Source organism: Rhodococcus sp. OK302 (assembly GCF_002245895.1).
Classification (GTDB): Bacteria; Actinomycetota; Actinomycetes; order Mycobacteriales; family Mycobacteriaceae; genus Rhodococcus_F.
This window is the reverse complement of record NZ_NPJZ01000001.1, coordinates 4,572,844-4,688,186: the sequence shown is the minus strand read 5'-3', so window position 1 is coordinate 4,688,186 and position 115,343 is coordinate 4,572,844. Positions and strand designations below refer to the sequence as shown.

Annotated in this window: 99 protein-coding genes and 3 pseudogenes (1 of these 102 running past the window's edge); 63 read left to right on the top strand and 39 right to left on the bottom strand. The window is 60.5% G+C overall.

All coding sequences use genetic code 11. The annotated features are described in order from the left end of the window. Window positions 1-467: 467 nt before the first annotated feature. From BDB13_RS21455 to BDB13_RS33080, 7 genes and pseudogenes are all read right to left on the bottom strand, one after another. On the bottom strand, window positions 468-662 hold the full coding sequence (locus BDB13_RS21455) for a hypothetical protein (RefSeq protein ID WP_094273606.1): 195 nt from the start codon (window positions 660-662) through the stop codon (window positions 468-470). Window positions 663-972: 310 nt separating this feature from the next. Then, window positions 973-1,578: a hypothetical protein gene (locus tag BDB13_RS21445; protein WP_141210674.1), complete on the bottom strand. Its 606-nt coding sequence runs from the start codon at window positions 1,576-1,578 to the stop codon at window positions 973-975. Window positions 1,579-1,584: 6 nt separating this feature from the next. Beyond that, window positions 1,585-1,731 carry a hypothetical protein gene (locus tag BDB13_RS33085; protein WP_254923072.1) on the bottom strand — a complete coding sequence of 49 codons (147 nt, stop codon included), beginning with the start codon at window positions 1,729-1,731 and terminating at the stop codon, window positions 1,585-1,587. Window positions 1,732-1,776: 45 nt separating this feature from the next. After that, window positions 1,777-2,560, bottom strand: a pseudogene (locus tag BDB13_RS21440) (hydroxymethylglutaryl-CoA reductase, degradative); the annotation flags it as partial. Between the two features lie 35 nt (window positions 2,561-2,595). Then, window positions 2,596-3,675: a GAF domain-containing protein gene (locus tag BDB13_RS21435; protein ID WP_254922906.1), complete on the bottom strand. Its 1,080-nt coding sequence runs from the start codon at window positions 3,673-3,675 to the stop codon at window positions 2,596-2,598. Window positions 3,676-3,685: 10 nt separating this feature from the next. Continuing rightward, window positions 3,686-4,051 (bottom strand): tail fiber domain-containing protein, encoded by a 366-nt coding sequence (locus BDB13_RS21430; RefSeq protein WP_254922905.1) that lies wholly within the window; start codon window positions 4,049-4,051, stop codon window positions 3,686-3,688. A 103-nt stretch (window positions 4,052-4,154) separates the two neighbouring features. After that, window positions 4,155-4,283, bottom strand: a complete 129-nt coding sequence (locus tag BDB13_RS33080) for a hypothetical protein (protein ID WP_254922904.1) — start codon at window positions 4,281-4,283, stop codon at window positions 4,155-4,157. 270 nt (window positions 4,284-4,553) lie between these two features. On the opposite strand from BDB13_RS33080, the gene BDB13_RS32245 reads away from it, so the two are divergent. Then, window positions 4,554-4,712 (top strand): hypothetical protein, encoded by a 159-nt coding sequence (locus tag BDB13_RS32245; RefSeq protein ID WP_169632206.1) that lies wholly within the window; start codon window positions 4,554-4,556, stop codon window positions 4,710-4,712. 6 nt (window positions 4,713-4,718) lie between these two features. On the opposite strand, the gene BDB13_RS32240 is transcribed toward BDB13_RS32245, so the two are convergent. The 3 genes from BDB13_RS32240 to BDB13_RS21420 all read right to left on the bottom strand — a co-directional run bounded on the left by BDB13_RS32240 (window position 4,719) and on the right by BDB13_RS21420 (window position 6,333). Then, the gene (locus BDB13_RS32240) at window positions 4,719-5,093 is read right to left on the bottom strand and encodes a VOC family protein (protein WP_169632276.1); all 375 of its coding nucleotides are present in this window, start codon (window positions 5,091-5,093) and stop codon (window positions 4,719-4,721) included. Next, entirely contained in the window at window positions 5,093-5,503 is a 411-nt protein-coding gene (locus BDB13_RS32235; protein WP_176459643.1) for a VOC family protein, read from the bottom strand. Before BDB13_RS32235 ends, BDB13_RS32240 begins: the two co-directional genes overlap by 1 nt. 191 nt (window positions 5,504-5,694) lie before the next feature. Further along, window positions 5,695-6,333, bottom strand: a complete 639-nt coding sequence (locus BDB13_RS21420; protein ID WP_094273605.1) for a TetR/AcrR family transcriptional regulator C-terminal domain-containing protein — start codon at window positions 6,331-6,333, stop codon at window positions 5,695-5,697. Between the two features lie 126 nt (window positions 6,334-6,459). Between BDB13_RS21420 and bioB the strand changes: the two genes are divergently transcribed. Further along, complete coding sequence (gene bioB, locus BDB13_RS21415; RefSeq protein WP_094273604.1) at window positions 6,460-7,473, top strand: biotin synthase BioB; 1,014 nt, start codon at window positions 6,460-6,462, stop codon at window positions 7,471-7,473. Continuing rightward, entirely contained in the window at window positions 7,470-7,694 is a 225-nt protein-coding gene (gene bsaP / locus BDB13_RS21410; RefSeq protein WP_094273603.1) for a biotin synthase auxiliary protein BsaP, read from the top strand. The genes bioB and bsaP overlap by 4 nt, the downstream gene beginning before the upstream one ends. On the opposite strand, the gene BDB13_RS21405 is transcribed toward bsaP, so the two are convergent. Beyond that, window positions 7,691-8,797, bottom strand: coding sequence for a TDT family transporter (locus tag BDB13_RS21405; protein ID WP_254923049.1), 1,107 nt, complete (start codon window positions 8,795-8,797; stop codon window positions 7,691-7,693). The two genes, bsaP and BDB13_RS21405, sit on opposite strands and share 4 nt — an antisense overlap. A gap of 173 nt (window positions 8,798-8,970) precedes the next feature. On the opposite strand from BDB13_RS21405, the gene BDB13_RS21400 reads away from it, so the two are divergent. Then, window positions 8,971-9,546: a DUF2567 domain-containing protein gene (locus tag BDB13_RS21400; protein WP_094273601.1), complete on the top strand. Its 576-nt coding sequence runs from the start codon at window positions 8,971-8,973 to the stop codon at window positions 9,544-9,546. Between the two features lie 8 nt (window positions 9,547-9,554). Here the strand turns inward: BDB13_RS21400 and BDB13_RS21395 are convergent. From BDB13_RS21395 to BDB13_RS21385, 3 genes and pseudogenes are all read right to left on the bottom strand, one after another. Further along, window positions 9,555-10,280: pseudogene (locus BDB13_RS21395) on the bottom strand (SDR family NAD(P)-dependent oxidoreductase); the annotation flags it as partial. Between the two features lie 480 nt (window positions 10,281-10,760). Next, window positions 10,761-11,657 carry a hypothetical protein gene (locus tag BDB13_RS21390; RefSeq protein WP_094273599.1) on the bottom strand — a complete coding sequence of 299 codons (897 nt, stop codon included), beginning with the start codon at window positions 11,655-11,657 and terminating at the stop codon, window positions 10,761-10,763. A 209-nt stretch (window positions 11,658-11,866) separates the two neighbouring features. Then, the gene (locus tag BDB13_RS21385) at window positions 11,867-12,472 is read right to left on the bottom strand and encodes a recombinase family protein (protein ID WP_094273598.1); all 606 of its coding nucleotides are present in this window, start codon (window positions 12,470-12,472) and stop codon (window positions 11,867-11,869) included. Window positions 12,473-12,647: 175 nt separating this feature from the next. Between BDB13_RS21385 and BDB13_RS21380 the strand changes: the two genes are divergently transcribed. Further along, a complete protein-coding gene (locus tag BDB13_RS21380; RefSeq protein ID WP_072782819.1) occupies window positions 12,648-12,980 on the top strand; it encodes a hypothetical protein in 333 nt (110 codons plus the stop codon). A gap of 348 nt (window positions 12,981-13,328) precedes the next feature. Beyond that, entirely contained in the window at window positions 13,329-13,511 is a 183-nt protein-coding gene (locus tag BDB13_RS31735) for a hypothetical protein (protein WP_141210673.1), read from the top strand. A 527-nt stretch (window positions 13,512-14,038) separates the two neighbouring features. On the opposite strand, the gene BDB13_RS21370 is transcribed toward BDB13_RS31735, so the two are convergent. Next, on the bottom strand, window positions 14,039-14,773 hold the full coding sequence (locus BDB13_RS21370) for an NADPH-dependent F420 reductase (protein WP_094273596.1): 735 nt from the start codon (window positions 14,771-14,773) through the stop codon (window positions 14,039-14,041). A 189-nt stretch (window positions 14,774-14,962) separates the two neighbouring features. On the opposite strand from BDB13_RS21370, the gene BDB13_RS21365 reads away from it, so the two are divergent. The 6 genes and pseudogenes from BDB13_RS21365 to BDB13_RS21345 all read left to right on the top strand — a co-directional run bounded on the left by BDB13_RS21365 (window position 14,963) and on the right by BDB13_RS21345 (window position 19,622). Next, on the top strand, window positions 14,963-15,298 hold the full coding sequence (locus BDB13_RS21365) for an ArsR/SmtB family transcription factor (RefSeq protein ID WP_094275084.1): 336 nt from the start codon (window positions 14,963-14,965) through the stop codon (window positions 15,296-15,298). 390 nt (window positions 15,299-15,688) lie between these two features. Then, window positions 15,689-16,060 (top strand): recombinase family protein, encoded by a 372-nt coding sequence (locus BDB13_RS33625; RefSeq protein WP_369597457.1) that lies wholly within the window; start codon window positions 15,689-15,691, stop codon window positions 16,058-16,060. Continuing rightward, window positions 16,029-16,265, top strand: a complete 237-nt coding sequence (locus tag BDB13_RS33620; RefSeq protein WP_369597475.1) for a recombinase family protein — start codon at window positions 16,029-16,031, stop codon at window positions 16,263-16,265. Before BDB13_RS33625 ends, BDB13_RS33620 begins: the two co-directional genes overlap by 32 nt. Before the next feature lie 81 nt (window positions 16,266-16,346). After that, window positions 16,347-18,734: a DNA topoisomerase III gene (locus BDB13_RS21355; RefSeq protein WP_094273595.1), complete on the top strand. Its 2,388-nt coding sequence runs from the start codon at window positions 16,347-16,349 to the stop codon at window positions 18,732-18,734. 34 nt (window positions 18,735-18,768) lie between these two features. Beyond that, window positions 18,769-19,182, top strand: a pseudogene (locus BDB13_RS21350) (DUF2252 family protein); the annotation flags it as partial. Between the two features lie 107 nt (window positions 19,183-19,289). Continuing rightward, window positions 19,290-19,622, top strand: coding sequence for an SDR family NAD(P)-dependent oxidoreductase (locus BDB13_RS21345; RefSeq protein WP_094273594.1), 333 nt, complete (start codon window positions 19,290-19,292; stop codon window positions 19,620-19,622). A 9-nt stretch (window positions 19,623-19,631) separates the two neighbouring features. Here the strand turns inward: BDB13_RS21345 and BDB13_RS21340 are convergent, their stop codons facing one another. Then, a complete protein-coding gene (locus BDB13_RS21340; protein ID WP_094273593.1) occupies window positions 19,632-20,360 on the bottom strand; it encodes an NUDIX hydrolase in 729 nt (242 codons plus the stop codon). A gap of 102 nt (window positions 20,361-20,462) precedes the next feature. On the opposite strand from BDB13_RS21340, the gene nadA reads away from it, so the two are divergent. From nadA to nadC, 3 genes are read left to right on the top strand one after another with little or no spacing between them, the layout of a single operon-like run. Then, window positions 20,463-21,500: a quinolinate synthase NadA gene (nadA, locus tag BDB13_RS21335; RefSeq protein WP_094275083.1), complete on the top strand. Its 1,038-nt coding sequence runs from the start codon at window positions 20,463-20,465 to the stop codon at window positions 21,498-21,500. Next, a complete protein-coding gene (locus BDB13_RS21330; protein ID WP_094273592.1) occupies window positions 21,497-23,071 on the top strand; it encodes an L-aspartate oxidase in 1,575 nt (524 codons plus the stop codon). The genes nadA and BDB13_RS21330 overlap by 4 nt, the downstream gene beginning before the upstream one ends. Further along, the gene (nadC, locus tag BDB13_RS21325) at window positions 23,068-23,940 is read left to right on the top strand and encodes a carboxylating nicotinate-nucleotide diphosphorylase (RefSeq protein WP_094273591.1); all 873 of its coding nucleotides are present in this window, start codon (window positions 23,068-23,070) and stop codon (window positions 23,938-23,940) included. Before BDB13_RS21330 ends, nadC begins: the two co-directional genes overlap by 4 nt. Before the next feature lie 97 nt (window positions 23,941-24,037). On the opposite strand, the gene BDB13_RS21320 is transcribed toward nadC, so the two are convergent. Together BDB13_RS21320 and BDB13_RS21315 are read right to left on the bottom strand one after the other, a co-directional pair. Next, window positions 24,038-24,424: a hypothetical protein gene (locus BDB13_RS21320; RefSeq protein ID WP_094273590.1), complete on the bottom strand. Its 387-nt coding sequence runs from the start codon at window positions 24,422-24,424 to the stop codon at window positions 24,038-24,040. A 627-nt stretch (window positions 24,425-25,051) separates the two neighbouring features. Further along, window positions 25,052-25,948: a LysR substrate-binding domain-containing protein gene (locus tag BDB13_RS21315; RefSeq protein ID WP_094275082.1), complete on the bottom strand. Its 897-nt coding sequence runs from the start codon at window positions 25,946-25,948 to the stop codon at window positions 25,052-25,054. A gap of 71 nt (window positions 25,949-26,019) precedes the next feature. Here BDB13_RS21315 and BDB13_RS21310 point away from each other — a divergent pair, with 71 nt between their 5' ends. The 5 genes from BDB13_RS21310 to BDB13_RS21285 all read left to right on the top strand — a co-directional run bounded on the left by BDB13_RS21310 (window position 26,020) and on the right by BDB13_RS21285 (window position 31,572). Further along, window positions 26,020-26,976, top strand: a complete 957-nt coding sequence (locus BDB13_RS21310; protein ID WP_094273589.1) for a dihydrodipicolinate synthase family protein — start codon at window positions 26,020-26,022, stop codon at window positions 26,974-26,976. Between the two features lie 721 nt (window positions 26,977-27,697). Further along, window positions 27,698-29,371, top strand: a complete 1,674-nt coding sequence (locus BDB13_RS21300; RefSeq protein ID WP_094273587.1) for a SulP family inorganic anion transporter — start codon at window positions 27,698-27,700, stop codon at window positions 29,369-29,371. A gap of 53 nt (window positions 29,372-29,424) precedes the next feature. Next, the gene (locus tag BDB13_RS21295; protein ID WP_094273586.1) at window positions 29,425-29,706 is read left to right on the top strand and encodes a hypothetical protein; all 282 of its coding nucleotides are present in this window, start codon (window positions 29,425-29,427) and stop codon (window positions 29,704-29,706) included. 39 nt (window positions 29,707-29,745) lie between these two features. Beyond that, window positions 29,746-30,159, top strand: coding sequence for a DUF7144 family membrane protein (locus BDB13_RS21290; RefSeq protein ID WP_094273585.1), 414 nt, complete (start codon window positions 29,746-29,748; stop codon window positions 30,157-30,159). A 102-nt stretch (window positions 30,160-30,261) separates the two neighbouring features. Next, window positions 30,262-31,572 carry a DUF1254 domain-containing protein gene (locus tag BDB13_RS21285; RefSeq protein ID WP_094273584.1) on the top strand — a complete coding sequence of 437 codons (1,311 nt, stop codon included), beginning with the start codon at window positions 30,262-30,264 and terminating at the stop codon, window positions 31,570-31,572. Between the two features lie 24 nt (window positions 31,573-31,596). Here the strand turns inward: BDB13_RS21285 and BDB13_RS21280 are convergent, their stop codons facing one another. Next, complete coding sequence (locus tag BDB13_RS21280; RefSeq protein ID WP_369597456.1) at window positions 31,597-34,242, bottom strand: helix-turn-helix transcriptional regulator; 2,646 nt, start codon at window positions 34,240-34,242, stop codon at window positions 31,597-31,599. Window positions 34,243-34,806: 564 nt separating this feature from the next. Here BDB13_RS21280 and BDB13_RS21275 point away from each other — a divergent pair. After that, window positions 34,807-35,001 (top strand): hypothetical protein, encoded by a 195-nt coding sequence (locus BDB13_RS21275; RefSeq protein ID WP_094273582.1) that lies wholly within the window; start codon window positions 34,807-34,809, stop codon window positions 34,999-35,001. Between the two features lie 33 nt (window positions 35,002-35,034). Here the strand turns inward: BDB13_RS21275 and BDB13_RS33075 are convergent, their stop codons facing one another. Both BDB13_RS33075 and BDB13_RS21265 read right to left on the bottom strand, forming a co-directional pair. Beyond that, window positions 35,035-35,379, bottom strand: coding sequence for an ANTAR domain-containing protein (locus tag BDB13_RS33075; protein WP_254922902.1), 345 nt, complete (start codon window positions 35,377-35,379; stop codon window positions 35,035-35,037). A gap of 185 nt (window positions 35,380-35,564) precedes the next feature. Then, window positions 35,565-36,233, bottom strand: a complete 669-nt coding sequence (locus tag BDB13_RS21265) for a TetR/AcrR family transcriptional regulator (RefSeq protein WP_176459642.1) — start codon at window positions 36,231-36,233, stop codon at window positions 35,565-35,567. A gap of 90 nt (window positions 36,234-36,323) precedes the next feature. Between BDB13_RS21265 and BDB13_RS21260 the strand changes: the two genes are divergently transcribed. After that, window positions 36,324-37,757 (top strand): MFS transporter, encoded by a 1,434-nt coding sequence (locus BDB13_RS21260; protein ID WP_094273580.1) that lies wholly within the window; start codon window positions 36,324-36,326, stop codon window positions 37,755-37,757. A gap of 85 nt (window positions 37,758-37,842) precedes the next feature. Here the strand turns inward: BDB13_RS21260 and BDB13_RS21255 are convergent, their stop codons facing one another. Continuing rightward, window positions 37,843-38,499 (bottom strand): GNAT family N-acetyltransferase, encoded by a 657-nt coding sequence (locus BDB13_RS21255; RefSeq protein WP_094275081.1) that lies wholly within the window; start codon window positions 38,497-38,499, stop codon window positions 37,843-37,845. A 138-nt stretch (window positions 38,500-38,637) separates the two neighbouring features. Between BDB13_RS21255 and BDB13_RS21250 the strand changes: the two genes are divergently transcribed. The 5 genes from BDB13_RS21250 (at window position 38,638) to BDB13_RS21230 (ending at window position 44,906) form a co-directional block, all read left to right on the top strand. After that, window positions 38,638-40,020, top strand: coding sequence for an MFS transporter (locus BDB13_RS21250; protein WP_094273579.1), 1,383 nt, complete (start codon window positions 38,638-38,640; stop codon window positions 40,018-40,020). After that, the gene (locus BDB13_RS21245) at window positions 40,007-41,503 is read left to right on the top strand and encodes a pyridoxal phosphate-dependent decarboxylase family protein (RefSeq protein WP_094273578.1); all 1,497 of its coding nucleotides are present in this window, start codon (window positions 40,007-40,009) and stop codon (window positions 41,501-41,503) included. The genes BDB13_RS21250 and BDB13_RS21245 overlap by 14 nt, the downstream gene beginning before the upstream one ends. A 96-nt stretch (window positions 41,504-41,599) precedes the next feature. After that, window positions 41,600-42,889: an SAM-dependent methyltransferase gene (locus BDB13_RS21240; RefSeq protein ID WP_094273577.1), complete on the top strand. Its 1,290-nt coding sequence runs from the start codon at window positions 41,600-41,602 to the stop codon at window positions 42,887-42,889. A gap of 64 nt (window positions 42,890-42,953) precedes the next feature. Further along, window positions 42,954-44,183, top strand: coding sequence for a lipase family protein (locus tag BDB13_RS21235; protein WP_441347241.1), 1,230 nt, complete (start codon window positions 42,954-42,956; stop codon window positions 44,181-44,183). A 51-nt stretch (window positions 44,184-44,234) separates the two neighbouring features. Further along, window positions 44,235-44,906 carry a DUF1345 domain-containing protein gene (locus BDB13_RS21230; RefSeq protein WP_094273575.1) on the top strand — a complete coding sequence of 224 codons (672 nt, stop codon included), beginning with the start codon at window positions 44,235-44,237 and terminating at the stop codon, window positions 44,904-44,906. An 8-nt stretch (window positions 44,907-44,914) separates the two neighbouring features. Here the strand turns inward: BDB13_RS21230 and BDB13_RS21225 are convergent, their stop codons facing one another. After that, window positions 44,915-45,544: a LysE family transporter gene (locus BDB13_RS21225; protein WP_094273574.1), complete on the bottom strand. Its 630-nt coding sequence runs from the start codon at window positions 45,542-45,544 to the stop codon at window positions 44,915-44,917. A gap of 105 nt (window positions 45,545-45,649) precedes the next feature. Between BDB13_RS21225 and BDB13_RS21220 the strand changes: the two genes are divergently transcribed. The 4 genes from BDB13_RS21220 (at window position 45,650) to BDB13_RS21205 (ending at window position 48,193) form a co-directional block, all read left to right on the top strand. Continuing rightward, on the top strand, window positions 45,650-46,306 hold the full coding sequence (locus BDB13_RS21220) for a nitroreductase family protein (RefSeq protein WP_094273573.1): 657 nt from the start codon (window positions 45,650-45,652) through the stop codon (window positions 46,304-46,306). Next, window positions 46,300-46,620 carry a dihydrofolate reductase family protein gene (locus BDB13_RS21215; protein ID WP_094273572.1) on the top strand — a complete coding sequence of 107 codons (321 nt, stop codon included), beginning with the start codon at window positions 46,300-46,302 and terminating at the stop codon, window positions 46,618-46,620. Before BDB13_RS21220 ends, BDB13_RS21215 begins: the two co-directional genes overlap by 7 nt. A 74-nt stretch (window positions 46,621-46,694) precedes the next feature. After that, window positions 46,695-47,837 carry an RNA-guided endonuclease InsQ/TnpB family protein gene (locus BDB13_RS21210; RefSeq protein WP_094273571.1) on the top strand — a complete coding sequence of 381 codons (1,143 nt, stop codon included), beginning with the start codon at window positions 46,695-46,697 and terminating at the stop codon, window positions 47,835-47,837. Between the two features lie 74 nt (window positions 47,838-47,911). After that, window positions 47,912-48,193 carry a dihydrofolate reductase family protein gene (locus BDB13_RS21205; protein ID WP_369597474.1) on the top strand — a complete coding sequence of 94 codons (282 nt, stop codon included), beginning with the start codon at window positions 47,912-47,914 and terminating at the stop codon, window positions 48,191-48,193. 17 nt (window positions 48,194-48,210) lie between these two features. Here the strand turns inward: BDB13_RS21205 and BDB13_RS21200 are convergent, their stop codons facing one another. From BDB13_RS21200 to BDB13_RS21185, 4 genes are all read right to left on the bottom strand, one after another. Continuing rightward, on the bottom strand, window positions 48,211-49,611 hold the full coding sequence (locus BDB13_RS21200; RefSeq protein WP_094273569.1) for a WS/DGAT/MGAT family O-acyltransferase: 1,401 nt from the start codon (window positions 49,609-49,611) through the stop codon (window positions 48,211-48,213). Between the two features lie 289 nt (window positions 49,612-49,900). Continuing rightward, window positions 49,901-50,350 carry a hypothetical protein gene (locus BDB13_RS21195; protein ID WP_094273568.1) on the bottom strand — a complete coding sequence of 150 codons (450 nt, stop codon included), beginning with the start codon at window positions 50,348-50,350 and terminating at the stop codon, window positions 49,901-49,903. 8 nt (window positions 50,351-50,358) lie between these two features. After that, window positions 50,359-51,576: a glycoside hydrolase family 1 protein gene (locus BDB13_RS21190; protein ID WP_254923045.1), complete on the bottom strand. Its 1,218-nt coding sequence runs from the start codon at window positions 51,574-51,576 to the stop codon at window positions 50,359-50,361. A 125-nt stretch (window positions 51,577-51,701) separates the two neighbouring features. Next, window positions 51,702-54,986, bottom strand: coding sequence for an arabinosyltransferase domain-containing protein (locus tag BDB13_RS21185; RefSeq protein ID WP_176459641.1), 3,285 nt, complete (start codon window positions 54,984-54,986; stop codon window positions 51,702-51,704). Between the two features lie 175 nt (window positions 54,987-55,161). Here BDB13_RS21185 and hisD point away from each other — a divergent pair, with 175 nt between their 5' ends. The 6 genes from hisD (at window position 55,162) to BDB13_RS21155 (ending at window position 60,784) form a co-directional block, all read left to right on the top strand. After that, window positions 55,162-56,484 (top strand): histidinol dehydrogenase, encoded by a 1,323-nt coding sequence (gene hisD, locus BDB13_RS21180; RefSeq protein WP_094273566.1) that lies wholly within the window; start codon window positions 55,162-55,164, stop codon window positions 56,482-56,484. After that, the gene (locus BDB13_RS21175; RefSeq protein ID WP_094273565.1) at window positions 56,481-57,617 is read left to right on the top strand and encodes a histidinol-phosphate transaminase; all 1,137 of its coding nucleotides are present in this window, start codon (window positions 56,481-56,483) and stop codon (window positions 57,615-57,617) included. The genes hisD and BDB13_RS21175 overlap by 4 nt, the downstream gene beginning before the upstream one ends. Further along, window positions 57,614-58,228 carry an imidazoleglycerol-phosphate dehydratase HisB gene (hisB, locus tag BDB13_RS21170; RefSeq protein ID WP_094273564.1) on the top strand — a complete coding sequence of 205 codons (615 nt, stop codon included), beginning with the start codon at window positions 57,614-57,616 and terminating at the stop codon, window positions 58,226-58,228. The genes BDB13_RS21175 and hisB overlap by 4 nt, the downstream gene beginning before the upstream one ends. Continuing rightward, window positions 58,225-58,374, top strand: a complete 150-nt coding sequence (locus tag BDB13_RS32230) for a hypothetical protein (protein WP_169632255.1) — start codon at window positions 58,225-58,227, stop codon at window positions 58,372-58,374. Before hisB ends, BDB13_RS32230 begins: the two co-directional genes overlap by 4 nt. A 529-nt stretch (window positions 58,375-58,903) precedes the next feature. Next, on the top strand, window positions 58,904-59,701 hold the full coding sequence (locus BDB13_RS21160) for a class I SAM-dependent methyltransferase (RefSeq protein ID WP_176459640.1): 798 nt from the start codon (window positions 58,904-58,906) through the stop codon (window positions 59,699-59,701). Between the two features lie 459 nt (window positions 59,702-60,160). Further along, window positions 60,161-60,784 carry a maleylpyruvate isomerase N-terminal domain-containing protein gene (locus BDB13_RS21155; RefSeq protein ID WP_254922900.1) on the top strand — a complete coding sequence of 208 codons (624 nt, stop codon included), beginning with the start codon at window positions 60,161-60,163 and terminating at the stop codon, window positions 60,782-60,784. 596 nt (window positions 60,785-61,380) lie between these two features. Here the strand turns inward: BDB13_RS21155 and BDB13_RS21150 are convergent. After that, window positions 61,381-62,430, bottom strand: a complete 1,050-nt coding sequence (locus BDB13_RS21150) for a fused (3R)-hydroxyacyl-ACP dehydratase subunits HadA/HadB (protein WP_254922899.1) — start codon at window positions 62,428-62,430, stop codon at window positions 61,381-61,383. Between the two features lie 349 nt (window positions 62,431-62,779). Between BDB13_RS21150 and BDB13_RS33070 the strand changes: the two genes are divergently transcribed. Further along, entirely contained in the window at window positions 62,780-62,905 is a 126-nt protein-coding gene (locus BDB13_RS33070; protein WP_254922898.1) for a hypothetical protein, read from the top strand. A 61-nt stretch (window positions 62,906-62,966) separates the two neighbouring features. Here the strand turns inward: BDB13_RS33070 and BDB13_RS21145 are convergent, their stop codons facing one another. Both BDB13_RS21145 and BDB13_RS21140 read right to left on the bottom strand, forming a co-directional pair. Continuing rightward, window positions 62,967-64,289: a YncE family protein gene (locus BDB13_RS21145; protein WP_254922897.1), complete on the bottom strand. Its 1,323-nt coding sequence runs from the start codon at window positions 64,287-64,289 to the stop codon at window positions 62,967-62,969. A gap of 448 nt (window positions 64,290-64,737) precedes the next feature. Next, the gene (locus tag BDB13_RS21140; protein WP_254922896.1) at window positions 64,738-66,495 is read right to left on the bottom strand and encodes a sigma-54-dependent Fis family transcriptional regulator; all 1,758 of its coding nucleotides are present in this window, start codon (window positions 66,493-66,495) and stop codon (window positions 64,738-64,740) included. 234 nt (window positions 66,496-66,729) lie between these two features. On the opposite strand from BDB13_RS21140, the gene BDB13_RS21135 reads away from it, so the two are divergent. The 10 genes from BDB13_RS21135 to BDB13_RS21090 all read left to right on the top strand — a co-directional run bounded on the left by BDB13_RS21135 (window position 66,730) and on the right by BDB13_RS21090 (window position 78,170). Continuing rightward, window positions 66,730-68,361, top strand: a complete 1,632-nt coding sequence (locus BDB13_RS21135) for a methane monooxygenase (RefSeq protein WP_094273558.1) — start codon at window positions 66,730-66,732, stop codon at window positions 68,359-68,361. Between the two features lie 96 nt (window positions 68,362-68,457). Continuing rightward, window positions 68,458-69,516, top strand: coding sequence for an FAD-binding oxidoreductase (locus BDB13_RS21130; protein WP_094275078.1), 1,059 nt, complete (start codon window positions 68,458-68,460; stop codon window positions 69,514-69,516). Between the two features lie 44 nt (window positions 69,517-69,560). Then, window positions 69,561-70,667: an aromatic/alkene monooxygenase hydroxylase subunit beta gene (locus tag BDB13_RS21125; RefSeq protein ID WP_094273557.1), complete on the top strand. Its 1,107-nt coding sequence runs from the start codon at window positions 69,561-69,563 to the stop codon at window positions 70,665-70,667. 2 nt (window positions 70,668-70,669) lie between these two features. After that, entirely contained in the window at window positions 70,670-71,005 is a 336-nt protein-coding gene (gene mimD, locus BDB13_RS21120; RefSeq protein WP_176459736.1) for a propane 2-monooxygenase effector subunit MimD, read from the top strand. 73 nt (window positions 71,006-71,078) lie between these two features. Further along, window positions 71,079-72,125: an amidohydrolase family protein gene (locus BDB13_RS21115; protein ID WP_094273555.1), complete on the top strand. Its 1,047-nt coding sequence runs from the start codon at window positions 71,079-71,081 to the stop codon at window positions 72,123-72,125. After that, entirely contained in the window at window positions 72,122-72,874 is a 753-nt protein-coding gene (locus tag BDB13_RS21110) for an iron-sulfur cluster assembly protein (protein ID WP_094273554.1), read from the top strand. Before BDB13_RS21115 ends, BDB13_RS21110 begins: the two co-directional genes overlap by 4 nt. Then, complete coding sequence (locus BDB13_RS21105) at window positions 72,871-73,896, top strand: NAD(P)-dependent alcohol dehydrogenase (RefSeq protein WP_094273553.1); 1,026 nt, start codon at window positions 72,871-72,873, stop codon at window positions 73,894-73,896. The genes BDB13_RS21110 and BDB13_RS21105 overlap by 4 nt, the downstream gene beginning before the upstream one ends. Window positions 73,897-73,938: 42 nt before the next feature. After that, window positions 73,939-75,588 (top strand): chaperonin GroEL, encoded by a 1,650-nt coding sequence (groL, locus tag BDB13_RS21100; RefSeq protein ID WP_094273552.1) that lies wholly within the window; start codon window positions 73,939-73,941, stop codon window positions 75,586-75,588. A gap of 186 nt (window positions 75,589-75,774) precedes the next feature. Then, entirely contained in the window at window positions 75,775-76,098 is a 324-nt protein-coding gene (locus tag BDB13_RS21095; protein ID WP_094273551.1) for a putative quinol monooxygenase, read from the top strand. 215 nt (window positions 76,099-76,313) lie between these two features. Beyond that, window positions 76,314-78,170 (top strand): helix-turn-helix domain-containing protein, encoded by a 1,857-nt coding sequence (locus BDB13_RS21090; protein ID WP_094273550.1) that lies wholly within the window; start codon window positions 76,314-76,316, stop codon window positions 78,168-78,170. A 140-nt stretch (window positions 78,171-78,310) separates the two neighbouring features. On the opposite strand, the gene BDB13_RS21085 is transcribed toward BDB13_RS21090, so the two are convergent. Beyond that, window positions 78,311-79,360 (bottom strand): alcohol dehydrogenase catalytic domain-containing protein, encoded by a 1,050-nt coding sequence (locus BDB13_RS21085; RefSeq protein WP_094273549.1) that lies wholly within the window; start codon window positions 79,358-79,360, stop codon window positions 78,311-78,313. 230 nt (window positions 79,361-79,590) lie between these two features. Between BDB13_RS21085 and BDB13_RS21080 the strand changes: the two genes are divergently transcribed. From BDB13_RS21080 to hisF, 6 genes are all read left to right on the top strand, one after another. Continuing rightward, on the top strand, window positions 79,591-79,887 hold the full coding sequence (locus BDB13_RS21080; protein WP_094273548.1) for a DUF2470 domain-containing protein: 297 nt from the start codon (window positions 79,591-79,593) through the stop codon (window positions 79,885-79,887). Between the two features lie 61 nt (window positions 79,888-79,948). Then, complete coding sequence (gene hisH, locus BDB13_RS21075; RefSeq protein ID WP_094273547.1) at window positions 79,949-80,584, top strand: imidazole glycerol phosphate synthase subunit HisH; 636 nt, start codon at window positions 79,949-79,951, stop codon at window positions 80,582-80,584. Further along, window positions 80,581-80,832, top strand: a complete 252-nt coding sequence (locus tag BDB13_RS21070; protein WP_094273546.1) for a hypothetical protein — start codon at window positions 80,581-80,583, stop codon at window positions 80,830-80,832. Before hisH ends, BDB13_RS21070 begins: the two co-directional genes overlap by 4 nt. Window positions 80,833-80,851: 19 nt before the next feature. Then, on the top strand, window positions 80,852-81,586 hold the full coding sequence (gene priA / locus BDB13_RS21065; RefSeq protein WP_094273545.1) for a bifunctional 1-(5-phosphoribosyl)-5-((5-phosphoribosylamino)methylideneamino)imidazole-4-carboxamide isomerase/phosphoribosylanthranilate isomerase PriA: 735 nt from the start codon (window positions 80,852-80,854) through the stop codon (window positions 81,584-81,586). Window positions 81,587-81,595: 9 nt separating this feature from the next. Next, entirely contained in the window at window positions 81,596-82,429 is an 834-nt protein-coding gene (locus BDB13_RS21060) for an inositol monophosphatase family protein (RefSeq protein ID WP_094273544.1), read from the top strand. Beyond that, window positions 82,426-83,199 carry an imidazole glycerol phosphate synthase subunit HisF gene (gene hisF / locus BDB13_RS21055; protein WP_094273543.1) on the top strand — a complete coding sequence of 258 codons (774 nt, stop codon included), beginning with the start codon at window positions 82,426-82,428 and terminating at the stop codon, window positions 83,197-83,199. The genes BDB13_RS21060 and hisF overlap by 4 nt, the downstream gene beginning before the upstream one ends. On the opposite strand, the gene BDB13_RS21050 is transcribed toward hisF, so the two are convergent. Next, on the bottom strand, window positions 83,200-83,874 hold the full coding sequence (locus BDB13_RS21050; protein WP_176459639.1) for a TetR/AcrR family transcriptional regulator: 675 nt from the start codon (window positions 83,872-83,874) through the stop codon (window positions 83,200-83,202). It abuts the gene before it with no gap. Between the two features lie 35 nt (window positions 83,875-83,909). On the opposite strand from BDB13_RS21050, the gene BDB13_RS21045 reads away from it, so the two are divergent. After that, the gene (locus tag BDB13_RS21045; RefSeq protein WP_094273542.1) at window positions 83,910-85,391 is read left to right on the top strand and encodes a flavin-containing monooxygenase; all 1,482 of its coding nucleotides are present in this window, start codon (window positions 83,910-83,912) and stop codon (window positions 85,389-85,391) included. Window positions 85,392-85,415: 24 nt separating this feature from the next. On the opposite strand, the gene BDB13_RS21040 is transcribed toward BDB13_RS21045, so the two are convergent. From BDB13_RS21040 to BDB13_RS21030, 3 genes are read right to left on the bottom strand one after another with little or no spacing between them, the layout of a single operon-like run. Beyond that, window positions 85,416-85,955, bottom strand: a complete 540-nt coding sequence (locus BDB13_RS21040; RefSeq protein ID WP_094273541.1) for a universal stress protein — start codon at window positions 85,953-85,955, stop codon at window positions 85,416-85,418. A gap of 57 nt (window positions 85,956-86,012) precedes the next feature. Further along, window positions 86,013-88,259 (bottom strand): PAS domain S-box protein, encoded by a 2,247-nt coding sequence (locus BDB13_RS21035; RefSeq protein ID WP_369597473.1) that lies wholly within the window; start codon window positions 88,257-88,259, stop codon window positions 86,013-86,015. A 27-nt stretch (window positions 88,260-88,286) separates the two neighbouring features. Continuing rightward, on the bottom strand, window positions 88,287-89,000 hold the full coding sequence (locus tag BDB13_RS21030) for a response regulator (RefSeq protein WP_094273540.1): 714 nt from the start codon (window positions 88,998-89,000) through the stop codon (window positions 88,287-88,289). Window positions 89,001-89,544: 544 nt separating this feature from the next. On the opposite strand from BDB13_RS21030, the gene BDB13_RS21025 reads away from it, so the two are divergent. From BDB13_RS21025 to BDB13_RS21005, 5 genes are all read left to right on the top strand, one after another. Further along, entirely contained in the window at window positions 89,545-90,198 is a 654-nt protein-coding gene (locus BDB13_RS21025) for a DUF6875 domain-containing protein (RefSeq protein WP_141210672.1), read from the top strand. A gap of 77 nt (window positions 90,199-90,275) precedes the next feature. Further along, a complete protein-coding gene (locus tag BDB13_RS21020; RefSeq protein WP_094273538.1) occupies window positions 90,276-107,486 on the top strand; it encodes a non-ribosomal peptide synthetase in 17,211 nt (5,736 codons plus the stop codon). Between the two features lie 95 nt (window positions 107,487-107,581). Then, entirely contained in the window at window positions 107,582-107,926 is a 345-nt protein-coding gene (gene hisI / locus BDB13_RS21015; RefSeq protein ID WP_094273537.1) for a phosphoribosyl-AMP cyclohydrolase, read from the top strand. 72 nt (window positions 107,927-107,998) lie between these two features. After that, the gene (locus tag BDB13_RS21010; protein ID WP_094273536.1) at window positions 107,999-108,625 is read left to right on the top strand and encodes an SRPBCC family protein; all 627 of its coding nucleotides are present in this window, start codon (window positions 107,999-108,001) and stop codon (window positions 108,623-108,625) included. A 74-nt stretch (window positions 108,626-108,699) separates the two neighbouring features. After that, window positions 108,700-109,086, top strand: a complete 387-nt coding sequence (locus BDB13_RS21005; protein WP_094273535.1) for a DUF2784 domain-containing protein — start codon at window positions 108,700-108,702, stop codon at window positions 109,084-109,086. A gap of 77 nt (window positions 109,087-109,163) precedes the next feature. On the opposite strand, the gene BDB13_RS21000 is transcribed toward BDB13_RS21005, so the two are convergent. Continuing rightward, window positions 109,164-109,589 carry a nitroreductase/quinone reductase family protein gene (locus BDB13_RS21000; protein ID WP_094273534.1) on the bottom strand — a complete coding sequence of 142 codons (426 nt, stop codon included), beginning with the start codon at window positions 109,587-109,589 and terminating at the stop codon, window positions 109,164-109,166. A gap of 128 nt (window positions 109,590-109,717) precedes the next feature. Here BDB13_RS21000 and BDB13_RS20995 point away from each other — a divergent pair, with 128 nt between their 5' ends. Together BDB13_RS20995 and BDB13_RS20990 are read left to right on the top strand one after the other, a co-directional pair. After that, window positions 109,718-110,131 carry an ArsR/SmtB family transcription factor gene (locus BDB13_RS20995; RefSeq protein WP_094275075.1) on the top strand — a complete coding sequence of 138 codons (414 nt, stop codon included), beginning with the start codon at window positions 109,718-109,720 and terminating at the stop codon, window positions 110,129-110,131. After that, window positions 110,128-111,147: a cation diffusion facilitator family transporter gene (locus BDB13_RS20990; protein ID WP_094273533.1), complete on the top strand. Its 1,020-nt coding sequence runs from the start codon at window positions 110,128-110,130 to the stop codon at window positions 111,145-111,147. The genes BDB13_RS20995 and BDB13_RS20990 overlap by 4 nt, the downstream gene beginning before the upstream one ends. Here BDB13_RS20990 and BDB13_RS20985 read toward each other — a convergent pair whose 3' ends face one another. Both BDB13_RS20985 and BDB13_RS20980 read right to left on the bottom strand, forming a co-directional pair. Then, on the bottom strand, window positions 111,148-111,555 hold the full coding sequence (locus BDB13_RS20985) for a VOC family protein (RefSeq protein ID WP_094273532.1): 408 nt from the start codon (window positions 111,553-111,555) through the stop codon (window positions 111,148-111,150). Then, a complete protein-coding gene (locus BDB13_RS20980) occupies window positions 111,552-111,833 on the bottom strand; it encodes an ArsR/SmtB family transcription factor (RefSeq protein WP_094273531.1) in 282 nt (93 codons plus the stop codon). Before BDB13_RS20980 ends, BDB13_RS20985 begins: the two co-directional genes overlap by 4 nt. Window positions 111,834-111,986: 153 nt before the next feature. Here BDB13_RS20980 and BDB13_RS20975 point away from each other — a divergent pair, with 153 nt between their 5' ends. Continuing rightward, window positions 111,987-115,130 (top strand): multicopper oxidase family protein, encoded by a 3,144-nt coding sequence (locus tag BDB13_RS20975; RefSeq protein ID WP_094273530.1) that lies wholly within the window; start codon window positions 111,987-111,989, stop codon window positions 115,128-115,130. On the opposite strand, the gene BDB13_RS20970 is transcribed toward BDB13_RS20975, so the two are convergent. Next, window positions 115,127-115,343 carry the end of an alpha/beta fold hydrolase gene (locus BDB13_RS20970; protein ID WP_094273529.1) on the bottom strand. It continues 623 nt past the right edge of the window, so the window shows 217 of its 840 coding nt (coding positions 624-840); its start codon lies off the right edge, out of view; its stop codon occupies window positions 115,127-115,129. The two genes, BDB13_RS20975 and BDB13_RS20970, sit on opposite strands and share 4 nt — an antisense overlap.

Sequence of the window (115,343 nt, the reverse complement as noted above, 5' to 3'; positions counted from 1 at the left end):
CATGACGGTACGGCGCGACTGTCTGTAGCTATTGGTCCCGCTCGATGTCTGACAACGACAGCTGCCCGGAGGTCTCGACAGGTTTCTCGGCGCGGGGGAGTCGGCCCACCAGAACAGTCGAACGTCCTCGCACACAGCGGCGCCCGTCTGGATCTCCCGGATAGCCCGCGATGACAAACGGCTTGCGTCGGTGTCCGCGGTCCCAGTAGCATCGTCCAACTCGTCCAACTCGTCCAGGCCGTGGCCGAATCGAATGTGTTCGCCATCTGGCAATCTGAGCTCTTCAGCGATCCGCCGCTGAAACCTGCTGACGGCAGTTCTCACCTCTTGAACAGGACGCGGCCCCGACTCAACTCGAGAGAGCCGGGACGCGCCCGTATGCGGTGTTGTTGCTCGGGCATCGAGCCCTGACAACCACTGCGCCGGAGTGCAGAAACGGATAGGCGACCCGACGCGTCTACCGTCGATCAGCCGAACAGGCCCCTTGTGTCATCCGGGTCCGGAAACGAGATATCAACTCTCGTTGGCGGCACCGATTCACCGGTCAGCCCTTCGACAACCGCAGCGAGATCCGCATCCGTGATCACCCGGGCGTGCTTGGTTGCCTGATACGCGGCAGCCTCGACCGTGGACCGTCCACGTGGAGTGTTGTTCTCGCTCATCTGTCATGCCCTTCGCTTGGTCAAAAGAGTGTCGGAGTGTCGGTGCGGAGTAACGGGTCCGCATCCCATCCGTTTCGTAACGTGTGACGTTGCGCGCGAGATGCTGCTCGCAGCGCGGTCGGGTCTGTACCAATGCCAGAGTCGAGTCGAACAGACACTCCCACTCCGGAGCTATTGGCCAAGGTTGCGCCCGAATCGCGGCTCACTGTCGCGGACCTGGTTCCGATACCTGCGGATCAGCTTGAGCCCAGTGATCTTCGGGTGCAGGCAGGCTTGACGCAGACAAACGCAGCGGATGGACTCGGAATCCTTACGACCCTTCTCGGCAGAATCGAGAAGGGTCGTAAGGACGTAACGCCGGGCACCGACCACAAAAAATTTGAGAACCCCACCCAACTCGAACCGAAAACCGCGTCCACACCAGATCTTCTGTGGCCAGGTTTCCGGTCGCGCCCTTGGCGTAAGGGCAACGTCCCAGACCACCTGCAGCGCTGTCGAACTCGGTTATCCCGGCTGTCAGTGAGGCGTACACAAATTCCTCGGTGGCGCTGACGAAGACGGCCACCTCGGTGGCACCGGCAGCGAGTGCCCGCTCCAAACCGGTGAGGTTCGGCACCAGTACGACGGTGCGCACCGAATCCGGCAGATTCAACCGGCTCATCAAGTCGGCGGCATCTGCGAGTTGCGGGATCCACCGCGGTGAGACGAAGCTGGTCAGCTCCACCGTGCGCAGTCCGGCTGCGACCAGACGCTCGATGAATTCGACCTTGGTCTCGGTGGGAATCACCTTCGTTTCGGCTTGCAGTCCGTCACGCGGTCCGACTTCGTACACACGCACCGCGGTGGGCAGCCCCGGGGCCGGCACCCGATGAGGTGCCGGCTTCCAGACGGGCGAGCCCGCAACTGTTTCAGTCATGGCAGGTCAGTTTCCAGTGCGAATCTCGGCGAGAACCGTTTCGGCGTGCTTGACGCGAATGTTCTTGTCCGCGATGAGACGGGCGACAACAGCATCGATCTCGTGCTTTTCAGCACCGGCAGAGGCCGCGATGTTGCGGGCGTGCAGGCCCATGTGTCCACGCTGGACGCCTTCGCTGGCGAGAACCCGGACGGCGGCGAGGTTCTGGGCCAGTCCGACGGCGAGGATGATGCCGGCTCTCGACTCCGAGCATCTTGATCGCTGCCTGCGCTGCGGGGTGAACCTTGGTGGCGCCGCCGACGAGGCCGACCGGCATGGGAAGTTCGAGGGTGCCGACGATGTTGCCGTCGGCGTTCTTCTCGAAGTGAGACAGCGAGGAGTAGATGCCGTCGGCGTTGACTGCGTGCGAATGGCAGCCGGCTTCGACTGCGCGCGTGTCATTTCCGGTGGCGAGCACAACAGCGCCGATGCCGTTCATGATGCCCTTGTTGTGTGTGGCGGCGCGGTACGGATCGAGTTCGGCCATGCGTGCGGCGTGGATGAGGTTGTCCACGACCTCCGGGCCACCGATCAGTTCGGCGTCGAAGACTGCGCGTGCGCGGGTCAGGCGAAGATCGGCCTTGTTGGTGAGGATGCGCAGTACGACGTGTCCGCCACCGATTTCGGCGGCACGGTCGGCGATGGCTTCAGTCATCGTGTTGACGGCGTTGGCGCCCATGGTATCTCGTACATCCACATGAAGGTGGAGAACGACGTAAGTGGCTTCGGAGGAGGAAACGACGCGAACGGAGATGTCCTTGACTCCGCCGCCGACACTGACGAGCTTCGGATCCTGCTCGTTGGCCAGAGCCATGATCTCGTCGCGAGCTTCGAGCAACCGGATTCGGGCCGCTGCCGGATCGACGACGTCGACCAGCTGAATCTGTGCCTGCATGATCGGTGCGGTGCTCGAGACGTGGAAGCCGCCGAGGCCGCGGGCGATGCGCGCTGCGTTGCTTGCTGCTGCGACAACCGAGGCTACCCTTCGGAGCGGTCGAGCAGGATGGCGCCCAGAAATGATTCGCCGGCAGTGATGGCACTGACCAGTTCGATGGTGTTGTTGCCGCCCCGGACAAACGAGCAGCGTCCGCTTCGTCGACTCTCGTCCACTGCATCCGACACAGCCTTCGGCAATGCGAGGGGAGTAGTCGTGATCTGTTCGCTCGACGACATGACGAGGGCGCGCAGTTCTGCGTCGACGATGGTGGTGCGGCGCTCGAGTGCATTGCTCAAGGTCCGGGCCACTTGTGAGTATCCGCCGCCGCGCAGCACCGCGTGAATCAGATCTTGGTGGACGATACTGGATTTGTCGCGGGCCGAGACGTGCTCACGCAGTTCGTCCAGCGCGCGACCGGTCTCGGCGGCGGATTCTTCGGCTCGGTCCAAAGCGCGTGCCGTCTGCAGGACCACGGAGGCGTGGTCCGCCAGGGCCGACAGAGGCGCAATCTGATCTGCGGTGAAACGGCGCTCGCGACGATCGGCAGCAAACAGAACGCCGAGAATCTGGCCGTCGGAAAGCATCGGGACACCGAGAATCGAGACCAGCCCCTCGGCCACGATGGCTGCGTCGACGGCGTCGTCGTGCCTCGACGCGGTGTAGTCGCTGTAGTTCTGCACCCACTGCGCCGAACGCGATTCTGCAATGGCACTGACCAGCCCAGCCCCGGCGGGAACTTGGAGCTCACGCAATTCTGGAGACACGGCACCGGCCGTCTTACGCACAGTGAGATCACGCGTGACGATGTCGAACTCGGAAAGATAGGTCACGTCGGTGCCCATCATTTCGTGGGCTCGGTTCACGAGACGTTGGAGGAGAGAGTCGACGTCGCGGACCTGGGCAAGCTCGCGCGCACTGGAATAGAGGACTGCGAGCTCGTTCTCACGCCGGCGTAGCCGCAGGATCTCCGAGCGGCTTCCACGGATTCGCGTCATTACTTCCGCGATATCTGTTGCGTCAATGCCTAATTCGATCAATATTTGTTCGGCACGCTCATCGCCGACGTTGTCGGTGGTGACATCGAACAATGCCGCAATGTCGAGTGGTTCGGCGTCGGTCACATCAAATAAACTACAGCGTCGGACGATCTGGGGTCCGCGTTGTGGTTCCGCGCCTGTCAGATTGATTATCCTTGGTAGTGACGGACTTTCGGTTTTCGGCAAGCTGGTCGTTCAGTCGGGCCACCTCCGCCTCTAGCGCGAGTAGGCGTCGTTGCAGTGCTTGAATGCTTGCCATACAGACACCATTGGCGTCGACGCCGGCAATCTGCTTGTTGTTCGAACCCAATCCGAAAGTATCCGCGAAGTCTTGAGCCATCGGTCCGAGATGGCGGACCGATTCGTGATCGAAACCGTAAGTCCACGTGCTGATATGCAGGGTGCAGAGTCGTTCCAGTACATCCTGGGCGCTCGTCGGCACCGGCGCTTCGGATCGCACACCACGGTGAACCCCGACGTGCGAGTGCAACCACCGCCCGGGGTGCCGGATACCGGCCCGGATACGCGTTCTTCGAGTTCGATTGTCAGCGACTTCGGTGCGCTCAGGCGCTGAGGTCACGTTTGTCGGTTTTGATTGTCGAGTCGCTGATCAGGATTCCGATTCCCGCGCCGAGTAGTGCGATGCCGACTCCGATTGCGGCGCCGCCCAGGCCGATTGCGATTCCCAACATGATTCCTCCATAAAGCTCATGGCTATCTGCTTGACACGGGCAAACGGCGGTCCGGGGGCCAAGTTTCGCGCTCGTCCAACCCGCGCTTCGATCACCTTTTACGCTCCTCCGGTGCACGGTGGATGACAACCCGTGGAGACCGTATTTATCGGCTAACGAGCGGCATGCAAGACTGGTTCATGAACCGCTGAGTCATCCGTGCCGGATCGGCGCTGTTTCGACGGCAAACAGGGTGAAAATCGCGGCGGGTGAAAATCACAAGGGTGGCAGATGTACGAATCGAATTTGTTCTCCGACTCCAGTGCAACGGAGTCGGCCGAGATTGAGAAGACGCCAGAGGAATTGGCGTCCGAGCGCACAGCGTCTGTTGTGGAACGCTCCAACGAAGACACCGCTGAACAGCGCCAGTCGCAACTGTTCAGCGGCTAACTTCGGTCAGGATTCTTTCAGGACAGAGATCACATTGCCGGCGGGATCGGTGAACCAGGCGATATCTGGTCCATTACCTCGCATGACGCCGTTCTCTTCCTGAGGGAATCCGTCGTATTTGAGGAACTTCACTCCGCGCGAGGTCAGTTTGTCGACGGTTCCGTCGATATCGTCCACGAGGAAATTCAGGATCGTGTACGTCGCGGGCTCGTGATTCGGCTTGGGATAGACGAGTATCTCGGTCCCGCCCGCGAGATGCAGACGAATGAGTCCCATTTCCTCATCGGTGACTTTCAGCCCGAGAGTTTCGCTGTAGAACTTCTTCGCGGCAGCAATGTCGTCCACCGAGAATCCGCTGATGGCTTTGGTTGCTCCGAGCATCATGCGCCGCCCTCGGTCATCGCGGATTCCATCTCGGCGCGCGCTGCTTCACTGAACTCGATGATCTGAATGTAATTGCCATCGGGGTCGATTGCGGTGGCAAACCAACTTCCGTCGCGCTCTTCGAGCGGCGCAAACCAGGTTCCACCGAGTTCATCGACGCGCTTCGCCACTGAGCGGGCGTCGTCGGTTTCGACGTTCAGGAACATTCGGCCGGGCTGGGGATTGGTATCGCCGATGTCGTCGCGCTTGTCGATCATCACGTAGAAGCCGTTGAAGTCGAGAACGTCGTAGCCAGGTTCGCCGGGAGTTCGATCGACATTCGGTGCGAAGGCCGCGGCGTACCAGTCGCGTAGTCGGTCAGGGTTGGTGCTGGAAAGCAAGATGCTTCCGATACTGGATCCGGACATGGTTCCTCCTGCGAGCAGTCTTTTCGGCGAAAAGGTGTTTCGCCTCTGATCTATAGACTGCCCAGAACCGTGAAAGTAATCGCTATGGGTGTGTGCGTGTTCGTTGTTGCACGCAACTGGCCTTCAGGTGGCGGGATGCGGCGCCGGACGCACGGTTGTGTGCATTGAGGCGCGCTGCATCCTGACTTATCTCAGGAAGTGTGTAGCGCGGCGTGCGGATGTGCGAGGCGGGCGCGAATTCCATCGATGAACAGGTCCAGTCCGAACTGGAAGCGCACCGTGGGGTCGCCGGCGAGAAGATCCTCGTCGGATTCGCCGCCGATAACCTCGGGTGAGTCGGGGGAGATGGGCGCCCTTGTCAGAGCCCCGAATTCCTCCATCTGGGCGCGAGACTGCTCGTCGACGGTATGGCCGAGGACGTAGTAAAGGAGTGCGTATGCAGCCAGTTCCGCGTGCTCGCGGGACAGTCCGGAATCGATGCCCGCTGCGACGAAGTGTTCACGAACCTTGCTGCTGGTCATTCGTGATGCGAAGGTCGCGCTGACCAACTCGGCGCCGTCGCGGTGTGCCAGCAGTGCGGCCCGAAGTCTGTGTGCCAGTTCGGAATACGTCTCTTCCCAGCTGTCGGTATCACTGGGAGTGTCGAGGCCTTCGAGGATCTTGTCGACGACTGCGCCGAGCAGGGTCTGCTTGTTGGGGAAGTGCCAGTACAGCGCGCCGGGTTGCACTCCGAGTGACGTTGCGAGTCTGCGCATCGTGAGGTCGGCCAATCCGAACTCGTCGAGTATCGCCATGGCGCCGTCCAGAACGTCGCCGCGTCGCAACTGCACTTGTTTTTCCCTCGTTTCGTTCGGGTGTCGATCGATCCTGCCTTTGACAGTATTCCACCACGTCTCTAACGTGAACACCGTTCAACTTGTACGGTGTTCAATTTTGTTCAATCGAAGGAGTCTCCTGTGACCTCGGCATCCGTGACCGTCGATATTCTCGACCAAGCCCGCGAGCAAGTTCTCGAACGCGGCGAAGGACTGAGCGAAAGCCAGGTGCTCGACGTACTCCGACTGGGCGACGAAAGGCTCGAAGATCTCCTCGCTCTCGCCCACGATGTGCGTATGAAATGGTGTGGACCGGAAGTCGAGGTCGAAGGCATCATCAGCCTCAAGACCGGCGGTTGCCCCGAAGACTGCCACTTCTGCTCTCAGTCGGGGTTGTTCCAGTCGCCCGTTCGCGCAGCCTGGCTCGACATCCCCAGCCTCGTGGAAGCCGCCAAGCAGACGGCAAAGTCGGGAGCTACCGAGTTCTGCATCGTCGCCGCGGTTCGTGGGCCCGACGAGAAGCTACTCGCACAGGTATCGGCCGGTATCGAGGCCATCCGCAACGAGGTCGACATCCAGATCGCCTGCTCACTGGGCATGCTGACGCAGGAACAGGTCGACCAGCTCGCGGCGATGGGTGTGCACCGCTACAACCACAATCTCGAAACCTCGAAGTCCCATTTTCCCAACGTCGTGACTACTCACACGTGGGAGGAGCGGTGGGACACCCTGCGGATGGTCCGCGAAGCAGGCATGGAAGTGTGCTGCGGTGGAATCCTCGGAATGGGCGAAACGCTGGAGCAGCGAGCAGAATTCGCAGCCAATTTGGCTGAACTCGAGCCCGACGAGGTGCCGCTCAACTTCCTCAATCCGCGTCCGGGCACGCCGTTCGGTGATCTGGAAGTGCTGCCGGCCAGTGAGGCGCTCAAGTCTATTGCGGCATTCCGACTTGCCTTGCCGCGCACCATCTTGCGCTTCGCCGGCGGCCGCGAGATCACCCTCGGTGATCTGGGGGCGAAGCAGGGAATTCTCGGCGGCATCAACGCCGTGATCGTCGGCAACTACCTCACCACGCTCGGCCGTCCGGCAGAGAGCGACCTCGATCTGTTGATCGATCTGCAGATGCCGATCAAAGCACTCAACGACACACTGTGAGTGAGTCATTGACCGAGGAGCGGTACAACCCGTTCACGGGGCGCCGGATCGTTGATGGTGTTGACGATCCGACGCCGGCAGCTGCATCGATGGGGCTCGAGCCGCCACGGTTCTGTGAACACTGCGGCCGACGCATGATCGTTCAGATCAGTCCCGATGGTTGGTGGGCTAAATGTTCACGGCACGGAGTGACCGACTCGATCGACGCGAAACTCCGTTAGCGTGGTTTGTCGCTGGGGAATTTGTGGGCTTTGATCGGACCCGTCGAAGGCGGTGGCAGGAACAAATTTCCGCGAAGGCTGCCGCGGACGGTGTGGACTGCGACCAGACACCATGTTCCCAGCAATCCGATATAGGCGAGCACGGCAGCATAGCGAAACGCCGGGAGTTCTGTGTGCAAGGCCAATTGTGTTGTGCCGGTGACGAAGGTGCCAACGGGAAAGGTCAAACTCCACCAGGTCAGAGCGAACGGCATTCCGCTGCGTGCAGTGCGCACGGTAAGTGCTGTGGCCAATCCGATCCACAACACCGCGAAACCCCAGACCGGAACTCCGTACAGGATTGCGAAAATCCCCATCCCCGAGGCTAATTGCGGTGACACTGCGAGATGGGCGTTGGCGCCGAGCAGGCCGACGGCGGTGATCGATTGACCGAGTGGCCCCAACACGATCCACAGCGTCGGGACTCGAGCAGTGCCGGAGGTGCCGAAATGCGCCAGGCGACTCCACACCATGGTGATGATGATGAACGACGCGAACAGTGAGAGCCCGAACATGGCGTAACAGCCGTAGAGCATGGTCGTCCGGCCGGTTCCCGGCGCCATGTGAGGGATGAGTAGTGCACCGGTCGCGGCGGAGACCATAGGCGGTACAACGGGCATCAACCACCCGCCGAAGGCGGCGTCCGATTCCACTTTGTGTTGGGTGAACATCAGGTAGGGAATCGTCATGGCGGTGAAGAGTCCGCCGACGGTTCCGAGTGTCCACAGTGTCCAATCGAGGTTGACTGCGGCGCGTTCCCCGATGAGAGACTTTCCGGCCAGAAGCGCTCCGGCGCCGACTGTCAGGAATGCCATGGGCGCGGCGCCGTAGAAGTGCGCCATCTGCGGGTTGTAGGCATGGCTGCGGGCCACGGTCGGATTACGCACCCAGTGCGCAGCCACTGCAACCACCACGACCGCCAGCAACACAGCAGCCATAACCCACACCACCTGCGCAAACACCTGCTGGCCCGGAATCTGAACCGGAAGTGTCGCCGCTGCTGTGGCCACAATCCCGGTGCCCATCACGGATGCAAACCAGTTAGGGCCGATGTTTCCGAAGATTTGCCCTCATGATTGCAGGGAGGACAGTAGCCAAGGCTGACGGGCTGCAACCACGTTCGCTCCTTGCTTGGTGCGCCGATTGGTGCCGGTATCGGACACTCAGTCAGCGTAGCCGCGTCGGTACCCAATTGAGGGGCAATTCTCGGTGCCGTCAAGAAGGTACCGTCACACGTGTGATCTCTCTTCGGCAGACCCGACTGCGCACCGCACTCCTGATCGCGGCGACGACCGTTGGCGTCAGTGGACTGTTCGGTGTGTTGTGGGCATTCCTGGCTCCGGCCGAACATCTGTTGGTGGTTTCCGAAGGCCGCGGAGTTGCATTGACTGGAGAAAGCGTTCATCAGTTCGACTCTGTCGCCATGTTCTTCTGGCTTGCACTGATCGTCGGAGTGCTCTCGGCGGTAGCGGCCTGGCTCGCGCGGTTGAGTCGCGGGCCGTACGCACTCGGCGGGTTGATTCTCGGTTCGGCACTCGGCACTGCCTTGATGGCGGGGGTGGGAGTTGGCGTCGCAAAGTTGCGGTTCCCGGCCGTCGACAATCCGCCGGTGGGGGACATCGTCGCTCTTGCCCCCGGAATCGGAACATTGCTGGTGTTGATAGTTCAACCGTTTGCGGCGTGCATCGTGACGTTGGTTCTTGCGGCCCTCAGTCCGTACGACGATCTCGGTGTGGGCGACCATTCTGATGAACTCGAGTCTCAGACCGAGGACGCCGGGCAGTCCGAACCGACGGCGCCTGCCTTGCCGTGAGCATCGCTCTATCCGGTGCTGACGGACGGCTTCATTCGTACGTCCCCGAGTAGGCGGCCGACAACGAGTGCTCGTAGTCGACGGGTGGCAAAGCGTGTGCTGATCGATGTCACCCAGTTGGGAAGGCCGGATACGACGCTCGGCGGAGCACTACGACGATCCAATGCCCGGAAAGTTGTATCTACTACTTGAGTTGGTGTCTGCATGACACCGACGGCCACATCGTAAGTTCCGACTACTTCGAAGAATTCGGTTCGCGTCGGACCGGGACAAACTGCGAGCACTGTCAGGCCGGTTCCGCGTGCCTCTGCCCACAGCGACTCGGTGAAGGTGAGAACAAATGCTTTGGATCCACCATAGACAGCCATTCCCGGAGTTGGCAGAAATGATGCGGTGCTTGCGATATTGACGAGCGCGCCGCGCCCGGCGAGCAGATCGGGTAGGAACGTGTGGGTGAGTGTGACCAATGCGGTGATGTTCAGTTGAATTTCCGACACAATGCGGTCGAGGTCTTCCTCGGGAAATGCTCCGCGTGTTGCAAAACCTGCATTGTTGATCAGCGAGTTGACTGTGATTCCTCGACGGTCCAAGTCGCTTCGCACAGTTCTGGCAATATCTGGTTGGGTGAGATCTGCGGGGACGACTGTGCGTTGGTCGTCGGCCAGTTGTCGGTACCCGACATCCCGACCGACGACGGTAGCGACCTCCTTGCCCGGGTGCGCAATGATGCGTGCCGCAACATCTTCCGCAGTTGCCAGCGGATCAACTCAGTCGGCGGTAGCCGGCCTTTTCAATCCGAGGAGAGAGCGGTGTGCGTCGAGCATCGGGTGCGTTGCGGCGCAAGCAGAATCAGCATTGATGCACGTCTAGCGTCGACACCCGAAATATATATCTGAATCGGAAAGCAGTGCCCGATGGATGATTTCGAGGAAGGACGCGGGCCTCGAACGGATATGACGACGCCCATCGACCGTTTCGGTGAGCTTGCGCGAAGCACCTCGACTCGTTCGACGCTGCGCCTTGGGACCGCGGCAACCCGACAGCTTTTGCGCCGTTGCTCGCGATCGAACGCACCGCCACGTTGCGCGGCGACGTCGACGATGTCCGCGCCGGTCTCGATGCCCAGGTCGCATACCTGGATTCCCTGATCGGACCGCGTCACAGTTCGTGACGCGGCGATCAGGGGCGCAAGAGGTAGTGCGTTCCAGACGGGATCAGTTCTTTGCCTGCAATTTCAACACTCGATGGTTGTTCCGGTCCGCGACAAACACGTCTCCGGAGTCGGAGATTGCGACGTCGGAGGGCTTGTTGAGTTCTCCAAACGAAAGCACCACCGGATCTGTGGAACCGTTCGCGACTTTGAGGATCCGATACCCGTGTTTGTGGTCGAGGATGACCATGTCGCCGGCACTGTTGATGTCGATAGCTGTTGGAAACCTGTCTTGATCCTTCAGGACAAGAAGCTCCGCCAACGCCCTATCTGTCTTGGCGACATAGATTTGGGGACCCGGCATACCCGTGACGACATGGGGCGTGCCATCGCTTCCGATCGCTACATCGTTGAAGTACTCATCCGCGTCAGGAAGATTGTTTTGGCCGAGAATGGCATACTCCCGCCCCTTCGCCCCGGGGACGATCTTGCGGAGAGCTGGCGTACCGAAGTCGTAGACGTAGACGACGCCGGCATCGGCTACAGCGAGTGACGTCGGATTGTCGACGGTCGCGAGGACTTTCTGTGACGTGCCATCAGCCGACATTTGCAATACTCGTCCATCTTTGGAATCGCCATCGCTGACATAGACGTTTCCGTCGTTTCCGACGGCGATGCCATTGACGCTGGTCAGGCCGTCGAACGGAACTACTGACTGCGTACTGTCTCCGTTTGCGAGTTTCAGGACGCGGTCGTTACCCCAGTCCGTGATGTACACGTTTCCGTCAGAATCGACATCTATTTCGCTCGGGTAGTCGAGGCCCTCGAACGATAGGGTTTCGGCATCCCCGGTGCTGGGTCCCGAACTGCATCCAGCCAAAGTCGAGATCGCGACCGCTGCGGCAGTCAGGAACGCTGCTCGGTGAAGAGACGCGTTCGAGAGCGTTCGGGCGCGAATCATGAAGTCACTCCTGTGAGGTAGGTTGGCGACCTCAGATGACCGCCAGGAGGACCTTACTTGCCCGAACACGTGAAACCGACCAAACCGTCCGAGGTGGAATCGGATAGTCGGTGTCGGCCAGTTCCAGGCGAACAACTGGGGTAACAGGATCCTGCCGCGACACCGCTGACGCGATGCCTTGCCCTGTCACAAGGTGCTGGTGACGTCAGTTAAGTGGTAGAGCTGGAGCCGGGTGCCGAACGTAGGTTCTTCTCACGTGCAACGTACTTGTAGACACCCGGTTTACTGAGATTGAACATTTTCGCCAGCTCCGCAATGGAATGCTCGCGCCGAGAGTGCAGGTCGAAGAGTTTCGCTTGCTGCTTTGCGTCGAGGAGCGGTGTGCGGCCGGTGAAGCCGCCGGCGGCTTTGCGGCGGGCGTTGCCTTCCATCGTGCGCAGGTGGATCAGGCCGGTCTCGAACTCGGTGAACGTCGTGGAGAGCATGTCGAACACGGTTCGTCCGATCGGGTCCCGAGGGTCGTGGACCTTCTTGTCGAACATCAACACCACGTCCCGTTCCGCAAGGTCTGTGGCAATCTGACCCAGGTCTGCGACCGAGCGAGCCAATCGGTCGAGTGTCGTGACCACGAGGGTGTCGCGGGCCGAGAGTGCCGTCAGTGCCGCTGTCAGTGCAGGTCTGGGTCGGTCTGTCCCGGTCAGACCGTGGTCGATGTAGATGGAGTCGGCATCAACACCAAGCGCGGCGAGAGCCTTGCGTTGGCCCTGCTCGTCGTCGTCTATAGACGAGGCGCACCGTGCGTATCCGATCAACATTCCACTATCGTATTCTACGAATAGACCTCTGTATGTATTACATGGTGAGTAGGGCCGATCGGGCAGAAGCTGACCGAAGGCATTCCGATGACCGTGACCGAGGCCGTGAAACAGATACACTGATCGAACAACTGCCTGGTCAACACTGGTACATCGAAGATGAAGGGAGTCGCAGATGTCCGCAGTCCTGTCGAAAGTCGTCCGGAAGAAACTCGTACACGAAGCGGTCCTGGACAAGATCGACCGCGAACACCTCTCGATCAACACCGACAAGGTACGCGCCAGATTGCAGACCAACCGTGAGCACGTTCACGGGAACATGCTCCGCAAGTGCCTGGACCAGTGGGAACGCATCATCGCGGACAACGACATCGACACCGTTCGAAAGATCAGCGTCTCCGATACCGAGACCGACCGTGAGATGCGAAACATGTCGCCCCTCTCGGTGTTGTTGAGCGAGAGCGAACGCCTGCGCGTACTCGACCTTCTCAAGAGAACTCGCGAGTGAAACGAAGCGACCTCGAAAAAGCGGTCATCGCTGCGTGCGGGTGGGTAGAGGAATCGCAGGTGGTGATCTTCGGATCTCAATCGGTACTCGGAAGCTACGACGAAGACTCGCTAGCAACTACTTCGCGGCGGTGAGCTGATCCGGCATATTCATGCTGCTCGGAACAGCGCCTTGATCGACCTGATTTCTCTACGTGGTGTGGTTTGCCACACCACGGTCACGTCGAGATCTTTGGCATCGACAGGGTTCGCCAATGCCGGCCATCTCGCCGTCTGCGCAGGGTGGCACCACGAACACGTCTATTGGGAACTGGGGATCGACTCTACCGACTCGCAGGAAGGCATCACCATGACCGAAACAGACACTTCCACAGGCATTGTCGTGGTACCCCGCATCGAAGAACACGGCGGATACGAGAACAAGTGCTGCACGCACTACGTCCAAGACAACGGCGGCCGCTACCTGCGAGGACCGGTGGTCCAGACGGACGCGGAATGGTTTGCGAACAAGATGAACACACAGTTGGGCTGACCAAACAGTAAAGCCCGCAACGGATTCGGTGCGGGCCTTACTGCTCTACTCCTAAGCCGGGGTAGGACGCTGCGGCATCTTCATAAAAACCGGCTCCGCACCCTCGGTGTACCGGTACGGCACAGCAGACTTCTTGATCTGTAACTCTCGGAATAATTGGGTACGGGCGGCTGAACAAGTCGAGGCCTCGTTCTCGGAGGCATGACCATGCCTTCCTACCCGCCCCGTCGCCGTCCTTCTCCCGGCCCGTGACATTTGGGACGTCGTCGATGCCGTCCATCAATCGATCCCTTCTCGGACACTGCCGGACTCGCATTGGTAGGGGCGGGCGATGCGCCGCGCGCAACGTGCCAAATAACTCCGAGAAAAACGTGCCAAATAATTCCGAGCGCCACACTTTTCGAGGCCGCAGTCGGGGCACTCGTTTCAGTTACGGGCTGGAATCTCCATTGCCGAGGTGCATCCCGAGGATATTTGTTTCCCGGCCGGCATATGGTTCTCTTCGTTCGCTGCGTGAGCGGAGTGAGTCAGTGGTGGGCGGCGCGGTTAGTCGCGACGATTTCTTTGTGCGAGGGCATCTCGGTCAGTGCGCCGAAGTGCGTCATCAGGCGGTCGCGCGTCACCGGGGCCTTGTCCTTCTCCGCTGCAGCGAGAGCCCGACCGAGCTCCTCGCTGCTCAACTCGGTGCAGTACGCCGGCGTTCCGGGCTGCTGCCGCCACGACTCCGCGAGCAGGCCGGCGTCATACGCGTCGAAACCGCTGTCGTCGACGAGTTGCATCACCGTCGAACGGGCCTGCGCGGAGTCGCCTGCGACCGGGATCGCGATCCGGTCGGGGCTACCGGCAGGCTTTCCCTTGCTTCGCTGGGTCTCGGCCAAGGCTGCGTTCCAGGCCTTCACGATCGGGCGCCCGAGCTGTTCCTGGCTCCACAGGCTCTCGACCTGTCCGTCGACGACGGCCTGGATGTTCCCGTTCATGGCGGGGTAGTAGTTCGAGGTGTCCACGACCACCGTGCTCGCTGGCACAGTCGCGATAAGTTCTCTGAGCTGGGGCTGCACGCCAAACGGAATCGCCATGATGACAACGTCCCGGTCCTTCGTCGCGGCGGTGAGTTCGACCGGCTGCGCACCCGCCGCGGTCACTTCGGCATCCACGCTTTCCGGACCTCGCGCATCCGCGATCAGCACGTCGTGCCCGGCTTCGCTGAGTCGCTGTGCGATGTTGCCGCCGATTGCTCCAGCGCCGATAACAGAAACCTTCATGGATTTTCCTTTTTCGTTCGTGTGGAGCGCAACCCCGAGGATTGCGCTCTGGACAAGTGATCACGGGTGGGCTTGCTGTTGCGTGAACTAACTAGCAGAATTGATGTACACGCTGCCATGTACATCTACTGTAGATGATGTACGCGCAAAGCGGTACATCATCCGTGTGTGCAGATTAGGATGGAAACCATGGCTAGTCGCTTGGCAAACCCGTTGACCATCCCTGACGAGGACGAGCTGGATCTCTTCGAAGTGATGTCGGCCCTTACGGACCCGGTACGCAGGGCGATCGTCCTGCAGCTCGCGGAGGAGCCGGGCCGGGGGTGCAGCGACGCGGACTATGGTGTCTCCAAATCTGCGCTCACGCGGCATTGGCGCGTTCTCCGTGAGTCGGGTCTAATCAGGCAGGAGGCGCAAGGTAACAGGCACCGCAACTGGCTCAGGCGCGAAGAACTCGATCGACGCTTCCCTGGGTTACTCACGCTCGTTCTCGACGAGTCCTCGAACAGCGCAACAGCGTCCTAGCTGCTGAGCCTGGCTCGCCAGGCACCAAGCCCCACAGACGTGCTCCGTAGCCACCTACCCGGTGTCGGAAGTGTTCGACAGTCCATCGCCTAACGGGCGGTGGGGTGCCATTTAGCGCAGCGAAAACACCGCCACATATAGCTGCGATTCACACTCCTCCGATGACTCGATCGTATGCGCAGAGCAAAATCCTGACCCCGACCGCCGCGCAACCCCCTTTGTATAGTTATGCGCTACTTCGGGTCGTCTCTCATTCGATCGTTTCTCGGACACGAACAGAACCAGGGCGGCGAGGCGATCCGACCAGCCTGGAGAGTGTCGCAAAAACCGGTCTCAATGCTTTTGTCCTGAAACCTCGCCTGTCGGTGAGTTCTGCAACACTGTGCCCTTGTGAGCGACTTTTCAGGCCCGACCAGGGTTTCAACCCTCCTCGGCTACGCCCGTGTGTCCACAACCGACCAGAACCCCGAACTTCAGTTGGACGCATTGAACGTGGCCGGGTGCTTCCGAGTGTGGACCGACAAGGCATCCGGAGTTAAGACAGACCGACCCGAGTTGGCAGCGGTCACGGATGCCCTTCGTCCAGGGGACACGCTCGCTGTCTGGAGGCTCGACAGATTAGGTAGATCTCTAGTGCATCTCATCGACACTGTCGACGTACTCGAAAAGCGTGGAGTAGCTTTCAAGTCACTCAACGACCCCATCGACACAACGACGTCAAGCGGGGAAGCTGGGTTTCCAAATCTTCCGCGCCCTAAGTGAATTCGAGCGAAATCTAGTCCGTGAACGGACTATGACGGGTCTGGCAGAAGCGCGGGGTCGAGGCCCTATCGGAGGCCGGCCGTCAGCACTTACAGTGGCGAAGAAGCGGCAGGCCGACAAGATGCGAGGAGACGGCGTCCCCATGAGTGAAATCGCAGAAGTCTTGGACGTAGCGACGAGCACTCTGTATCGGAACTTGCATTGAGAAAACAGCTTTAACGTGATTTAGGCAGCCACGGATGCATTCGGTATGACGATGGTCAATCCTCAATGAAGGAGAAACAGTATGGGGAAAGTCGGAATTCTTACCGAGAAGCCTTCGGCGGCAAGGAACTTCGCTGCCGCGCTGGGCGGTATGAGCGGCACATTCGACGGCACGGAATACGTCATCGTGAATGCTCGCGGTCACCTCTTGGAATTGAAGGACCCCGCGGCGATGGTGCCCGCATCCCTCTCCGAGCAGTACAAGAGCTGGGATCTGCAACATCTACCGTGGAATGCCGACGACTTCCGCTGGGAGCGCGAGGTCAGACGCAAGGTCTCCGGTGGGAAGCTGGTCACCGACCTGGACGCGAAGAGTCTGCTCGACGCACTCAAGGAGACCTTGTCGACGTGCGAGACCGTCTGCAATGCCGCCGATCTCGATCCCACCGGCGAAGGTTCGCTGCTGGGGTGGGAAATCGTGGAGTACCTGGGGCTGGAAGGTAAGAAGCTCGAGCGGATGGAGTTTCTCGACGAAACCCCGGCGTCGCTGCGGAAGGCGTTCACGAATCGCCGCTCGGTTACCTCGATCGAGTCCGAAGGTGACTATCGCAAGGCAGACTTCCGATCGAAATGGGACATGCTGTCGATGCAGTTCACCCGGGCGGCGACGAAAGTGTCCGGCTCAAACACCGTGGTGCGTAACGGTCGACTCAAGTCGGCGATGGTCGTGATCGTCGGTGACGGCCTCGACGCGCACAAGGGTTACGTGAAGAAAGCGTTCTACGAGAACCGTTTTCGTGACGAGAACAAGGTCACCTACACCGATCCTGACATCGACCGGTTCGAGAGCAAGAGCGCCGTGCCCGGCGGCCTCGAGTCCTCCCCGGTGGTCCATGACGGGACCACTCGCAAGAAGACCGGGCCACCGAAATTGATGGACCTCGCCGGCCTCTCGTCGCTGCTGTCGAAGAAGGGTTTCGAAGCCAAGAAGGTCCTGGACACGTATCAGAGGATGTACGAGGCACAGGTGGTGTCCTATCCGCGGACCGAAGACAAGTTCATCTCGATCGAACAGTTCAACGAACTGCTACCGCTGGTCGACAAGATCGCCGGCGTCGTCGGAGTGAACCCGGCCGCGCTCACCCGCCGCGGCCCACGAAAGAGTCACATCAAGTCCGGCGGCGCCCACGGCGCCAACCGTCCTGGGCCGAACGTCCCCCCGAATTTGGCTGCCGTGGAGAACAAATTCGGCGAACTGGGTAAGGAAATCTACGAGCTCCTGGCGAAGAACTACCTGACGATGCTCGCCCCGGACTACGAGTACGACCAGCATCGCGGGCATGTCGAGAAGTACCCGAGCTTCGTCGGTTCGCTGAACGTCCCGGCGGTGCTCGGATGGAAAGGCGTGTTCGTCGTCGAGGACGACGAGGAAGAGCCGGATGAAGCAGCATCGGGTGCGACTGCGCTCGGGACCGTCGCGACACCGTTCGTCCACGAAGGCTTTCCGACGCGGCCACCGCACCCGACGATGGGGTGGCTGATGAAGCAGCTGGAAAAACGCAGCGTGGGTACCGGTGCCACCCGGACGAGCACGTACGCCGAGGTCACCAACAACGCCACCGGCAAAGCGTTGATGCGTGAGCAGCGCGGCAAGATCACGCTCAGTGCGGTCGGCGAACTCAACCACCGGATTCTGCCGGGTACGCACATCGGTGATCTGACGATCACCGAGAAGGTTTTCGAGCAGATGGCGCAGGTCGAGGCGGGTACGAGCGCGGCTCCTGACTTCCTGGCGCTGGTGGCGGGCCTGGTGCGCCACGACCTCGAGAAGATGAAGGCGAACGCGAGCAGGTTGCCGGCCGAGCTCAAAGAGCGCATGGCCAAGGCCGGAGTGATCCGTGAGCTGGTCGAGATCATCACCTTGCCGCCGGCACTGCATTTCACCCACGACGGCATCGTGGTCAGCACGGCGAAGAGGGGGTTCGGCGGGCACCGGTTCACCGACGCCGAGGTAGCCGCGTTGGTGGCTGGTGAGGTCATCGAGATCACGGCGACGAGCACCAAGACAGGCAAGCCGTACACCTGCAAGGGCAAGCTCGAAGCCGGGGTGATGGAGAAGACCGGGAAGAAGTACCCGTTTGTGGGCTTCAAGCCTCAGTTCGAGGAGCGAGCCCCGAGAACGGACCTGGTCAGCGGAGTGTGGAAGGGCAAGAAGGTCTCGTTCAAGGGCCGCGGCTGGGGCGCGAACGAGCACTGGTCAGGCAAGGACTTCACCGAGCAGGAACTGGTGAAGCTGCTGGCTGGGGAGAGCATCGAATTCGAGGCCAAGGGCAAGACCGGCAATCCGTACAGGGCCAAGGGTGCGCTGGCCGCTAGGACCTATCAGGGCCAGAAGACGTTTGGTTTCACGTTGAAGTTCGAGGACCGGAAAGCTCCCACCGGAGCGAGGAAGCGCAAGGTAGGTAAATAGCGGCAACAGCCACCGACTCCGAAAGCAGGCCGGCTCCTCGGTGTATGAGAGTTGTGTCGAGCCGAGTCTGTATTCCAATCACGGAGAGCGAGTTGTGAAGGGGCAGTGCATGATTAAAAGTGCAACCGACATGTTCGTAGGGTGGGCGAAGGTGGGCGACATGGATTTCTACGTTCGACGGTTCCGCGACATGAAGGTCATTCCCGACTGAGCCACAATCGGGCCGTATCTGGCGGAGTTCGCCGGCGCCCGCTGCGAAGTACTGGCTCGCACGCACACACGCAGCGGCGACGCAAACGCCATCTCGGAGTATTTGGGAAGATCTGACAAAGCTGTGCTGGCTTTGTCGACGTTTGCGCGGCGGCATGCGGACCAGAACGAGCGTGACCATGCTCAATTGGTCGCAGCGATAGCGAAAGGATCTGTGCCCAGCGCCCCGGGATGGTGACGCCGTCACGCAATCCCCCAGAGTTCTCACAGAACCACCACAACGGCAGCACAAGATTGTGGACTTACATAGGAGTCAAGTAATTCGATTCCTTCAGGAGGTCCGCAATGAATACTCGCGAATTCGACCGCAATCGCGGCGTAGTGCTGGTAACTGACATCAGCCGTGATCACGGCGCACGCGTTGCGTTCGAATTCCTGGAGGCGGGATGGAATGTCGCAGTCACCGCCCGGACGGTGGCCGAGTTGGTTCGGTTCATGACAGGCAAGCCGGCGCACCACTTTTTTGCCATAGTGGCGGACCCTACTGATTGCTTGCAGGCAGATCGAATTCTCGACCGGGTGACGACGCGATTTGGGGGGATCAACAGGGTCGTCGATCCGGTGGGCATGGTCAGCGCGGCGTGGATGCAGGGCGAAGTATTCGAAGCTGTTGCGTAACAGTGTGGTTCAGCTTGGTGGGCGCAGTGCCGCAAACTCGTCCGTTACTCGCAACGTGGAGTCGGTGAAGCGATACAGTGCGGGCGGGCGGCCACCGGCCTTCCCGGACGGTGCGGTGTTTCCGGTCGCTGTCAGAACGCCGCGACGGCCGAGAACGCGCTGAAGGTTGGTGGCATCAACCTGGTAACCGAGTGCCGCGCAATAGATTTCGCGCAAGGTCGACATTGCGAATTCTTCCGGGGCCAGCCCGAAGGCGATATTGGTGTACGAGAGTTTGGCAGCCAGTCGATTGCGGGCGTGACGCACAACGGTGCCGTGGTCGAACGACATCTCCGGAAGGTTCGATACCGGATGCCACGCAGTATCCGGCGGAAGTTGAGGGTCCGCACTCAGAGGAACGAGGCCCAGGAACGTTGACGCGATACGGCGAGTACCCGGTACTCGTGCCGGGTCGCTGAAGACGGAGAGTTGTTCGAGGTGTGCCACCTTGCGGAGGTCTACCTTCTCGGCGAGGAGCCTGCGGGCTGAGGTAGTGAGGTCCTCGTCGTCGCGCAAGGTGCCGCCGGGGAGTGACCAGGTGCCCTTCTCGGGATCGAGGGCACGCTGCCACAGCAGCACGGCCAGTTCTTCGCGCCCGCCGGGGCAGTGACTGCCGTCACCTGCAGTGATGTCGGTGGGAAAGGCGCGAACCTGGAACACCGCTGCAAGCACTTCGTGGGTGGTGTTACTATGAGGCACGTTTTCGATCCTAAGTCGAAAACCTCGAATACGGAAATCCGGACCAGCCCGTTCGGATTTGAACTGGGCGCTACGCCCGGGTTCACGGTGAAGGAGAACGCCATGACGACCACGACGTTATGGGAGGGATCGACCTCGCAGATTCATGACGGCCCCGGTGGATACACGGGAGTCGAGGCGACCCCGGAATGGGCCGCCGAGGTCAAACGTCTGGCTCGCGAACGCGGCGCCACCATTTTGGCGCACAACTACCAGTTGCCTGCCATTCAAGACGTCGCCGATCATGTCGGTGACTCACTTGCTCTCTCGCGTATTGCAGCCGAGGCTCCCGAGGACACGATCGTGTTCTGCGGCGTCCACTTCATGGCCGAGACGGCCAAGATTCTGTCGCCGTCCAAGACGGTGCTGATCCCGGACGAGCGCGCGGGTTGCTCGTTGGCTGATTCCATCAACGCGGAGCAGCTTCGTGAGTGGAAAGCCGACAACCCGAATGCCCTGGTGGTTTCCTACGTGAACACCACGGCAGAGGTCAAAGGACTGACCGACATCTGCTGCACGTCGTCCAACGCGGTCGACGTGGTCAATTCCATCGACGCTGACCGCGAGGTGCTGTTCCTGCCTGACCAGTTCCTCGGTGCCCACGTCAAGCGCGTGACCGGCCGCACCAACATGCAGATCTGGGCCGGTGAATGCCACGTCCACGCCGGCATCAACGGTGACGAGCTGACGGCCAAGTCCAAGGCTCACCCCGACGCAGAACTTTATGTGCACCCCGAATGTGGTTGCGCCACTTCGGCTCTGTACCTGGCCGGCGAAGGTGCAGTTCCGGCCGACAAGGTCAAGATCCTCTCCACCGGTGGCATGCTCGATGCCGCACGCACCACCAAGAGCAAGCAGGTGCTGGTTGCAACCGAAATCGGCATGCTGCATCAGCTCCGTAAGGCGGCACCGGGCGTCGACTTCCAGGCCGTGAACGACCGCGCGTCGTGCCCGTACATGAAGATGATCACGCCCGCTGCGTTGCTGCGGTGCCTGCTCGAAGGCAAGGACGAAGTCCATGTCGACCTCGAAATGGCCAAGCGTGCACAGAAATCGGTACAGCGGATGATCGAGATCGGCAATCCGGGCGGCGGCGAGTGACGAGCCCTGCCGGGCGTTTCGCCTGGGAGGCTCACGCCGATCTGGTCGTCGTGGGTGGCGGTGTCGCGGGGCTTACCGCCGCGCGGACAGCGTCCCTGCGGGGACTGAAAGTTTTGACCGTCAGCAAGGGCGGTCCGACGGATACGTCCACGCAGTACGCGCAGGGCGGCATTGCCGTCGTCGGCGATCTGAGCACCGATTCGGTGGACTCCCATGTTGCCGATACGTGTGAAGCGGGTGTCGGACTCTGTGACGAAGCGGCGGTGTATTCCGTCGTCGAATCAGGGCACGAAGCCGTTGCTGCTCTGGCTGCACTCGGGGCAGTGTTCGACCGTGGCCGAGACGGCGAGGTGTCACGCACCCGTGAGGGTGGGCACAGCACTCGACGCATCATTCATGCCGGCGGTGACGCCACCGGAGCGGAAGTTCAGCGGGCACTCAATGCTGCTGGCCTGCCGGTTCTGTTCGGCGCCGCTGCCGTTCAGGTGGTGACGAACCGCCGTGGTGTGTGCGGATTGATCGTCTCGTCGCCCGACGGACTCGGCGTTATTCACGCGCCGGCAGTTCTGCTCGCGACGGGTGGCCTTGGCCAGCTGTATGCGTGCAGCACCAACCCGCCCGGAGCTACTGCCGACGGTATCGCCTTGGCGCTCGAGGCTGGTGCGGCAATATCCGACCTTGAATTCGTACAGTTCCATCCGACGGTTCTGTTCACACCCGGCGGCCTCGGTCGACGGCCGTTGATCAGTGAGGCCGTGCGGGGCGAGGGTGCGATTCTTGTTGACACCAATGGTGATTCGGTAACTGCTGGTGTTCACCCGCTCGGTGATCTGGCGCCCCGTGATGTGGTCTCTCGCGCCATCGCGGCGCGATTGCGTGACCTGGGCACCGATCACGTGTACCTCGATGCACGAAAGCTCGACGGGTTCGCGGCTCGGTTCCCGACCATTACGGCATCGTGCCTCGAAGCCGGTATCGACCCCCGGACGCAACTGATCCCGGTGGCGCCGGCAGCGCATTATTCTTGTGGTGGCGTAGCAACCGACGTGCATGGGCGCACCGGCGTGCCGGGCCTGTATGCGGCGGGTGAAGTTGCGCGCACCGGATTGCACGGAGCCAATCGCCTTGCATCCAACAGCCTTCTCGAAGGACTGGTTGTGGGGGAGCGCGCCGGAATAGCGGCCGCGGAGCGTCGTGAGGTTCACGCTGAAGTAGTCAACGTGGTGCGTCGGCCCCTGCCGATTCTGCCTCGCGAGAAGGTGCAGTCGATCATGACCGCGAACACCTCTGTCGTCCGCGACGGTGTCGGGCTCGAAGTAGCGCGCACATCGCTCGCAGCTGCCGATAAGACTGTTGCAGTTACTGTTCCAGAACTCGAAGACGTAGCCCTGACCTTGACTGCTACAGCTTTGGTGGACGTTGCCATCGCCCGCACCGAGAGTCGTGGCTGCCACACGCGCACCGACCATCCCGAGACCGACCCTAATCAGCGTCGTAGTACCCGAATCAAACTGGGTAGAGACGGCGCACTCGACATGCTCGACACATTTTTGACAGGAGTTCATCGATGACCGCGCAGAAGCCGTTGCCCGCCGCCCTCGACCGCGACGAGGTACTCACTCTGATCCGGCTCGCGCTGGACGAGGACCTGCGGTACGGACCGGATGTCACTTCCGTAGCGACGGTTCCCGCAGACGCCGTAGCCAAGGCCTCGGTTGGTGCTCGGTCCGCCGGCACAATCGCCGGTATCGACGTCGGATTGCTGGTGCTCGACGAGGTGATCGGTGCCGGTAATTACGAGGTGCTCGATCGTGTCGCGGACGGAACCCGCGTTGAAGCAGGACAGTCGGTGCTCTCCGTGATGGCACCGACTCTGGGTCTGCTGACCGCGGAGCGCACGATGCTCAACCTGGTGTGCCACCTCTCCGGTATCGCGACCGCGACGTCGCAGTGGGTTGACGCAGTCGCCGGCACTCATGCCAAGATCCGCGATACTCGGAAGACCCTTCCCGGTTTGCGTTCGCTGCAGAAGTACGCAGTTCAGGTCGGTGGCGGATTCAACCACCGCATGGGACTCGGCGACGCGGCGCTGATCAAGGACAACCACGTTGCTGCCGCCGGTTCCGTAGTTGCGGCGCTGCGGGCCGTACGTGAACTTGCGCCGAACATCGAGTGCGAGGTCGAGGTGGACAACCTCACTCAGCTCGACGAGGTGCTCGCCGAGAACGTCGAACTCATTCTGCTGGACAACTTTCCGCTGTGGCAGACCCAGATTGCAGTGCAGCGACGCAACACAGTGTCGCCGAGCACGAAGCTCGAAGCGTCCGGTGGCCTGAGCCTCGATGTCGCAGCGGAGTACGCCGGTACCGGTGTCGATTACCTCGCTGTCGGAGGTCTGACGCATTCCGTGACAGTTCTCGATCTCGGCCTCGACATGTAGGTTCTGTCGCTCGTTCATTCGGGCAAAGATTGTCGTATTCGACGGGAGCGAGCACCCCAGCAGCATTGTGCTGGGGTGCCCGCGTCTTGCTGTGAAATCAGGGGTTGCCGCCGCCGCTTCCTCCGCCAGTGCTCACGGGGTCCACGCTGCCCAAGTTCGTACTGCCCAAATTCACGCTACCGAGGTTCACGCTTCCAAGATTGAAGTCTCCGCTGCCGAATAGGCTGCCGAGATTCCACTCGCTGAGGTCAAATAGGCTGCCGAGATTCCAACCGCCGCTGCCGAAATCCCACTCGCTGCTGCCGGTGTTCAGGCTTCCGAAATCGGCGAAGTTCAGGCTGCCGAGATCCCAACCGTTGCTGCCGAAGGCAAGGTTGAGGCTTCCGCCGCAGGCGCTGCTGCAGTCAGGGTCCGCCGAGGCTGTTGTGGCCATCGCACCTGCGCCGCCTACCAGGGCTGCCGATGCTGCGAATACGACGGCCATGCGTCGGATGCTGCTTCGGTGGTTTCTTGTCGATTCCGAATTCACGCTCATGCACATCTCCAGGGATTAGTAGCTTGAGTATTCAGGACATGTGGAACTGTAAATTAGTGCATTAGTTGATAAAGCGAAATTCGCACAAACTGTCCCAGTATGTGGGATTTGTTTGATGGAGGGTTTGATTATCATCCCGACGGGATAAGTAATTCTGTTCCTGTTGTGGGTGATTGTTGATCCGCCTCTTCGGGATAGATATCGCAATCGAATCCTATTGGTCGTACGGCCTGTTCAGGCTCGGCCGTCCTTTCGATCTGAGTCATTTGGCAAAAAAGATCCAGGTCAGCGGGTCGGACGTTGGCCCGAGTGACCCCGGTAGTCGAATCAAACTATTTTGCTGAACTTACTAACTTTCTTTAATTGTTCGCGTGGAGGGTCGTTGCCGGAGGGATTTCGAACTTATTTTTTAAACATTGTTTCATTCTGGAGAAACTGGGTATTTCTTACCGCTGTTCGAATATGTAAGTGGGTTGTACATGATTCATGCGAGGCGGGTCGATCTTGTCAGGTCGATATGCGCGATACATTCTTGCGAGAGTTCAGCAATGGCCGCACATGTGCAGCTTCCGGTCGTTAGCGCTCGGCGTCCAGCAGTTCGGGTACCGCCGAGCGGAGAGCACCTGTCACGGTCGCAACCGCTGGGTGCGCGGCGGACCCTGCCCGGTGCGCGATCATCGTTCGTCGCCGAATCGGCATGGGCGTCAGGCGTACTCCCGGAGGCGGATGAATTGCGCCTAGTTCCGGAACAAGCGAAACGCCTTGTCCCGCAGAGACGAGAGCAAGAACCGTGGCGAACTCATCGATGTGGTGTCTCACTCTCGGCGTGAATCCTGCGGCCTGACATGCCCGAATCGTCATTGCGTGACAAGCGGTTCCGGGGATTGCGGTGATCCACGGAAGTTCGACGCAATCAGTGAGTGTGGTGACGGTTGTCAGCGGATCAGCCGAAGCCAGGTATACCGATTCGCTGCACAGCGGAAGCGTCGTCAAGCCGGGTTCGGTTGGCCGCGGAACGAAGTCGTAGTCGTGGATCAATGCCAAGTCCAGGTCGCCGGCACGTAGGGCATCGGCGACGTCAGCCGGATCGATCTCCGAGACCATCGGTTCCAGTCCCGGGTGTTCCTGTGCCAGCGCTATCAACGCCGGGGGCAGGATCGCGCGTGCCGCTGTCGGAAATGTTCCGATTCGGAGTGGACCCGCTAGCCCGCGACGGGCGTCGACCAGTTCTCCCGACGCCTGTTCCAAGCGCGCCAGGATGGCTTCGGCATGACGTGCGAGATTCGAGCCGGCAGGAGTCAGCCTGACCCGACGGCCCGTCCGCTCGAGCAACGGCACTCCGGCTTCGCGTTCCAGAACGGCTAGCTGTTGGGATACCGCCGACGGACTGAATGAGAGGGCCTGGGCGACAGCAACGATGGTCCCGCGCAAGGCCAGTTCACGGAGAAGGCGTAGTCGCCTGACATCGAGCATCATCTGAGCTTACGCTCGGCGTCGGAAATGCGAACTAGACCTACAAGGTTGGCTCGGTAAAGGTGGATCCTATGACTTCCCACCTCGCCTTGGCTGGAATCCACGTACCGCTGATCACGCCCTTCGGCGCGAGCGGACAGGTGGCAACCGACGCCCTCGAACAACTCGCACACCAGGTGCTCGAAGATGGAGCGATCGGGCTGGTTGCGCTCGGGACCACCGCTGAGACTGCGACCCTGACTCAGCAGGAACGACGCGACATCGTCGATATCTGCGCCGGTGTCTGCCGCGCTCGCGGTGCGTCGTTGATTGTCGGGGCCGGCAATAACGACACGACGGGGAGTGCCGGTGCACTGGAGGAACTGGGTCGATGGCCGGAGGTCAGCGCGGCCCTGGTGCCGGTTCCCTACTTCACCAGGCCATCGAATGCCGGTGTAGTGGCACACTTTACGCACTTGCAGGCATCGAGCCCGGTGCCGTTGATCGTCTACCATGTCCCGTATCGAACGGGACGTGATCTTGATGCCGCCACCCTGCAGGAGTTGGGGCGATTGCCCGGCATCGTCGCGGTGAAGTACGCCGCAGGTGGCATAGATCCTTCCGCCGTCGAGCTTTGTGCCGATCTACCTGCTGATTTCGCAGTTTTGGCGGGTGACGATCCGTTTCTTGTCCCCATGCTTGCCCTGGGCTCCACGGGCGGAATTTTGGCATCGGCCCATGTTGCGACCAGAGACTTCGTAGGTCTGGTCAACGCTTGGGAGAGTGGAGATTTGGACCGTGCACGAGCATTCGGTCAGGACTTGTCGCGGCTGTCCGGTGCATTATTCGCCGAACCGAATCCGACGGTGATCAAGGGCGTGCTGCATGCACTGGGCAGGATTCCGACGCCGAATGTGCGCTTGCCCTTACTGCCTGCGTCGCGAGAGTCGGTCGAAGCTGCTCTCGAGATTTACCGTGAGCATTCGGAGACTGCCTCGGGGGTTGATCGTTCAGAGTTCCTTGCGGAAGTGCGGACGCTAGAGCGGTGAACAGTGTAGTTGCGGAGTCGATTCCGAGTGTCTATCGGAGCATGAATCCGAGACGTGCACCTCGGGCATTCGGGGACAACACCATGAGTACGAGGGCGATGATCGGAATGGGACTGATGGCAATTCCGACTGCCACTGGCAGCACGTTTCCCAGGGAAGTCAGTATTGATATCTCCAAAACTCTTGTACGGGCAGTAATTGCGATGCGCGGACAACGTGCGTTCAGTTGACGCGCGTCGCGGGGTGTCAGCGCGCAAGCGTCATCGACGACCTCGGCAAAAGGGTCGAAACATGATGATGTCGGCAGCGAGGTTGGCGTGCTGCGAGAAAATGTAGTGGCCGGGAAAGTGATCACCTGACAAAATGACGCGAAAGAAGTAGCAACACGGCGATGCATGTATTCGGAAGGCGAATTCGAATGCTATGTAGTGGATGTTACTGATCACCACAGTTTCGCGCATCATCCCCTGAGGGTGAAAGTCGGTTTCGCGTCTGAGAGGTACACGAGAGAGTTTCCGACGGAAGATGTCGGAGACCAAATTTCAAGTCACACTTTCCCCAAGCATTGCTGGATTCGGGGGGATATTTTCACCCTCACAGGGTGATGCCGAAATATGGATGAGTCGGTACATTTCACGCAGTCGTCAGTGTGGGTTGCGATCGCCCACGAACATGCCGGTGTGGCGAAAAGTATCCAACTAATTGAGACGGGAGGACCCGCGTGCACCATCCAATCGAGGGTCTCACCCGGAGTAATTGGGTTAGGGAGTTCTCTGCCGGCGTTACTTTGCTTGCAATCTCGGTCCCGTTGAATATCGGATACGCACAAATTGCGGGTCTTCCTGCGACGGCGGGACTGTATGCCTTGATCGTGCCGACGCTTGTTTTTGCATTTCTTGTTTCCTCCCGGCAGGTCGTCGCGTCACCAGATGCGGCCGCAGCGGCAATGGTTGCTTCTTCGTTGATCGGTCTGGGCGCTGCGGGGAGCGAGAATTATGCCGAAATGGCTGCAGCGCAAGCAATTCTCGGTGGGCTGATGTTTATGGCATGCGCGATGTTCAAACTGGGATTTTTGGCAGATTTCTTGTCCAAGCCGATTCTGATCGGGTTTGTCGGAGGATTGGCATTGGACATCACTGTCAGTCAGATTGCCAAGATACTCGGTGTTCCGATCGACAGTGCCGGTGAATTTACCGAGAAAGTGATCGACCTCGTGAGTAATCTCGGGGAGTCAAATTTCTGGGCTGTCGCACTCGGATCCGGTTCGATATTGATACTTGTTCTCGGTCGAAGGATCGCGGCCGTCGTGCCCTGGGCATTGGTAGTGATGGTCGGAGCGACAACGCTGTCGATTGTGCTTTACCTCGAAGGTAAGGGCGTATCGGTTCTGGGCAATGTTCCTGCCGGTCTACCGACGTTCGCGGTACCGACATTGAGTATTGCCACCTGGCTTTCGCTGGTGCCGTCGGCGATCGCTCTGACTGCGGTTGCTCTGGCCGAGGGATTGCTGGTATCTCGGCAGTACGGCGAGAAGAACAACTACTCCACGGATCCGGACCGGGATCTGACGGCCTTCGGTGCCGCGAATATTGCCTCTGGTCTTTTTTCATCGTTCACTATCGGTTCGTCGACGTCGCGTACCGCTGCGATGGACACAGCGGGTTCACGCACTCAGTTGCCCAGCATTGTCCTGGCCGCGGGTACGTTGTTACTACTCTTGTTTGGCACCGATCTGTTGGCAGATATTCCGTCGCCGGCAATCGGCGCGATTGTCGCTGTCGCGGTCTTCAAACTTATCGGGTTCGTCGATTTCACCGAATTGTGGAATCAATCGAAGGCTGAATGTGCAATCGGTGCAGTGTGTTTCGGTGGCGTTCTCCTCATCGGTCCGATTGGCGGAATTGTCCTGGCGTTTGTTCTCTCGTTGATCAACCTCGCGCGACGTGCCGCTAATCCTGCCATTGATATCCTCGCCGGATCGGACGATCCGACAGTATCGCTCCTGGACGGGGCAGACGACGTCGAGGAGACAGCGCCAGGCCTTATCGTCATGCGCTTTGCGGCCCCAATTTTCTTTGCGAACAGCACCGTCCTGGCGGCCAGAGTCCGTACAGCGGTTGAATCGGCCCCCAATCACGTCACTGAATTTGTTCTGGATCTCGAGGCCGTGACTGATATCGACGTCACTGGTGCCGACATGCTGACGGGATTGAAGGACTGGTTGCATGCGCGTTCGATCACGCTGGGCTACTCCCGAGTCCGTCCGCATCTTCGGGAACACCTGCTCCGATTCGGTTTGCTGGAAGAGGCTCAGTTGTACCGGACGAATCGCGATGCGGCCAACGCCTTTCACGCTGATTCTCCTGACATGAAAGCGGACATAGGGGAAGGATGACGCTGTAACTGTTATCCGGTCCGCCATAATTTCTCACTGAAAGGCATTACCTCATGCTCATCATCGGAATACTTCTGTTCGGGACCGTAATAGGCGCGGGTGCCCAATTGATTCTGGGTTCCAGTAGCCGGCGACTGGATTGGCCGGCCGCATTCGCTGCCGGAATCAGCGGTTCCCTGCTTGGCGGCTTGCTCGTCAGTCTGATAGCGGGTGACGGACTTTCGTTGCGCCCCAGCGGAATCGTCGGGTCGCTCGCCGGCGCCGTCATTCTCACCGCAGGCTGGCAGTGGTACCGCAAGAGCGTGAGTGACGCCGCAGCATCCACTGATAGCTGAACTTTCGCCCTTTAACGCAACATCTCTGAGAGGAAGAACATGACTGAAACATCTCCGAAGGTCAATTCCCATCCGGTGAAGAAGGGCATCGCAACCGGTACGAATCTTGCAGCCGCTGTCCTTCTCCTCACCGCTGGCGTCATCTCTCTGCTCCAAGGGATTTCGGCGGTTGCCAAAGATGACCTCTTCGTTGTCGGAGCGGTGTACATCTACGAGTTGGATACGACGACATGGGGCTGGATTCACATCGCCCTGGGTGTCGTTGCTCTCGCGATATCCGTCGGAATGATGATGGCGGCCACGTGGGCCCGCATTGCTGCGATCTTGATTGCGGCGCTGTCGATTATCGCGAACTTCCTGTGGCTTCCGCATTACCCGCTCTGGTCGATTCTGATCATCGCACTCGATATCGTCGTAATTTGGGCTGTCGCGACCTGGGACTCCGAAGACTGACCGAGATGCATCGTCGAGACACAGCGAAGAGCTTCCGGGGGAAGCGCTTCCACACTGTGCATCACTCGCGTGGAACCACACGAAAAGCTACAAGGGAGATTCATGAGCACGCTGTCCAGTGACCTGCGTACGTTGAGCTACGAGGCATACACCTACCTCTATCCTCTGGTGATGATGGACGTCACCCGGTTGCAGGGCTTGAACGTCGATGCGAAGGCGCGACCGGGATATGGACCCGCAAACGAATTTCATCACCTGCGTGCATTTCCGCCGGCAGACTTCCGCGTCGTTGTACGACCCAATTTCGACACGCTTTACTCGACCGCGTGGCTCGATCTGACTGCCGGACCTGTCAAAGTTCATGTGCCGGAAGCGGGCAACCGCTATTACATGCTTCCGATGCTCGATATGTGGACGGATGTGTTCGCCAATCCGGGCAACCGGACCACCGGAACCGATGCGGCGGATTGGGTGGTGGTCGGCCCGAACTATTCCGGTGAGTTGCCCACCGATATCGAGGTCATTGTTGCACCGACGCCGTACGTCTGGATCATCGGTCGAATTCAGACCGAAGGAGTCGCAGACTATCCGGCAGTCAACGCCGTGCAGGACGGTTTCACAGTCACGCCTTTGGTTCCGACACCTGTTCACGTGATCGATCCCGATCACGACACCACCACCGAGCCGCTGACAATTGTCAACGGACTCAGCGCAATCGACTACTTCGCGCGCGCCGCTGAGGCATTGAAAGCTAATCCGCCGCATCCCACAGATTTCTCGGTGTTGGCTCGTATCGCTCAACTCGGCGTTGTTCCCGGCCAGGATTTCGATCGGGCTCGGTTCACCGATACCGACGTCAAGGAAATCGAGGCCGGCGCCGATGCAGCACTCGCAGATCTTCGTCGTGCACTCGCAACATTGGGCTCGAAGGTCAATGGTTGGACGGTATTCACCGACACGGTTGGTGTGTACGGCAACTACTACTTCCAACGTGCTGCGATGACCATGATCGGACTCGGCGCGAACCCGCCCGAGGATGCCGTCTACCCGTTCCTGGCAACTGATGCCGATGGTGACACCCTGATCGGAGATCGTCGGTACGTCATCCGCTTCGCGGCAGACGCACTGCCGCCGGTGTCAGCGTTCTGGTCGGTCACGATGTACGACGCGGAGGGATTCCAGGCAGCCAACGAACTGGACCGGTTCGCGATCGGTGACCGGGATCAGTTGACCTTCAATGAAGACGGATCGCTCGATCTCCATCTTCAGCATGAAAATCCGGGACCGGAACTGGAGTCCAACTGGTTGCCTGCTCCGCTCGGGCCACTCGGTGTCACGATGCGCCTCTATGCGCCGCATCCGCAAGTTCTGGATGGTCGCTGGAATCCACCCGCGGTACACAAGGCTGTCTGATCTCGCCCGGGCCACTGATGAGTTTCAGTCAGCCGGTGGCCCGGTTCGAGTCAGGCCTTCCGAGGGGAGCCAGATGCGAATGGCCACGGCGCCCTTTCGGTTGGTGACTCCGAGTTTGCGATAGAGCGAACTCTTCTGGGATTTGATCGTATTCACCGACACAAACAGCGCTTTCGCGATTTCCACCGTCGTCATATTGGTGCGCAGATACCCGAGCACTTCCAATTCTCGTCGCGACAGACTGTGTCCCGACAAATGATGGTGGGGTGAAATTTCGCTGCTCGATGCCAATGCGGCACCCAAGAACTCCGTGTGTTTCGATCCCCAGCGCGAGTGTGCGGCGAGCAGGTCGCGAAGGTCTTTGTGCCCCTCGACGTAGGGGCGCAAAATCGCCTGCGGTTCCGCAATATCCAAACTTTCCTCGAGGATTTGATGAGCGGGCACCGACTCGCCTCGGCTGCTGCGTATGAGCGCCAACGTCACCATCGCACTGACTCTGACATAATTTGGTGCGGCAATATTTGTCAGCGGTGCGACCAGTTCGACTGCGCGAACATCGTCGCCGGTCCGGCGATGCAACTCGCCGACCATTGCCGCGACAGCAGGGACGTACTGAAAGTTCGCAATCCCGTTGGCGATAGCAACCGCTAGGTCTGAGTGACCTCGGGCTTCGGCAATCTTGGCCTGAGCGATTTGTTTGTAGATCAACCACGGAACGCCATGCGCCTCCGCCTCATTGACAGACGCCAGCTCGGCTTCTGCGGAGTCGAGGGTGTCGGAATTGCCGGCGGTGCTGGCGATGAAGGCTCGGTGGACCCGGGCGAGGTCTGCGTACGGTGCGTCGCTGCTGCTGGAGAGAATTACCTGCTGGAGCTTTTTGTCGGACTGCTCGAGATCGTTTCTCCAGTAATGCACGAAGCCTTCGGAAAAGGGCTCGATACCGGCATCGTAAATGTCCCAGTGATTGTCGTCCGGCCCGTCGGTGAGCGATGGATCAAGAGCCATGGCGGCGTTGAAATCGCCTTTGAAGGCCAGCGCAAATCGTAGATTTGCCGACGCGCGACGTGCGATGGTGACTTGCCCGACAACCTGACATTCGCGAACGGCAGTGCTGAGCAAACGAATGGCTTGGTCAGGGTCGCGGCGCAACCTCAGCTCGGTCCAGCCGAGGAGGAACACGGCGCAACTGTAGGTGGTCGGAATCAATTCATGAGAACCACGGAGCAGTCGTGAGACGGTGTCGCACGTGGCGATGAGCTGGGGATGGCTGTCCGCCAGGAGCAGCTCACTGATTGCGGTAACGAGGGTCAAGGATTCGGCCACTGCGGGGTCACGCGCCATCGCGGCGCGGGCCTGATCGAAGAGCATTGATGCCCCGGTTCGGTCGCCGAGAACATCGCGGACGCATGCGCGAACCGCGCAGATCATGGCGCTGTCGCGCCAGGGTGCGGGTAGTGAAAGGCATTGCATTTCAAGCACATCAGCTTGGGAGGTCACTACGAGATCAAGCCAGTGAGTGTGGATGACTTGTGCAGCATACTGCGGATCTTTCCCACGCAACGCAAGAGTGACAGCCTTTAACGGGTACTGCGACTGGACATGCTCGGCTGCGACGCGGCACAAGTTGTCGGCTTGCGCAGTGTCGTCACGGCTGAGAATGATTCGACAATGGCTGGCGAATACCGAATGCCACCGATAGATCGACCGATTATGCGAGTCCACGTAGCGGTCGAGAAACAAGCCGGTGTCGACGCATTCTCGGAGAAGCAGTTCTGCATCTGATCGCCCGGTCAGCGCAGTAGCGAGAACGGCATCCAAACGCGAGGAGGTAGTTGTCGCCAAGATGAAATCGGCAAGGTCAGGACGTAGTTGCGCCAAAACGTGATCGGCAACGTAGTCGGTCAATCGGAACGTGTCGCTCGGTGATGAGAGCGATGAACGGGCGCCCGGAGCACGATCAAGAATCAGGCGAACGGCTAAAGCCCAACCGCCGGTAGCGTCGAAGATCTGTTCGGCAGCTTCGGGGTTGGCGCTGCGAGGAGTCACGGCGCGAAGTGCGGCAATCTCGCCTTCGGTGAAATTCAAATCGACGGCACTGATACTCGACTGTTCATGATCAGGTCGACGACGTAGAAGTGGAGGTTGGCCTCGACCTGCCAGGATTATTCGGAGCGTGGGGAAGGGGCGCTCGATGAGATCCGCGAGCACGCTGTCTGCCAGCGCCGGTCCAGCATGATGCGCATCATCGATGACCAGGACAACGGGCGTGTCGAGTGTTGCGAAAAGCCTCCACAATGCCTCGTATGCTGCCCCCGGATCCGCCAGGTTGGGATCCAGCGTCGATAGCTCCGATGTTAGATTTTGTTCCCAATTCGAGGCCCCGTATTGAAAAGCGGAAATGAGACCTCGCAGTATCCGCTGCGGGGTTGTGTCGTATCGAGTGAGCGTCAGCCACGCGACGGGGTTTTCCGTTCCCCGGGTCCATTGCGCTAGTGCTTGGCTTTTCCCAGAGCCGCCAGGCGCAGTGATTACGGTGACTGATGATCGAAGAACTGCGGCATCAATGACAGCATCGATGCGTGGGCGGTTGATTGATTCCGGGGGGCTCTCCGGGGGTGTGAGGAGGAACCAGGGGGAACGCGACCATTCGGGTGCAGAAGCGACAATCACCCCATAACAGTAGGTTGTGCCGTAGGTCCCGTGACTTGCGGCGGTAGATTTTGGGCAAATTCAGTCGATGCATATGATCTCGAAAATCGTGCATTTGCATTCACTATCGAAGCTCCGGCAACCACGACGATTGTTCCTTGGATAGACCAGCCACTGGTGAAGAAATCCCACGACGGTGTAACGAATTGTGCTGCGACTCCGGATATGTAAGTTGCAAAGGATATCTGGGTCCTCGCGATTTCGGAGAAGAAGAGGAGTGATCATGGCCAACCGGTTGGCGCGCCGGACGGGTGCTGCGGCGCTCGCCGTTGTCGGGGTGGGTACCGCGGTGGCAGTCAGAGGAGGCTCGTCAATCCGCAGAACGCAGTCTGTCAGGGAACGATTACAGTAGTGCCCGGGCGATAATTCGGAAACGTCCGATTGGCGGTGTTGTGTGGGTTGAATCTTGACTGTGTGTATTCGAGATTCTGGCGCGCGCAGGGGTTTCCGGCAAATCGATCATCTCGGGATTGCTTGGTAGAGTGGAATATTCAGGTATATGGTTCGCGTAGCGAGGACAAAAATGTGTCCTCCGTCTGGCTGCTGGCAGCGGTCGGATTCCGTGATGAGGAAGGCCCAACAATGTTCGATGTATCCGCCGCAATCAAATCTTTCTTCTACATCGTTTTCGAAAGTGCCTCATTGAGCTATCGGCTCAACGCCGGCTCGGTAACCGGAAGTGCGACTGGTAGTTCGGCGGGCAGCCTCGACGGTTCTTAGATGTGACCATATCTGTCGGTCGGTGCAGGTGGCTCAGTGCTGGAGCAGTATCTGATCGAATCGGTTTCGCAGCACGGTCGATACATGAAAATTTTCACGCACCCGCGTAATGAGCTGCTCTGCCACGGTTTTCAGTTTGGTGTTGGTCTCCTGTGACCTCCAGACGACGATGTCGAACGCGCGATCGGCCGGGACCCCGTACACGACCATAAGCATGCCTTTGGCTTGTTCGATAACGCTGCGCGAGATGGCGATTTCACTGACAATTTCGTCGACAGATTCCTTCTTCGTGGGGCCGTGCGACTCCGTGACATCGATGTAGAAACCGGAACTGCCTACGACGTCACCCGATTTGTCGACGACTCTATCGCCGACCATGACCACCGATCGAGTAGCTCCAGCGGTATCGATGATTCTGTGTCGACTACTGAATGGGCCACCTGATGTCCGGATCGCATGCAAGGTCTGCGTGACATGGCGGAGGTCATCGGGGTGTTTATGAGAGCAACAGTTTTGTTGTCGGAACGATCTGTCTCGGTGTGTAGCCGTGAATCCGACTACTTTCAGCCATTGATGCTGTTTAGCTGCAGCCACTCCTGCCAACTCGAAGGTTTGCCGGCAACTGCGGAGCCTTCAGTAGCTACAGCCCGAAGTCCGCAGAGCACGTAGCTGAGTTCGCGAAGATGGATCTCATTCGAGCGTTCCCGGTTCACTGGCAGATTCGGCCGCAGATGCATGATCGTAAGCATGATGTCGGCGGGGCCGTAATGATCCGGGATCAGTTTCAGTCGACGGTCCACTGCTATCACGGATTCGAGGGCCTTCTCGAGACGATCGGCAAGCGCGTCGATCTCGGGGTTCGTTTTCATATGGCGGCCAAAAGTCGAGACCAGGGGTGCGGAGGCTTCGACGATGTTGCGGTGGAGGAAGATTTCGACAGCAGAATCCGGGTGGCCGGGCGTTTCGGCGGTTGCAGCGCAGGTGTCTGCCAGCTCGATAATCTGTTCTAGAGCGAGAATCCGCAGCGCGTTCACCAGCACGGGTTTACTGGGATAGCGGCGATAGATACTGGCTACGCCGATTCCAGCGCGAGCGGCTATGTCGGACATGGGCGCCCCCCAGCCGTACTCGTAGAACACCTCGCGGGCCGCTTTCAGGATCGAGTCATCGTTGTTTTGCGCCTCACGAGCGCGGCCGCGCAGGGGAGGGTTTCCGGAGTTGGTGGGAGTCACGTCGTCACGGTACCGCTGATTGCCGTACGGTTCTATCGGAATGGAATATTCCGTTCCGTTCAAATTCTTATCAGACAGAATCGAGCAACGATGCCATCCGCGCCATCAGATGCAACCACCCGACATGTGGAGGGTGCCCCCGCCATCGAGGCCGGGGGGCGCTTTCTGGTGCTGTCGTTGGCGGTGGCAGTTCTTGCCTTTTCGATGATGCAGACCCTCCTGGTTCCAGCGCTGCCCACCTTCATGGGGGAATTTGGGATCGATGCGCCGTTGGCGGGCTGGATCCTCACCAGTTACCTCCTCTGCGGCGCCGTGGCCGCACCCATCCTCGGGTCGCTTGGGGATCGGTACGGCCATCGAAAAATCATGATCGTAACGTTGGCGATCTTCGTGATGGGCAGTGTCCTGGCCGCCGTTGCCGGGAGCTTTGCGGTACTCCTGTTCGGCCGAATTTTGCAAGGTGTGAGTACTGCTACTTTCCCTCTCGCCCTGGCGATAGTTCGGCGCCACCTATCGGGGGCGCCGCAGCGAGCTGCATTCGGCTGGCTTAGCGGGACCCTTGGTCTCGGTGCCGGCGCGGCGCTCGTGATCGGCGGCGTTGTTCTTGAAGCTGCCTCGTGGCAAGTGCTTTTTGTAATCGGGGCGCTGATGGGCGGCACGGCGTTGATGCTGGTGGTCTTCTTCGTTCCGGCCTCGTCCAGGGGCACTGCATCCCGGACTGACTGGGTGGGCACTGCGCTGCTGGTCGTCGGGCTCGTTTCGCTGTTGCTCGCGATCTCGCAAGGCGGGAGTTGGGGTTGGATCTCACTGCCGGTGCTGGGATTGTTCCTGCTCGCCGTCATATCGCTTTTTGCGTTGGTAGTCGTGGAACTCCGGATCACAACACCATTGATCGATATGCGCACTCTGGCACGGCCGGCGCTTGCCGTGACCAACGGGCTCACACTCTTCCTCGGATTTATCCCGTACATCTTCTACGTCGGTCTGCCGGTTCTGCTTCAGGCTCCGCTGGCATCCGGCAATGGACACGGATTCACAGTGACCGAAACTGGACTCGCCCTACTGCCCGGGGCAATCCTGGTGTTCCTCGGTGGTCGATTCGCGCCGCTGCTGATTCTGCGCATCGGCGCCAAGTCCACGGCGTTTCTGGCGCTTACTCTCATGGGCATTGGGAGCATCGGAGTGGCGATCGCGCCGGGCAACCTTGCGATGGTGGTGGTGTTCTTCTCACTCGTCGGGCTCGGCAACGGTGTTGGGTTTTCCGTCTGCGCTGATCTTGTCGCAAGCCTTGCTCCACGCGACGAAGTGGCTGCTGCCATGGGGGTCAACGGTGTGCTGCGCACCGTCGGATCTGCACTGGGGGCCCCGATCGCCACGGTCGTCTTGGCCACGGTTGCGGTCTCCGAAGCGGGGGCTGCTACCTTGCCGTCGTTCTCGACGCTCTTCATCGTTGCCGCTGCGGTGAGTGCCCTCGGCGCGGTGCTAACGCTTGCACTCCGCGGTGAGTCGGGTGGTAGGAAATAGGGCAAAAATTCGCTAGGGCAAGGGGATTGACGCATCGCAACAGTGGCAGTCCTCCAGATTCAAGAGTCGCGAAGAGGGGCATTTCTCACACAATCTCAAGCATGGATCGAATAGCCTCGGAACCGCGAACGACGACGGGTTCCAGTGGTCGCACAAAACCCGGGGGATCCAGGGTGAGGAATTGTTGCACCGTCATCCGGCCGGAATCGGTTAGCCGGTCCATACTTCCCGCGTCGTGGTAGCCGATTTTCCGGGACACGGTGAGCGATGCAGGATTGTCGGCAAACGAGGTCGAGGTGATTCGGGTGGCGCCCAGGTGGTCGAAAGCGAACGCGCACATCGATTGCCTGGCGAGAGTGCCGAGACCACGTCCCTGAAATTCCTGCCCGATCCACGACCCGGTTTCGCCAGTACGAGTCTCCGGAAAGTTCTTGGTAGACAACCCTTGGCAGCCCACTATCGTGCCGTCGATTCGAATGACGGTTTCGAATGTCCATGCTGTGGGAGTCATCGACCCGCGAATCGACCAGTGGTACTGCATGAATCGTCGAGATACTTCGTCAGGTGTCCCGGTGGTCCACGGCACGACAAATGGCATCTGGCCAGCCGGATGGATGCCGGCTCGAATCAGTGCGTCGAGTTCGGGTAAGTGCTCGTCTTTCACCGATTCGAGGCTGATCGGTCCGCATGAAATCGTGACACCGTGCGGCGGCCAGAGCGGCGCCAAAGGATGGGTTGTCATCTCGATGACCTTCGGTTGTGTGCGCGGGATCGTCGGTGTGCTTGTGTCGTCCAAGTTTTACATGCGGTCGGAGCAGATTATGCGGACTTCGCGTCTTCGGGATTCTTTTTGCTTCAAGACTGGAGTCGGGCACATAGTGTGTGGACGGTGACCACAGAGAAGCCCGTGCAGAGCGGTGAGCGCCGAGTCGACGGACGGCTGTCGAAGGGTGTTGTTGCTGCATATGCCGCCGGAAGTATCGGGACCGGAGGTTTTGGTGTGCTTCCGGGGTTGGTACTGGCGTACTACCTGACCGACACTCTCGGTGTGGCGGCCGGATTGGCGTCGTTGGTGGTAATCGTTCCGAAAATTGCGGACGTCCTGATCGATCCGTTGATCGGAACCATCAGTGATCGAAGTTCACATCGAACCGGTACCCGCGTGCCACTGATGCTGGTCGGGTCGTTCGCCCTTCCGCTGCTGTTCATCCTTACCTTTGCGGCACCGGTATCCGGCGGCTCCGGCGTCGGAGCCGCCTGGGTACTGGTGTTCTTTCTTCTGGCGGCAAGCGCGTACAGCCTTTTCCAGGTGCCGTACATTGCCCTACCCACCGAATTGACCGGTGACTATCACGAGCGCACCCGCCTGATCTCCGTCCGAATAGCCGTGCTGGCCTTGGCAATTCTGTTGATCGGCGGAGGTGGCCCCGCGTTGCGCAACGTAGCGGGCGGGGGAGCGGAGGGTTATCTGGTCATGGCTGTGGGTGTATCCGCAGTGATGTGCGGCGCGATGCTGTGGGCTGTGTACGGCGCCGCAACTCGCACCGTGACTCGTGCCGACGCTCCGGTGGGTTCGCTTCTCTCGCAATACCGCGACGGGTTCGATGCAATTCGCAGCACTCGATCGTTCCGCCTGCTCGTGATCGTTTTTGTTCTTCAAGCTCTCGCGACGGCGGTGATGTTGGCTGGGGCTCAGTATCTCGCTACCTACGTAATGGGAAACGAAGATGCCATCACCGGATTGTTTGCGGCCTTGGTCGGACCGGCCCTGCTCATCATGCCGCTGTGGTATCGCTACTCGCGTCGCCACGGCAAACTTCGCGGCTACGTTGTGTCGTCGATCATCTTTGTTGTGGCGACACTGCTTTTAGCCTGTGCAGCGTTCGGCAGCGGAGTCTGGATCTACGGCGCCGTCGGGTTGGCCGGCGTCGGGTACGCCGGTATGCAGGTTTTCCCGTTGGCGATGCTTCCCGAGGCGATCGAGGACGACGCCCGGATCGGTGGACGTCAGCGAGGCGGTTCGTTGAGCGGAATCTGGACTGCCGCTGAAACGGCAGGCCTCGCGCTCGGGCCGGCGGTGTTCTTGCTTTTTCTTGCGTCGACAGGCTTCGTGTCCTCGCAGGCCGGAAAGGCCGTGGACCAACCGGATTCGGCGATCACCGGGATCGCACTGGGCTTCTCGGTGGCGCCGGCTGTTCTGGTGATGATCAGCCTTGCAGTACTGCGCGCCTACAACACACAGGAGAACGATGACCGCCACTGAAACAACATCCATCGAGAGCCGGTCCGCCGAAGTACTCGAGAGACTTCGTAGCCTCCGTGAAGACGATGCTCCCACCCACGGCGGTCGGGTCCTGTCGTATGTCTACGACAGCGGATTGGCTGCACTGGATCAGTTGGCCACGGATGCGGCCGGACTCGTGCAACCCGTCAACGGCCTGGATCCCACGGTGTTCCCGTCCACAGCAGTGATGGAACGCGAACTCGTAGGATTCGCTCGTGGATTCCTCCACGGCGACGACGAGGTGGTCGGCAACGTCACCAGCGGCGGTACCGAAAGTTGCATTCTGGCAGTCAAAGCGGCTCGTGACCTTCGCGGTCTTCCACCAGGGCAAGGCTCTCTGGTTCTTCCGACCACAGCTCACGCTGCGTTTCACAAGGCAGCACATCTGCTCGGTCTGGCGCTCGTGTTGGTGCCGGTCGATCCGGAATCCGGCCGCGTCGCCGCTGCGGATATAGAGGAGGCACTTCGCGACGACACCGTACTGATCGTGGCCTCAGCTCCGAGCTATCCGTTTGCTGCCCTCGATCCGATCATCGAGATTGCGGAAGTAGCTCGCATACAATCAATTCCGCTTCACGTTGACGCCTGCATCGGGGGATTGGCGTTGCCGTGGTGGGGTGAACTGCCCGCCTGGGATTTCCGAGTTCCCGGCGTTACGAGTATCTCCGCGGACCTCCATAAGTACGGATACTCACCGAAAGGTGCCTCGGTGATCTTGTACCGCGGACGAGATCTCCACCGCAAGCAGTATTTCGGTCTCACATCGTGGCCGGGCTACCCCGTGGTCAATCCAACGTTGATGGGTTCCAAATCCGTTGCGGCGCTTGCCGGAGCCTGGGCAATTTCCCAGGTTCTCGGGGAGTCGGGATACGCAGAGTTGGTGCAGCAGGCAAAGCGAGCGACGGACTCCCTGGTGGCGGTAGTCGGTACCATCGAAGGGTTGCGCGTCGTCGGAACGCCGGTCGGCCCACTGTTTGCCGTCGCCGCTGACGAATCGGTTTCGGTCGATCGGCGAGTCGATCCGCACCGATGGGTCACAGCTGTCGGCGCTCGAGGCTTTGTGCTGCAAGGACAACCGGCGTCGACGCAACCCGATGGCACGGCGCTTCCTCGAACCACTCACTTGACCATTACACCCGTCACGGAAAGTGTTCTCGATGAGCTGTCGAGTGCGTTGACAGTGGGTGCTGACGAGGTTCGGGGACTGCCTGCAGCGGGTCCGCCCCCGGCCTTGGCAGAGCTTGCAGTGGCATTCGAGCGCGGCGACGTAAGCGTCGACGATGTTCTTGCACTGCCGAGTGAGGCTGTTGCGGCAGCTCTCGCGTCGGCGGGGCTGGATCCGAAGAGCTCGGGGGACTCGCCGCTGGACATGGCGGCGGTCCTTGCCGCCGTCGAAAGCCTGCCGCGAGAGGTGACGACGCGTCTGCTGGTGGAATTCCTGGCGGGGCTCGTAGAACCCTGAGCGAAAGCCGAAACCGGACATACCGCGCGAAATTCTCCACGTTCGGGCGTAGGTTTTGAGTCAGGTGCTGACAAACTTTCTCAGGAGGGTTGGTTCGTGACTGGAGCCGCAACCAAGATTTTGACAGTGTTCGAGGAATTGGTGGGCACGGAACTGCCGATTAGTGTGTGTTGTTGGGACGGGTCGCAGGCCGGTCCACCCGACGCGGCAGCTCGGGTCCATTTCCGCAACCGGCGTGCGCTGCGGAGAGTGCTCTATTCGCCTGACGAACTTGGTTTGGCCAGGGCATATGTATCTGGCGACTTGGACATCGACGGCGACATTTTTGCGCTGCTCGACGTGCCGGATCTGGTCTCGCGGATTGGTGATCACAGAATTTCGGAGATGTCGGCGGGCGCAGTCCTGCGAACCGGCGCCACCTTGGTCGGATTGGGCGCGTTGGGGTTGCCGCCGAAACCTCCGTCCATCGAGATGCGGCGCAAGCCAGGTCGGCGGCACAGTCGATCTCGCGACTCGGAGACCGTCTCGCATCACTACGACGTCGGAAACGCTTTCTACGAACTGTTTTTGGGTCCGAGCATGGTGTATTCATGCGGGTATTGGCCCACCGGGACGCAGACGCTCGAGGATGCCCAACGCGGAAAGCTTGACCTTATCTGCCGCAAACTGGGATTGAAGCCCGGGATGCGACTACTCGATGTCGGCTGCGGGTGGGGATCGATGGCGTTGCATGCGGCGCAGAACTACGGCGTCGAGGTCGTCGGGGTGTCGCTCAGTCACGAACAGGTGGAGTACGCGAAAGGGCGGGTATCCGATGCGGGACTGACGGATCGGATCGAAATCCGGGTGCAGGATTACCGCGACGTCGACGACGGGCCGTACGACGCGATTTCGAGTATCGGTATGTCGGAGCACGTCGGTTTGGCAAATTTGCAGACCTACACCGCTAAGTTGTACGGCTTGCTGAAACCGGAGGGCCGTTTGCTCAATCACGCGATTGCTTCGGTGAAATCATTGCCGGACAAGGTTGTTGACGGACGCAGCTTCATCGACCGGTACATCTTTCCCGACGGTGAGATTCTTTCGTTGAGTAAAACTGTTGACGCTCTGGAACGTTCGGGATTCGAGACTCGGGACAGTGAGTCGCTTCGCGAGCACTACGCACTGACGCTGCGTGCGTGGGTGGCGAACCTTCGGGAGAACTGGGACGCCGCTGTCGGGGAGGTAGGTGCTCCACGTGTCCGTACTTGGCTGCTGTATCTCGCGGCGAGTGCGCTCGGCTTCGAGGAGGCCCATCGACTCACCATTCACCAAGTGCTGGCCGTCAAGCCAGGCGCCCGGGGCACGAGTGGGATGCCGAAATCGAGGGAAGGATGGAGCCTGTGACGTGGCATCTGACTGACGTGACGAGCGCACCATGAGAAGCGGATGGGCATTCGTCGTCGTGACTATGGCGCTGTTGGTGGCAGTGCCACTGACCGCGCAGGCTCAGTCCTCGCCGAACGAGAACTTCTACAACGCAGACGCCGATGACGTGGGCACTCCCGGTTCGGTGATCCGGACGCAGCCACTTCCGCTTGCCGGCGCTCTCGCCGGTATCCCCGGAGTTGGTACGCGCGTGCTGTATTCGAGCACCGATACCCATGATGCCGAGGTTGCAGTATCGGGTTCCTATCTCGAACCGGCTGCCAACTGGGCTGGGCCCGGTCCACGTCCGACGGTAGTGATCGGTCCCGGAACCCAAGGCCAAGGCGATCAGTGTGCGCCGTCGAAGATGTTTCCCACGGCGGGTCAATGGGACCCTGCGACAGGAAGTTTCGGCGTCAACTACGAGGCGGCTTTTGCTTTCGCATTCCTGACTCAGGGTATCCGGGTCTTGGTCACGGACTACATCGGACTCGGTACTCCAGGGGTACACACGTACGTCAATCGAAGTGAAGAAGCGCACGCCATGCTCGACGGCGCCCGGGCAGCACTCAAAGTCGCGCACGCGAACCCGAATGACCCGATCGCACTGTGGGGCCATTCGCAGGGCGGGGGAGCGACCGCGGCGGCGACGGAACTTGCACCTGAATATGCGCCGGACCTGAATCTGGTGGGTAGTTATGCGAGTGCACCGCCTGCAGATCTGGCACGCGTTCTCCGGCACATCGACGGTACCGGTTTGATGGCCGCGATCGGATACACGATCAACGGCGTGACGGACCGGTATCCGGCGGCTCGAGCGGCCATCGAATCGAGGTTGAACGACTATGGTCGATCGGTACTGGCCGATGTGTCCGGCCAATGCCTGATCGATTCGAGAACCAAATACGGAAAGCAGTCGACAGCGTCGTGGACGGTCGATGGTCGACCCCTCGCAGACGTGGTCGAGTCGGTGCCCGAGATCTTGCAGGTCATCGAGGAACAACGCATCGGACGACGCACTCCGACGTCGCCGATTCTGGTGAACGGCGCGATCAATGACGATTTCATTCCGTACGAGCAGACGCGTCAGCTCGTTGACGACTGGTGCTCGCGTGGTGCGTCGGCAACGTTGTTCACGGATACCCTGCCTGCGGTCAATCAGGGAAGCGGAAACAACCACCTGGCGCCTGCCGTGGCGGACTTCGGGGTCGGGATGGCCTACGTGCTCGATCGGTTCAACGGTAAGCCGGTTGTTGGTGCCTGCAATCTATGACTCCGCGCGCCGATCCTCACTTGTCGCGCATCGCGGTGGTTGACTGAGGGCGTGAATGCACGTTCGGAAGATCTACCGGTTGTTCCTGTACCCCGGCGCGCGCTGGGAGCCGGGCCCGCGCTGCGGGTGGCGACGGGATTGATTCTGGGCGTCATTGCCGGGATCGTGGTGGCGTTGGTGGGATATGCGCGCTTTTCGTTCCTGATCGGTTGGGACGTTGCAGCCATGGTCTTCACGGTCTGGACGTGGATTCTGGTCTGGCCCTTCGATGCAACGTTGACGGCAAGCCATTCGACCCGCGAAGAACCTGCTCGCAACGTCGCTCACCTTCTGATCCTCGCTGCGGCGGTGGCCAGCCTCGTCGGAATCGCCTTCCTCCTGCTCGCATCCCCGGATGGTCGTCGGTATCAGTTGGTGGCGGCATCGATTGCCGTTGTCAGCGTGGTTATTTCGTGGCTGGCCGTCCATACACTCTTCGCGCTGGGGTATGCGCGCCTGTATTACAGCGGTCCGGACGGCGGCATCGACTTCAATCAGGAGGAGCCCCCGCGATACAGCGATTTCGGCTATGTCGCGTACACAGTGGGGATGAGCTTCGCGATCTCGGATACGAACTTGACGTCGTCGGACATGCGCGCGATGGCTCTGGGCCACGCACTGTTGTCCTACGTCTTCGGATCGGTGATCGTGGCGTCCGTCGTCAATTTGATTGCCGGACTCTGAAGCGGTTTTCAGGCCACCGCGCGACCGATACTCGAGAGGAAACCGGCTGCACCGAAGAACAGGCCGGCAAAAACACGGTTGGTGGTCTTCTGCTGTTTCGGTGACCGCATGAGCCGCAAGACCCGTGCTGCGAGGCCGGTGTATCCGGTCATCACGATGACATCGACGACGCACATCGTTGCCGCGATGATCAGGTACTGGGGGACCAGCGGCCTGCCCGGATCGAGGAACTGAGGCAACACCGCGAGCATAAAAACTACCGCTTTGGGATTGCTGGCGTTGACCAGGAAACCTCGAAACATCATCATCGGGCCGGAACTGACCGCAGCTGACTCGTCGGTGGTTACCTCGGTGGGTGCAGACCGCCATTGGCGAATACCCAGGTACACCAGATAGGCGACGCCGAACCATTTGATGATCGAGAAGGCGACGGTCGAGTTGGCAAGAATTGCACCGACGCCGGCTGCGACGATTCCGATCTGAAGGAGTAGGCCGAGTTGCAGTCCGAGAATGTTCCAGTAGCCGCGGCGTAGGCCGACGGCAAGACCCGATGACATCGAGGCGATCGCACCGGCGCCGGGGGACAAGCTGATGACCCAGCTTGCGCCGAAGAATGCCAACCACACATGCCAACTCATTACGTGTTCCTTCTTGTTGCGATCATTCGGCCGGGGAGTGCGCCGGGACGGAAAGGGAGTCTAGATGCTGTTCCGAGTGGCGCCGATCGGTGCCATGATCGAGCCATGAACGAATTCCCGGTTCTGGACCTGACTCCCGACGAATTACTGACGACGACGCGAACAGTACGGAAGCGACTGGACCTCACGCGGCCGGTCCCGTTGGATTTGATCAAGGAATGCCTCGAGGTTGCGCTGCAGGCCCCGTCGGGATCGAATCGGCAAGGGTGGCAATGGGTAGTGGTCACCGACCCGGATCTGCGCGCCAGTGTCGGGCAAATCTACAAAGAGGTTACCGACGAATATCTGGTGTCACAGGGCTCGGCGGCAAAGCTGTTCAGCGACAATCCTGAGCGGGCTTCGGTGCAGCAACGCGTCGGAACCAGCGTCGAGTGGCTCGGTAACCATATGGGTGACGTTCCGGTGCTCCTGATTCCGTGTATCAAGGCCGGCAAGACCTTGCCTGCCGGAAACCAGGCAGGTTTGTGGGGATCTCTGCTTCCCGCTGTGTGGAGTTACGCATTGGCGGCGAGAGCCCGCGGTCTGGGAACCGCGTGGACGACCTTGCATCTGCAGCGAGAAGCTGAGGTCGCGGAACTCTTGGGCATCCCGGAAGGCGTCCATCAGGGTGCGTTGATCCCGACGGCCTACTTCACCGGAGAGACGTTCAAACTGGCGGCCCGTGAACCCATCGACAACATCTTGCACGTAGACCGATGGTGAACCTCAACTACATGGCGATCTGCTCGCTGGACGGGTACGTCGCCGACGCCGAGGGGAATTTCGACTGGGCAGCACCGGACGAGGAGGTGCATGCGTTTGTCAACGACCTCGAACGGGACGTGGGCACCTACCTGCTCGGGCGCAGAATGTACGAGACGATGTCTGTGTGGGAGTCGATGGAAGGATTCGATTCATCGCCTGTCACAGACGATTACGGTCGGATTTGGCGGGGAGCCGACAAAATTGTGTACTCCACGACGTTGCCGGCCCCGATGACGGCTCGCACCAGGCTCGGGCGGACGTTTGATCAATGAGCCTTCGGCACAAACCCGGTCGTTCAGGGCCGGGATAGCCGAACCTGTCGGTGGCTGTCGCTAGGGTCTCGGTTATGGCTACGGGGGTGGTGAAGCGGGCATACAAGTACCGTTTCTATCCGACGGACGGTCAAGCGCAGCAGCTTGCCCGCACGTTCGGATGCACTCGTTACGTCTACAACCGTGCGCTCGCGGAGCGCTCGCACGCGTGGCAGCAGGAGCAGCGTCGTGTCTCGTACGGCGATACGTCGAAGATGCTCACCGGCTGGAAACGCGAGCCGGACACCACGTGGTTGGCGGAACCGTCGAAAGGCCCACTGCAGGAAGCCTTGCGACAGTTGCAGGGTGCGTTCGACAAGTTCTGGCGGGGGCAGAACCGGTATCCGAAGTTCAAGAAAAAGGGTGTCTCGAAGGATTCGGCAACATATTTTTCGAACTGCTTCACCTACCGGGGCGGTGTCATTCGGTTGGCGAAACAGGCCGAACCCTTGGACATCCGATGGTCGCGACCGCTACCGGACGGTGCCGTCCCTTCGCAGGTGACGGTGTCCCGTAATTCTCGTGGGCAGTACCATATTTCGATTCTCGTCGAGACCGAGATCGCCTCACTGCTGTCGACGGAACAGACGGTGGGCGTCGATGCCGGAATCACGAGCCTGTTCACGCTCTCGACGGGGGAGAAGATCGACAACCCGCGTCATGAGGCGAAGGATCGTGTCCGGTTGGCGAAAGCGCAACGGGCGCTGGCGAAAAAACAGAAAGGATCCGCGAACCGGGCGAAGGCCCGGTTGAAGGTCGCGAAAATCTATGGGCGTGTTGCTGATCGGCGACGCGACCATCTGCATAAACTCTCCACTCGGCTGGTGCGCGAAAATCAAGTGATCGCCGTCGAGACGTTGAGTGCGGCGAACATGCTGAAGAACCGCAGTTTGTCGCGGGCGATTTCGGATGCGGCGTGGTCGGAGTTCCGGTCGATGCTCGACTACAAAGCCGATTGGTACGGGCGGCGGGTGGTGGCGATCGACCGGTTTTATCCGTCGTCGAAGACCTGCTCGGTGTGTGGGGTTGTGGTCGAGTCGTTGCCGTTGGACGTTCGGGAGTGGACGTGCCGGTGCGGAGCCGTTCACGATCGGGATGTCAATGCTGCGATCAATATTTTGGCCGTCGGACTGGCGGTGTCGGCCTGTGGAGATGGTGTGAGTCCTCTTCTCGTGTAAGCGTGTAGAGGCAACTGTCTGTGAATCAGGAACCCTGGAATGTGAGTTTCAGGGGCAACTGCGGGGTGTGAGCCCTGTGGGGAATCTCGGTCGGTTCACGGCCGAGAGGAAGTCAACCCGAAGCTGTTCGTGCAATGAAGATGTCAGCCGCGCAGGACATTTCGATCGGAGGTCCCACTCTTGCCGCACAGGCGATGAGCGCGGGACTGGTCGACGAGTGCCACCTGTTCTTGTGCCCGATCAGTATCGGTGGGGGATTGAGAGCACTCCCCGCCACTGTGCGACTGGATCTGCATCTACTTGCGGAGAAGACATTTGACAGCGGAGTGATCTACCTGCGCTATCGGCTTGGCTAGGTGAATTTCCAAGGCAGCTACAGGACGATTGCAGTTTCCAGGAGGTCGAGTTCGGTGTCGAGGTGGTCGAGGAGGGAATCGAGGTCCGGGACCGCTTGCCGGCAACTGGTCAGCCCGAAGACGATGTTGTCATCGTTGCTGGTGCACGTGATGTTGAGCGCCTGCCCCGTCGTCGGGATCGACAACGGGTAGAGGGTGTCCAATCGGAAACCGTTCCAGTACAACGGCATACTCGGTCCGGCAATGTTGGAGATGACGAGATTGAACGGCGGTCGTTGTGGGCCTCGGCGGCCGAGGAACATTTCTACTCCGAGCGGGGCCACCCCGAGGGCGCTCATCGCTAGAACCTGCACGGGGCTCATTGAACGGAGTGCGGCCTTTCCGTCGTTCATGCTGGTACGTACAGTTTCGAGGCGGTGTGCAGGCTCGGAAAGGTGGGTTGCCAGATTACACATGAGCACCCCGACCCGATTGCCGGTGGTGTCGACGTCGTTGTCGGGCGCGCGCAGCGAGACGGGAACCATCGCGATCATGGGCGTAGTCGGTAGCGCGTCCCGGTCGTGCAAGTAACTGCGGAGAGCGCCGGCGCACAGTGTCAAGACGATATCGTTGATGGTGGCGTCGGAGTGCTTGGCCAGCAAGCGAATCCGTTCGAGGGGAAAGGTGCGGGCGGCGATGTGGCGGGTTCCGCCGATCGGGACGTTGAACACGGTGCGAGGTGCGGTGAGCGAGACGGCTCCGCCTTTGCCGCGCAACGCTCGGTCCAGGGTGCCCACTGTTGCTGGTATCAGTCCGGCTGCCTCGCCGACTGCTGCCCGAGTGGCTCCCCACAAGGTTTCGCTTAGCGTCGATGTCGACGCGGAGTTGTCCGGAGTTGGCACTGCTGTCACTGGATGCGAAACTTGCCAGGGCGCAGGCATATTCCGGCGGTTGGGGTCGGTGCTCATACTCTCGCGGAGCAGCTTCATCGCGCTTGCCCCGTCGGAAAGTGCGTGATGGATCTTGATGTAGACGGCATATCGGCCGTCGGAAAGTCCTTCGATCAGGTGCATTTCCCACAACGGTCGACTGCGGTCGAGCAATGTGCCGTGCAATCTCGAAACCAAGTTGGTCAGTTCCGTCATTCCACCGGGAGAAGGGAGAGCATCTCGCCGCACGTGGTGTTCCAGATCGATGTCGTCGTCGGCGAGGTTTTCCCATCCCCATTGGCCGAGAGACGTGATGGAACGGCGTGCCCGTTTGCGGAAGACCGGGGCGAGACGACCCGCTGTCAACGCGGTATCGAACATCAAGCGCATATCTGCTGCAGTGGCTCCGTCGGGTGGGGTGAAGATCGCCAGTCCGCCGACGTGCATCGGATGTTCGCGGGATTCGCCGAGCAGAAACAGTGAGTCGGTGGGCGCCATCGGCAACAGCATGCTGGTCCTTCGCTGTTTGTGAAGTTGGGCTCGCACGCGTGCCCGTACTTCTGGAACTGGTAAACGAGTAGGTTCCGTACACCCGCAACGGTGTCATTTGTATGGTTCGCGTCATAGTATTGCGACTCGTGACTCAGTTTTACAGCACGGCGATGGGCTCGCCATTTGGTCAAACGTTCGCTATGGCCAGGAGATTTGTGGAGACGGCAGGTCGGATCCTGTGGGCGTGAACTAAACCCGCCGGAGGAGTGATTTAACTCACTTATGTTCGATTGTCGCAGTGTCCGGACTAGGACAGCGATACGGGAATGATGTCGGCCACGATGGTGTGAATCAGGCCGTCGCGGATCACGAAAGTTTCCCGGATCTCGACCGTGGCGAGCCTGGTGCCGAGAACCCCGGCGTCCAGCAGATACACGGTGGTCACGAGGTCTCCTTCTTCGGTCATCCGCAGATCGCGGACGCCCTGAATCACGCTGTACTGCACACCGTTGTCAAGGTCCGCGCTCAATTGGGGGCCGGAGAAACCAGTCTGGATGCCGGCTTCGACGCGGGTGGCGTCGGGGGCGAAGTGTACGTCGCTGACGTCGTGCGAAACTAGTGCGTCGATGTAGGCGCGGGCTTGTGCTTCGCGCGGCGAGTCGGTCGGAGTAGGTGCAGCGGTTGCGAGTGCACCGCCGGCGAAAATCATTGCTGCCGAGACGGTTGCAGTGAGGGCAAGCTTCTTGAAATGTGACATGACGATTCCTATCGATGAGTGTTTGTGCAGCTGAGCGGGGGATCGACCAACGAGCAGAATGCGGGCGCTTTGACGGGGACGTAGTCCGCCGGGACTCCGTTGTCTTCGATGATCCGGCGGTACGTCTCGACACCGTCAGTGGGTACGCGCGTCAGAGTGGGATCGGATAGGGAATCGACGGTGTAGAGGCCGAAACGTGGTCGGAACGAGCCCCATTCGTAGTTGTCGGTGATGGACCAGTAGTTGAATCCGATGACGTCGGCACCGTCCTCGCGGGCGCGCTCCATCCAGTAGATGTGATCACTGAGGTGATTCGACCGGGTGTAACCGTCGGGGCGCGGATTCCCGTTGTCGGTGGGCATTCCGTTTTCCACGATGTACAGGGGGAGTTCGGGATACTTGTGCGAGTAGCGCATCAGGGCGTCGTACAGCCCTTCGGGTTGTGGTGTGACGTTGTAGAACTCGTCGATCGCGGCGTAGGCGGCAGTGGGATTGTCCAGTGCAACACCGTAGTAGTAGTCGATACCGAGGAAGTCGAGTTTGTCGCGGACTCGATCAGTGAAAACAGAATCGACAGCTTCGGACACACCGGGGATGAAGGAGAAGTTGGTGCTGACGCGAGTACCCGGGTCGATGCTGTGAATGCGGTCGTAGATCGAGCGATGGACTCGAACCAGGGCGTCGAACATTGCCGGCGCCTGGGGGAGAGCGATTCCGCCATAGGTCAATTCACGCTGCACATACACGGTCGGCTCGTTGATGGTGATCCACAGAGCGTCCATGCCGGAGTAGCGCTGGACCACCTTCTCGGCATTGGCCAACCAATCCGTTTCGGTTTTCGGGTTCATCCACCCGCCCTGATCGACAACCCAGCCCGGATACACCCAGTGATCGAGCGTGATCATCGGCTTCATTCCACGCGCCCGGATCTGTGCAACGACGTCGTCGTAGTACTCGAATTCGGTTTCGTTCCAGGTTCCCGATGCGGGTTGAACCCGGGCCCATTCGACGCCGAAGCGAAACACCTTTGCGCCGAGGTTTGCCGCCCGGTCGATGTCCTCGACGTAGCGGTGCCGGAAGTCGACCGAATCACCGATCTGGTCGTGTGTGCGACCTGAGGCCGAGTAACGCGACCAGTTGCTGTCGGGGGACGAACCTTCCGACTGGAATCCGGAGGTAGCCACGCCCCAGAGGAAGTTGTCGTCCGGAGTTGCTGCCGCCGGCATCGGCGACGCCACTACCCCGAACGCACAGGCAAGTGCGAGCAAGGCGGAGGCGATCGACCGTGACTTAGCTCCCATGACTGGGAGGCTAGGTCATACAGCAGCCTGGTCGCATGACTTTCGGGCGATCAGAAGGCCATGGTCATCGGGCCGGGATTCCACATCCCGGAGCGCCCCACTCGCACCTCGTCGAGTTGAGCAGGCACGGCGCTCGGATCGAGTGGTGTGTACTTCTCGATCGATCCCCAGTCCCGATCCCAGTCGTTGTCGAGGTAGGACGGTATCGTCTGCGCGCTCAGGAGCAGATCGATCCACCCGAGCGGGCCGCCGCCGAAGTGGTCCTGCCACGCAGTGGTGACCAATGCTCCGGCATGGTCGGGCAGGATGCGGTACTCGGGAATTTCGGCGATCCCGACACGATGATCAAAGGGGCGTTGGCACGGGAATGCCAGGCCCACAGCCCAGTCCAGCATCACCGGCGCCTGCGATCCGACGACGTCCTGCAACTTCTGTGTCTGCGGAACCCGTGGCGGCGTGACGGCCACCCACTGATCTGCCTTGGTGTCGCTGTCGCTGACGACGAGGCGAACGCTGTTGGCCTCGATGGGAATCTGGTCCAGCGGTACCCGAAGGTTTCGCCATGACGGCGACGGACCGATGTCGATCGGAGCGATGCGTCCGAGGACCTCCATGTCGTCGGCTTCTCGCGCGGTGCCGTATTCGACCTCCACGTTCTGTCCGTACGTGACGATGCCGTCTGTATCGACGGACCGAACACGTCCGGCAGCGGCGATAGAGATGATCTCCCCGCGGGTGCCGTTCTCGCCCAGTTCGGGAAGTCGGTACCAATCGCTTGTCAGCGTGCCCGGCGCGGGCTGACCGTAGCTACCCATCACCGGCGTAGTTGCCGGATCCAGGCCGAAGGGGAGTGCCACTGTGCTGCCGTTGACTCCGGTTTGCCCGGCGCCACCACCGGTTCCGGCGGAGTTGCCGGTTGCGGTCTCGTCGGTATCGACGGTGTTCGCGCCGCCGGTAGCCGACGCTTCCTTGTCGGCGCTGAGGTCACTGGCAACACCGTTGGGGGTGAATCCTGTGGCACCGCCCGCTGAAAGTGCTGTCGCGATGTCACCGGAGATCGGTGTCAACATCGATGCGTTCGGATCGGTTTCGAGCAGTACGTCATTGGCGAGTCCACAGGTTTGGCCGAGGACTGCGTCGACGTTCGCGCGCCCCACCGAGTAGGCGGGATACTGCGTGATCACGCCCTTGGACATGGAAAGTACCTCGAAGAGAACCATGGCTCCGGCTGCGATTGTCAGCGGTGAAATGGCAAGCAAACGAGCATGCTTCGCGGATGGTTCCTTTCCGACGGTGTACGGCTCACGGAAGAAGTACCACGCGGCGAGTCCGAGCATCAGCACGGTCAGACCGAGTAGGACGGTGCTCGCGCCGAGTCCGCCGATCGAGACCGGCTTGTCCCACCACGGAACGCTGTAGCTGGAGACGTAGTAGTAGCCGTTGCTGCCCGTGAATGCGATCGCCAGCAAGAACAAGACACCGGAAGCGAACAGCGCGCGATTACGCGGCGAACGCAGAAGTTTGGTGCCAACCGCAACCGCAGTCATCATTGCCAGAACTGCTGTGAGTCCGGCAAAGATCCCGAAGTGGTGGGTCCACTTGGTGGGGGAGAACATCAGCAGCGGCAACGCGCCGATCGTGAGACCGACGACGCGACGCGACGGACCGGCGGCCAACCCGGGGATTCGGCCACCCTTGCGCAGCATCATCGCGGTGCAGACGCCGAGGCACAGGATCATGACGAACACACCGAACCGGCGAGTGAGGGAACCGTCGACGCTGATGTTGAGTAGGTACTGATAGCGGAGATATTCGTCGAACCAGGGTGCATTCGGGGAGATCGAGTGGACTCGCTGCATTTCGATGACAGTGGCCAGACTCTGATCGCCGAAAGCGGGGATCAGAATCGACAGTCCAGCGGCCAACAGCGGCCCGACGGCCGCGATGTAGCCGGTGGTGCGAGCTCGTTCGATGATGATGCGCATGATCGGACGGATACCGGCGATCAAGGCGGCAAAGCAGATCAGGCCCGACGGTCCGGCCGTCAAAGTGAATCCTGCGATCAGGATCGCGACGGCGACCGGCAGGAGACGCCGGGTCGCGATGGCACGTTCGACTGAGCACCAGGTCAGGAGGACACCGAGTGCAACGATCGGTTCCGGGCGAAGTCCGTTGTTGAAGGGGAGCCAGAAAGCGAGGAAAACGAGCGCCCCGGTCCACAGTGCAAGACGGTTTCCGCGGATCGCTGCGCCCAGACGTGGTGCAACTTCGCGACTGATGACGAGCCACGTGGCGATGCCTGCCAACAGAGCCGGCAGACGAACCCAGGGGCTAGCGGTGCTGACGTCGGCAAGGAGTCCGAGGATGTTGTAGTACGGAGTTCCGAACGGTGTTTCCGGGACAGCGAACCACCGGAAGTAGTTCGACATGTAGCCGGCCTGCTCCGAAGCGCGGGCCATCGTGAACTGGTAACCGTCGTCTGTCGTTGTGGCTCCGATGAAGTGCCACAACACCAGCGTTCCGATGACAACGCCGTCGACGCCCGTGAATTTCCACCAGCGTGCGGGGAGAAACTTTCGGCTGCCCCGGCCGTCAAGGTTGTCGAGGCGGTGCAACGCGACAAGCGAAATGATCATGGTGAGAGCGCCGATGATCATCGCGAGCATCTTGATCGTCGACGGACTCGAGGTGAAGCGGGAGTCCGTCTCGATCGACACGTTCAAACCAGCCGCCGCGGAATCGAGGTCGCTGAAAACCCCGACTACTTGCGGACGGTAGTCACCGTCGAAAATTCGTGATTCGGATCCGGTGGCGTCGAACACGGTTCGGGTCGGTTCGGAAACCAGTGTGAGTGCGCAACCGTCGGCAAGTTCCTGCACGGGCATCGAGAACAACATCTGATCGCGCAGGGTCGCGGTGACGCGAGCGGGCGCGTCCGCAGATTCAGGGGAGACAGTGGCGACAAAGCCGAAGCGGCGTGCGTCTCCGGCCGTAGTTGGAGCCGTCGACACGAGTGTTCCGCCGGTGTCCGCCAACTCGTTGATCGACGCACAGGGAATCGACGCCTCGAACCGTAGGGGCGTATATGAGACCAGGGGAGCTTCGACGCTTGTGGTGGACCCCGACTGTGGCCAATTGACTGTGGCTGTGTCTTGTTCGATCGGCAGGAACGGTACGGATACACACAGGATGATGCCCAGAATGGACGCGACAATTGCCACTATCCGAGCGGGGGAATGTCCGGGGGATCGCTGCGTGTTCGGTACGGCGGGAGGTGCGGGTGTGGCCACGTCACTGTCTGTCACGACTTTGGACCCTAGCGGTGCGTGACGCATTTGTTATAAACGCTCATGTTTTTGGGGGTGTTGTTCGGGGCCGCCAGACCTGCGCTGAGCGCCGCACGTGGACCGGTGAAAAACAGGGTGCGCCTATCCTGGATAATTGACGTTAGTTCTGTGTTTTCGATCATCGATTTCACAGGCCCCCCGTTTGCGTACGAGAGGAACTCTCATGCTTGCCCGCACCGACCTACGCGGTCGTACCCCATCCACGGCCGAACTTCGCGCCGCGCTTCCCCGCGGTGGAGTGGATGTGGATGCGGTATTGCATCAGGTTCGTCCCATGGTCGAAGCCGTTCGTGATCGCGGCGCCGAAGCTGCTCTCGAGTTCGGCGAAAAGTTCGACGGCGTGCGTCCCGCCTCGGTTCGAGTTCCGGCCGACGAGTTGGAGCGCGCGCTCCGCGAACTCGACCCTGCCGTGAAGGAAGCCCTCGAGGTTGCCATCGAGCGGACCCGCAAGGTGCACGCCGATCAGCGCCGCAAGGACACCGTCACCCAGGTAGTGCCCGGCGGCACCGTCACCGAGCGTTGGGTTCCGGTTGAGCGTGTCGGCCTCTACGTGCCCGGCGGAAACGCTGTGTACCCGTCGAGTGTTGTCATGAACGTTGTACCGGCCCAGACGGCCGGCGTCGGATCGCTCGTCGTGGCCTCGCCGCCCCAAGCCGATTTTGGCGGACTGCCGCACCCCACGATTCTTGCTGCCGCGGCCATGCTCGGCGTCGAAGAGGTGTGGGCTGTCGGCGGTGGACAGGGCATCGCGCTGATGACGTACGGCGGAACCGACACCGATGGAACTGAACTGGTACCCGTTGACCTCATCACGGGGCCGGGCAACATCTATGTCACCGCCGCCAAGCGACTGTGCCGCGGACTTGTCGGTATCGACGCCGAAGCCGGCCCCACCGAGATCGCGATCCTCGCCGACCACACAGCCGACCCGGTCCACGTTGCCGCCGACCTCATCAGCCAGGCCGAGCACGACGTCATGGCGGCCAGTGTCCTGGTCACCACCAGCGTGGAATTGGCCGACGCCGTCGACAAGGCGCTTGTCGCTCAGCTCGAGATCACCAAGCACCGCGAGCGCGTAACCACGGCCTTGACCGGAAGTCAGTCCGGAACGGTGCTCGTGTCCGACGTCGCCGCCGGTCTGCGCGTAGTCAATGCTTACGCAGCCGAGCACCTCGAAATCCAAACCGAAGATGCGACGGGTGTCGCTGCTCAGGTCACCAGCGCCGGCGCTGTGTTCGTCGGCCCTTGGGCCCCGGTCAGTCTCGGCGACTACTGCGCCGGATCCAATCACGTTCTACCGACGGCCGGCTGCGCGCGTCACTCGTCTGGGCTGAGCGTGCAGACCTTCCTGCGCGGAATCCACGTCATCGACTATTCCGAATCGGCACTCAAAGATGTTGCCGGACACGTCATCACGCTCGCGAATGCCGAAGATCTGCCGGCGCACGGTGAGGCTGTGCGTCTGCGGTTCGAGGCTCTGCGATGAGTAGTGTTCCCGGAGGATCGATTTCGGTCGACGCACTCCCGATTCGTGAGAACCTGCGTGGCAAGTCGGCGTACGGTGCTCCGCAATTGACGGTGCCGGTTCAGCTCAACACCAACGAGAACCCACATCCGCCGACGCAGGCGCTCATCGACGATGTCGCCGAATCGGTACGCGAAGCGGCCAAGGAACTGCACCGCTACCCCGACCGCGATGCCTTGGCATTGCGAACGGATCTGGCGGCATACCTGTCGAAGCAGACCGGCGTGCCGGTCACCGTCGACAACCTCTGGGCGGCAAACGGATCCAACGAGATCCTGCAGCAGTTGTTGCAGGCCTTCGCGGGTCCGGGTCGTAGCGCGATGGGTTTTGTGCCGTCGTACTCGATGCACCCGATCATCGCCGACGGCACTGACACCGAGTGGGTGGAGGTGTTCCGCCGTGCGGACTTCGCTCTGGATGTGGACGCTGCTGTCGATGTCATCGCGGATCGTCGACCGGACGTCGTTTTTGTCACCAGCCCCAATAATCCCACCGGGCACAGCGTCGGAATCGAGGAACTACGACGCATCCTGGAGGTCTCGCCGGGCATCGTCATCGTCGACGAGGCGTACGCGGAGTTCTCGGCCGCGCCCAGCGCGATGACCTTGATCGACGAGTTCCCGGCCAAGCTGGTTGTCACGCGGACCATGAGCAAGGCGTTCGCGTTTGCCGGTGGACGACTTGGCTACCTCGCAGCCGCGCCCGCATTCATCGACGCATTGTTGTTGGTGCGCTTGCCGTATCACCTCTCGGTTGTGACTCAGGCGGCTGCGCGCGCGGCACTGCGCCACGCCGACGAAACCTTGGGCAGCGTTCACGCGCTCTCGGCTGAGCGGGATCGCGTGTCGAAGGCTTTGGCGGACAGTGGCTTCCGAGTCATTCCGAGTGATGCCAACTTCATTCTGTTCGGAGAATTCACCGACAGTGCGAAAGCCTGGCAGGCGTACCTCGATCGCGGAGTCCTCATCCGCGACATCGGAATCCCCGGATACCTGCGTGCCACAGTCGGACTCGAAGCCGAGAACGACGCCTTCATCAAGGCGAGCGACGAGATCGCGGCCAGTCAACTCATCACTCAAGGAGAAACGGCATGAGCGATCGCATCGCGCGGATCGAAAGAACCACCCGAGAGTCCAGCATCGTCGTCGAACTGAACTTGGACGGCACCGGCATCGTCGACGTCTCCACCGGGGTTCCGTTCTTCGACCACATGCTCACGGCATTGGGCACTCACGCGAGTTTCGATCTGAACGTGCAGGCGAAGGGTGACGTCGAGATCGACGCACACCACACCGTCGAAGACACCGCGATCGTTCTCGGTCAGGCTTTGGGTCAGGCGCTGGGGGACAAGAAGGGTATTCGCCGTTTCGGTGATTCCTTCATCCCCATGGACGAAACACTGGCGCATGCCTCCGTCGACGTCTCGGGACGTCCGTACTGCGTGCACACCGGTGAGCCCGATTACATGGTGCACTCCGTCATCGGTGGTTACCCCGGCGTTCCGTATCACGCGGTGATCAATCGCCACGTCTTCGAGTCGATTGCTCTCAATGCTCGTATCGCCCTGCATGTTCGGGTTCTCTACGGCCGCGATCAGCACCACATCACCGAGGCTGAATACAAGGCTGTTGCCCGCGCTCTGCGTGAGGCAGTCGAGCCGGATCCGCGCGTGAGCGGTATTCCGTCCACGAAGGGAAGCTTGTGAGCGTTCTTTATACCTACCTGTTGTTCATCGGTGCCGGAATCGCCATGGGCGGTGCCTATTCGATGTTCAAGGTGAACAAATTGGCGTCGGGAATTCTCCTGGCGCTTGCGATCCTGGCGGCGGTCGCAGGCGCGCTGCGCATCTGATGTGAAAACAGAATCATCCCCGGGTTGCATGGCAGCCCGGGGATGATTCACGTTCAGCAGGTTAAGAGCCGAAACTTCCGAGCGATGCGAGTTGTACTGTTTGAATGTTTCACTGCGCCAAGGCTGCACGCCGTATTCACGCCACGCATCGGCAAACAGTGCTGTTGCTGATCCCCAGCTGGTGATCACGGTTTGTCGGGTCACGCCCACCAGTTCGGCGATCCGCGTGTTCGATTCGCCCTCGGATGCGAGCACGATGATCCATGCACGTTGCGCGATACCTGCCCGTACCGATCTGGATCGTATCGACGCCGTCAAACGCGTGAGATCTCCGTCGCGCAAAATCAGGCACAACGAAGCCAAGCGGCGCGCGAGATGAGTGAACCGTGCCGGGGCTTGATGCCGCCTCCTTGTGTCGCTTGGCTACGCTAGCCCTCGCGAAGTTGAGAGACGCTGCGACGGACACGGTCCGCCACGCTCGACTTCGGACCACATGATCAAGGGCGTCTCCGAACCAAGGAGACGAACATTGAGCAACCCGGCGACGACATGGGGTGTCGGCGACTACCCCCTGATGGCGCAACATCTCCGGCCCGCGGCGCTGGCCGCTGTCGAGGCGGCGGCAATCTCACCGGGCGATCGGGTGGTCGACGTGGCCACTGGTACAGGGAACGCAGCCCTGTTGGCAGCCGAGCGGGGTGGCAAGGTTATCGGCGTCGACTTCGAGCCGGCGCTGCTACGGCTCGCCGAAGAGCGCACCCGAAGCGCGGGAATCGAAGTCGGATGGGTGTGGGGTGACCTGGAAGCCTTACCTGTCCCGGATCACTCGGCAGATGTCGTACTCTCCGTCTTCGGCGTGATGTATGCATCCGATCATGTGATCGCAGCCCGGGAACTCGCGAGGATCGCTGCCCCCGGCGCCAGGGTGGTGCTCGCATCGTGGGTACCGGGGAGCTTGATGCCGGCGATGGGGCAGATTCTGAGCGACTACTTGCCGCCACCGCCTGCCGGCAGCGGCCCGCCCAGTCGATGGGGTGATTCCGTTGCGCTCGCCACCCTGCTCGAACCCCATCAGCTTCGGGTCACCGCCACTGTGCCCGGGCGGATTACCCCGCGTTTCTCTGCCGCTAGTGATGCGGCCGACTTCCTGATTCGCACTGCGGGACACGTCGTGAGCGAGCAGGACAGGCTGATCGCGGATGATCGGTGGGACGATCTGCATCAGGATCTGTGTCGATTCATCGAGCAACGAGCGGAGCGCTGCGGTAACGACCTCGGCTTGCCGCTGGATTACCTTCTCGCCTCGGCGATCAGGACGCCGGACTAGTGTCTCTCGCCGGACTCGTCTCATTGTGCTGAACAAGTTTCGTGAAACGTAGGTGCCCTCAACTCAGATGGGCCACCTGGATACCGTGCTCGATTCGTGGCACTGCATGGCACGAATCGAGCACGGCTGACATCCAAAGGCGGCCAGTTTGGACATATGGGCTGGATTCATGACGTTCATCGACGACGTCGCGAATCGTCCGTCGTTGCGGCCTGTGATCTGCGGGTTTGTATCACCGGCAGTGTCTTCGGAGAGGTGGCACTGGCGGTGAGCCACTGTCTGGAGGCTGGCGTTCACCCTGTTTGACCGCTTCAGGCTTGCGTACGCCGGACCCGACTGTTCGACGTCTCACAGACTCGTCGGCGTCGCACTGATTGGTGCCCCTCCTGTTTATGAGATCGGCCGCGGGCATCGGTGGCACTGTGCGATAGTGCGGGAATGGTCGGTAAGGGAGTCGGCGTGACGAATTTCGAGCAGGACCGGGATCTCCTGATCCGACTGTGGCGGATGTGGGCCAAGCGCGCCGCGGAACTGTCGGACGAGCAGTGGACTGCCGATACCCGCCTACCGGGCTGGACTGTTCGGGACGTGTACGTGCATGTCACCCCTGACGTCATGATCGCGATGCTCGCCGAGCCTGCTGCAGACGGCGACGCGAAGATCACCAGTGCTGCGGGGATGCTCCGCATCTTCAATGCCGACCCGACGGCGGCAGAGTCGATGCACGAACAGCTCGCTGAAATAGTCCGACAGATGGCGGCCGACGTCGATCGAGAATCAATAGTTAGACGCTTTGATATCGACCTGCCCGAGTCGTTCGAACGACTCACCGGGCTCAGTCGCGCCACCGTGATTGCGCACCCGATGTTGGAGTCGGTCTCACTCGGTGCCTTTCTGGATATGGCGATCCTCGAATCGACGGTCCATTGGCTCGATGTCGTCGCTGCGGTGGGTGGGCCGGAGCCCGAGCAGATGGCTCTCGAGCGTGCCCGGGAGGTCTTGGCTGCGGTGCCCGACCCGCTGGCGTTCGTCGAGGCAGCCACGGGGCGTTCACGCACGGCCGTGCTGCCGGTGATGCGGTGATGGACCAATAACGTCATGCCACGTCGCTATTGGCTATGTGTGCGACTTGGATGTTGTTGTGTTTCTGTAACTTTGAGTGATCGGCTGTTGGGGGGAATTTTCGATAGTTACGCATGGGAGAGTTTGGCGAGACTCGAATTCTGTTGCAGCAGTGTTTATTCGATCCCAATCATTACCATGTCCAGCACGGCTCGGGCAGCCGTCGGAGAAACGTGAGAACGAAGGCGCCGGGCTGGTTTCGCATCGACGTGAAGCCCCGCTGCCGCAGGTCCCCGAGGGCAATGGCATGTCCGGGTACCAACAGGGCGTCCAGGTCCTGACTCATTTTGACTTGGAGCAGCACACTGTAACCAACTGATCACCTCTTCGCGGATCCGCCTCCGGCACCTGTCGATACCCCACACAGGCCTTCCATCGTCTCGAATCCGTCACAGATCTACCAGCGTGCATCGGCGAATTTCGGCCTGTGGCCAATCGGGTTGAGAACGGTGTCGACTTTCAGCGGATTCGGGTGAAGTTTGGTGATTTGGTGGTGACTTTGGTCAGTCGGACTCAGTGGCAGATCCGGTCAACGGCCCGAAGCTGGGCGTATGAGGTTATGCGAGGCGCACATCCGCGGTAGCCAGGCCGAAGACCTTGCGTCCGGCGGATTTCGCGACGATTACGACGACAGCGGTCTTGGTCGCAGCGTCGACCGACTTGATACGCCCTGTGAACTCGATACTTCCAGCGGAGTCGGCTTCGACGACAGCGTAGTTCGATAGCCGGACTCCGTACCTGATCAGCGCGCCCGGGTCACCGAGCCATCCAGTAACAAATCCCGCAGCCAAGCCCATTGTGAGCATGCCGTGGGCGATCACGTCCGGAAGACCCGCCAGCGCAGCGACGTCGTCGTGCCAATGGATAGGGTTGGCATCCCCGGAGACCCCGGCATAGTTCACCAGATCGCCGCGCGTCAGGCGCACGGTTCGAGTGGGAAGCTCGTCACCGATGGCGATGTCGTGGAATCGGATTGCGGTGTGCGGAACACGTGTTCGTGATACTTGGGATAGGCGTGCAGCGGTTTTCGAATCCGGTTTCGTTACCGGTAGTCCGTCGGCTGCCGCGATCACAGTCTGCGAGGTCGTGTCGAGTCCGCTCATGATGACGCGCTCGATCGTCTCGCTCATGTCGGCGTTGACGTCACCGCCGGTGATTGCGACGACGGTGGTGTGCATGACCTGCACGGTGTCACCGGTCTGGTCGATGAAGGTGTTGGTGATGGTAAGCAGGTTTTTGTCTGCGATGCGGCGCACGGAGGTGAGTTCAACATCGCTGATCAACCGGTCGCCGGTGAGTATCGGTTTGTGCATTTCGAAAACTTGATCGGTCTGCACGACGATGTCGTCGCCGCTCACGACGGTCTCGAGTAGTCTGCGGTTGGCCAGCATCGCGACGGTAGAGAGGAATGTGGTCGGTGCGATCAGGCCGGCGTATCCGAGCGCACCAGCAGCGTCCTCACTCCAGTGCGCCGGGTGGAGATCCTGTACCGCTCGCGCGTACTCGCGAATCTTTTCCCGCCCCATCTCGTAAAAGTCCTCGGTGCGATAGCGATACCCCACCAGCCCAGCCGCATCGAACGCCGCTTCCATCAAGCTCTCCTTCATCCGGATCCCTATGGCACTTGTAGCGTGCATCGGCGGTGCCGAATGCACGAGTGGAACCCACCTTCTCACGCGGCGAAGTGCTTGAACGTGAACCGACCGGGGCGATTCACGTTCGATCCAGCTTCGGGGCTGGTGAACCGTCAGTAAGTATTTATGGTGGCTGGTTGGGCTTGGGTTTCGGATCCAGAGTGGACAGTGCCCGCCCGGCAGAAAGTAAGGGGCCGGAGGAGGTTGTCTTCGTATACGGAGTCCGGCAACACCTCCAGGTGCGGGATGCCCAGGCTGTCGGCTCGTTCCCGACGATCCGAGGGTCAGGCTCCGTCGATCATGCGTTCTTCATACCTACCTGTTGTTCATCGGTGCCGGAATCGCCATGGGCGGTGCCTATTCGATGTTCAAGGTGAACAAATTGGCGTCGGGAATTCTCCTGGCGCTTGCGATCCTGGCGGCGGTCGCAGGCGCGCTGCGCATCTGATGTGAAAACAGAATCATCCCCGGGTTGCCATGCAACCCGGGGATGATTCACGTTCAGCAGGTTAGGAGCCGAAGTTTCCGAGCGATCCGAGTGAACCCGTCGAGGGCGGTTCCGGAGCTGCGGTGATGGTGAGGGTGACGTCAAGGGTGGCGGGGGTGCCGATGCCGTTAGACGCCGTGAAGGTGACGGGGAACGTCCCATCCTCGGTGGGTGTTCCGGACAGGATGCCGGCTTCAGTGAGTGTCAGACCGGCGGGCAGAGTACCGACTGCGGTCACGGTGGGGGTCGGTTGTCCGGTGACAGTGAAGGCGTAACTGTAGGGCTGGCCGACAACGCCGGCGGGCGGTGCCCCGGTGAGTGTGGGAGCTATTTCGATTGTGATCACCGATACCGTGGCGTTGGCATTGTTGGTGACGTAGGCGCGGAGGCCGTCGGGGGTGATCGCCACCCCGAACGGATTTCCGCCGGCAGGGAGGTTGATGGTGGTCGTGACGGTGTTGTCGGTGGTATTGATGACCGATACCGTGCTGTCGGTCCTGTTGGACACGTAGGCGCGTTGACCGTCAGGGGTGATCGCTACCTGGTACGGGCGCTGGCCGACAGGGATGGGTGCGCCGGTGACGGTGTTGTCGCTGGTGTTGATCACCGACACCGAGTTGCTCTCCAGGTTGACGACGTAGGCGCGTAAGCCGTCGGGGGTGAACGCTATCGATGTCGGACCTTGACCGACCGTGATGGGTGTGGGATTGACGGTGTTGTCGGTGGTGTTGATGACCGACACGGTGTTGCTATTGCGGTGGGTGACGTAGGCGTGGGCACCGTTCGGGCTGATCGCTACTGCCCATGGATTCGCGGCGACTGGGATGGGTGTGGTGGTGACGGTGTTGTCGGTGGTGTTGATCACCGACACGGTGTTGCCGTTCGCGTTGGAGACGTAGGCGCGTAGGCCATCGGGGGTGATCGCCACTCCGATCGGTTCTGAACCGACCGTGATGGGTGTGGGGTCGACGGTGTTGTCGCTGGTGTTGATTACCGACACCGTGTTGTTGCCTCGGTTGGTGACATAGGCGCGCAGGCCGTTGGGGGTGATCGCCACCCCCTGCGGAAGTGAACCGACCGGAACGGTGGCAGTGACGATGTTGTCGCTGGTGTTGATCACCGACACCGCCCCGGCACCCCAGTTGGTGACGTAGGCGCGGGTGCCGTCGGGGGTGATTGCCACTCCGGCCGGCTCAGCGCCGACCGGGATCGGCGTGGGGTCGACGGTGTCGGCGGATGCGGTCCCGACGCCGAGGGTCATGGCGGCAGCGAGCGCGCCGGCGCCCAGAGCTGCCGCGGCGCGGGACCATCGAGTGCGTGGGTGTGGTCGATCGAGAACGGTCAAAAAATTCAGTTCCTTCCAGGTAGTCCGCACCTCGGAGGGGGCGCGTAGCGGCCACGGGAAGGTGACCACCGCACTGGAACATATCGGACATTTCTCGACGGCGAGGCATTTTGAGGTGGCCACAATAGGACACTTTGATATCGTGTGCCCGGTGGCCGTAAGTGGCCTTTCCGGACCGTGAAGATTGTGATTGCAGCCGCGTCGGTAGTGCTGTTCTAAGAATCTCGCGGCGCGTCACCGCACGAGAACAACCGGCCCTGTAGCGGTTGAGTGCCCACTCGCCGACCTCGATGAGGGGGCAATAGCCTTCGGCCACACTGTGGTCAGGTCGAACGGATGGTAGGGGACTGTGTCGGAGTCTGCCTCAGGCATGATCTGAGCTGATCGAGTCCGTGCGGATGAATACCTTTGGGCGGGAGTGTGTCTCAGACGCAAGGCTGTGAGGCTCTCAATTGGATACGGGTGGGATTCTCGGGGCTTTGTAGGCTATGCCGAATTCGCGGATCTTGCGGTAAATCGTGGCTCGTGACATGCCCAATGCTTGTGCGGCGGCGGTCTTGTCGCCGACGTGTAGCGCGAGTGCATCCACTATCGCGTCGCGTTCGAGGGATTGCAGCTTGGTCAGATTTCTCCACGTGGTTGCTCGGCATTCGGAGGGCAGAGCGTCAGGTTCTACGACTCCGGAGCGTCGGTGACGATGGATCTCTTCGAGGACGTTGCGCAAGTGGGTAATGTTTCCTCGCCATGCCATTCGTGTGAGCTGGTTCAATGAAGCGGGTGACAGGGTCAGATCTGCTGCACCGACGGTTCGGAGAAGCGATCTCACTAGGTCTGGGATGTCTTCGAGGTGGTATCGCAGGGGCGGTACGCTGATCGACTTCGGGAACAGTCGCAGTAGCGACGAGGTAGAGCTCGGCTCTTCCGGGTGCATGGTCAGCGCAACCCAGGGTTCACGGGGGAAAGCGCCTTGGGTGGCATCTTGCAGAAGATGGCCGAGTCCTGCGAGATCGTCCTCGCTGAGTCTGTGTGCATGGAGGACCGCAAGATCGGATCCGGTTTCCAATTCGTCCGAAACATGGGCGAGCAGGTCCTCCCCGACGAGTGTGGCTGCGTCGAGTATTGCAAGGTGATGTGAGTTCGAAAGGTGCTCGTGCGCCGCTCGAATCAGTGTGGTCTTTCCGACGCCGGGTTCACCGTCGAGCACCAACCATTCGTGCCGCTTGCAGGCGTCGACGACGTTGTGAACGGTACGCATCCACACTGCGCTGCTGCCGGCGACAGCGCGCAAGTTCAGGGTGCCTACGAACTGAGTGGTGCGGGTGGCGAGTTGTTCCGTGATCCGCACAATTCCCCCGGCCAGCTTGTCGTTGGCAAAGGTCGGCTGGTACGAGAGGCGGGCGGTGGCTCCACTCGGGAGATCGGTGAGCACAGTGAAGGATTTGGACTGCCCGCGAGCGTCCCGGATGCGGTCGATGATCGCAGCCTGATCGTGTGAGTCGAACAGTTGTTGAGTCAGGGCATTGATCATCAGGACTTCGTCACCGACCGCGATAACCGACTGTCCCGAGTGGCTAGCTGCGTGGTAAGCGCTCAATACTGCTCGATTGTGTTCGTTGGCGTCGTCGAGAATGCGCTCCTTGATCCGGGCGGCGGCCAATTTGGCGAAGGACAGCAACAAGGCGTTCATATTTTCGGCCTTGGTGGTCAAGTCCACGACACCCAGGACGGCTCCGGTCAAGGGGTGTGTCACGAGTGCGCCGGCACAGGAGAACGAGCGTAAGGGCCCACTGTAATGCTCGTCCCCGTTGATGACGATGGGAGAACCGACTTCGAGGGCTGTGCCGATGCCGTTGGTTCCCACCTGGGATTCCGAGTAGCGAAATCCGGGGGCCAGGTCGACGCGATCGAGGGCTGCGAGCAAAGCACTGTCCCCGCCGTAGCGTCTGAGGACCGTACCCTTGGCATCGCTGAGAATGAGAGAGACCGGTTCGTTGTCGATTTCGGAAGCCAGCGCGGACAAAACCGGATTTGCGGCGCGTGTCAGAACGCTGTCGACTGTCGTTGATTCGATGTAGGACGCGGTTGGTTCGTCGATTTCACCCAGTGCGGCCCGTGATCGTGACCACGACACTCGTAGCCAGTGATGCAGGCGCAGATCGGCCCCATTCGTGGGATTGTTTTCTGAAAAATGTTTGGGCGCAGCCATTTTGGAGTTCTCGAGATTTCTGAAAATGCTTGGCTCGAGTGCACCCATCATCGATCTCCTGAGGTTTGCTGTGGCGTGCCTGTGTGCGAATGTCCGTTTCGGGACAAGTCTATGGAGCAGTAAAAGTGATTTCAATCTCAAAGTGAGACAAACGAGACGCGCATCACACGATTGGGTTAGTTGCACAACGTCCCCAGCCGACGCAAGGTCGGCACCCGATCCAGGAGGCGCAACTTGAGTAAACAAAGCTTGACGAAGGCCCACGCGAAGATCAGTGAGATGACCTGGGATCCGACATTCGCCACCCCGGCCACTCGATTCGGCACCGATTACACGTTTGAGAAGGCCCCGAAAAAGGATCCCCTCAAGCAGATCATGCGATCGTATTTTCCGATGGAGGAGGAGAAGGACAACCGCGTCTACGGTGCGATGGACGGCGCGATCCGCGGCAATATGTTCCGTCAGGTCCAGCAGCGGTGGATGGAATGGCAGAAGTTGTTCCTGTCGATCATCCCGTTCCCCGAGATCTCGGCGGCCAGGGCGATGCCGATGGCCATCGACGCCGTTCCGAATCCGGAAATCCACAACGGGCTTGCGGTGCAGATGATCGATGAGGTTCGGCACTCGACGATTCAGATGAACCTCAAGAAGCTGTACATGAACAACTACATCGATCCCGCCGGATTCGACATGACCGAGAAGGCATTTGCGAACAACTATGCCGGCACGATCGGGCGCCAGTTCGGTGAAGGGTTCATCACCGGCGACGCAATTACCGCCGCCAATATCTATCTGACGGTGGTCGCGGAGACGGCTTTCACGAACACATTGTTCGTCGCGATGCCGGACGAGGCTGCCGCGAATGGCGACTACTTGCTGCCCACCGTATTTCACTCAGTGCAGTCCGACGAGTCGCGGCATATCTCCAACGGATATTCGATTCTGCTGATGGCGTTGGCAGACGAGCGCAACCGACCTCTCCTCGAGCGAGACCTGCGCTACGCGTGGTGGAACAACCACTGTGTTGTCGATGCCGCGATCGGGACGTTCATCGAGTACGGGACCAAGGACCGCCGCAAGGACCGGGAAAGCTACGCCGAAATGTGGCGGCGGTGGATCTACGACGATTACTACCGTAGCTACCTGATCCCGCTCGAAAAGTACGGCTTGACCATCCCACACGACCTGGTCGAGGAAGCGTGGAATCGCATCACGAACAAGGGCTACGTGCACGAGGTCGCGAGGTTCTTCGCCACCGGTTGGCCAGTCAACTACTGGCGAATCGACACGATGACCGACAAGGACTTCGAGTGGTTCGAACATAAGTATCCGGGCTGGTACTCGAAGTACGGGAAGTGGTGGGAAGAGTACAACCGTCTCGCTTACCCAGGCCGGAACAAGCCGATCGCCTTCGAGGAGGTCGGGTACCAGTACCCGCACAGGTGCTGGACCTGCATGGTTCCCGCTCTCATCCGTGAGGACATGGTTGTGGAGAAGGTCGACAACCAATGGCGAACCTATTGCTCGGAGACCTGCTACTGGACCGACGCTGTTGCATTCCGTGAGGAATACCAGGGTAAGGCAACCCCGAACATGGGACGCCTCACCGGATTCCGTGAATGGGAGACCTTGCATCACGACAAGGATCTCGCCGATATCGTCAAGGATCTCGGGTATGTCCGCGACGACGGTAAGACCCTTGTCGGTCAGCCGCACCTGCACCTTGATGATCCGAAGAAACTGTGGACCCTCGACGACGTCCGCGGAAATACGTTCCAGAGCCCCAATGTGCTCTTGAATCAGATGTCCGACGCGGAACGCACGGCACATATCGCGGCATATCGAGCCGGCGCGACGCCCGCCTGACGCAGCCGGTTTCAGGCTCGGTGGGCGGCGTGACGAACCATGTCGGCGCCGCCCACCGCAACCATTGCAATCAATCGATCAGCCCAGGAGACACCCGTGGCCGACACACACCGAATCAATTTCGAGCCCGTCGACATCGAGATGGAGGTCGGCGAGGACGAAAGTATCCTCGATGCCGCTTTCCGGCAAGGCATTCATCTGATGCACGGCTGCCGCGAAGGACGCTGCTCGGCCTGCAAGTCTTTTCTTCTCGACGGTGAAGTTCAAATGGAGAACTACTCGACATTTGCGTGCAACGACGCGGAGGAGGAGGAAGGGTACGTATTGCTTTGTCGTTCTTATGCATACAGTGACTGCACGATCGAGCTGCTCAACTTCGACGAGGACGAACTGCTCGGCGGCATCCCGATCCAGAATGTTTGCATGCAGGTGGTCGCACTCGAGTCCATGACGAGGGACATCGTTTCTCTGCGCCTGCAAGCCACTTCGCCGACGACATTCGATTTCAAGCCAGGTCAGTACGCCGATCTGTACATCCCCGGAACCGACGAACATCGCTCGTTCTCTATGGCGACAACACAATCGACGCCCGGATCCGTGGAATTTCTGATCAAGAAGTATCCGGGGGGTAAGTTCTCAGCTCTGTTGGAGAGTGAGATTTCGGTTGGTGACGAGATCTCGTTGACCGGCCCGTACGGGTCGTTCACCCTCAAGGACGCCCACGTCCTGCCCGTGGTCTGCATCGGTGGCGGGGCGGGGATGGCCCCGGTCCTGTCGCTGCTGCGGCACCTGAGCGAGACGGGCAGTACCCGGCCGGTGCACTTCTACTACGGTGCCCGAACTGCACAGGATTTGTTCTATGTCGACGAAATCTTGGAACTCGGAACATATTTGAAGGATTTCACGTTTGTGGCCTGCCTCTCGGAAGAGTCGGGTCCGACAGGCTCGGGTGCAATGCTGTCTGCTTCGGTGAGTGTCGAAGCCGGCAACGTCACGGAAGTCGTCGATCGTCGGGAAGCTGGAATCGCGAAGGCCGAGGTGTACCTCTGCGGCCCGCCCCCCATGGTCGATGCAGCGCTCGCTCTCCTCGAAGCCAGGAGCGTCCCGCATGACCAAGTGTTCTACGACAAGTTCACCAGCCCGGCCTTCGAGTAAGGCAGCAACCATTCGTCCTCCCCTCTACCGACAGGAACCGAACGATGACCGCAACCATAGGGCCGAAGGAACGTAGCTTTCCCGCAATCGAATTCACCGACTCCGAGGCAGGCGCACTCGAGTTTCCCAGTTCGAAGAGCAGAACCTACAGCTACTACACGCCGGCAAAACGGCGGGCAACTATGTACGAGGACGTCACCGTCGACGTCCAGCCCGACCCCGATCGACACCTCTCGCAAGGCTGGATCTACGGATTCCGAGATGGACCCGGTGGATACCCGAAAGAATGGACCAAAGCGCAGTCCTCCAACTGGCACGTATTCCTCGATCCGAACGAGGAGTGGGACCAGACCATCTTCCGTAACAATTCCAAGGTTGTCCATCAGGTTGAACTATGCCTGTCGAACGCCAAACGTGCCCGTGTCTACGACAGCTGGAATTCGCCGTGGCTCAAGTTCATCGAACGCAATCTCGGTGCGTGGATGCATGCCGAGAACGGACTGGCGTTGCACGTGTTCACCGCAATCCAGCGTTCGGGACCGACCAACATGATCAACACTGCTGTTGCGGTCAATGCCGCCCACAAAATGCGTTTTGCGCAGGACCTCGCACTGTTCAACCTCGACTTGTCCGAGGCCACCGAAACATTCGACGGCGGCGCGCACCGGGCGGTGTGGCAGGAGGCGCCGGAGTGGCAGCCCACCCGTGAAGTCGTGGAGAGACTGACCGCAGTTCCGGACTGGTGTGAATTGCTCTTCGCCACCAACATAGTGTTCGAGCAGCTCATCGGATCACTGTTCCGCAGCGAACTCGTGATGCAGATCGCGGCCCGCAACGGTGATTACATCACTCCGACGATTGTCGGTACCGGCGAGCATGACTACGACCGGGATTTGTCCTACACCCGCAATCTCTTCCAATTGCTCACCAGGGACCCGGAACACGGGGAGTCGAACAAGGCATTGTTCGGTACCTGGATGGAGGTCTGGGTACCTCGGTGCCTCGCGGCGGCCCGTGCGCTGCAACCGATCTGGTCTCAGCCTGCCGACAAAGCTGTCACCTTTGCCGACAGTTTGGACGCGGCTACCGAGAAATTCCGTTCCTTGCTCGAGTCTCTCGGGCTGGACATCCCGAAGGAGCTGGACAAGTGACTATGCAATTCGGATCGGACACAGAATTCTCGAACAAGTGTGGGGTCACGCTGATGAACACCCCGACAGGCCGCGTTGTCGCGGAAGTGATGGGTGCGAAGGAAGGGGTGGAACTGACTGAGTACCCGTCGATGATTCGTGTTGATGGCGTGAACCGACTGAATTTCGACTATGAGGAGCTCACCGACGCGCTCGGTTCGGATTTCGACGGTTCCATCTTCGAGGAGATCAGCTCCACTCACTACGGGCGCATGGTCCACCTCGACGACCAGACCATCCTGTTCGCCAGCCCGGAGGACGCAGCCGAATACATCGGCTTCGATCTCAAGGCGAACTGACTGCCTTCGGCCGGGGCCTCGCGAGGCCCCGGTCGTCAACCACCTGTAAGCACACGACCAAGTGAGGGAAGCGATGTATCAGAAGGACGGAAACAAGTACTTCATCGTCGACGGGCACGTGCACCTTTGGGACGGCCGAGCGTCGAACCACAAGAACGTCCACGGCAAGCAGTTCATTGACTGCTTCTACGACTATCACAAAAATCTCAGCCCCGAAGAGGTCGTGTGGGACTACGAAACGTACACCCACTACGGGGAAGACCGCCTCATGCGTGATCTGTTCGTGGACGGATACGTCGATCATGCGATCTTCCAGGCGACCTTGCTCAGTGACTTTTACGTCAACGGTTTCGGGCAGACCGAAGAAGCGTTCGCGCTCACCCAAAAGCACCCGGACAAGCTGACCTACAACCACGCCTATGATCCCCGATACGGCGAGGCCGGCCTCGAGCAGCTTCGCCGGGACGCCGATCGTATGAACTTGCAGGGCGTCAAGCTCTACACCGCTGAGTGGCATGGTGATTCACGTGGCTACAAGCTCGACGATCACTGGTCGCGACGGTACCTGGAAGAATGCATCAAGCTGGGTATCAAGAACATTCACGTCCACAAGGGACCCACGATCCGTCCTCTTGATCGTGACGCGTTCGATGTGGCAGACATCGACAAGGTTGCCACCGACTACCTGGATCTACGGTTCGTTGTCGAGCATGTCGGCCTTCCACGCCTGGAAGATTTCTGCTGGATCGCGACACAGGAGTCCAACGTATTCGGTGGTCTGGCAGTGGCACTGCCCTTCATTCACACCCGACCAAGGTATTTTGCCCAGATCATCGGTGAACTCCTGTACTGGATCGGCGAGGACAAGATTCTGTTTTCAAGCGACTACGCGATCTGGACCCCGCAGTGGCTGATCGAAAAGTTTGTCGACTTCCAGATCCCCGAGGACATGCAGGGTGAGTACGCCCCGATCACGATCGATCAGAAGAAGAAGATTCTCGGTCTGAACGCGGCGGCGCTGTACGACATCGACGTTCCGGCGGAACTGCGGTTGGCCGAGCCCGCCGGGCAGTTGGGCGTCGATGTGGCAGTAGGGGCGAAGGAGGCTGTGTCGTCATGACTGCGATCGACATTCGCGTTGTTGACGTTCGTCTCCAGGAAGATGTGCTCGAAGCGCTTGCCACGGTGACAGATCCGGAACTCGATGAACCGATAACCGAGCTGGGTTTTGTGCGGTCGGTGATGTTGGACGATGACGGCGTGACCGTCCACCTGAGGCTTCCGACTGCCTTCTGTTCCCCGAACTTCGCCTATCTCATGGCTTCCGACGCCCAGGATGCCTTGCGTACGGTCGAAAATGTCGGGCGCGTACGGGTACTGCTCGACGATCACCACGACAGCGACAAGATCAACACCGGGTTGGCAGCCGACGCGGGATATGTGGGGACTTTCGGATCTGAGGCGCAGGAGAGTCTGGTCGAATTGCGCAACATCTTCCTCCGTAAGGCACACACTGCCGCGATGGAGCGATGTGTCGCCGCGCATGTGAAGCGAACAACGATGGATATCAACGATATTCATCGATTGACACTGCGAGACCTTCCGGAGAGCAAAGAAAAGTCGGCACTGCTGCGTCGACGCATCAGCATCGGGCTGAGCATGTGCCCCAACAGTCGGGTTCTCGTCGACGACGCAGGTCTGGCGATCCCCCCGGAGGCGGTCCCGCTTCGTCTGCGCTTTGCCCGGTCCGTCCGCATCTCGATGGAGGGTAATGCGCATTTCTGCCGCGGACTGCTCGCGACCAGGTACGCGGACGGCGAATCCGTCGACGCCGCACCACGAGTGACCGACCTGAGGAGCGTGCGATGAAAGCCGTGCAAGTTGTGGGGTACCACACCAAGCTCCAGCTCACCGAGATTCCCGAACCCGAAATCGAGGGTCCACTCGATGTCATCGTGAGAATCGGTGGTGCGGGCGTGTGCCGCACCGACATTCACATTCTCGAAGGTCAGTGGGAAGAAAAAAGTGGAGTAGCACTGCCCTACACAATCGGTCACGAGAATGCCGGTTGGGTGCATGCTGTTGGTGATTCTGTTACCAACGTCGTGGTGGGTGACAAGGTGATCCTGCATCCTCTCATCACCTGCGGCCAGTGTCGCGCTTGCCGTTTCGGCGACGACGTGCACTGTGAGAACAGTCAGTTCCCGGGAATCGACACCAACGGTGGCTACGCGGAGTACCTTCGCACTACGGCCCGAAGTGTCGTCCGGATCGACGATTCGCTCGAGCCTGCCGACGTTGCTGCACTTGCAGACGCGGGTCTCACTGCGTACCACGCGGTTGCGAAGGCAGCCAAGACCACGAGGCCTGGTGACGTTTGTGTGGTGATCGGTGCCGGCGGGCTGGGTCATATCGGAATTCAAGTGCTCAAAGCGATTTCGGGTGTGACCGTGGTGGTACTCGACCGCAATCCCGACGCGGTGGACTTGGCCGTTCGGATCGGGGCCGACAGAGGCATCGTCGCCGACGGCACCCACGTGCAACAGATATTGGATCTCACCGGTGGGCACGGAGCGGAAGCCGTGGTCGATTTTGTCGGTGAGGGTGGTTCGACTGCCGAAGGCATAGCGATGCTTCGCCGCGCTGGAAACTACTACGTTGTCGGCTACGGCGAGAACATCGACGTTCCCACCATCGACGTGATTTCCGCGGAGATCAACTTCATCGGAAACCTGGTCGGTTCGTACAACGATCTGCAGGAGCTTATGACTCTTGCGGCCCAAGGCAAGGTGACCCTTCACACGACCAAGTACCCGCTCGAAGAATTCCAGACCGCACTCGATGACCTCGATTCGGGCCGTGTGCGCGGGCGAGCCATTCTCGTTCCCTGATCGCGTTCCCAACATCCGCATCGTACGAAAGGAAACCCAGTCATGGCCAAGGAGATTCGGTATAATACGGAGGCCCGCCGGCGTCTCGAACACGGTGTGAACGCCCTTGCCGACGCCGTCAAAGTGACGCTCGGCCCGAAGGGGCGAAACGCAGTACTCGAGAAGCTCACCGGGCCCCCGACGATTACGAATGACGGGGTCACCATCGCCCGTGAGATACAGCTGAGTGATCCCTTTGCCAATATGGGTGCGCAGTTGGTCAAGGAGGTGGCCATGAAGACCAACGGCGCCGTCGGTGACGGCACGACGACTGCGACCGTGTTGGCCCAGGCGATGGTGCGCGAGGGCATGCGGGTCGTCGAGGTCGGAGCGAACCCGATGCGGGTACGCCGCGGCATCGAACGGGCTGTACCGGTTGTTGTCGAAGCGTTACGCGCACAGACCGTCCAGGTCTCCGGCCAACGCGACCTCGAACGGATTGCGAGCCTGGCCGCCAGTGACGACGAAGCGATCGGGCAGGCGATCGCCCAGGCCGTCGACTTTGTCGGCACGGAGGGAGTCGTCACGACAGAGGAAAGCGACGTTCTCGGGATGGGGGTCGAGATCGTCGACGGTATCGAGTTCGACCACGGCTATATCTCCGGCTATATGGTCACCGATTTCGAGCGGATGGAAGCGGTTCACCAAAATCCTCTGATTCTGTTGACCAACAAGAAGATCAACCAGGTGCAGGACATCATGCCGAGCATCGAGGCGGCCAAGCGTGCCGATCGTCCGCTGGTAGTCCTCGCGGAGGACGTGGATGGTCCCGCTCTGCAGCTGCTGGTCGGTGGCAACATGCACCAGACGATGCAGTCGGTTGTCGTCCGGGCACCCGGCTTCGGCCACCGCCGGGTTGCGGAGCTGCAAGATCTTGCAATTGCGCTGGGCGGTCACGTTATTGCAAAGGACACCGGTATCGAGCTGTCCGAGGTTGCGCTCGAACATCTTGGTTCGTGTGACCGGATCACGGTGACGGAGAATACGACGACGATTGTTGGCGGACACGGTGATCAGAGTTTGGTCAGCGTCCGAATCGCCCAGTTGGGCGCGCAGTTGGATCGGGCGAAGATCGATGCCGACGAGGACAGCCTCAAGCTGCGTATCGCCCGACTCACGGGGCGGGTAGCCGTCATTCGAGTCGGCGGCGCCACCAGCGTCGAGCTCAAGGAGCGGATGCTGCGAGTAGACGACGCCCTGGCGGCTACCCGCGCAGCCCTCGAAGAAGGTGTTCTGTCGGGCGGTGGCACTGCCCTCGCCCAGGCGCACCGTGCGCTTGCCGAACTGGACCTGTCCGGCGACGAGGGGATCGGATGCGAAGTCGTCCGTCGTGCTTTGGCCGAGCCGCTGCGGTGGATTGCAATCAATGCCGGTTTCGACGGCGACGAAGTGGTCGAGACCGTTGCGGCATTGCCGCTGGGACATGGATTCAACGCACTGACCGGAGAATACGGAGACCTCTTCGAGGACGGCGTGATCGATCCGTTCAAGGTCACCCGCGCAGCGCTCGAGAGTGCCGCATCTATTGCGGCGCTGCTCATCACAACCGAAACAGCCATTGTGGAGGAAGTCTTCGGTAATCCCGGCGCCATCAATGCCCCAGGGTTCGGTGATTTGGCGGAGGGCATGATCCGTCCGTCGAATATCTACTGATTCTGGCTTGCAAGGCGCGCGGTCGGTTCGCTGTGAATTAGTGGCCGGCCGCGCGCGTGTGGCCCTCGTCCGAAACCAGCGTTGTGCTGACGCAGGAAGGCTGCCGTCACCCGGTGGCGCAGGTAGTGCCGACGTCGGACAATTGGTTGACGAATTACCTAGCAGGAAAAGGAGATTGGGGTAACGATGATTTTTATTGTGGTGAAGTTCAATGTACTCGAAGAGTATCAGGACGATTGGCTGTCAATCACTAAGAAATTCACCGAAAGCACAAGGGCCGAGGCAGGAAACCTCTGGTTCGACTGGTTCCGAAGTGCAGACAACCCTGCAGAATATGTATTGGTAGAGGCATTCCGGGATTCTCAAGCCGGCGCCGAACATGTGAGTGCTGATCACTTCAAACGAGGGATGGAATCCATGCGTCCGGCGCTCAGTGAAACACCTCGGATCATCAATGCCGAGATTCCCGGAATCGACTGGTCGCGGATGGGTGAACTCGAAATCACTTAGCGTCCGTGGCCGCCAAACTTCAACGAACGGCAGACGGTGAGACGGATGACCTCTAATATTGCGATAAGTCGCGCTGCTGCCCGGTTGAGAAGCGAAACGAACCTGGGGCATTGGTGAAATCGATCACCGACTCGACGGTGAAAGGTGGCGGCGTTGAAAGCATTATCGATCCGAATTGGTCGAAAGTATCGATGTGACATGTGGATCGGTGAGAAGTGACGTCTATTTCCCCTGAGGTTTACGTCGCACGACTGTCGATGGAGAAAGGTGACACAGTTGCTGCTCCTTCGGAGCATGTTCGTGCCGATATTCTCTCGTCCTGGAGTCGATGCAAGAATCACAATAGAGATTCCAAGCTGCGAGATGTCCATGATTTCCAGGAGCGGCCGGGTAGGGCGCAACTGATCGATGCTGCTCAGGCCGTTCTCTCGAGCTTCTTCGAATCGGATCCGGATTGCCGGAGCTCAGTCGTCGTAGTCGACTGCAACAGTCGGCTGCGTCTACGTCGTGACGGCGACGAATCGCTGGAATACGTACTGAACGCTGCTGGAATGACTTTGGGGTCCGATGCGCACGAGTTGCGACTCGGAACCAACGCCGGACATCTTTCCCTGCTCATGGAATGCGCAGTCGCTGTCGTTGGAGCTGAACACTGGAAGGTTGAGCTGTCCACTATCGCGGAGGCGGCCTCACCGATCAGAGGTATCGACGGATCGGTGTCCGGGGCAATCGTGGTGATCAATCACGTGTCGGAGCACTCGCCTATGGCGGTATCAGTATCGAAGTTTTTGGCACAGCAGGTCCAGTCGCTGATCGTCGATGCCGACCGACGTCGAATAGGTGCACTTGCTGAGTTTTTCGCATCCAAGACACATGCCGAGGATCGCATCGTTCTTGCCACCGACGGAACCCACTTGTTCACCAACATGTCGACCCGGCACAGCGAAGTGTTCGGCGGTGAGCTCGACGTGTTGATCTCCCATGCACGTACTGCGTTGATGAACGGCCATTTCGAGTCGTGTCGAATCGAGCTTCCCGGGGGAGAACACGCAATTGCAGATGTCGAACCGGTGTTCTTCCTTGGCGATGTGACTGGGTGTGTTCTGACCCTGACGAGAGAATCCATCGAGGATGTACTGGTTGGTGGGGGGTCAATTAGAGGTCAAGGTGCGCACATTGGCAGAGCAGGTCCGCGCGACTATACAACGTCGCTCGCGAACATTGACCGTCACAGACAGGCACAAGATAGGAACCAGGTACTTCTGAATCCGTATGTGAGGGCGCGCGAGGTAGTCGCCGCGAACATCGCCGAGCAGCGGAATCACCTACTTGCCGGCGAACCTGGTACGGGCAAAAGCACGTTGGCGGCAGAGATCTTCTCCGCGCAAGGTTCATCCACCGGAATTGAGACGATCAACTGCGCGCGATTCGATTGCTCCGCCGTCCTGGATCGGTGGTCGAAGTGCACACGGGACCAGGCGCCCCGCCGACTACTGATATTGCGATCGATGAACAGTTTGGACGTCAATGAATCGCGCGCGCTCGACGGTGCGCTGACCGCTCTCGCCGGTACCGCCGATCCGCCGCTGGTCATCGGCTGCGTCGATACACCTGCCATCGACCCAAGTCGCCCGTACGCGCTCCTTGCCTCACACTTTCACGAGGTAGTCCGGATTCCTGCGCTGCGATATCGCGTCGACGATATCGGTGACATCGCCCGCTCGATCCTTCGCGACATCTCGATCCGTCACTCGTTCAGGCTCGGCATGCAAGTCGTCCGGGTGCTCGAAGGGTATTCCTGGCCGGGAAACATCAGTGAACTCAAAGATGTCCTCAAACATGTGGTCGCGAATAAGCCCTTCGGTGAGATTCAGCCTCTGGACCTGCCCCGGCTGCATTTTCGCGACGCGACCCGCAAACTGTCGCCCCTCGACGCCGCGCAGTGCGAGACGATTATCCAGGCGCTATACGAAGTCAAGGGAAACCGATACGAGGCCGCTGCACTCCTCGGAATCGGAAGATCATCTCTGTACCGGAAAATTGACGCATTCGGAATCAGCTACATCGGTTAGTGAATAGTTGACACACGCACCAGATTGGTGCTCCCAATTCTACGACCGATTCAACAGTTGCTAGTCGAATGATCCCGAGTGGAAGCACCAATCCTATTTGGCGACAAGAGATTATGGAAAACTACTCTGAACGCTGTCGGCTACGCACCAGGTGAGAGCGTTACTTTGAGGGCTTTGTTGTCGGCGGCGTGAGCGAAAGTATCGTACGCTCGGTCGAACTCGTCGAACGTGAACGAATGTGTACCCATCAGTTCTGATCGGATGCGTCCTGTTCCGACCATCTTCAGCAGGGTCGGGATAGACACGGTATCAACCAAACCCATTGTCAGGGTCACGTTCTGGATCCACATATCCTGCATCGGAAGCTCCACCGGAGTGCCATGAACTCCGACGTTGGCGATAGTCCCGCCTGGTCGTACCAGCGACGCTGCTGTGAGAAGTGTTTCCGGATATCCCACCGCTTCGATCGCGACATCGACACCTAGCCCGTCAGTAAGTGCGAGAACGTCGGCGACCGTCGATGGCCCGACCTCGACGATGTCCGTCGCGCCGAACTCGAGAGCTTTCTCGAGACGGAACTTGTTGGAATCGATGGCGATAGTTCGAGCCGCACCCCACAGTCCGGTCGTGAGAATCGAGGACAACCCCACTGCTCCGGCGCCGACCACTGCCACGGTACTGCCCGGCCGAACCTTCCCCGCAAGCACTCCTACCTCATAGCCGGTAGGTAACGAATCAGCCAGGAAGATTGCCTGCTCATTGGAAATGTCGTCTGGAACCGCGTACAGCGACGTATCGGCGTAAGGCACACGAACGAACTCGGCTTGAGTTCCGTCGATCAGATGTCCGAGAATCCACCCCACACCGCCAACCGTCTGGCAGTGCGAAGGCATGCCCGCTTGGCAATACGCGCATCGCCCGCACTTGGTCACGGCAGGAACCAGAACGCGATCCCCGACAGAGAACACCTTCACGGAATCTCCAACCTGGACAACGGTTCCCACCGCCTCGTGGCCCAAAATGCGTCCTTCGGTGACAGCGGCGACATCACCCGCGAGAATATGCAAATCTGTTCCACAGATGGTGGTGGTATCGACTCTGACTACAACGTCGGTCGAATCTTCGATGACGGCGTCGGGTACGTCCTCCCACGCCTTCTTGCCCGGACCATGGTAAACGAGTGCTTTCATTGGTAATCCTCACCTCGTCGATGACAACCTGCGCCTTTCGCGCGGGTACTTTCGAGGCTATTTCCCCACGATTACCGAATTCGTGTGTTCGCATATTCGAGACAACCAAGGTCGACCGATATGGAATACGGTGCCCGAAATTCTCGAATCCGAGAGTTGGAACAAAGATTCCTCCGTCCGCGTTGATCTGTGATTCTTCGGCGACGTTCGGTGTTCTAGGATTTCGAGTCATGACAACTTTTGACGACGCAGTCGTCGCCGGTGTGACCGGCCATATGAACGGTGATCACGGGACTGACAATTTGTTGATCGTTCAGGCTTTTGCAGAACCGACCGCGACCGCGGCGCGGATGGTGGGCCTCGATTCGGTTGCGGGTGACTGGGTTGCAGACGTCGACGGGGTCGAAAAGGCCGTCAAGATTGCATGGCCTGAGCCCGCATTGGACCGACCGAGCATCCGGACGCAGGTCGTCGCCTTGTGCATGCAGGCCTACGACAAGCTTGGTATCGAGAAGTCCGAGCACTGATCACAACGAGGGCTCGAGCACTGGTCACAGTCGCGTCAAGCCTGCCCGATAGAGTTGCGGCATGAGCGCTTCCACGATTGCTGTTCTCGATTACGGCTCCGGCAACCTGCATTCGGCCACTCGCGCATTGGCGCGCACCGGCGCACAGGTCGAGGTGACCAGCGATCCCAAGGTGGCATTGGCCGCTGACGGTTTGGTCGTTCCCGGTGTCGGTGCGTTCGCGGCATGTATGGAAGGGCTGCTCGCAGTCCAGGGTGACCGGATCATCGGTCAGCGGCTCGCCGGCGGACGGCCGGTTCTGGGAATCTGCGTCGGTATGCAGATCCTCTTCGAGCGCGGCGTCGAGTTCGGTGTCGAAGCCGAAGGCTGCGGTGAATGGCCGGGAACCGTTGAGCGTCTTCAAGCCGAGGTGCTGCCGCACATGGGCTGGAATACCGTCGAGGCACCCGAGTCCAGCACGTTGTTCAAGGGTATCGACGCCGACACTCGCTTCTACTTCGTGCACTCCTACGCCGTGCAGAACTGGGAACTTCCCCCGTCCGAGCACATCGCAGCCCCGAAACTCACGTGGGCAGATCACGGCGGAAAGTTCTTGGCCGCTGTCGAGAACGGTGCGCTGTCCGCGACGCAATTCCACCCCGAGAAGTCCGGCGACGCGGGTGCCGAATTGCTGAGCAACTGGGTGCAGAGTTTGTGACCGGAAACCCCGGCAAGAACAGCGGAGACGATTTTTCGATTGCTCGCCTTGCGTTGTTCTCTCTCGGCGCTGCCGTGGCTGCTCTGGCGGTCACGACAGTGCTCATCGTCCTGGTGAGGCCGTCGCCCGGGGTGGGGCTCGCGATCGGCCTTCTCGGGGTCGTTGCGGCTATCGCGGCGATGGGCGTCGTATCCAAGCGGATGACCCGAAAAGCGTTCGGTGACCCGAAGGACGGTTCGAACTCCTGACCGACTAGGGTTACCGCACGTGAGCCTGGTCCTTTTGCCTGCTGTGGATGTTGTCAACGGTGAAGCTGTTCGCCTCGTGCAAGGAGAGGCGGGAAGTGAGACCGGTTACGGGTCGCCCCGCGACGCGGCCCTTGCGTGGCAGAACGACGGTGCCGAATGGGTGCACCTGGTCGATCTCGACGCTGCCTTCGGCCGCGGATCCAACAGTGAACTGCTGGCCGGCGTGATCGGTGACCTGACGGTCAAGGTCGAACTGTCCGGTGGAATCCGTGACGACGCCTCCCTCGAAGCGGCACTCGCTACCGGCTGTGCCCGAGTTAACCTCGGTACCGCCGCAATCGAAGATCCCGAGTGGTGCGCACGCGCCCTCGCCAAGTACGGCGACAAGATCGCTGTCGGCCTCGACGTTCGTCTGATCGACGGTCAGTACCGCACCCGCGGTCGCGGCTGGGTTACCGACGGCGGCGACCTCTGGGAAACTCTCGCTCGTCTGGACCGTGACGGCTGCACGCGCTACGTCGTCACCGACGTCTCTAAGGACGGCACCCTCACCGGCCCCAATCTCGAACTCCTGAGCCAGGTCTGCGCCGTCACGGATGCACACGTCGTCGCATCCGGTGGAGTGTCCACCATCGACGACTTGCTCGCGATCTCCAGTCTGGTTGACCAGGGCGTCGAAGGTGCGATTGTCGGTAAGGCTCTGTACGCAGGCCGCTTCACTCTTCCCGAAGCGCTTGCCGCAGTTTCCGGTTAGATTCGCCAGATGACTCCACCGCGTGACCTCGACGAACTACTCGCGATTGCCGGTGGACTGCTCGACGGCATCCACGAACAGTTTGTCGCCGGGGTGGGCTCGCCCAGCGCAGTCCGTAAGGGCTGGAGCGATTTTGCTACCGAAGTTGATCTTGCCCTCGAAAAGCGATTGACGTCGGAGCTGTTCGAGCGCACCGGTATCGAGGTACACGGCGAAGAATTCGGCGGTCCCGATGTCAACACCGGGCTCGTCTGGGTTCTCGATCCCGTCGACGGTACGTTCAACTACTCGGCCGGACTCCCTTCTGCCGGAACATTGTTGGCGCTACTCGACGACGGTGTTCCGGTCCTGGGTTTGACGTGGTTGCCGCTGATCGGTCATACGTACGCGGCACGGTCCGGCGGTCGGTTGCTGGTGAACGGAACCCCGGTGGCGCCGTTGGAATCGACCAACCTGGCGTCGTCGATCGTCGGGTTGGGCGCGCTCAACGTGAACAGTCGTGGCCGTATCCCCGGCAGCTATCGACTCGACGTACTGGCAGAAATCAGCAAAGTATCCTCGCGGATCCGCATCCACGGTTCGACGGGTGTGGATCTGGCGTTCACCGCCGCCGGCATCTTGGGCGGAGCAATCGTCTACGGACACAATGCGTGGGACAACGCGGCGGGGGTCGCTCTTGTTCGCGCCGCCGGTGGTGTGGTCACCGACCTTGCCGGTAAGCCCTGGACCGTAGAATCGGGTTCGGTGCTTGCCGCCGCACCCGGTGTGCACGGTGAGATTCTCGATATCCTTAATTCGCTCGGTGATCCGCGCGATTCGTCCTCAGGAGGACCAACGTCATGACCCTCGCAGTTCGTGTGATCCCGTGCCTCGACGTCGACGCGGGGCGAGTGGTCAAGGGTGTCAACTTCGAGAATCTTCGAGACGCCGGCGATCCTGTCGAACTCGCGGCTGCCTACGACGCACAGGGTGCCGACGAACTGACGTTTCTCGACGTCACTGCGTCCACCTCGGATCGTGGCACGATGCTCGACGTCGTAAGCCGCACTGCCGAGCAGGTTTTCATCCCGCTGACGGTGGGCGGCGGAGTTCGCACCGTCGCCGATGTCGATCGTTTGCTGCGTGCCGGAGCCGACAAGGTCAGCGTCAACACTGCTGCCCTCGCCCGCCCGGAACTGCTCAAGGAACTGAGTGAGCGTTTCGGTTCACAGTGCATCGTCCTCTCGGTCGACGCGCGGACAGTGCCGCAGGGTCAGCCCGACACCCCCTCCGGATGGGAGGTCACCACACACGGCGGCAAGCGTGGCACCGGCATCGACGCCATCGAATGGGCCGAACGCGGCGCAGAGTTGGGCGTTGGCGAGATCCTCCTCAACTCGATGGACGCAGACGGCACCAAGGCCGGTTTCGATCTGCTCATGATCCGCGCCGTGCGCGCCGCTGTGCACGTACCGGTGATCGCCAGCGGCGGCGCCGGCAAGGTTGAGCACTTTGCTCCGGCCGTCGAAGCCGGCGCCGACGCAGTACTGGCTGCCAGCGTTTTCCACTTCGGCGATCTGACCATTCCGCAGGTCAAGAATGCAATGCGCGCCGAGGGGATTGTGGTCCGCTAGCTATTCGGATTGTTCGGCGCGGATACCGTCGAACATCAGCCGGGTGATTGCCTGGTTGAGTGCGGTGCAGTCGACGGGTTTTTCCGCCCGTAAGCCTTGAATTGCGCTGGCCAGCATCATGCCGTTGATCGCTTGCGCGGTATTCGCGATGTCGAGGTCGGCGCGGAGATATCCGCAATTGACCCCGTGGTGGAGATAGCCGGCCGTTAGTGCCGCGGATTGGTCCAGTAGATCAAGCATCCGGCTGGTGAGGTCGGCGTCGACACCCGTCGTCTCGAATAGCAGCACTCGGGGAATGCGTGGGTCGTCGAAGAAGATGCGGGGGAGTGCTTCGGCGATGCGCGCTACTTGAGCGCGGTAGTCGTCCAGAGTATTGGCTGCGTCCGGTGCGTTCTCGGTGGCAAGTGCGCCGATGATTTTGGCGATCAGATCGTCGATGACGTGATCGATGATGTCGCGTTTGTTCTCGAAGTATCGATAGAACGTGCCGTGGCCGATTCCGAGAGTTGTTGCTATGTCGGCAATTCCGGTGGCGTGGTAGCCCTGCTGGGCGAAGCACTCGAATGATGCATCGATGATCTCGCGGCGCAGCTCCGCCTTTTTTCGTTCCGCTCGGGTTATGGCCTTCGTCACGTCTGGAATGATACCGTTTTCCGTAACGGAATGATGTGTCATTTTCTGATGTGCGGTTCACGAGAGGGAAATCTCTAATGGCAGTGCAGTACGACGCAGTAGTGGTCGGCGCGGGCTTCGGCGGAATGGGCGCTGCAATTCAACTCAAGCGGTTGGGCTTGAACAACGTGGCGATCCTCGAACGTGAAGACGATCTGGGCGGAACCTGGCACGTCAACCGCTACCCCGGTCTGGCTGTCGACATCGCATCGGTCACCTACTCGTACTCGTTCGAACCTAACCCCAACTGGTCGAGGCTCTTTGCCCCCGGAGCTGAGCTGAAGAAATACGCCGACCATGTTGCCGACAAGTACGACCTACGTCGACACATGACCTTCGGTGCGGTGGTCAACGGTGCACGGTGGGACGAGGACGAGTCCCACTGGGTTGTCTCCGTCGAAGGCCGCCCGGACGTTACTGCGAAGTATCTACTGACCGCAACAGGTTTTCTGTCGCAACCGCATCGTCCCGACATCTCCGGGATCGACGATTTTGCCGGAAAGATCATTCACACCACGGCCTGGGACGATACGTACGACATGACGGGAACCAGAACGGCTGTCATCGGAACCGGCGCGACTGCAGTGCAACTCATTCCCGAACTTGCGCGGGCGGCAACAGAATTGACCGTCTATCAGCGCACCCCGATCTGGGTTGTTCCCAAGTTCGACGTGCCCATTCCGCCGGCGGTGCAGAAACTGTTCTCGCGGATTCCGTTCACACAGCGGATTGCCCGCGCCGTGAGCTCCGGGATTCTGGAAGTGATCATGGTCAGTGCCGTCTTGCACTACAAGCAGGTCAAACTCGTCAACAAGGCAGCGGCAGCCTTCTCGCGTGCATTTCTCCGATCGCAAGTCGGTGACGCCGCATTGCGTTGGCAACTGACCCCGGATTACGACTTCGGCTGTAAGCGACCAACCTTCTCCAACAACTACTTCCGCACTTTCACCAAAGACAATGTGCATCTCGAGACGACGTCGATCGATCACATTGCGTCCGACGGAATCGTTACGGCGGATGGCCGGAAGACGGAAATCGATACCTTGGTGCTGGCAACCGGGTTCAATCTGTGGGACGTCAACTTCCCGGCAATCGAGGTGATCGGGCGCGAAGGGCGCAACCTCGGAAAGTGGTGGCGTGACAATCGGTTCCAGGCATACGAGGGCGTATCCGTCCCGTATTTCCCGAACTTCCTCACCCTGGCGAGTCCCTATTCCTACAGCGGTTTGTCGTACTTCACGACCATCGAATCGCAAATGCAGCACATGGAGCGACTCTTCGGAGAAGTGAAACGACGTCGGGCCGACACGTTTGAAGTCACCGAGGAAGCTAACGCTCAGTTTCTCGATCGAATGACCGAAAATCTGGCCGACTCCGTCTTTTACGGCGGTAGTTGCCAGACCGCGCGCAGTTACTACTTCAATCAGCACGGTGAGGCTGCGATTCTGCGACCAACCTCCACCCGCAATGCGTTTGTCGAGGCGAAACGTTTTCCCCTCGAGGACTATTCGATTTCCTGACATTGCAAATCTGCGTCGCGGAGGTTACGACGCAGACTTGCGCATCCACCGTGTCGATTTCACGCCGACGGGTACCACCACAACCGGATACTTGTGCTGTCGTGTCAAGCGTGATGAGACAGACCTGTGCGTTAATTGGCTGATCGCGGAAATGGGACCTCGTCGAGGAGATCCGACCACGATAGTGAATGCGTCGTGTTTGTCTGCCATCGCCAGTATGGCGCTGGTGGGGTCGCCATGCTTGCAGTCGTAGGTCCACGGGCCGGGATGCGAGTCCAGTGCCGAACTCGTGTGCTCACGTTGCCTCGTCATCTCGGTGCGTAAGCGGTTCTCGAAGCGAGGTGAATCCGTTTCGACGGGCATGTCCTCGGGACTGATGCAGTGAACGACATGGAGAGATGCGCCTTCCGCGACCGCGAGTGTCAGCGCGAATTCCAATGCATCGTCGCTGGAAGATCCCGGTCCGATGCCCAGAACGATATGGCGAGTCGGACGATGGTCCGGGGCCGGACTTTCGAGATGGAACGTGTGCTCGGGGTGCGGATCTTCGTGATGGTTCTTCATGTCAGATGCCCTTCGAAGCAACTCAACTTAGATCTTACTGCGACTATCTCGAGAAAATCAGTGACGGTCGATCGGGATTTCCACGATCAATTCTGTCCCGGTTCCGGTATGACTGACAATCTCCATCCGGCCGCCGAGAGCTTCGACGCGGTCACCCAAACCGGTGAGTCCGGATCCGTTGCCGGAATCGGCTCCGCCGACGCCGTCATCGCGAACCGAGAGCTCGAGAGTTGCCTCATCGGTTCTGGCTCGTACAAAAACTGCGGACGCGTGAGCGTGTTTGGCTGCATTCGTCAGTGCTTCTGCCACAACGTAATACGCGGCTACCTCAGCAGGCTCGGGCACGTTCGGTTCCAGATTCAGATCAAGTTCGACGGGGACGGTCGAACGCCGTGCCAGTGCACGCAGTGCCGAGCCCAGTCCACCTTTCGACAGGATCGCCGGATGAATTCCGCGGGAGATTTCTCGGAGATCCGCTGACACGTCGCCCAGACCCACCACGATGTCGGAAATCTGTTCTTTGAGTGCTGCGGGTTCGGCCGGTGCTGCCGCTTCAGCCGATCGGAGTGCGAGTCCCAGAGATACGAGGCGCTGTTGTGCGCCGTCGTGCAGATCTCGTTCGAGACGGCGTCGAGCATCGTCGGTGGCCGCGACGATTCGGGCGCGAGACGCGGTGAGCTGCGCGTGAGTTTGAGCATTCGCGATAGCGGTTGCCACGAGGTCCGTGAAGTCTGCAATTCGTGACTCTGTGTCCGGTGGCAGTGGTTCGGAGCGTGTCGAACCGACAAAAGCTGCGCCCCACAAGTGGCCTTCGACGACGATCGGGACTCCCACCACGGACCGTAGGCCCAGGTCTCGAATGAGTGCCGCAGTGGAACCGGCCGCATTGTCGTAGCTGTCCATGCGGGCGGCGCGACCCGACTGAAACACCTTCGACGCGACGTTCTCGCCCGACAGTGACAGGCGTGTGCCAACAGTCGTCCATTTCAGGCCGGGCTCCGTTCGATTCGCAACCAAAGTGGCCTCGCCGTCCGACCCGAAGTGGCACAGCGCGGTGCTGTGCCCGCCGAGGATCCGGGACAGTTCCGTGGCCACCGATGCAAACACCTCCGACTGATCGGCGCCTCGCGCAATCAACGTCGCAACCCGTCGTAATGCGGCTTGTTGCTCTGCAAGCACGCGGAGTGCTTCATGGCTTGCCTTGATAGTTCGTTGAGCCGCACGGCGTTCGGTCACGTCGCGGCCGGCTCCGTAGAGTTCGCTCCGATCCGACACCGTGTTCCACTCGATCCAACGTTCGGAGCCGTCGCTGCAGATGAACCGGATCTCGAATTGAGCGACGGGTTGCCCACGGGCCAGCTGGTCGAGAGCGTCGCGAGTTCGATTCAGATCTGCCGGATGGACGAATTCCGAGAACGGTCGCGCCATCAATTCCGAGGCCGGATATCCGAGTGCTTTCTCGAATGCCGGATTGATGCGCCGGTAGGAACCGTCCAGTCCGGCGATGCAGAGTAGGTCGGACGAGAGGTCGAAGAACCGCTCCAAATCTTTGCGGCTCGCCTCGAGTGCCCGGTTGATGGCCTCACGATCACGGGTCGCCTCCACCAGAGCTTCCACAGAGGGCACCACCCTGTCTCGAAGCCGCTGCAACGTCTGTGCCGGCAGGGATGCGGGAACGAGTAGCGTGACGCCGTCGGACACCGGGATCGCGCAGCGGAACTGATCGGACGGAATTGTGTCGAGTTCGAGCGTCGCGAAAGGCAACCCGAGTACCTGCGCCAGCCGCTCGGCGGCTGCGTCCATCACAGATCTCGGGTCGCCGGAACGCAGCATGAGGTGGGCAAGCTCAGCTCCGAGGTCGGCTTCTTGGCGGCGTTGATCTGCCTCGACGGCACGTGATCGGGCGAGTGAGGCAAGGGTGTTGGTCAACAATGCGACGGCCAGGAAGACACCGACGGCTATCCAGTTCTGGGCGCCGGTGGGAGCCAGGTTCGGGGGCCAATTGCGGAAGTAGTCGAAGGCCAGGGCGCTGGCCACCGACGTCACCACCGCCAACCCGAACCCCCACACGATGGAGACTACTAAGACGCCGACCAGGTAGACCACACCGAAAGCTTCGGCAGGAGCGAGTTGTCGGAGCACAATAACCAACAGCGACTCCACGAGGATGAAAGTCGCCGCAACAGCGATTCCGACAATGAGTCGAGGAGCCGTCGGACGCATCAGCGACGACAGCCATCGCGTGCGAAACGCGACGCCGGGTTCCGGCGTCGTCCGACTTCGAATTGCTGATCGATTCCACATCATCGCGTAGTGCTCACACCGATCCGGTCAGCGTGCCTCGAGGAAGGTGATCACAGCCAGGACCCGGCGGTGGTTCTCACTTGTCTCGGTAATCCCCAGCTTGGTGAGAATGCTTCGGACGTGCTTCTCGACGGTTCCTTCGGCGACGCACAGGGAATGGGCGATGCCGACGTTCGATCGACCCTCCGCCATCAACGCCAGGACTTCCCGTTCGCGCGCACTGAGCGCGGCGAGCGGATCGTTGCGTCGGCGGTACGACACCAATTCCTGAACAAGCGCCGGGTCCAGGACAGTCGCGCCCTTGGCGATCCGCGCCATGGTGTCGAGAAAGTCTGCGATGTCGGTGACGCGACTCTTGAGCAAGTATCCGATGCCCTGGCCGCTGGCGAGGAGTTCCATCGCATCCTCGACATCGGCATGCGCAGACAAGACGAGGATGCCGGTTTCGGGATGTTCGCCGCGGATGACTCTGGCCGCGTCGAGTCCCTCGGTGGTCTGCGTCGGAGGCATCCGAATGTCGACCACCACGAGGTCCGGTGACGTGTCGCGGACGACGGAGAGAAGCTGGGCCGCATCGCCGGCCTGTCCGACTACGTCGATTCCTGATCGAGTCAACAGGCTGGCCATTCCCTCGCGGAGCAGGACGTCGTCCTCGGCCAAGACAACACGGAGTGACAACCTGACGGGGTCACCAGGTTCGGTGCGCCGGCTGTGATTGCCACTGCTGATCTGGGAAGTCATGGCGAACTTGTCAGCTGTGCATCGTTGTCTGCTGCGAATCGAATTCGGCCATGCGCGACTCCGAGATACCAGGTTTACGACTGATCCCAGGTAGCCGGCTGAGCAGTTGCCCAAACGTCACCGGGTCCACGTACTTCGAGCATACCGAGCGCACGGTGGTACATACCTGGTACAAACGCCGCCGGAACGCGATGGACGACGATCGCAGGACGATTCGAGCGGGTCTGGTCTGCAGGGGGTGGGCGTTGAAGGCGACTGCACTGTGCAAGGTGAGGTTGACCGGTACGCCAGATGGGTGTCAGCGGTGACGACATCCGTACGCCTGTCGACGACTCTGGGAATGGAGATGCAATTCCAGGAGGCAACATGGTCGCATTCCAACTTTTCTTGACTGGCGTTCACGGCCGGCACCTGAAACCCGTTTTCCCATCACATTCCATCAGGACCCTCACCCACTTCCGCGGCCTCTCACTTCCACGGCGTTGACCGGTACTTCCGCTGCGGAGGGTGAGGCTCAGCCTCGTTGGTGACAAGGATGGCGACAATGACACTGAAACGGACTACCGAACGAATAATCGGTACACGATCTCACGTCGAGTTCATCAACGTATTCGACAAAGAATCAGTCGAATCGAAGAGCGACACGATTCGAATGTTCAAGAAGTGGGCACTCGAATTCTTGACTGAACCGCACCCGGATTTAGGACGCGCTGGTCCCGTGTGTCCATTTACTGGTCCGTCTGTGGATCGACAACTTTTTTGGGCCGGCGTTCTTGACGACGCCAATATCGATTTCGACACAATGGCAGCTATAGCGGAAGATATGGCGGATATATACCAAGAGTTGCCTCCAGGCGAGGGGAAGGATGCGATATTTCGGGCGATAGTGGCGATCTTCCCGAATATCTCGAACTTCAATGTTATCGAAACAGTTCAACTTCAGCGAAAGTCGAAATTTGTCAAAAATGGCCTGATGCTGGGCCAATTCTATCCGGGATGCCTTCAACCCGGCCTGTGGAATGACGATTTCAGGCCGCTTGATTCTCCCTTGCCGATGCTGGCAGTGAGACAAATGGTCAGCACTGACTACCCATTTTTGGCAACTCGATCCGAATGGATGTCTGCGTATTTGAAGAAATTTGCGCCGACCATGCCGTCGCCTGCGCGTGCATATATCGTCGCGAAGATTACTTCGTAGCGGAATTCTGAAGAGCTCCCCGAAGAACTCGTGCGCATGATGAATCAAGCAATCTATGTGACGGCGGTGAATAGACTGTGACGCCCAATCGTCTTCCTTCAGAGGCGTTTCCGTTGTCGTCGGCGCAGTACGGCGTTTGGTTTGCTCAGCAACTTGCCCCGAATGTGCCTCACTGTATCGCGCAGTACGTGGAATTCCACGGCGATCTCGATCTCGACGTGTTCCGCCGAGCCGCTGTAGCAGCGGGGCATGAAGTCCAATGGGCGTATCTCCGATTGATCGAGCTTTCCGGCGAGCCGTACCAAGTTGTCGATCCTTTGCTCGGAGGAGAGATAGGGTTCATCGATTTTTCTACCGAAACCGATCCGATGGCGGCTGCGCAGGCGTGGATGTACGAGGACCGTACGAGCGAGATGAACCCGATGCGCGACCGTCTGATCGCGTCGTCGATTCTGAAAGTCGGTGACGCCCACTACCTGTGGTACGGCCGCGCCCACCACGTTGTACTGGACGCCTATGCAGCGATGACGATGGTAAACCGTATTGCAGCGTTGTACTCGGCGGCAATCGAGGGGCGTGAGCCCGAACCTGGCACTGCGGCTGATTTGCGCACGTTGTACGAACTCGATTGTCGGTACCGGGAGTCCAGTCGATTCGAGTCCGACCGTGCGTACTGGACCGAGAAGCTCGCGGGACTTGCAGACGGTGTGAGTCTGGCCGAACGAGAAGCGCCTCCGACTGTGACCGATACGTTGACGGCCAGGTCCCTTTCAGAGGAAACCGTTGCGCGGCTGACGGATTCGGATCGGCGGGGGAGTGGTACGTCGACGGCCACGATAATCGCAGGCTTCGCCTGCTACCTCGCGCGGATGACGGGCCGAACGGACGTCCGGGTGGATATCCCGGTATCTGCTCGGACTACCGCAGTTCTTCGGCGCTCGGGGGGCATGTTGGTCAATGTTGCGCCGTTGCGGATCGAAGTTCGCGCGGAGGATACGGTCGGGGAGTTGGTCGAGCGTGTCCACCTCGAACTGGTGGGTGCATTGCGGCACCAGCGAGCCAATCTCCACGAAATGCTTCGTGGTGTGAGCGGCGGTGCGGTTTCGCGCAGGAGTTCGGCACCGATGGTCAATGTGATGCTGTTTCCTCAGGAAATCAATTTCGGTCCCGTGACCGGTGATTTCCACGTTCTGACTTCCGGTCCGATCGAGGATCTACTGGTCAATGTCTACCAGAGTGGTACACCGGCAAAGACTTTCGTCGAGTTCCGGGGAAACTCGGACCGCTATCGTGACGACGAGTTGGCGCCGCACCATGACGGGTTTGTTTCGCTCGTCGAAGATCTCGTGGCAGCCGGCCCAGATACTCCGATATCCGCCGTTCACTCGGCCAGCGCGAGGGAAGGCACGCGCAGGCGCGAGATGGCCAGGCAGCTGGACTACTGGCGGCGCACCCTCGCGGGGATGCCCGGCCTGTTAGAGCTACCGACGGATCGACGACGACCGAAGCAGCAAACTCGGAAGCTGGACAGTGTGCAGGTCAGTTTTGGCATGCAGTTGCCCGATCAGCTGAAAGAGATTTCTGTCAAACGTGATTCAACCCTATTTTCGGTTGTGCATGCCGCCTTGGTGGTGATGCTTGCCAGGTTGTGCGGGACCGAGGACATCGCAATCGGGGCGCCGCTCGCCAGAAGTCCCGCGGCTGGAGAGTGCGACGAATCCGCTGTGGTTGCCGACGCCGTGGTGTTGCGGACTCGCGTGGATCCGGGATGTTCGTTTTCGGACCTGGTAGACCAGGTGAAGCACCGCGACCATGACGCATTCAGTCACACGCAGGTGCCGTTCGACGGTGTGGTGGACGCGCTGGGTGTTGCCCGATCGTCGGCATATTCTCCCCTCGTCCAGGTAGTACTCGGATTCGACGGCGACGCACCTACGTCAACGCCGGGGGTAGCAGTGACGGCGCCCGAGGCCTGGTGCCTCGGGAAACGCTGTGACCTGCAGGTGACGGTGAAAAATGAGGTCAATGATGCTGATCACGGTGTGAACCTGTCACTCGAGCTGACGTTCGCCGGCGACCTGTTCGATCGGGAAACGATGCAGGCATTCGCTGATCGTTTGGTTCGGGTTCTGGAGCGGTGCTTGGTGGATCCCTCAGTGCGGATCGATGATATCGATCTGCTGTCACAACTCGAATGCCGGCAACTAGGGCCGGTTCGTGGGACGCTTCCGCTGCCTGCGGCGACGCTTCCGGAATTGCTGACGGCGTCGGTGGCTGCTGACCCTGATGCGATTGCTGTGGTGTGTGGAGATCGGAAATGGACGTACGCCGAGCTTGATTGTCGCTCGAATCGTTTGGCGCACTGGCTGATCGGTCGCACAGTCGGCCCGGAGTCGTGCGTGGCGGTGGCTATGGCGCGCTCGTTCGAGTCGGTTGTGGCGGTGTGGGCAATTGCAAAGACCGGCGCGGCATTTGTTCCGGTGGATCCGGCGTATCCGCATGCTCGGCTCGAGCACATGCTGGCCGATTCGGGTGCAGTTGTCGGGCTGACAATTGCTGCCGCATCCGCAGCATTGCCGTCGGCGGTTCCGTGGCTGGTGCTCGACGACGACGCGGTGGATGCGGAGATTGCGGGATACCCGGCGACCCCGGTGAAGGACCGCGACCGTACAGCGACACTGAACCTCGATCATCCGGCCTATGTGATCTACACATCCGGTTCGACGGGCGTTCCCAAAGGGGTTGTGGTGCCGCACCGGGGATTAACCGATCTGGTGGCGGAACAGTGTGAACAATTCGCAACGGGTCCGGATGCGCGGGTGCTGCACTTTGCTTCTCCGAGTTTCGATGCCTCGGTGTTCGAAATGGTGTGGGCGTTCGGGTCCCGCGCTAGATTGGTGATCGCGCCGTCGACGGTGTACGGGGGAACTGAGCTGGCAGCGTTGCTCGATCGTGAGCAGGTCACCCATGCGGTACTGACGCCGTCGGCGTTGATGTCGGTCGATCCGGAGGGGTGCGAATCATTGCGGTGTCTCGTGGTGGCGGGTGAGGCGTGTTCACCGGACCTGGCCTTGCGTTGGGCGCCGGGGCGGGCGATGTTCGACGCTTACGGCCCGACAGAGTCAACGATCATGGCGAATGTCGGGGCCTTGGATGTATCGGGGGAGCCGGTCACGATCGGTGGCCCGATCCGAGGCTTCGAGGAGGTCGTACTCGATTCACGGCTTCGCCCGGTGCCGATCGGAGTGGCTGGGGAGTTGTACGTGGCGGGTCCGGGTCTGGCGCGTGGGTACCGGAATCAATCGGGTCGCTCGGCTGCCCGATTCGTCGCTGATCCGTTCGGGGTACCGGGACGTCGCCTGTACCGCACCGGAGATGTCGTGAGGTGGCGGCACGATCGGGCGGGAAGTCTGAGTCTCGAATATGTCGGCCGAACTGACTTCCAGGTCAAAATCCGAGGCTTCAGGATCGAGCTCGGCGAGATCGATTCGGTTCTGACCGGTCATCCGCACGTCGGTTTTGCGGTGACTCGTAGTCGTGCCGGACCTGCCGGTGACCCTGTCCTGGTGTCCTATGTGCTCCCGAGTGGCAGCGAAGGCGTCGACGTTGTCGAGCTGAGAACCTACGTCCGCTCGCTACTGCCGGAATACATGGTGCCCGTGGCAATTTCGGTCCTGGACGAACTTCCGTTGACGCCGGTCGGCAAGCTTGACAGTAGTGCACTCCCCGAGCCGGATTTCGGAGTTGCCAGCGCGGAGTTCCTGTCGCCGCGAACTATGACGGAGGAATCCGTCGCCGGCATTTTCGCCGAGATGCTTGCCGCCGATGAGCTCGGCATCTACGCCAACTTTTTCAACCTGGGCGGCAATTCCTTGATTGCAACCAAGGTGGTGGCGCGGATCAACTCGGCGCTCGGCGTGAATATCGGTGTGCGGGATCTGTTCGACGCGCCCACCGTGGTGGCGCTGGCGGCCCGAATCGAGTGTGCGGGACACACGTCGGCCAGACCCGCACTGACTGCCGGTGAGCGCCCCGACAGGGTTCCGGTATCACTCGCTCAACAGCGCATGTGGCTTGTCAATCAGTTGGACACTTCGTCCTCCGCCTACAACATTCCCATCGCACTGCGGTTGACGGGCGAATTGGATGCGGAGGCTTTGCGAGCTGCGCTTACCGATGTTGTCGACCGCCACGAGACGCTTCGAACGGTGTACCCGGCCTCAGCCGAGGGGCCACTCCAGGTCGTTGTGCCGACAGATCAGGTGGTTGCCGAACTCCTTCCGGTGACAGTGCCGGACGGGGCGTCACTGGATGAGCAGATTGCCGACCTTGCGGGTGCAGGTTTCGATGTCACCGATGAGGTTCCGGTGCGGACGGCGTTGTTCCGTATCGACCATCACGAGCATGTGCTGGTGATGGTGGTCCATCACATCGCGGCCGACGGCTCGTCCCTGGCGCCCCTGGCACGAGACGTGGTGGCCGCGTACACCGCGCGGATGCATGGGCGAGCACCCAATTGGGGGCCGACCGCGGTGAGCTATGCCGACTACACCCTGTGGCAGCGCAGCATTCTCGGTAGCGAGTCCGATCCTGATTCCCTGGCCGCGGCGGAGCTGACGTACTGGCGGCAAACGCTCGCAGGAATGGCCGAGTCGACGCCGTTCCCGACAGATCGACCGCGTCCGACCTGGCGGTCGGGGAGAGGAAGCAGCGTGCGGTTCGAGCTCGGCGAGAGCTTGCATCGTCGGTTGGGAATATTTGCGCGCGAACATAATTCGACGATATTCATGACGCTGCATGCGGCGCTGGCTGTTTTGCTGAGCAGGCTGAGTGGGAGTACCGACATTGCGGTGGGTACTCCGATAGCCGGACGCGGCGAGGCTGCGCTCGACGAGATGGTGGGCATGTTCGTCAATACGGTGGTGCTTCGGACGCACGTCGAGCCAGGGTATTCGTTCGAGGATCTCTTGCGGCAAGTCCGGGAGTGCGATCTGGGCGCCTTCGCCCATGCTCAAAGTCCATTTGAACAAGTGTTGGAATCCGTTGATCACGTGCGGTCGACGGCTGTTTCTCCACTCTTTCAAGTGATGATGGAGTTGCAGAACACCGAGCCACCCAACCTGGTCTTGCCTGATCTGGAGGTGGAGGTTGTCGATGTTGATCTTGACGTCGCGAGGTACGACCTGCATCTGAGCCTCGCCGAGAAGTTCGATCCCGGCGACGGTGCTCCATCCGGAATATCAGCTTCCTTTGTCTTTGCCATCGACATCCTGGACCCGGCAACGGTTCACAGTTTCGTCGACAGATTCATTCGCATCCTCGAGGAGGTTGTGGCTGCACCGTCGGCACGGGTTGAGGATGTCGGCTTGCTCTCCCCGGAGGAATTGCTGGAACTGACGGCTGTGTCGGGTGATTCGGCGGGGCCCGGGGCATTGTTGCCGGAATTGCTGGCTGCGGGCGCCGCGAACCGGTCGGCGATTGCGGTGGTGTGTGGGGAACGGCGGTGGACGTACCGGGACCTCGATGAACAGTCGAATCGGTTGGCGCGATTGTTGATCGGACAGGGCGTGGGTCCGGAGTCGGGTGTCGCGGTTGCGCTCGGGCGGTCGGTCGAGTCGGTATCGGCGGCGATTGCGGTGGCTAAGTCGGGGGCATCGTTTGTGCCGGTCGATCCTCTCTATCCGGCCGCCCGGATTCAGCACATACTGACTGATTCGGCTGTGACGGTGGGGATTACGATTTCGGAGTGGCGTGATATCTTGCCGGGTTCGGTGCGGTGGATCGTACTTGACGACCCCGTTGTGGAGGGTGCGCTACTGCGGGAGTCCGTGCTTCCGATCAGTGACGGGGAGCGGACAGCTGAACTCGACATCGATCACCCCGCCTACGTCATTTACACGTCGGGGTCGACGGGTGCGCCGAAGGGTGTGATAGTGACGCATCGCGGACTGGCAAATCTGGTGGCGGAGCAGTGTTCTCGGTTCGGATTAGGTCCGGATTCTCGAGTATTGCATGTTGCGTCCCCGAGTTTTGATGCTGCGGTGTTGGAACAGTTGTGGGCATTTGCGTCGGGTGGGCGGCTGGTGATTGCTCCGCAGTCGGTCTACGGCGGCGGCGAGTTGGCGGAGATCTTGTTGCGCGAGAAGGTGACTCATGCGGCGCTGACGCCGGCGTTGTTGGGGACGGTTGATCCCGCTGGGCTCGAGGATCTCGGGACGGTTGTGGTGGGCGGTGAGGCGTGCCCTCCGGAGTTGGTGACGCGTTGGGCGCCGGGTCGGCGGATGTTCAACACCTATGGTCCGGCGGAGGCGACGATTCAGTCGAATGCCGGTGCGCCGATGGTGGCTGGTGAGGTGGTGACCGTCGGCGGGCCGATCTGCGGTTTCGCGGAGAGCGTGCTCGATGCGCGGTTGCGGCCGGTGCCCGTCGGCGTTGTGGGGGAGCTGTATCTGGCGGGCCCGGGGTTGGCGCGTGGTTACCGCAATCGGAGGGATTTGACGGCGTCGCGATTTGTCGCCGATCCGTTCACGGGTTCCGGTCGCCGGATGTATCGAACCGGAGATGTGGTGCGGTGGCTACGGCTTCCGGACGGAAGCCTGACCGTTGACTACGTCGGTCGTTCGGATCTGCAAGTCAAAATTCGTGGTGTCCGTATCGAGTTGGTGGAGATCGAATCGGCGCTGTCGGCTTGTCCGGGGGTGGCCCAGGCTGCGGCTGCGGTGCGTCGCGAGGCGGAGAGGGGTGACCGATTGATCGGGTACGTCGTGCCTGAGCCCGGGGTTGACCTGGATGTTCGCGCAGTGCTCGATGGTGTGGGCGAGACATTGTCTCCGCATATGGTGCCCGCGACTGTGATGGTGCTCGAGTCTCTGCCCCTTACCTCGAACGGGAAGCTCGATCGTGACGGACTGCCGGAGCCGGACTTCGCCTCCGGCAGAAGCACATTCAGAGCGCCGGTCACCGAGGTGGAGATTGTTCTGGCGGGATTGTTCGAGGAGGTTCTCGGAGTTGCCGAAGTGGGCGTGGAGGATTCGTTCTTCTCGCTCGGCGGTGACAGCATCATGTCGATCCAGTTGGTCTCGCGGGCAAAGCAGGCTGGAGTGCATTTCTCACCACGCGACGTCTTCGAGCGCAAGTCGGTGGCCGGTGTGGCGGAGGTTGCCGTCGTCGGTGAGGGAACCGCAGCGTTGGAGGAGCTTGCCGGGGGCGGTGTCGGAGAGGTTCCGTTGACGCCGATCATTCACTGGCTGCTGGAACGCGGTGGGTCAGGGTTCGGCCGCTTCTCGCAGGCCGTCATGCTGGGTCTGCCGGTGGGGATCGACCGTCCGACGTTAGCCGGCGTCGTGCAGGCGGTACTCGATCGGCATGACATGCTGCGGGCGCGTCTGTTCCGGAAGCCCGATGCAAGCTGGTCGTGGGAGGTGCTGCCGGCCGGAATGATTCGAGCCGACGCTGTTATCCACACGGTGCCGATGGAGGAGGGAACCGACTTCCGTGAGTTGGCGGCAGCAGAGTTGAATGCCGCAGCGGATCGGTTGGATCCGGCTTCGGGGATCCTCGTGCAGGTGGTCTGGTTTGCCCCGGTCGAGACTCGCGATCCGGGGCGAGTGCTGATAGTGGTGCACCATTCGGCGGTCGACGGGGTGTCGTGGCGGGTGCTGGTGCCGGATCTGGCGACCGCGTGGGCGCAGATCGACGCCGGCCAGGAGCCCGACTTGGCCCCGGTTGGAACGTCGATGCGCCGGTGGGCGCACGGCCTGGTTGATGCGGCCCATGAGCCGGCGCGGATCGCGGAAATCGATGTGTGGCGGAAGATGGCCATCGCGGACGACCCGGTGATCGGGTCCAGGCCACTGAACCCCGTTGTCGACGTGAACTCGACGGTGGAGTGTATTTGCGTGGAGTTGCCCAGCGACATCACGGAGGCGTTGTTGACCACCGTTCCCGAGGCGTTCCATGGCGGTGTGGGCGACGGGCTGGTGGCCGCGCTGGCAACGGCGGTGACGATGTGGCGTCGCGATCACGGAGTGAACGTCGATGACGTCCTGATCGGTCTCGAAGGGCACGGACGTGAGGAAAGCGTTGTCCCGGGTTCAGATCTGACTCGCACGGTTGGTTGGTTCTCCACGAGTTTCCCGATGCGACTTGATCTTTCCGGCATTCACCTCGAGGAAGTTAGTGTCGGTGGCGCGGTGGCTGGAGCGTTGGTCAAGTCCGTGAAGGAACAGCTTCTTGCGGTTCCCGACCACGGGATCGGGTACGGCTTGCTGCGGTATCTCGATGACGACACTGGATCGGAATTGCGGGATCTTCCGGCACCGCACATCGCTTTCAACTATCTCGGCCGTGTGGTGACCGAGCTTCCCGAAGGCGTCCCGGAGGCCGGATGGCTGCCGGTCGACGATGCGGGGCAACTCAGTGGTGCTCAGAACCCGGACATGCCGGTGTCCGCGGTGCTCGATATCAACGCCATGACCGTCGGCAGCGCGAGCGCGCCGCGATTGCGCGCGACGTGGTCGTTCCCCCGAGGGGTGCTGACTGCGGCCGAGGTCGACGAACTGGCCGCGTCGTGGTGCGAGGTGTTGACCGCACTGACCAGGTACGCCGGTACCGACGGGGCCGGGGGACACACTCCGTCGGACTTCGACCTTGTCGCTCTGGGTCAGGCCGAGATCGAAGATCTCGAGGATCGGTACCCGGCAATGAGCGACGTCTGGCCGCTCTCGCCGCTGCAGGCAGGGCTGCTGTTTCATGCACTGGTGTCCGAGGAGTCGGTCGACGCCTATGTTGTTCAATTGGTTGTCGAACTGCGCGGGCACGTCGATCCGGAGCGCTTGCGCCGCGCCGCGCAGATGGTTCTCGATCGGCATGCAAACCTGCGGACCGCGTTTGTGCCGGATACAGAGGGTGGGCCGGTGCAGGTGGTCCGCAGCGACGCGTCGGCGCCGTGGAAGCAGATCGACCTGTCCGGCCTGGACGACGACGCACAGGATCGTGAGTGGGATCAGCTGACGGCAGCTGACTGGGCGGCTGGGTTCGATACAGCCCGAGCCCCACTGCTGCGCTGGATGCTGGTCACCACCGGACCGGCCGGCTATCGGCTGATGCTGACCAACCACCACCTGCTGCTCGACGGCTGGTCGACGCCGCTGCTCTTGCGCGAATTGTTGCTGCTGTACGCCACCGGAGGAGATACGGCGCCGTTGCCGAGACTGTCCCCGTACCGGGATTATCTGGCGTGGGTCGAGCAGCAGGACGTTGAACGGTCTCTCGAGGAATGGATGCGGTTGCTCGGCGACGTCGACGGACCGACGTTAGTTGCTCCGCTCGAACCAGGCCGCCGATTTGCCGAATCACGTGACGTGCGAGGTGAATTGAGCGAAGAGCAGACGAGTGCGCTGACGGACTTCGCGCGGTCCCGCGGAGTCACCCTCAATACCGTGGTCGAGGTGGCCTGGGCGATTATCTTGGGCGCGTTGACGTCCCGAGACGATGTGACGTTCGGTGCGACGGTTTCCGGGCGGCCCCCACAGATCGAGGGCATCGAATCGATGATCGGTTTGCTTGTCAACACGCTGCCCGTGCGCGTGCGGCTCGATCCCCACGAAACTCTCGGCGGACTTCTCGACCGGATCCAGGCGGAGCAGGCGGCGTTGCTCGATCATCACTACGTCGGTCTCGCTGATATTCAACGGGTGGCCGGGCCGGGAGCGGTCTTCGACACGATGACAGTGTTCGAGTCCTATCCGGTCGATCGCGCGGGACTCACTGCCAGTACCGACATCGCCGGGATGCGGGTAGTCGACGTGAGCGGCACTGACTCCGCCCACTACCCGATCAGTGTGATTGCGCACGTTGACAAGAAACTGAACCTCAGAATCAAGTACCTCCCCGAACTCTTCGACCACGACGCGATAACGGAGATCCTCGAGCGGACCTTGCGTGTCATCGAATCCGTCGTCGCCGACGCGGATGTGCCACTGGCCAAGTTGGATCTGCTCTCTCCCGACGAATTCGGTGAGTTGTCATCGGTGTCCGGTGGTCCCGCGGCTCGCGGTCGTGTGTTGCCGGAGTTGTTGGCTGTCGGCGCTGAGAACCGGTCTGCGATCGCGGTCGTGTGTGGGGATCGGCGGTGGACGTATGGGGAACTCGACGAACAGTCGAACAGGTTGGCACGGTTGCTGATCGGCCGCGGTGTCGGGCCGGAGTCGAGTGTGGCGGTGGCGATGGCGCGCTCGTTCGAGTCGGTTGTGGCGGTGTGGGCGGTGACAAAGTCTGGAGCGTCGTTTGTCCCGGTGGATCCGTTGTATCCGGCCGCGCGAATCGAGCATATGGTTTCCGATTCTGCTGTGGCGGTGGGAATTACGTTGTCGGAGTGGCGGGATCGACTACCCGATTCGGTCCGCTGGCTCGAACTCGACGATTCGACGGTCCGGATGGAGCTGACAGGGCTGGCGGTCGATCCGGTGACCGACGAGGACAGACTCGCGACACTGGCACTCGATCATCCGGCGTACGTGATTTACACGTCCGGTTCGACCGGGGTGCCGAAGGGTGTGGTGATTACCCATCGCGGTGTGGCGAATCTGGTGGTGGAGCAGTGTTCTCGGTTCGGGTTGGGTCCAGATGCGCGGGTGTTGCATGTTGCGTCGCCGAGTTTCGACGCTGCGGTGTTCGAGCAGATGATGGCGTTCGGTGCGGGGGCGAGATTGGTGATCGCCCCGCCGTTCCTGTACGGCGGCGGCGAGTTGGCGCAACTGTTAGATGACGAGGGTGTGACTCATGCGGTACTCACGCCGACGGCGTTGGCCTCGATCGACACCACTGCGATCGATGCAGCGTCGCTGCAGTGTCTGATGGTGGCGGGAGAAGCGTGCCCGCCGGAGTTGGCGGCGCGATGGTCGCGGGATCGCGTGATGTTCAACCTGTACGGGCCGACCGAGTCGACTATCTGGTCGAATGCCGGTCCGCCGTTGGTCCCAGATGACCCGGTGACGGTCGGTGGCCCGATACATGGCTTCGATGAATGCGTGCTCGATTGCAGGTTGCGTCCGGTGCCCGTCGGAATGGTCGGTGAGTTGTATCTGGCCGGTCCGGCGCTGGCACGTGGATACCGCCGGAGGGTCGGGCTGACGGCGTCGAGGTTTGTGGCAGACCCGTTTGCCGGTTCCGGTCGCCGGATGTACCGAACCGGCGATCTGGTGCGGTGGCTCCGAGGCTCGGATGGGAGCCTGAATCTCGACTACGTCGGTCGGTCCGATGATCAGGTGAAGGTTCGTGGATTCCGGATCGAACTGGGCGAGGTCGAATCGGCTCTGATGAACTGCCCGGGCGTGTCTCGGGCAGTGGCCACCGTCCACAGCGACGAGCCTTCCGGTGACCGGTTGATCGGGTACGTGGTGGCGGAGTCGGGGGTAGACGTCGACGCTCGGGCAGTCCTCGCGTTCGCCGGAGAACAGTTGGCCCCACACATGGTGCCCGCTGCTGTAATGCTCCTCGATTCTCTTCCCGTGACACCGAACGGCAAGCTGGATCGCGCTGCGTTGCCGACGCCGGAGTTCGGTACCGGTCGGAGCGAATTCCACGCGCCCAGAACTGAGATGGAAAAGGCGCTGGCGGGATTGTTCGAGGAGGTGCTCGGACTCGAATCAGTCGGTGTGGACGATTCGTTCTTCGCGCTCGGCGGCGACAGCATCATGTCGATCCAATTGGCGGCGCGAGCAAAGCGGACCGGCGTGGTGTTCTCGCCGCGGGATGTCTTCGACCGCAAGTCGGTTGCAGGGTTGGCGCAGGTTGCCGTCGTCGGCGACGACGTGGAGGCATTGACGTTGGAGGAGCTTGCCGGCGGCGGGGTCGGGACAATTCCGTTGACACCGATTTTGTCCTGGCTGCTCGAACGAGGTGAAGCGGGTTTCGGCCGCTTCTCGCAGGCAGTGATGCTGGGGCTGCCGGAACATGTCGATGCGGAAGGTCTGAGACGCACAGTCCAAGTGTTGCTCGACCGCCACGACATGCTGAGAGCGCGGTTGCGTCGGAATGAGGCGACGAGCGGGGAGTGGACGTGGGAAGCATTGCCGGAAGCAATGATTCAGGCCGAGGACATCATCACTCGGGTGGCATTGGACGTGGCGCTGGGAGGCTCGCAGTTCCACGAATTGGCGTCGCGAGAGTTGGACGCCGCAGCGGAGCGGTTGAATCCCGCTGACGGGATTGTGATGCAGGTGGTGTGGTTCGATCCGGAGGCAGGGCGCGGCCGAGTGTTGATCGTGATTCACCATTCGGTGGTCGACGGGGTGTCCTGGCGAGTGCTGGTGCCGGATCTGGCGACCGCGTGGGCGCAGATCGCGGCCGGGGTGCAGCCGGAACTCGCGTCGGTGGGAACCTCGATGCGCCGGTGGGCACACGGACTGGTCGAGGCGGCCCAGCGCCCGGAGCGGATTGCGGAACTCGATATCTGGCGAGCGATGGCGGTGGACGATCCGATGATCGGCTCTCGGCCACTGGATCTCGCGATCGATGTCGCGGCCACGTCCGAGACCGTCGAGGTCGATGTGCCTGCAGACGTCACCGAATCTTTGTTGACCACTGTCCCGGAGGTATTTCACGGCGGCGTGGGTGACGGACTGGTGGCCACTTTGGCGTTGGCGGTGACGAAGTGGCGGCGTGATCTCGGAGCGGATCTCGAGGACGTAGTGATCGGTCTCGAAGGGCACGGACGCGAGGAAGGTGTCGTCCCGGGTTCGGATTTGACGCGCACTGTCGGCTGGTTTTCCACGACTTTCCCGGTGCGCCTGGATCTTTCCGGTATCGATCTGGACGACGCCTACGCCGGCGGCCGGACGTTGGAGACGCTGGTCAAGTCGGTCAAGGAGCAGCTTCTTGCGGTTCCCGACCATGGGATCGGGTACGGCTTGTTGCGGTATCTCAATGACGACACCGGATCGGTGTTGCAGGACCTGCCGGTACCGCAAATTGCGTTCAACTATCTCGGTAGGGTCACCACAGGAATTTCGGTAATCGGAAGTGACGGCGGCTGGGTACCCGTCGACGACGCGGGCAACCTGTCCGGTGCGCAGAATCCGGATATGCCGGTACCGACGGTGCTCGACATCAACTCCCTCACCATCGACGACGGAATTCGGCCGACGCTGCGGGCGGTCTGGTCCTTCCCACGCGGGGTGCTCACCGCTGAGGAAGTCGGCGTGCCGGCTCGGTTGTGGCTCGAAGCCCTTTCCTTGCTGGCAACCTATGCCGCGCAGCCTGGTGCGGGCGGACACACACCGACGGACCTGAGCCTGGTCACGCTCGGGCAGACGGAAATCGAACGCCTCGAGAACCGGTATCCGGGGTTGAGCGACGTCTGGCCGCTGGCCCCGTTGCAGAAGGGGTTGCTGTTCCACGCCTTGGCTTCCGATACGGCCTCGGTGGATGCTTACCTGGTGCAGTTGGTCGTCGAGTTGCGGGGGCACGTTGATTCGGCGCGGTTGCGCCGCGCTGGTCACACGCTGCTCGACCGTCATCCGAACTTGCGCACTGCATTTGTTCCAAACACCGACGCCGGCCCGGTGCAGGTGGTCGAGGACAATGCCGACGCACCATGGTCGGAGATCGACCTATCCGGATTCGGGAACGAAGCACGAGGTTCGGAATGGGATCAACTGATGGCCGCCGACCGGGGGACGCGGTTCGATCCGGCTCACGCCCCGCTACTGCGCTGGACCCTGGTCACCATCGGGCCGGATCACTATCGGCTTGTGTTGACCAATCATCATCTGCTGATCGACGGCTGGTCGACGCCGTTGCTCCTGAAAGAGTTCCTGGTGCTTTATGCCACGGAGGGCGACAGCGCGATTCTGCCTCCAGTCCGTCCCTATCGGGACTATCTGGCCTGGATCGCGGAGCACGATACGACGGCGTCTCTCGCCACTTGGGTTCGAGCTTTCGACGGGCTTGCTGATCCGACCTTGGTGGCGCCGGCTGATCCCGGGCGTCGATATTCCGAATCAAAGGATGTAGCAGACGAATTGACCGAGGAGCAGACCGCGGCCTTGGCCGGTTTTGCGCGGGCGCGGGGAGTCACCCTCAATACGGTGATCCAGACGGTCTGGGCGATTATCTTGGGCGAGTTGACCTCTCGGGACGACGTGACGTTCGGTGCCACCGTTTCGGGTCGGCCCCCTCAGCTCGAGGGCATCGAATCGATGATCGGACTGTTTGTCAATACACTGCCGGTACGGGTCCGTCTCGACGCCGGCGAGACGCTGGGGCAACTCCTCGACCGAGTTCAGTCGGAGCAGGCCGAGTTGCTCGATCACCACTACGTGAGTCTGTCGGACATTCAGCGCGTCGCCGGGCCGGGAGCAGTCTTCGACACGATGACGGTGTTCGAGTCCTACCCGATCGATCGCGAAGGCCTCACCGAAGACACCGATATCGCGGGCATGCATGTGGTCGGTGTGAGCGGCGCGGATGCTTCGCACTACCCGATCGGCCTCGTCGCGGACATCGATACAACATTGCACCTGAGAATCAAGTACCTGCCGGAGATCTTCGACCACGACGCGATGGCGGAGATTCTGCAGCGGGTTCGTCGTGTCCTCGACGCCGTCGTCGCAGATCCGGATCTGCCGTTGGCGCGTCTGGATCTGCTGTCGCCGGAGGAATATCGCGAGTTGACATCGGTGACGGGTGGTCCCGCTGTGCCGGGACTGGTGTTGCCGGAGTTGTTGGCTGCTGGGGCCGAGAACAGATCTGCGATCGCGGTGGTGTTCGGGGATCGGCAGTGGACCTACGGCGAGATCGATGATCATTCGAATCGGTTGGCGCGGTTGCTGATCAGTCGCGGTATCGGTCCGGAGTCGTCGGTTGCGGTGGCCTTTCCGCGGTCGTTCGGTGAGGTCGTTGCGGCGAGAGCGGTCGCGAAGTCGGGCGCGGCGTTTGTACCGGTGGATCCGTTGTATCCGACCGCCCGAGTGGAATACATGCTCAACGATTCGGCTGTGTCGCTTGGTATTACGAACTCCGAGTGGCGGGATCGGTTGCCGGGCTCGGTTGAGTGGTTGGTCGTTGACGATCCGGTGACGGAAAGTGAGTTGGGGTCGGCGTCGGCTTTACCGGTTGACGATCTTGATCGGACGGCAAACCTGGAGATCGATCATGCGGCCTACGTGATCTACACGTCGGGATCGACGGGGGTGCCGAAGGGTGTCGTGGTCTCGCATCGAGGTTTGGCAAATCTGGTGGCGGAGCAGTGTTCTCGGTTCGATCTGGGCCCGGATTCGCGGGTGTTGCACGCTGCGTCGCCGAGTTTTGACGCTGCTGTCCTGGAACAATTGTGGGCGTTTACGTCGGGCGGACGGTTGGTCATTGTGCCGCCAGAAGTCTACGGCGGGAATGAGTTGGCAGAGATCTTGTTGCGGGAGAAAGTGACTCATGCTGCGTTGACGCCGTCATTGCTGGGGACGGTAGATCCAGCGGGACTCGAGGACTTGAAGACGGTAGTAGTCGGGGGCGAGAGTTGTCCGCCGGAGTTGGTGGAGCGGTGGGCGCCGGGACGACGGATGTTCAATACCTACGGTCCGGCCGAGGCGACAATCCAGACGGACGCCGGCGAGCCGTTGGCAGCAGGCGAGAAGGTGACAATCGGTGACCCGACGTGTGGGGTTGGCGAGGTTGTTCTCGACGGCAGACTGCGGCCGGTTCCTGTCGGAGTTCCGGGGGAGCTGTACGTGGAGGGTCCGTGTTTGGCACGCGGATACCGCAATCGGATGGGGTTGACGGCGTCGCGGTTTGTCGCTGATCCATTTGGCAGCTCGGGTCGACGAATGTATCGGACGGGCGATGTTGTCCGGTGGTTGCGGCGCCCGGGTCATGGTTTGGCGCTGGACTATGTCGGTCGTTCCGACTTACAGGTGAAGGTTCGTGGTTCTCGTATCGAGCTTGGCGAGGTTGAATCGGCACTCTTGGCGTGCAAGGGCGTGACCAGGGCTGTCGCTGCGGTTCGCAGCGATGAGAGGAGTGGCGATCGATTGGTCGGCTACGTGACTCCTCGGCCCGGCGTGGCCCTGGACTCGACGGAGGTCCTCTCCTTCGTGGGCGAGCGGTTGGCTCCGCAGATGCTGCCGGCGACGGTCATGGTGCTCGATGCAATGCCGCTCACGGTCAACGGAAAGATCGATCGCGCTGCGTTGCCGACGCCGGACTTCGAAGCGGGCCGAGCAGAGTTCCGGGAACCGAGCGAGGGTACCGAATCTGCTGTGGCAGCCGCGTTCGCCGCCGAACTCGGGACATCGCGAGTTGGTGCAGACGACAACTTCTTTGCCCTCGGCGGGAACTCGTTGATGGCGGCGAGTGTGGCTGCGCGGCTGCATGAATCGATTTCCGTCGATGTTCCGGTCCAGTGGATATTGACGCATTCGACACCCGAGTCTCTGACTCACCGGATCGCTACACGCGGTGCTGAGCCGGCTGAGGCCGACTCCGCACTTGCGGTACTGCTTCCGTTGCGTGCCAACGGGAACCGAAATCCACTCTTCTGTATTCACCCGGCAATCGGTCTGGCTTGGTGTTTCAGCGGATTGGTGCACTACGTCGACAACGACCGACCGATCTACGGAATCCAATCACCGGCACTGACCGATCCCGGGCTGCACTACACCTCGCTCGACGAACTTGCCGAACGCTACGTCAGCGAAATCAGGTCCGTACAGCCGCACGGGCCCTATCACCTGCTCGGTTATTCGGTGGGGGGTCAGATTGCGCATGCGATGGCGGTTCAGCTCGTACGTGAGGGTGATGACGTGGCGACACTCGCCATGATGGACAGTCGCTTGATGGACGAAACTGGGCCCGTTGCCGAAACGCCCACGATCGCCGGGTTGGTCGCCGAGTTCGGTGCCGTGGATACTTTCGAAGCCGGTGAAGAGGTGGCGGCGGAACAGGCGGCGGAGTTGTTGCGCCACAAGGGTGGACTGTTTGCGTCACTGACGGCGGCTCATCTCGAGACGTTGTACCGACAGTACTGCGATCTCGTCGATGGGGCTCTCGCGCACCAGCCGTCGTTGCTGGATGTCTCTGAGCTTCTTTTCTTCAGTGCAACAACAGATTCCGGTGAAGAGCAAGGTTTTGATGCTGAGTCCGGCGCAGCGAGGTGGAAGGATCGAATTACCGGTGATGTACTCGAGTATCGAGTTTCAACCAGACATGAGCAGATGACGAGTCCTCAGGGCCTCGCAATCTTGGGTCCGCTTCTTAATCGCCACTTGAACTCGGTCAACTCGAGGCGATGAGTAGGGAACTCGCGCACCTGCACCTCACTCCGATTGCCGGGTCGTGCGACCATGCAAATGCTGTATGTGGTGCGTTCGGCAGGTATAAACGTCCTATGAGTCTTGATCCCGCAATTGCAGCGAAGCTGAAGCGAAACGATGCCGGACTGTTCAGCGCGGTCGCGCAGGAAAAGTCCACCGGAGATGTTCTGATGGTTGCGTGGATGGACGACGAAGCGCTCGCACGGACTCTGGAAACACGCAAGGGAACGTACTACTCGCGTTCGCGTCAGCAGTACTGGGTCAAGGGTGAAACGTCGGGCCACACCCAGTACGTCCATGAAGTACGTCTGGACTGCGACGGGGATTCGATCCTGCTCATCGTCGATCAGGAAGGCGCGGCCTGCCACACCGGCACGCACAGCTGTTTCGATACCGACGTGCTGCTCGCTGCTGAATAGGGCGGCACTTGACGGTGAGCAGGTCACTGTCCAACGATTGGGCGGACAACTTTCCGACACTGCGGGAGCGTTATGGCCGACAACGAAGTTGACTCCCTGTCACTGGTTGCTCGAACGCTGAGTGCGCTCGGTGGTGATGTAGGCAAGACTCGATCGCTCGGTATGTCGCGAGCGCTGACGGCACCGATCGCTACGGTGTGGTCTGCGATCGCAGAATTGGATCGTATCCCGCTGTGGTTCATGGCTGTTTCGGGAGAAGCGCGACCAGGCGGTCGCTATCAGCTCGACGGTAATGCCGGTGGCGAAATTCTGGTCTGTGAAGCCCCTCGCATGCTTGGTATCACCTGGGAGTATGGCGGGGATGTGAGCTATGTGACCATCGAGTTGTCCGAAACTGCAAGTGGTGGAACACTCTTCGACTTCACTCATGTGGCTGATGTTGATCTGGATCGGTGGACCGAATACGGGCCGGGTGCAGTCGGGGTGGGCTGGGATCTGGGGCTGCTTGGCTTGGCGCGTCATGTCGAACTGGGAATTAACACTCCCATCGAGACGCCGGAGTGGTCGGCGAGTAGCCAAGCAAAAGCATTTATGGCTACCAGCAGTGATCTGTGGGCCCAAGCTGCCATCAACTCCGGCGATGATCCCGAAGAAGCGCGCGCCGCGGCCGCTCGAACTACTGCCGCCTACACCGCGTAAGGAATGGTTGAGCGGACTAGCATCGGGATAGTCCGGATTGTTGCGGGATTTCCGCGTCCCGAGCGGAGACGACGATGGTGTATCGAGTCATCGAAATGGCGACGGTGTTCGTTCACTTCGGGTTTGTGCTGTACGTGGTGTTCGGCGGATTTCTTGCCTGGAAGTGGCGTCGTACCATTGCAATTCACCTCGCGGCGGTGGCCTGGGGTGCTGGGTCGCTGGTGATCGGATACGACTGCCCACTCACAAATCTGGAGAATTGGGCGCGCCGGATGGCCGGCATCTCCGAATTGCCATCCACCGGATTTATCGCGCACTACATCACCGGAGTCTTTTATCCGGTGAGTATCGAGCCGATTGTTCAGGGCGTGGCTGCGGCTGTCGTTGTCGGATCCTGGCTGGGGTATGTGTTGCTCGGGCGCCATGCAAGGGCACATACGGGAGCGTCGTCAATTCGGTGATCGGTCTTTCAATAGTCGAGACCGATCACCGTTTCCGAATGGAAACGGTGCCGGCCTGGCAATGGCTGGACCGGTAGTCAAGCGCGGCGAAGAGCTAATACCGGAATCGTGCGGATGCCGGCAGTCTTCGCAGCGTATTCGGCGAAGCCTGGGTACAGACTTGCCTGCAGGTTGAAGATTTTCTCGCGTTTGTCGCCGGTAACTTCGCGCACCGATACCGGGTACTTTTCAGTTCCGACTTCAATCTCGGCCTGGCCCGCAGCAACGAGGTTGTAGTACCAGTCGGGGTTGGTGGGGGCTCCAGCTTTAGATGCAAAAACGTAGATGGTGTCGGAATCCTGTTCGTCGGCCATATACATCATCGGGCTGATGAACTCGCGCCCGGACTTGCGGCCCCGGTGATGGACCAACACCATGGGTGCGCCTTCGAACGGCCCACCCACTTGTCCTTCGTTAGCTCTGAAAGTGGCAATGATGTCGGCGTTCCAGTCGTCAGTACTCATCGTCGTCTCCTGCTCAGGCCGTTTGCGTCCATTTGATACTGGTGGCTGGCTTTCGGTACCGCTAGCTTGGCATACGTTTCGACTTTGTGTGCTCGCAATTGTCGGCATTCGTCATCTACTATCTACGTATGAACGCAGATAGTAGTGTTTGCCGTCGAAAGCTCCCCGAAGATCAGGTCGATCTGGTGGTCGAGGTCTTTCGGATGCTCGCCGACGCAACTCGTGTCCAAATTCTGTGGGCATTGGTCGACACGGAACGGTCCGTCAACGACCTTGCCGAGCGCGTTGGCAAGCCGGCGCCGTCAGTGTCACAACATTTGGCAAAACTGCGTATGGCGCGATTGGTTCGCACTCGCCGTGAAGGTACGACGGTATTCTACCGTCTCGAGAATGATCATGTGCGCCAACTGGTTACAGATGCAGTCTTCAATGCAGAGCATGCCGGGCCCGGACTGCCGGGGCATCATCGCAACGCCGGTGAACTCCGCAAAATCCATCCGGAAAGGTCGCCGGAGGCCACCGGAGAGGTTGGTGCGTCATGACGCATGAGGCCAGGACGATGCACGGTCATGGCCACGCACATGGACACTCGTCGAGAGGCTTTCGATCCGCGATTCGTGAGGTCTTCTCGCCGCACAGTCACGACGCGACTGACAGTGTTGACGACGCACTCGAATCGAGTGAGATCGGCATTCGAGCCGTCAAGATCAGCCTTGTCGTTCTGAGTGTCACGGCGGTCGCGCAAGTCGCGATCGTGACGATCTCGGGTTCGGTGGCGTTGTTGGCGGACACTATTCACAACTTTTCCGACGCATTGACAGCCATACCGCTGTGGATTGCATTTGCGCTGGGAACGCGAGCGGCGACGCGTCGTTACACCTACGGCTTCGGCCGTGCCGAGGATTTGGCCGGACTGTTTGTGCTTGTCATGATCGCGATTTCTGCGTTGGTCGCGGGCGTTGAAGCGGTTCGGCGATTGATCAATCCTGTGGAGATCGAGCACCTGGGGTGGGTTGCGGCAGCCGGATTGATCGGCTTCATCGGTAACGAGTTGGTGGCGCTGTACCGGATCCGGGTCGGGCGGCAGATCGGTTCTGCTGCACTGATTGCCGACGGATTACATGCTCGCACCGACGGGTTCACTTCACTGGCTGTTCTGCTGGGTGCTGGGGGAGTTGCCCTCGGGTTTCCGTTGGCGGATCCGATTATCGGCCTCGTTATCACGGTTGCCATCGTGGCTGTTCTGCGTTCGGCGGCGCGCGATGTGTTCCGACGCCTGATGGACGGCGTAGAACCCGCGTTGGTTGACGAGGCTCAACGGGCATTGGAGCATGAGCCTGGTGTCCTGGGAGTTCGCGGACTGAAAATGCGGTGGATCGGTCACCGATTGCATGCCGATGCAGAACTCGACGTCGATCCTCGTTCGACGCTCGCCGAAGCGCACGCGATTGCGCACAGTGCGGAACACACACTGACACATGCAGTTCCGAAGCTATCGAGCGCGCTCGTTCATGCGTATCCAGCGCACGGTTCGCCGAGTTCTACCCATCGGGAGTGATCAGTGATCGGGGTTCACGTCCGGCTTCATTGCAATGAGCTGGATGAGGTTGCCGCAGGTGTCGTCGAAGACGGCTACGACGGCGGTGCCGATATCGGTCGGTTGCTGAGTGAATACAACACCCAAATTTGTCAGTCGGGCATATTCGGCCTCGACGTCGTCGACTGTGAACTGTGCGAGCGGAATGCCTTCTTCGGCAAGCGCATCGCGGTACGGCTTGACGGCGGGGTGCTTGGCGGGTTCGAGCAGGAGTTCCGGGCCATCGGGCCATTCCGGTGACTTAACCGTGAGCCAGGAGTCGTCGCCGAGCGGAATGTCATGATGCTTCGTGAAGCCGAGGACGTCCGTATAGAAGGCGAGGGCTGCTCGTTGGTCGTCGACGAACAGGCTTGTCAGTTTGATTTTCATTGTGTTCCTGTCTTGGCGGGCCATCGGCGGGTGATTTCGGCGAGTGGCTCGGGATTGAAATAGTGAAACTTGGAACGTCCGCGACGCTCGGTCATGACGAGCCCAGCCGATTCGAGGACGCCGAGATGCTGAGAGATTGCCTGACGGGTGAGGCTGAGGTTGTGCCTCATCGTGAGCATTGAGCAGATCTCGAACAGAGTCTGGCCGTCGCTCGCGGCGAGTTCGTCGAGGATGACACGCCTCGTCTCGTCGTCGAGAGCGCGATAGACATTGACCACGACCCCACTATAGGCAAGTGGCGACTTGCATATCAAGCTTACCGTTGCGCAAGGGAAGTTGAATATCCGAAATATCCTGTTCAGGGCATTTTCTCGGTAAGCTACTGAGCGTTGATCTGACGTATCTCACGCCGCTTCGGAACGGGGAAACCAGTGATCGCTTTGCGGGGTAGGGCGCTTGTCGCGGTGGTAGTGGTGTCGCTGACGGTGGCGTTGGCCGCCTGCACATCCAGTGATCCGGCCCCCGGCGTAGGCAGGAATTACGGATCGGACGCCACACCCGTCGACTTCAAGGAACCCGTCAAACTCAGTAGCGAAGACGGTGTTCTCGAGGTGCGATTGTCTGCCCACCAAGGAGCAGTTCCACTCGATACAGCGTCGGGACCGGTGTCGAATTTTCTGCTCTTCGGCTATGAGGTTCTGCGCGGCAGTGCCTCCGACGGAACAACGTCGGCGAGCGACGTCTACCCGGCGCCGACGCTCCGAGTGAACCCTGGCGAGCGATTGATCATCCACTACGACAACGATTTACAGGGACTGACGATCGAAGATTTCTACGATCCGGCGTTCACTCCGGCGGGTGGGAAGGTTCCGATCTATCCGCCGGCGCTGGCGTCCGCGCCGCTGAACCTGCATACGCATGGAGTCCATGTCAGCCCGGACGGTAATGCCGACAACGTGTTGCTCAACATTCCGGCGGGTCAGGGGAACGTGTACGACTACGCGGTTCCGGGGTCCATGCCCAACGGCTTGTACTGGTACCACAGCCATCGCCACACCCTCACCGCCCAGCAGACGTATCTAGGACTGGCCGGACTACTCGAAATCGGTCGTCCCGACGGCAATTTGCCGATAGTGACCGCCAACGACATACCGATTCGCGATATGGCACTGCAGTACAACTTCGTATTCGACAGAAAGGGAAAGGGACAACAACTCAACGATGCGAACTGGCCACAGTTCGTTTCGACGCTGGTACCTCCGACGGGAACCGAACTTGCCGACGGCACCTACCAGCCGAGCCTGGCGCCAGTGAATTTCTCCGAGACAACTGACGGCGCACAGTATTTCACCAATTGGTACAGCGGACCGCTGTCGCCGGCCAATCATCGTGGACAGAATCAGTTTGTCCCGGGCAATCTGCAGAGCTTTTCCAGCGATTCCACGAATGTTCCAGCTGACCCGGCGTTGCCGGACAATCAACGCGATGTGCAGTACACAGTCAACGGGCAGTTTCAGCCATCGTTGAAGCTGAAGCCCGGGCAGACTGAAATCTGGGTCCTCGCAAATATCAGTGACTTCGCATATATGCCGGTCACATTGACGGAGACGGCAACGGGCACACATCCGAAGTTCGCGATTGTCGGGCAAGACGGTAATCCTTTCAGTCAGGTCCAGCCGCCAGTCGATGGTGACGGGACCAGGCTCGTTATTCCGCCGGCATCCCGATACGCGATTGCGGTCACGATGCCGGCATCCGGGGATCTCGTTCTGGAAATGCCGCCGCTCGAAGGCGCGAAACCGGTGAGCAATCCGGGGATTCTCTACACGAACAACGGCACGGACAATCCGCCGGCAGAACTCGGTACCGTCACAGTCGATCCGTCTGTGATCAGTTATGCCGATGGGTTTTTCACGTTCCCGACCCAGCAGTTGATTCGAGCCACCCCAGATCAGGGTGAGGGCAGGACGACGCCATTCCAGTACGGACAGGCGCTAGATGCGTACACGTCGTTCGTGGATACCGCACCGATGAACCCCGACGTGACGCGCTCGCTGACGGTCTCGGGCGGCTTCGGCAACGACAAGGCCAGCAACAGCGATCCGAAGGCTTTCACCTACGAATTCGCGGACAACACCTTTCCCAATATTCCCCTCATCCAACCGCGTTTGAATTCCGTCGAGGAATGGAAGATCACGAACCTCAACAACGACGAGCATCCGATGCACATTCATGTCAACGACTTTCAAGTCATGGAAGTAGTGGACCCTGTTGCCGGAACAACGACGGGAGTTCAGCCGTGGGGGATCGACAACGTCAATGTGCCCGCCCCGGTCACCGATGAGAACGAGAATGCGCTGGTGCCCGCGTCGGTGACCTTGCGTACCAAGTTCACTGAATACACCGGAACGTTTGTGATCCATTGCCATCGACTCAATCACGAGGACAACGGCCTCATGGCGACGGTCAACGTGATTCCGGAAGTCTCGACGTATGCGGTCGCTGTCCCGGGTTCTCCGGGCGTACCTGCGACAGTTCAGATCTTTGACGCCAACGGCGACAGGTTGGTCACGACCGTGACGCCGTTCCCATCGTTCGAGGGGACACCCAGCGTCGCGATGGCCGACGTGAATGCCGACATGGTGTTGGACCTCGTCGTCGGAACCGGACCGGGTGTGGCTCCGGAAGTGGTGGCGTACAACGCGGTTAGTGGCGAGCCATTCACCGATGAGTTGGCGCGCTTCGCTCCTTTCGCCGCAGACTTCCGCGGTGGTGTCAACGTCGGCGGCGTCGACATCGACGGTAATGCGTTGGCGGACAACATCATTGTCGGATCGGGTCCGGGAATGGAATCGCAGGTGAAGATATACTCGACTGATCTGCCCGCTGACAAGAAGACGACTCCGGCGGAATTCGGGTCATTTACGCCGTATCCAGGTTCGAGCAGCGGCGTCACGATTGCCACCGGAATGGTCGACGCGCATTCCGGTCGGGCCAGCATCGTTACAGCGCCGGGCGTGGGCGACGAACCGTGGGTGAAGACATTCCGCTACGACTTGTACCAACCCACGGCCGCAGCAGCCGCAAGAGGAAACGCCGACGAACATGCAGGTCATGCGGATGGGCCGGCTATGACGTCGCAGTTCTTGGCGTTCGATCCGAGCTATCGGGACGGAGTTTCTCTCTCGACGGGATGGGTGGCCGGTGCCGAGGGCGGAGCGAAGTCCATCGTGACCGGGATGCGTGGAGGCGAAGGAACGGTGCGTGTCTTCTCGAGTGGGTCACGACTAGATGGTGCGCCCGAGATGTATCTGGAGAGCCCAGATCACCACTCGACAGACGTCGCCTTCCGAGAAGTTGCGTCCTTCGATCCATTCGAGGGATCCTCGGGCGTCGGTGTTGCGACCACCAGTACCACGGTGGGTGCAGACCTTCTGGTCAGTGGGCCGTCCGAGGTACGCAAATTCAGTGTGGGGCGGGCAGATCCGTCGGCGACCACCCTCACAGCGACTCTCGTCGGAACCCTGCCGCCCTATCTTTCTGGCGCAGGCGCGCTGCCGCTCGCGGGTCGCTAGGTGCGCGCTCCCGCCGTCACGATCGCGTCGATGACGGCGGCAGGGTCATCGAGCGCGACGAATGTCCTCGCACCGGGAACCTCGACGAACGCGGCGTCCGGAAACAGGGCCGCGAGCCGACGGCCGAGCACGGGCGTAAAGGCACGGTCAGCCATTCCCCACACGATCGTGACCGGCTTGGTGAAGCGCGGCAATCGGGTGGCGACGTCGGTG

Bases quoted from the DNA above. Each gene is read 5' to 3' on its own strand.
- BDB13_RS21455 (WP_094273606.1), bottom strand. From the start codon at position 662: ATGAGCGAGAACAACACTCCACGTGGACGGTCCACGGTCGAGGCTGCC.
- BDB13_RS21445 (WP_141210674.1), bottom strand. From the start codon at position 1,578: ATGACTGAAACAGTTGCGGGCTCGCCCGTCTGGAAGCCGGCACCTCAT.
- BDB13_RS33085 (WP_254923072.1), bottom strand. From the start codon at position 1,731: ATGGGCCTGCACGCCCGCAACATCGCGGCCTCTGCCGGTGCTGAAAAG.
- BDB13_RS33080 (WP_254922904.1), bottom strand. From the start codon at position 4,283: ATGTTGGGAATCGCAATCGGCCTGGGCGGCGCCGCAATCGGAGTCGGC.
- BDB13_RS32245 (WP_169632206.1), top strand. From the start codon at position 4,554: ATGTACGAATCGAATTTGTTCTCCGACTCCAGTGCAACGGAGTCGGCC.
- BDB13_RS32240 (WP_169632276.1), bottom strand. From the start codon at position 5,093: ATGCTCGGAGCAACCAAAGCCATCAGCGGATTCTCGGTGGACGACATT.
- BDB13_RS32235 (WP_176459643.1), bottom strand. From the start codon at position 5,503: ATGTCCGGATCCAGTATCGGAAGCATCTTGCTTTCCAGCACCAACCCT.
- BDB13_RS21390 (WP_094273599.1), bottom strand. From the start codon at position 11,657: ATGATTCGCGCCCGAACGCTCTCGAACGCGTCTCTTCACCGAGCAGCG.
- BDB13_RS21385 (WP_094273598.1), bottom strand. From the start codon at position 12,472: ATGTTGATCGGATACGCACGGTGCGCCTCGTCTATAGACGACGACGAG.
- BDB13_RS21380 (WP_072782819.1), top strand. From the start codon at position 12,648: ATGTCCGCAGTCCTGTCGAAAGTCGTCCGGAAGAAACTCGTACACGAA.
- BDB13_RS31735 (WP_141210673.1), top strand. From the start codon at position 13,329: ATGACCGAAACAGACACTTCCACAGGCATTGTCGTGGTACCCCGCATC.
- BDB13_RS21370 (WP_094273596.1), bottom strand. From the start codon at position 14,773: ATGAAGGTTTCTGTTATCGGCGCTGGAGCAATCGGCGGCAACATCGCA.
- BDB13_RS21365 (WP_094275084.1), top strand. From the start codon at position 14,963: ATGGCTAGTCGCTTGGCAAACCCGTTGACCATCCCTGACGAGGACGAG.
- BDB13_RS21355 (WP_094273595.1), top strand. From the start codon at position 16,347: ATGGGGAAAGTCGGAATTCTTACCGAGAAGCCTTCGGCGGCAAGGAAC.
- BDB13_RS21345 (WP_094273594.1), top strand. From the start codon at position 19,290: ATGAATACTCGCGAATTCGACCGCAATCGCGGCGTAGTGCTGGTAACT.
- nadA (WP_094275083.1), top strand. From the start codon at position 20,463: ATGACGACCACGACGTTATGGGAGGGATCGACCTCGCAGATTCATGAC.
- nadC (WP_094273591.1), top strand. From the start codon at position 23,068: ATGACCGCGCAGAAGCCGTTGCCCGCCGCCCTCGACCGCGACGAGGTA.
- BDB13_RS21320 (WP_094273590.1), bottom strand. From the start codon at position 24,424: ATGGCCGTCGTATTCGCAGCATCGGCAGCCCTGGTAGGCGGCGCAGGT.
- BDB13_RS21315 (WP_094275082.1), bottom strand. From the start codon at position 25,948: ATGCTCGATGTCAGGCGACTACGCCTTCTCCGTGAACTGGCCTTGCGC.
- BDB13_RS21310 (WP_094273589.1), top strand. From the start codon at position 26,020: ATGACTTCCCACCTCGCCTTGGCTGGAATCCACGTACCGCTGATCACG.
- BDB13_RS21295 (WP_094273586.1), top strand. From the start codon at position 29,425: ATGCTCATCATCGGAATACTTCTGTTCGGGACCGTAATAGGCGCGGGT.
- BDB13_RS21290 (WP_094273585.1), top strand. From the start codon at position 29,746: ATGACTGAAACATCTCCGAAGGTCAATTCCCATCCGGTGAAGAAGGGC.
- BDB13_RS21285 (WP_094273584.1), top strand. From the start codon at position 30,262: ATGAGCACGCTGTCCAGTGACCTGCGTACGTTGAGCTACGAGGCATAC.
- BDB13_RS33075 (WP_254922902.1), bottom strand. From the start codon at position 35,379: ATGGTCGGCGATAGAGTCGTCGACAAATCGGGTGACGTCGTAGGCAGT.
- BDB13_RS21260 (WP_094273580.1), top strand. From the start codon at position 36,324: ATGCCATCCGCGCCATCAGATGCAACCACCCGACATGTGGAGGGTGCC.
- BDB13_RS21255 (WP_094275081.1), bottom strand. From the start codon at position 38,499: ATGACAACCCATCCTTTGGCGCCGCTCTGGCCGCCGCACGGTGTCACG.
- BDB13_RS21245 (WP_094273578.1), top strand. From the start codon at position 40,007: ATGACCGCCACTGAAACAACATCCATCGAGAGCCGGTCCGCCGAAGTA.
- BDB13_RS21235 (WP_441347241.1), top strand. From the start codon at position 42,954: ATGGCGCTGTTGGTGGCAGTGCCACTGACCGCGCAGGCTCAGTCCTCG.
- BDB13_RS21225 (WP_094273574.1), bottom strand. From the start codon at position 45,544: ATGAGTTGGCATGTGTGGTTGGCATTCTTCGGCGCAAGCTGGGTCATC.
- BDB13_RS21220 (WP_094273573.1), top strand. From the start codon at position 45,650: ATGAACGAATTCCCGGTTCTGGACCTGACTCCCGACGAATTACTGACG.
- BDB13_RS21215 (WP_094273572.1), top strand. From the start codon at position 46,300: ATGGTGAACCTCAACTACATGGCGATCTGCTCGCTGGACGGGTACGTC.
- BDB13_RS21210 (WP_094273571.1), top strand. From the start codon at position 46,695: ATGGCTACGGGGGTGGTGAAGCGGGCATACAAGTACCGTTTCTATCCG.
- BDB13_RS21200 (WP_094273569.1), bottom strand. From the start codon at position 49,611: ATGCTGTTGCCGATGGCGCCCACCGACTCACTGTTTCTGCTCGGCGAA.
- BDB13_RS21195 (WP_094273568.1), bottom strand. From the start codon at position 50,350: ATGTCACATTTCAAGAAGCTTGCCCTCACTGCAACCGTCTCGGCAGCA.
- BDB13_RS21190 (WP_254923045.1), bottom strand. From the start codon at position 51,576: ATGCCGGCGGCAGCAACTCCGGACGACAACTTCCTCTGGGGCGTGGCT.
- BDB13_RS21185 (WP_176459641.1), bottom strand. From the start codon at position 54,986: ATGCGTCACGCACCGCTAGGGTCCAAAGTCGTGACAGACAGTGACGTG.
- hisD (WP_094273566.1), top strand. From the start codon at position 55,162: ATGCTTGCCCGCACCGACCTACGCGGTCGTACCCCATCCACGGCCGAA.
- BDB13_RS21175 (WP_094273565.1), top strand. From the start codon at position 56,481: ATGAGTAGTGTTCCCGGAGGATCGATTTCGGTCGACGCACTCCCGATT.
- hisB (WP_094273564.1), top strand. From the start codon at position 57,614: ATGAGCGATCGCATCGCGCGGATCGAAAGAACCACCCGAGAGTCCAGC.
- BDB13_RS21150 (WP_254922899.1), bottom strand. From the start codon at position 62,430: ATGAAGGAGAGCTTGATGGAAGCGGCGTTCGATGCGGCTGGGCTGGTG.
- BDB13_RS21140 (WP_254922896.1), bottom strand. From the start codon at position 66,495: ATGGCTGCGCCCAAACATTTTTCAGAAAACAATCCCACGAATGGGGCC.
- BDB13_RS21125 (WP_094273557.1), top strand. From the start codon at position 69,561: ATGACCGCAACCATAGGGCCGAAGGAACGTAGCTTTCCCGCAATCGAA.
- mimD (WP_176459736.1), top strand. From the start codon at position 70,670: ATGCAATTCGGATCGGACACAGAATTCTCGAACAAGTGTGGGGTCACG.
- BDB13_RS21115 (WP_094273555.1), top strand. From the start codon at position 71,079: ATGTATCAGAAGGACGGAAACAAGTACTTCATCGTCGACGGGCACGTG.
- BDB13_RS21110 (WP_094273554.1), top strand. From the start codon at position 72,122: ATGACTGCGATCGACATTCGCGTTGTTGACGTTCGTCTCCAGGAAGAT.
- BDB13_RS21105 (WP_094273553.1), top strand. From the start codon at position 72,871: ATGAAAGCCGTGCAAGTTGTGGGGTACCACACCAAGCTCCAGCTCACC.
- groL (WP_094273552.1), top strand. From the start codon at position 73,939: ATGGCCAAGGAGATTCGGTATAATACGGAGGCCCGCCGGCGTCTCGAA.
- BDB13_RS21095 (WP_094273551.1), top strand. From the start codon at position 75,775: ATGATTTTTATTGTGGTGAAGTTCAATGTACTCGAAGAGTATCAGGAC.
- BDB13_RS21085 (WP_094273549.1), bottom strand. From the start codon at position 79,360: ATGAAAGCACTCGTTTACCATGGTCCGGGCAAGAAGGCGTGGGAGGAC.
- BDB13_RS21080 (WP_094273548.1), top strand. From the start codon at position 79,591: ATGACAACTTTTGACGACGCAGTCGTCGCCGGTGTGACCGGCCATATG.
- hisH (WP_094273547.1), top strand. From the start codon at position 79,949: ATGAGCGCTTCCACGATTGCTGTTCTCGATTACGGCTCCGGCAACCTG.
- BDB13_RS21060 (WP_094273544.1), top strand. From the start codon at position 81,596: ATGACTCCACCGCGTGACCTCGACGAACTACTCGCGATTGCCGGTGGA.
- hisF (WP_094273543.1), top strand. From the start codon at position 82,426: ATGACCCTCGCAGTTCGTGTGATCCCGTGCCTCGACGTCGACGCGGGG.
- BDB13_RS21050 (WP_176459639.1), bottom strand. From the start codon at position 83,874: ATGACACATCATTCCGTTACGGAAAACGGTATCATTCCAGACGTGACG.
- BDB13_RS21045 (WP_094273542.1), top strand. From the start codon at position 83,910: ATGGCAGTGCAGTACGACGCAGTAGTGGTCGGCGCGGGCTTCGGCGGA.
- BDB13_RS21040 (WP_094273541.1), bottom strand. From the start codon at position 85,955: ATGAAGAACCATCACGAAGATCCGCACCCCGAGCACACGTTCCATCTC.
- BDB13_RS21035 (WP_369597473.1), bottom strand. From the start codon at position 88,259: ATGTGGAATCGATCAGCAATTCGAAGTCGGACGACGCCGGAACCCGGC.
- BDB13_RS21030 (WP_094273540.1), bottom strand. From the start codon at position 89,000: ATGACTTCCCAGATCAGCAGTGGCAATCACAGCCGGCGCACCGAACCT.
- BDB13_RS21025 (WP_141210672.1), top strand. From the start codon at position 89,545: ATGACACTGAAACGGACTACCGAACGAATAATCGGTACACGATCTCAC.
- hisI (WP_094273537.1), top strand. From the start codon at position 107,582: ATGAGTCTTGATCCCGCAATTGCAGCGAAGCTGAAGCGAAACGATGCC.
- BDB13_RS21010 (WP_094273536.1), top strand. From the start codon at position 107,999: ATGGCCGACAACGAAGTTGACTCCCTGTCACTGGTTGCTCGAACGCTG.
- BDB13_RS21005 (WP_094273535.1), top strand. From the start codon at position 108,700: ATGGTGTATCGAGTCATCGAAATGGCGACGGTGTTCGTTCACTTCGGG.
- BDB13_RS21000 (WP_094273534.1), bottom strand. From the start codon at position 109,589: ATGAGTACTGACGACTGGAACGCCGACATCATTGCCACTTTCAGAGCT.
- BDB13_RS20995 (WP_094275075.1), top strand. From the start codon at position 109,718: ATGAACGCAGATAGTAGTGTTTGCCGTCGAAAGCTCCCCGAAGATCAG.
- BDB13_RS20990 (WP_094273533.1), top strand. From the start codon at position 110,128: ATGACGCATGAGGCCAGGACGATGCACGGTCATGGCCACGCACATGGA.
- BDB13_RS20985 (WP_094273532.1), bottom strand. From the start codon at position 111,555: ATGAAAATCAAACTGACAAGCCTGTTCGTCGACGACCAACGAGCAGCC.